This window comes from Blattabacterium cuenoti (assembly GCF_014251695.1).
GTDB lineage: Bacteria > Bacteroidota > Bacteroidia > Flavobacteriales > Blattabacteriaceae > Blattabacterium > Blattabacterium cuenoti_T.
Map to the genome: position 1 here is coordinate 413,702 of NZ_CP059195.1, position 115,343 is coordinate 529,044.

107 protein-coding genes, 9 tRNA genes and 1 other RNA gene (2 of these 117 running past the window's edge) are annotated in these 115,343 nt (G+C 25.5%); 53 read left to right on the forward strand and 64 right to left on the reverse strand.

Annotated elements, in window-relative coordinates:
* The 4 genes in view from tsf to rplM are tightly spaced (at most 14 nt apart) and all read right to left on the reverse strand, a layout consistent with a single transcriptional unit that may run on beyond the window.
* Positions 1-132, reverse strand: partial view of a translation elongation factor Ts gene (gene tsf / locus H0H62_RS02000; protein ID WP_238784118.1) — the beginning only. 693 nt of this gene lie to the left of the window's left edge; only the first 132 of its 825 coding nucleotides appear in the window; it begins with the start codon at positions 130-132; its stop codon lies off the left edge, out of view.
* A complete protein-coding gene (rpsB, locus tag H0H62_RS02005) occupies positions 129-851 on the reverse strand; it encodes a 30S ribosomal protein S2 (protein WP_185860538.1) in 723 nt (240 codons plus the stop codon). Before rpsB ends, tsf begins: the two co-directional genes overlap by 4 nt.
* A gap of 14 nt (positions 852-865) precedes the next feature.
* The gene (gene rpsI, locus H0H62_RS02010; RefSeq protein WP_185860539.1) at positions 866-1,243 is read right to left on the reverse strand and encodes a 30S ribosomal protein S9; all 378 of its coding nucleotides are present in this window, start codon (positions 1,241-1,243) and stop codon (positions 866-868) included.
* Between the two features lie 5 nt (positions 1,244-1,248).
* Positions 1,249-1,692: a 50S ribosomal protein L13 gene (gene rplM / locus H0H62_RS02015; protein ID WP_185860540.1), complete on the reverse strand. Its 444-nt coding sequence runs from the start codon at positions 1,690-1,692 to the stop codon at positions 1,249-1,251.
* A 202-nt stretch (positions 1,693-1,894) separates the two neighbouring features.
* Here rplM and dnaK point away from each other — a divergent pair, with 202 nt between their 5' ends.
* Positions 1,895-3,805, forward strand: coding sequence for a molecular chaperone DnaK (gene dnaK / locus H0H62_RS02020; RefSeq protein WP_185860541.1), 1,911 nt, complete (start codon positions 1,895-1,897; stop codon positions 3,803-3,805).
* 25 nt (positions 3,806-3,830) lie between these two features.
* Here dnaK and H0H62_RS02025 read toward each other — a convergent pair whose 3' ends face one another.
* The 4 genes from H0H62_RS02025 to rsfS are packed head-to-tail and all read right to left on the reverse strand — an operon-like array spanning position 3,831 to position 7,694.
* On the reverse strand, positions 3,831-4,493 hold the full coding sequence (locus H0H62_RS02025) for a phosphatidylserine decarboxylase family protein (protein ID WP_185860542.1): 663 nt from the start codon (positions 4,491-4,493) through the stop codon (positions 3,831-3,833).
* A 28-nt stretch (positions 4,494-4,521) separates the two neighbouring features.
* The gene (locus H0H62_RS02030; protein ID WP_185860543.1) at positions 4,522-5,346 is read right to left on the reverse strand and encodes a phosphatidate cytidylyltransferase; all 825 of its coding nucleotides are present in this window, start codon (positions 5,344-5,346) and stop codon (positions 4,522-4,524) included.
* Positions 5,347-5,370: 24 nt separating this feature from the next.
* Positions 5,371-7,326, reverse strand: coding sequence for an ATP-dependent zinc metalloprotease FtsH (gene ftsH, locus H0H62_RS02035; protein ID WP_185860544.1), 1,956 nt, complete (start codon positions 7,324-7,326; stop codon positions 5,371-5,373).
* Positions 7,327-7,373: 47 nt separating this feature from the next.
* A complete protein-coding gene (gene rsfS / locus H0H62_RS02040) occupies positions 7,374-7,694 on the reverse strand; it encodes a ribosome silencing factor (RefSeq protein ID WP_185860545.1) in 321 nt (106 codons plus the stop codon).
* A 118-nt stretch (positions 7,695-7,812) separates the two neighbouring features.
* Here rsfS and H0H62_RS03075 point away from each other — a divergent pair, with 118 nt between their 5' ends.
* Together H0H62_RS03075 and H0H62_RS02045 are read left to right on the forward strand one after the other, a co-directional pair.
* Positions 7,813-7,992, forward strand: coding sequence for a hypothetical protein (locus H0H62_RS03075; protein ID WP_238784119.1), 180 nt, complete (start codon positions 7,813-7,815; stop codon positions 7,990-7,992).
* A complete protein-coding gene (locus H0H62_RS02045; protein ID WP_238784120.1) occupies positions 7,965-8,576 on the forward strand; it encodes a biotin--[acetyl-CoA-carboxylase] ligase in 612 nt (203 codons plus the stop codon). The genes H0H62_RS03075 and H0H62_RS02045 overlap by 28 nt, the downstream gene beginning before the upstream one ends.
* Positions 8,577-8,597: 21 nt before the next feature.
* Here the strand turns inward: H0H62_RS02045 and yidC are convergent, their stop codons facing one another.
* Complete coding sequence (gene yidC / locus H0H62_RS02050; protein WP_185860546.1) at positions 8,598-10,388, reverse strand: membrane protein insertase YidC; 1,791 nt, start codon at positions 10,386-10,388, stop codon at positions 8,598-8,600.
* Positions 10,385-12,010 (reverse strand): CTP synthase, encoded by a 1,626-nt coding sequence (locus tag H0H62_RS02055; protein ID WP_185860547.1) that lies wholly within the window; start codon positions 12,008-12,010, stop codon positions 10,385-10,387. The genes yidC and H0H62_RS02055 overlap by 4 nt, the downstream gene beginning before the upstream one ends.
* Positions 12,011-12,160: 150 nt before the next feature.
* Between H0H62_RS02055 and ffs the strand changes: the two genes are divergently transcribed.
* An RNA gene (gene ffs, locus H0H62_RS03105) (signal recognition particle sRNA small type) lies at positions 12,161-12,261 on the forward strand.
* A gap of 40 nt (positions 12,262-12,301) precedes the next feature.
* Positions 12,302-13,504 (forward strand): ATP-dependent Clp protease ATP-binding subunit ClpX, encoded by a 1,203-nt coding sequence (clpX, locus tag H0H62_RS02060; RefSeq protein WP_185860548.1) that lies wholly within the window; start codon positions 12,302-12,304, stop codon positions 13,502-13,504.
* Here clpX and obgE read toward each other — a convergent pair whose 3' ends face one another.
* The 3 genes from obgE to lpdA (H0H62_RS02075) all read right to left on the reverse strand — a co-directional run bounded on the left by obgE (position 13,505) and on the right by lpdA (H0H62_RS02075) (position 16,573).
* A complete protein-coding gene (gene obgE / locus H0H62_RS02065; RefSeq protein WP_185860549.1) occupies positions 13,505-14,491 on the reverse strand; it encodes a GTPase ObgE in 987 nt (328 codons plus the stop codon).
* Between the two features lie 2 nt (positions 14,492-14,493).
* Positions 14,494-15,072 (reverse strand): adenylate kinase family protein, encoded by a 579-nt coding sequence (locus H0H62_RS02070; protein WP_185860550.1) that lies wholly within the window; start codon positions 15,070-15,072, stop codon positions 14,494-14,496.
* Positions 15,073-15,172: 100 nt separating this feature from the next.
* On the reverse strand, positions 15,173-16,573 hold the full coding sequence (lpdA, locus tag H0H62_RS02075; protein ID WP_185860551.1) for a dihydrolipoyl dehydrogenase: 1,401 nt from the start codon (positions 16,571-16,573) through the stop codon (positions 15,173-15,175).
* A 115-nt stretch (positions 16,574-16,688) separates the two neighbouring features.
* Here lpdA (H0H62_RS02075) and fsa point away from each other — a divergent pair, with 115 nt between their 5' ends.
* The gene (gene fsa, locus H0H62_RS02080) at positions 16,689-17,351 is read left to right on the forward strand and encodes a fructose-6-phosphate aldolase (protein ID WP_185860552.1); all 663 of its coding nucleotides are present in this window, start codon (positions 16,689-16,691) and stop codon (positions 17,349-17,351) included.
* Here the strand turns inward: fsa and H0H62_RS02085 are convergent, their stop codons facing one another.
* From H0H62_RS02085 to H0H62_RS02105, 5 genes are all read right to left on the reverse strand, one after another.
* Positions 17,352-17,663, reverse strand: coding sequence for a hypothetical protein (locus H0H62_RS02085; protein WP_185861009.1), 312 nt, complete (start codon positions 17,661-17,663; stop codon positions 17,352-17,354).
* 11 nt (positions 17,664-17,674) lie between these two features.
* Positions 17,675-17,959, reverse strand: coding sequence for an outer membrane protein assembly factor BamD (locus tag H0H62_RS02090; protein WP_185860553.1), 285 nt, complete (start codon positions 17,957-17,959; stop codon positions 17,675-17,677).
* Positions 17,960-18,192: 233 nt separating this feature from the next.
* Entirely contained in the window at positions 18,193-18,699 is a 507-nt protein-coding gene (locus H0H62_RS02095; protein ID WP_185860554.1) for a ferritin, read from the reverse strand.
* A gap of 5 nt (positions 18,700-18,704) precedes the next feature.
* On the reverse strand, positions 18,705-19,598 hold the full coding sequence (gene dapA / locus H0H62_RS02100; RefSeq protein ID WP_185860555.1) for a 4-hydroxy-tetrahydrodipicolinate synthase: 894 nt from the start codon (positions 19,596-19,598) through the stop codon (positions 18,705-18,707).
* Between the two features lie 125 nt (positions 19,599-19,723).
* Entirely contained in the window at positions 19,724-19,996 is a 273-nt protein-coding gene (locus H0H62_RS02105; protein ID WP_185860556.1) for an RNA recognition motif domain-containing protein, read from the reverse strand.
* A gap of 196 nt (positions 19,997-20,192) precedes the next feature.
* Between H0H62_RS02105 and pncB the strand changes: the two genes are divergently transcribed.
* The 7 genes from pncB to groL all read left to right on the forward strand — a co-directional run bounded on the left by pncB (position 20,193) and on the right by groL (position 26,881).
* Positions 20,193-21,365: a nicotinate phosphoribosyltransferase gene (gene pncB, locus H0H62_RS02110; protein WP_185860557.1), complete on the forward strand. Its 1,173-nt coding sequence runs from the start codon at positions 20,193-20,195 to the stop codon at positions 21,363-21,365.
* 60 nt (positions 21,366-21,425) lie between these two features.
* Positions 21,426-22,775: a tRNA (N6-isopentenyl adenosine(37)-C2)-methylthiotransferase MiaB gene (gene miaB / locus H0H62_RS02115; protein ID WP_185860558.1), complete on the forward strand. Its 1,350-nt coding sequence runs from the start codon at positions 21,426-21,428 to the stop codon at positions 22,773-22,775.
* Positions 22,776-22,807: 32 nt separating this feature from the next.
* Complete coding sequence (locus H0H62_RS02120; RefSeq protein WP_185860559.1) at positions 22,808-24,052, forward strand: sigma-54 interaction domain-containing protein; 1,245 nt, start codon at positions 22,808-22,810, stop codon at positions 24,050-24,052.
* 34 nt (positions 24,053-24,086) lie between these two features.
* Positions 24,087-24,536, forward strand: a complete 450-nt coding sequence (locus H0H62_RS02125; protein ID WP_238784122.1) for a hypothetical protein — start codon at positions 24,087-24,089, stop codon at positions 24,534-24,536.
* Positions 24,537-24,552: 16 nt separating this feature from the next.
* The gene (secG, locus tag H0H62_RS02130) at positions 24,553-24,795 is read left to right on the forward strand and encodes a preprotein translocase subunit SecG (protein WP_185860561.1); all 243 of its coding nucleotides are present in this window, start codon (positions 24,553-24,555) and stop codon (positions 24,793-24,795) included.
* Positions 24,796-24,907: 112 nt separating this feature from the next.
* Entirely contained in the window at positions 24,908-25,186 is a 279-nt protein-coding gene (locus H0H62_RS02135) for a co-chaperone GroES (protein ID WP_185860562.1), read from the forward strand.
* Positions 25,187-25,237: 51 nt separating this feature from the next.
* Positions 25,238-26,881, forward strand: a complete 1,644-nt coding sequence (gene groL, locus H0H62_RS02140; RefSeq protein ID WP_185860563.1) for a chaperonin GroEL — start codon at positions 25,238-25,240, stop codon at positions 26,879-26,881.
* Between the two features lie 58 nt (positions 26,882-26,939).
* Here the strand turns inward: groL and H0H62_RS02145 are convergent, their stop codons facing one another.
* The 3 genes from H0H62_RS02145 to H0H62_RS02155 all read right to left on the reverse strand — a co-directional run bounded on the left by H0H62_RS02145 (position 26,940) and on the right by H0H62_RS02155 (position 29,766).
* Positions 26,940-27,419 carry a KdsC family phosphatase gene (locus tag H0H62_RS02145; protein ID WP_394366696.1) on the reverse strand — a complete coding sequence of 160 codons (480 nt, stop codon included), beginning with the start codon at positions 27,417-27,419 and terminating at the stop codon, positions 26,940-26,942.
* A gap of 120 nt (positions 27,420-27,539) precedes the next feature.
* A complete protein-coding gene (locus H0H62_RS02150; protein WP_185860565.1) occupies positions 27,540-27,935 on the reverse strand; it encodes a DUF3276 family protein in 396 nt (131 codons plus the stop codon).
* Between the two features lie 88 nt (positions 27,936-28,023).
* Positions 28,024-29,766 (reverse strand): ABC transporter ATP-binding protein, encoded by a 1,743-nt coding sequence (locus H0H62_RS02155; protein ID WP_185860566.1) that lies wholly within the window; start codon positions 29,764-29,766, stop codon positions 28,024-28,026.
* 168 nt (positions 29,767-29,934) lie between these two features.
* Here H0H62_RS02155 and nusB point away from each other — a divergent pair, with 168 nt between their 5' ends.
* From nusB to H0H62_RS03090, 4 genes are read left to right on the forward strand one after another with little or no spacing between them, the layout of a single operon-like run.
* A complete protein-coding gene (gene nusB / locus H0H62_RS02160) occupies positions 29,935-30,792 on the forward strand; it encodes a transcription antitermination factor NusB (protein ID WP_238784123.1) in 858 nt (285 codons plus the stop codon).
* A 22-nt stretch (positions 30,793-30,814) separates the two neighbouring features.
* Complete coding sequence (gene yajC, locus H0H62_RS02165) at positions 30,815-31,153, forward strand: preprotein translocase subunit YajC (protein WP_185860568.1); 339 nt, start codon at positions 30,815-30,817, stop codon at positions 31,151-31,153.
* The gene (locus tag H0H62_RS03085; RefSeq protein ID WP_262887134.1) at positions 31,131-31,484 is read left to right on the forward strand and encodes a dephospho-CoA kinase; all 354 of its coding nucleotides are present in this window, start codon (positions 31,131-31,133) and stop codon (positions 31,482-31,484) included. The genes yajC and H0H62_RS03085 overlap by 23 nt, the downstream gene beginning before the upstream one ends.
* Positions 31,445-31,759, forward strand: coding sequence for a dephospho-CoA kinase (locus tag H0H62_RS03090; RefSeq protein ID WP_262887135.1), 315 nt, complete (start codon positions 31,445-31,447; stop codon positions 31,757-31,759). The genes H0H62_RS03085 and H0H62_RS03090 overlap by 40 nt, the downstream gene beginning before the upstream one ends.
* A gap of 110 nt (positions 31,760-31,869) precedes the next feature.
* On the opposite strand, the gene H0H62_RS02175 is transcribed toward H0H62_RS03090, so the two are convergent.
* Positions 31,870-32,562: a zinc metallopeptidase gene (locus H0H62_RS02175; RefSeq protein WP_185860569.1), complete on the reverse strand. Its 693-nt coding sequence runs from the start codon at positions 32,560-32,562 to the stop codon at positions 31,870-31,872.
* A gap of 87 nt (positions 32,563-32,649) precedes the next feature.
* Here H0H62_RS02175 and H0H62_RS02180 point away from each other — a divergent pair, with 87 nt between their 5' ends.
* Entirely contained in the window at positions 32,650-33,936 is a 1,287-nt protein-coding gene (locus H0H62_RS02180; RefSeq protein ID WP_185860570.1) for an NAD(P)/FAD-dependent oxidoreductase, read from the forward strand.
* On the opposite strand, the gene H0H62_RS02185 is transcribed toward H0H62_RS02180, so the two are convergent.
* Together H0H62_RS02185 and H0H62_RS02190 are read right to left on the reverse strand one after the other, a co-directional pair.
* A complete protein-coding gene (locus H0H62_RS02185) occupies positions 33,929-34,984 on the reverse strand; it encodes a chorismate-binding protein (protein ID WP_185860571.1) in 1,056 nt (351 codons plus the stop codon). The genes H0H62_RS02180 and H0H62_RS02185 overlap by 8 nt on opposite strands.
* A 2-nt stretch (positions 34,985-34,986) precedes the next feature.
* Positions 34,987-35,415: a hotdog fold thioesterase gene (locus H0H62_RS02190; protein WP_185860572.1), complete on the reverse strand. Its 429-nt coding sequence runs from the start codon at positions 35,413-35,415 to the stop codon at positions 34,987-34,989.
* Positions 35,416-35,512: 97 nt separating this feature from the next.
* Between H0H62_RS02190 and idi the strand changes: the two genes are divergently transcribed.
* The 7 genes from idi to miaA all read left to right on the forward strand — a co-directional run bounded on the left by idi (position 35,513) and on the right by miaA (position 42,850).
* Positions 35,513-36,058, forward strand: coding sequence for an isopentenyl-diphosphate Delta-isomerase (gene idi, locus H0H62_RS02195; RefSeq protein WP_185860573.1), 546 nt, complete (start codon positions 35,513-35,515; stop codon positions 36,056-36,058).
* A complete protein-coding gene (locus H0H62_RS02200; protein ID WP_185860574.1) occupies positions 36,055-36,465 on the forward strand; it encodes a 6-pyruvoyl trahydropterin synthase family protein in 411 nt (136 codons plus the stop codon). Before idi ends, H0H62_RS02200 begins: the two co-directional genes overlap by 4 nt.
* A complete protein-coding gene (gene gcvT, locus H0H62_RS02205; RefSeq protein WP_185860575.1) occupies positions 36,452-37,573 on the forward strand; it encodes a glycine cleavage system aminomethyltransferase GcvT in 1,122 nt (373 codons plus the stop codon). The genes H0H62_RS02200 and gcvT overlap by 14 nt, the downstream gene beginning before the upstream one ends.
* A gap of 162 nt (positions 37,574-37,735) precedes the next feature.
* Complete coding sequence (locus H0H62_RS02210) at positions 37,736-38,968, forward strand: MATE family efflux transporter (protein WP_394366704.1); 1,233 nt, start codon at positions 37,736-37,738, stop codon at positions 38,966-38,968.
* A 127-nt stretch (positions 38,969-39,095) separates the two neighbouring features.
* Complete coding sequence (locus H0H62_RS02215; protein ID WP_185860577.1) at positions 39,096-40,820, forward strand: DEAD/DEAH box helicase; 1,725 nt, start codon at positions 39,096-39,098, stop codon at positions 40,818-40,820.
* Between the two features lie 12 nt (positions 40,821-40,832).
* Positions 40,833-41,918, forward strand: a complete 1,086-nt coding sequence (gene aroC, locus H0H62_RS02220) for a chorismate synthase (protein WP_185860578.1) — start codon at positions 40,833-40,835, stop codon at positions 41,916-41,918.
* A gap of 59 nt (positions 41,919-41,977) precedes the next feature.
* Positions 41,978-42,850 (forward strand): tRNA (adenosine(37)-N6)-dimethylallyltransferase MiaA, encoded by an 873-nt coding sequence (gene miaA / locus H0H62_RS02225; RefSeq protein ID WP_317168401.1) that lies wholly within the window; start codon positions 41,978-41,980, stop codon positions 42,848-42,850.
* Here miaA and H0H62_RS02230 read toward each other — a convergent pair.
* Positions 42,810-42,885: transfer RNA gene (locus H0H62_RS02230), tRNA-Val, on the reverse strand. The two genes, miaA and H0H62_RS02230, sit on opposite strands and share 41 nt — an antisense overlap.
* Positions 42,886-42,899: 14 nt before the next feature.
* Positions 42,900-44,174 carry a bifunctional folylpolyglutamate synthase/dihydrofolate synthase gene (locus H0H62_RS02235; RefSeq protein ID WP_185860579.1) on the reverse strand — a complete coding sequence of 425 codons (1,275 nt, stop codon included), beginning with the start codon at positions 44,172-44,174 and terminating at the stop codon, positions 42,900-42,902.
* A 79-nt stretch (positions 44,175-44,253) separates the two neighbouring features.
* Between H0H62_RS02235 and glnS the strand changes: the two genes are divergently transcribed.
* Positions 44,254-45,930: a glutamine--tRNA ligase gene (gene glnS, locus H0H62_RS02240; protein WP_185861011.1), complete on the forward strand. Its 1,677-nt coding sequence runs from the start codon at positions 44,254-44,256 to the stop codon at positions 45,928-45,930.
* Here the strand turns inward: glnS and rpoC are convergent.
* The 17 genes from rpoC to ileS all read right to left on the reverse strand — a co-directional run bounded on the left by rpoC (position 45,925) and on the right by ileS (position 63,202).
* Positions 45,925-50,154 (reverse strand): DNA-directed RNA polymerase subunit beta', encoded by a 4,230-nt coding sequence (rpoC, locus tag H0H62_RS02245; RefSeq protein WP_185860580.1) that lies wholly within the window; start codon positions 50,152-50,154, stop codon positions 45,925-45,927. The two genes, glnS and rpoC, sit on opposite strands and share 6 nt — an antisense overlap.
* 39 nt (positions 50,155-50,193) lie before the next feature.
* The gene (rpoB, locus tag H0H62_RS02250) at positions 50,194-54,009 is read right to left on the reverse strand and encodes a DNA-directed RNA polymerase subunit beta (RefSeq protein WP_185860581.1); all 3,816 of its coding nucleotides are present in this window, start codon (positions 54,007-54,009) and stop codon (positions 50,194-50,196) included.
* 45 nt (positions 54,010-54,054) lie between these two features.
* On the reverse strand, positions 54,055-54,429 hold the full coding sequence (gene rplL, locus H0H62_RS02255) for a 50S ribosomal protein L7/L12 (protein ID WP_185860582.1): 375 nt from the start codon (positions 54,427-54,429) through the stop codon (positions 54,055-54,057).
* A 42-nt stretch (positions 54,430-54,471) separates the two neighbouring features.
* Positions 54,472-55,017, reverse strand: a complete 546-nt coding sequence (gene rplJ / locus H0H62_RS02260) for a 50S ribosomal protein L10 (RefSeq protein WP_185860583.1) — start codon at positions 55,015-55,017, stop codon at positions 54,472-54,474.
* Positions 55,014-55,709 (reverse strand): 50S ribosomal protein L1, encoded by a 696-nt coding sequence (gene rplA / locus H0H62_RS02265; protein WP_185860584.1) that lies wholly within the window; start codon positions 55,707-55,709, stop codon positions 55,014-55,016. The genes rplJ and rplA overlap by 4 nt, the downstream gene beginning before the upstream one ends.
* A gap of 19 nt (positions 55,710-55,728) precedes the next feature.
* Positions 55,729-56,166, reverse strand: coding sequence for a 50S ribosomal protein L11 (gene rplK, locus H0H62_RS02270; protein WP_185860585.1), 438 nt, complete (start codon positions 56,164-56,166; stop codon positions 55,729-55,731).
* A 7-nt stretch (positions 56,167-56,173) separates the two neighbouring features.
* Complete coding sequence (gene nusG / locus H0H62_RS02275) at positions 56,174-56,728, reverse strand: transcription termination/antitermination protein NusG (protein WP_185860586.1); 555 nt, start codon at positions 56,726-56,728, stop codon at positions 56,174-56,176.
* A gap of 12 nt (positions 56,729-56,740) precedes the next feature.
* Positions 56,741-56,926, reverse strand: coding sequence for a preprotein translocase subunit SecE (gene secE, locus H0H62_RS03100; protein ID WP_185860587.1), 186 nt, complete (start codon positions 56,924-56,926; stop codon positions 56,741-56,743).
* Positions 56,927-56,942: 16 nt separating this feature from the next.
* A tRNA-Trp gene (locus H0H62_RS02285) sits at positions 56,943-57,015 on the reverse strand.
* 26 nt (positions 57,016-57,041) lie between these two features.
* The gene (gene tuf, locus H0H62_RS02290) at positions 57,042-58,229 is read right to left on the reverse strand and encodes an elongation factor Tu (protein WP_185860588.1); all 1,188 of its coding nucleotides are present in this window, start codon (positions 58,227-58,229) and stop codon (positions 57,042-57,044) included.
* Positions 58,230-58,255: 26 nt separating this feature from the next.
* A tRNA-Thr gene (locus tag H0H62_RS02295) sits at positions 58,256-58,327 on the reverse strand.
* Positions 58,328-58,350: 23 nt separating this feature from the next.
* Positions 58,351-58,426 (reverse strand) — tRNA-Gly (locus H0H62_RS02300).
* 11 nt (positions 58,427-58,437) lie between these two features.
* A tRNA-Tyr gene (locus H0H62_RS02305) sits at positions 58,438-58,521 on the reverse strand.
* A 3-nt stretch (positions 58,522-58,524) separates the two neighbouring features.
* A tRNA-Thr gene (locus H0H62_RS02310) sits at positions 58,525-58,598 on the reverse strand.
* Between the two features lie 84 nt (positions 58,599-58,682).
* Positions 58,683-59,339 carry a lipoprotein signal peptidase gene (locus tag H0H62_RS02315; protein ID WP_185860589.1) on the reverse strand — a complete coding sequence of 219 codons (657 nt, stop codon included), beginning with the start codon at positions 59,337-59,339 and terminating at the stop codon, positions 58,683-58,685.
* A 6-nt stretch (positions 59,340-59,345) separates the two neighbouring features.
* Positions 59,346-59,738 (reverse strand): TraR/DksA family transcriptional regulator, encoded by a 393-nt coding sequence (locus H0H62_RS02320; protein WP_185860590.1) that lies wholly within the window; start codon positions 59,736-59,738, stop codon positions 59,346-59,348.
* Entirely contained in the window at positions 59,735-63,202 is a 3,468-nt protein-coding gene (ileS, locus tag H0H62_RS02325; protein ID WP_185860591.1) for an isoleucine--tRNA ligase, read from the reverse strand. Before ileS ends, H0H62_RS02320 begins: the two co-directional genes overlap by 4 nt.
* A 52-nt stretch (positions 63,203-63,254) precedes the next feature.
* Between ileS and mutS the strand changes: the two genes are divergently transcribed.
* The 3 genes from mutS (at position 63,255) to H0H62_RS02340 (ending at position 66,043) form a co-directional block, all read left to right on the forward strand.
* Positions 63,255-65,828 (forward strand): DNA mismatch repair protein MutS, encoded by a 2,574-nt coding sequence (gene mutS, locus H0H62_RS02330; protein ID WP_185860592.1) that lies wholly within the window; start codon positions 63,255-63,257, stop codon positions 65,826-65,828.
* 49 nt (positions 65,829-65,877) lie between these two features.
* Positions 65,878-65,950, forward strand: a tRNA-Gly gene (locus H0H62_RS02335).
* Between the two features lie 8 nt (positions 65,951-65,958).
* Positions 65,959-66,043 (forward strand) — tRNA-Leu (locus H0H62_RS02340).
* Positions 66,044-66,047: 4 nt separating this feature from the next.
* Here H0H62_RS02340 and guaB read toward each other — a convergent pair.
* Positions 66,048-67,514: an IMP dehydrogenase gene (gene guaB / locus H0H62_RS02345; protein ID WP_185860593.1), complete on the reverse strand. Its 1,467-nt coding sequence runs from the start codon at positions 67,512-67,514 to the stop codon at positions 66,048-66,050.
* Positions 67,515-67,736: 222 nt separating this feature from the next.
* Here guaB and H0H62_RS02350 point away from each other — a divergent pair, with 222 nt between their 5' ends.
* Entirely contained in the window at positions 67,737-67,970 is a 234-nt protein-coding gene (locus tag H0H62_RS02350) for a hypothetical protein (protein ID WP_238784124.1), read from the forward strand.
* A 73-nt stretch (positions 67,971-68,043) separates the two neighbouring features.
* Here H0H62_RS02350 and rplS read toward each other — a convergent pair whose 3' ends face one another.
* From rplS to H0H62_RS02395, 9 genes are all read right to left on the reverse strand, one after another.
* On the reverse strand, positions 68,044-68,388 hold the full coding sequence (gene rplS, locus H0H62_RS02355; protein ID WP_185860595.1) for a 50S ribosomal protein L19: 345 nt from the start codon (positions 68,386-68,388) through the stop codon (positions 68,044-68,046).
* Positions 68,389-68,410: 22 nt separating this feature from the next.
* Positions 68,411-69,799 (reverse strand): phosphoglucosamine mutase, encoded by a 1,389-nt coding sequence (gene glmM / locus H0H62_RS02360; RefSeq protein WP_185860596.1) that lies wholly within the window; start codon positions 69,797-69,799, stop codon positions 68,411-68,413.
* Between the two features lie 54 nt (positions 69,800-69,853).
* Positions 69,854-71,080 carry an ABC transporter permease gene (locus tag H0H62_RS02365; protein ID WP_185860597.1) on the reverse strand — a complete coding sequence of 409 codons (1,227 nt, stop codon included), beginning with the start codon at positions 71,078-71,080 and terminating at the stop codon, positions 69,854-69,856.
* Between the two features lie 15 nt (positions 71,081-71,095).
* Positions 71,096-72,658: a replicative DNA helicase gene (gene dnaB, locus H0H62_RS02370; protein ID WP_185860598.1), complete on the reverse strand. Its 1,563-nt coding sequence runs from the start codon at positions 72,656-72,658 to the stop codon at positions 71,096-71,098.
* Positions 72,659-72,733: 75 nt separating this feature from the next.
* Positions 72,734-73,690, reverse strand: coding sequence for an acetyl-CoA carboxylase carboxyltransferase subunit alpha (locus tag H0H62_RS02375; protein ID WP_185860599.1), 957 nt, complete (start codon positions 73,688-73,690; stop codon positions 72,734-72,736).
* 19 nt (positions 73,691-73,709) lie between these two features.
* The gene (locus H0H62_RS02380; protein WP_185860600.1) at positions 73,710-74,474 is read right to left on the reverse strand and encodes a succinate dehydrogenase/fumarate reductase iron-sulfur subunit; all 765 of its coding nucleotides are present in this window, start codon (positions 74,472-74,474) and stop codon (positions 73,710-73,712) included.
* 22 nt (positions 74,475-74,496) lie between these two features.
* Positions 74,497-76,521 (reverse strand): fumarate reductase/succinate dehydrogenase flavoprotein subunit, encoded by a 2,025-nt coding sequence (locus tag H0H62_RS02385; protein ID WP_185860601.1) that lies wholly within the window; start codon positions 76,519-76,521, stop codon positions 74,497-74,499.
* A gap of 9 nt (positions 76,522-76,530) precedes the next feature.
* Positions 76,531-77,184, reverse strand: coding sequence for a succinate dehydrogenase cytochrome b subunit (locus tag H0H62_RS02390; protein ID WP_185860602.1), 654 nt, complete (start codon positions 77,182-77,184; stop codon positions 76,531-76,533).
* 61 nt (positions 77,185-77,245) lie between these two features.
* Positions 77,246-78,400: a cysteine desulfurase family protein gene (locus H0H62_RS02395; protein ID WP_185860603.1), complete on the reverse strand. Its 1,155-nt coding sequence runs from the start codon at positions 78,398-78,400 to the stop codon at positions 77,246-77,248.
* 249 nt (positions 78,401-78,649) lie between these two features.
* Between H0H62_RS02395 and rny the strand changes: the two genes are divergently transcribed.
* The 3 genes from rny to lpdA (H0H62_RS02410) are packed head-to-tail and all read left to right on the forward strand — an operon-like array spanning position 78,650 to position 82,647.
* Positions 78,650-80,221: a ribonuclease Y gene (rny, locus tag H0H62_RS02400; RefSeq protein ID WP_185860604.1), complete on the forward strand. Its 1,572-nt coding sequence runs from the start codon at positions 78,650-78,652 to the stop codon at positions 80,219-80,221.
* A gap of 8 nt (positions 80,222-80,229) precedes the next feature.
* The gene (locus H0H62_RS02405) at positions 80,230-81,204 is read left to right on the forward strand and encodes a deoxyhypusine synthase family protein (RefSeq protein WP_185860605.1); all 975 of its coding nucleotides are present in this window, start codon (positions 80,230-80,232) and stop codon (positions 81,202-81,204) included.
* A 21-nt stretch (positions 81,205-81,225) separates the two neighbouring features.
* Entirely contained in the window at positions 81,226-82,647 is a 1,422-nt protein-coding gene (gene lpdA, locus H0H62_RS02410) for a dihydrolipoyl dehydrogenase (RefSeq protein ID WP_185860606.1), read from the forward strand.
* Between the two features lie 180 nt (positions 82,648-82,827).
* On the opposite strand, the gene H0H62_RS02415 is transcribed toward lpdA (H0H62_RS02410), so the two are convergent.
* Positions 82,828-83,163, reverse strand: coding sequence for a 4Fe-4S binding protein (locus tag H0H62_RS02415; protein ID WP_185860607.1), 336 nt, complete (start codon positions 83,161-83,163; stop codon positions 82,828-82,830).
* 23 nt (positions 83,164-83,186) lie between these two features.
* Here H0H62_RS02415 and H0H62_RS02420 point away from each other — a divergent pair, with 23 nt between their 5' ends.
* Positions 83,187-84,230, forward strand: a complete 1,044-nt coding sequence (locus H0H62_RS02420; RefSeq protein ID WP_185860608.1) for an acyl-CoA reductase — start codon at positions 83,187-83,189, stop codon at positions 84,228-84,230.
* On the opposite strand, the gene ribD is transcribed toward H0H62_RS02420, so the two are convergent.
* From ribD to H0H62_RS02440, 4 genes are all read right to left on the reverse strand, one after another.
* On the reverse strand, positions 84,219-85,247 hold the full coding sequence (gene ribD / locus H0H62_RS02425) for a bifunctional diaminohydroxyphosphoribosylaminopyrimidine deaminase/5-amino-6-(5-phosphoribosylamino)uracil reductase RibD (RefSeq protein ID WP_185860609.1): 1,029 nt from the start codon (positions 85,245-85,247) through the stop codon (positions 84,219-84,221). The two genes, H0H62_RS02420 and ribD, sit on opposite strands and share 12 nt — an antisense overlap.
* Positions 85,244-86,002 carry a shikimate dehydrogenase family protein gene (locus H0H62_RS02430; RefSeq protein WP_185860610.1) on the reverse strand — a complete coding sequence of 253 codons (759 nt, stop codon included), beginning with the start codon at positions 86,000-86,002 and terminating at the stop codon, positions 85,244-85,246. Before H0H62_RS02430 ends, ribD begins: the two co-directional genes overlap by 4 nt.
* A gap of 22 nt (positions 86,003-86,024) precedes the next feature.
* Positions 86,025-86,222, reverse strand: coding sequence for a 30S ribosomal protein S21 (rpsU, locus tag H0H62_RS02435; RefSeq protein ID WP_185852046.1), 198 nt, complete (start codon positions 86,220-86,222; stop codon positions 86,025-86,027).
* A 29-nt stretch (positions 86,223-86,251) separates the two neighbouring features.
* Positions 86,252-86,326: transfer RNA gene (locus H0H62_RS02440), tRNA-Val, on the reverse strand.
* Positions 86,327-86,387: 61 nt separating this feature from the next.
* On the opposite strand from H0H62_RS02440, the gene recG reads away from it, so the two are divergent.
* From recG to H0H62_RS02475, 7 genes are all read left to right on the forward strand, one after another.
* Positions 86,388-88,457: an ATP-dependent DNA helicase RecG gene (recG, locus tag H0H62_RS02445; RefSeq protein WP_185860611.1), complete on the forward strand. Its 2,070-nt coding sequence runs from the start codon at positions 86,388-86,390 to the stop codon at positions 88,455-88,457.
* 11 nt (positions 88,458-88,468) lie between these two features.
* A complete protein-coding gene (locus tag H0H62_RS02450) occupies positions 88,469-90,601 on the forward strand; it encodes an ATP-dependent helicase (RefSeq protein WP_185860612.1) in 2,133 nt (710 codons plus the stop codon).
* 6 nt (positions 90,602-90,607) lie between these two features.
* Complete coding sequence (locus H0H62_RS02455; RefSeq protein ID WP_185860613.1) at positions 90,608-91,612, forward strand: cation diffusion facilitator family transporter; 1,005 nt, start codon at positions 90,608-90,610, stop codon at positions 91,610-91,612.
* A gap of 9 nt (positions 91,613-91,621) precedes the next feature.
* A complete protein-coding gene (locus H0H62_RS02460) occupies positions 91,622-92,224 on the forward strand; it encodes a DUF4290 domain-containing protein (RefSeq protein ID WP_185860614.1) in 603 nt (200 codons plus the stop codon).
* 15 nt (positions 92,225-92,239) lie between these two features.
* The gene (murA, locus tag H0H62_RS02465; protein WP_185860615.1) at positions 92,240-93,553 is read left to right on the forward strand and encodes a UDP-N-acetylglucosamine 1-carboxyvinyltransferase; all 1,314 of its coding nucleotides are present in this window, start codon (positions 92,240-92,242) and stop codon (positions 93,551-93,553) included.
* A gap of 355 nt (positions 93,554-93,908) precedes the next feature.
* On the forward strand, positions 93,909-94,391 hold the full coding sequence (greA, locus tag H0H62_RS02470; RefSeq protein WP_185860616.1) for a transcription elongation factor GreA: 483 nt from the start codon (positions 93,909-93,911) through the stop codon (positions 94,389-94,391).
* Positions 94,384-94,791, forward strand: a complete 408-nt coding sequence (locus H0H62_RS02475; protein WP_185860617.1) for an HIT family protein — start codon at positions 94,384-94,386, stop codon at positions 94,789-94,791. The genes greA and H0H62_RS02475 overlap by 8 nt, the downstream gene beginning before the upstream one ends.
* 21 nt (positions 94,792-94,812) lie before the next feature.
* Here the strand turns inward: H0H62_RS02475 and H0H62_RS02480 are convergent, their stop codons facing one another.
* Positions 94,813-95,586 (reverse strand): type III pantothenate kinase, encoded by a 774-nt coding sequence (locus H0H62_RS02480; protein WP_185861012.1) that lies wholly within the window; start codon positions 95,584-95,586, stop codon positions 94,813-94,815.
* Between the two features lie 74 nt (positions 95,587-95,660).
* Here H0H62_RS02480 and H0H62_RS02485 point away from each other — a divergent pair, with 74 nt between their 5' ends.
* Both H0H62_RS02485 and H0H62_RS02490 read left to right on the forward strand, forming a co-directional pair.
* A complete protein-coding gene (locus H0H62_RS02485; RefSeq protein ID WP_185860618.1) occupies positions 95,661-96,452 on the forward strand; it encodes an alpha/beta fold hydrolase in 792 nt (263 codons plus the stop codon).
* A complete protein-coding gene (locus H0H62_RS02490; RefSeq protein ID WP_185860619.1) occupies positions 96,449-97,063 on the forward strand; it encodes a 5-formyltetrahydrofolate cyclo-ligase in 615 nt (204 codons plus the stop codon). The genes H0H62_RS02485 and H0H62_RS02490 overlap by 4 nt, the downstream gene beginning before the upstream one ends.
* On the opposite strand, the gene rseP is transcribed toward H0H62_RS02490, so the two are convergent.
* The gene (rseP, locus tag H0H62_RS02495; protein ID WP_185860620.1) at positions 97,026-98,366 is read right to left on the reverse strand and encodes an RIP metalloprotease RseP; all 1,341 of its coding nucleotides are present in this window, start codon (positions 98,364-98,366) and stop codon (positions 97,026-97,028) included. The genes H0H62_RS02490 and rseP overlap by 38 nt on opposite strands.
* A gap of 62 nt (positions 98,367-98,428) precedes the next feature.
* Here rseP and H0H62_RS02500 point away from each other — a divergent pair, with 62 nt between their 5' ends.
* Together H0H62_RS02500 and feoB are read left to right on the forward strand one after the other, a co-directional pair.
* Complete coding sequence (locus H0H62_RS02500; protein WP_185860621.1) at positions 98,429-98,674, forward strand: FeoA family protein; 246 nt, start codon at positions 98,429-98,431, stop codon at positions 98,672-98,674.
* Complete coding sequence (feoB, locus tag H0H62_RS02505; RefSeq protein ID WP_238784125.1) at positions 98,661-100,712, forward strand: ferrous iron transport protein B; 2,052 nt, start codon at positions 98,661-98,663, stop codon at positions 100,710-100,712. Before H0H62_RS02500 ends, feoB begins: the two co-directional genes overlap by 14 nt.
* 143 nt (positions 100,713-100,855) lie before the next feature.
* On the opposite strand, the gene H0H62_RS02510 is transcribed toward feoB, so the two are convergent.
* Positions 100,856-101,842: a D-alanine--D-alanine ligase gene (locus H0H62_RS02510; protein ID WP_185860623.1), complete on the reverse strand. Its 987-nt coding sequence runs from the start codon at positions 101,840-101,842 to the stop codon at positions 100,856-100,858.
* A 64-nt stretch (positions 101,843-101,906) separates the two neighbouring features.
* Here H0H62_RS02510 and H0H62_RS02515 point away from each other — a divergent pair, with 64 nt between their 5' ends.
* Both H0H62_RS02515 and H0H62_RS02520 read left to right on the forward strand, forming a co-directional pair.
* The gene (locus H0H62_RS02515) at positions 101,907-102,815 is read left to right on the forward strand and encodes a PASTA domain-containing protein (RefSeq protein WP_185860624.1); all 909 of its coding nucleotides are present in this window, start codon (positions 101,907-101,909) and stop codon (positions 102,813-102,815) included.
* Positions 102,816-103,817, forward strand: coding sequence for an RluA family pseudouridine synthase (locus H0H62_RS02520; protein WP_185860625.1), 1,002 nt, complete (start codon positions 102,816-102,818; stop codon positions 103,815-103,817).
* Here H0H62_RS02520 and mgtE read toward each other — a convergent pair.
* A complete protein-coding gene (gene mgtE / locus H0H62_RS02525; RefSeq protein ID WP_185860626.1) occupies positions 103,809-105,158 on the reverse strand; it encodes a magnesium transporter in 1,350 nt (449 codons plus the stop codon). The genes H0H62_RS02520 and mgtE overlap by 9 nt on opposite strands.
* A gap of 161 nt (positions 105,159-105,319) precedes the next feature.
* Between mgtE and leuS the strand changes: the two genes are divergently transcribed.
* The 6 genes from leuS to rpoN all read left to right on the forward strand — a co-directional run bounded on the left by leuS (position 105,320) and on the right by rpoN (position 113,858).
* Complete coding sequence (leuS, locus tag H0H62_RS02530) at positions 105,320-108,103, forward strand: leucine--tRNA ligase (RefSeq protein ID WP_185860627.1); 2,784 nt, start codon at positions 105,320-105,322, stop codon at positions 108,101-108,103.
* 141 nt (positions 108,104-108,244) lie between these two features.
* Positions 108,245-109,672, forward strand: coding sequence for a Glu/Leu/Phe/Val family dehydrogenase (locus H0H62_RS02535; RefSeq protein WP_185860628.1), 1,428 nt, complete (start codon positions 108,245-108,247; stop codon positions 109,670-109,672).
* 38 nt (positions 109,673-109,710) lie between these two features.
* Positions 109,711-110,433: a UMP kinase gene (gene pyrH / locus H0H62_RS02540; protein ID WP_185860629.1), complete on the forward strand. Its 723-nt coding sequence runs from the start codon at positions 109,711-109,713 to the stop codon at positions 110,431-110,433.
* Positions 110,434-110,437: 4 nt separating this feature from the next.
* Positions 110,438-110,992, forward strand: a complete 555-nt coding sequence (locus H0H62_RS02545; RefSeq protein WP_185860630.1) for a ribosome-recycling factor — start codon at positions 110,438-110,440, stop codon at positions 110,990-110,992.
* Position 110,993: 1 nt separating this feature from the next.
* A complete protein-coding gene (asnS, locus tag H0H62_RS02550; RefSeq protein ID WP_185860631.1) occupies positions 110,994-112,403 on the forward strand; it encodes an asparagine--tRNA ligase in 1,410 nt (469 codons plus the stop codon).
* Positions 112,404-112,406: 3 nt separating this feature from the next.
* The gene (gene rpoN, locus H0H62_RS02555; protein ID WP_185860632.1) at positions 112,407-113,858 is read left to right on the forward strand and encodes an RNA polymerase factor sigma-54; all 1,452 of its coding nucleotides are present in this window, start codon (positions 112,407-112,409) and stop codon (positions 113,856-113,858) included.
* Here rpoN and H0H62_RS02560 read toward each other — a convergent pair.
* Positions 113,853-115,211 (reverse strand): aldehyde dehydrogenase family protein, encoded by a 1,359-nt coding sequence (locus tag H0H62_RS02560; RefSeq protein WP_185860633.1) that lies wholly within the window; start codon positions 115,209-115,211, stop codon positions 113,853-113,855. The genes rpoN and H0H62_RS02560 overlap by 6 nt on opposite strands.
* A 10-nt stretch (positions 115,212-115,221) precedes the next feature.
* On the reverse strand, positions 115,222-115,343 hold the end of the coding sequence (locus H0H62_RS02565) for a SufE family protein (RefSeq protein ID WP_185860634.1). Its footprint extends 322 nt past the window's final position; 122 of the gene's 444 nt are visible here — the last part of the coding sequence; the start codon falls outside the window, past its right edge; it ends in the stop codon at positions 115,222-115,224.

Here is a 115,343-nt window from a genome sequence, read left to right on the forward strand (position 1 = left end):
TTTTTTTCTTAAAAAACGAATAGCCTTATCTATGTCTCCATTTGATTGAATCAATGCCTGTTTACAATCCATAATTCCAATCCCTGTTATTTTTCTAAGTTTATCAATTTTTTGTACAGAAATTTTCATCATTTTTTATAAACAAAATTTTTATCTATACGTTCATTTTTATTCATATAAATTCCATCTTGAATTGCTTCTGATACAAATTTTAAAATAATATCTATAGATTTAGAAGAATCATCATTAGAAGGGATAGGATATTCAATCTTATTGGGATCTGTATTCGTATCTACCATAGCAAAAACGGGTATTTTTAGTTTTTTAGCTTCAGTTAAAGCTATTTTTTCCTTATTTGGATCTACTAAAAAAATACCGCCTGGTATATGATTCATATTCGAAATACTTCCTAAATTTTTATATAATTTAGCATATAATCGATCAATTAATAATCTCTCCTTTTTAGATAAAGTGTCAAAAATTCCGTTTTTTTTCATTTTTTCTATATTATTCATTTTTTTTACAGACTTACGAATCGTTGTAAAGTTTGTAAGTAAACCACCCAACCATCTTTCTGTTATGCAAGGCATATTTATACTTTTTGCATAAAAGAAAATTTTTTCTTTCGCTTGAGCTTTTGTTCCCACTAATAATATTTTTTTTCCATTTTTTGCTATTTGTTTTAATCCATAACAAGCTCCCTCTAATTTTAAAATTGTTTTTGATAAATCTATAATATGAATTCCTCCTTTTTTCATAAAAATAAAAGGACGCATATTAGGATTCCATTTTCGTGCAATATGTCCAAAATGAACACCAGCTTGCAACAAATCTTGAGTATTTATTCTCATTATATTTTTAATTTCTAACGTTTTGAAAATTGATACTTTTTTCTAGCTTTTTTTTGTCCAAATTTTTTCCTTTCTACTTCTCTAGAGTCACGTGTTAATAGCCCTTCAGATTTTAATTTTTTTCTATTTTTTATATCAACTTGACAAAGTGCACGAGATATGGCAAGACGAATTGCTTCCGCTTGACCATTAAATCCACCACCAAAAACTTTTATAGTTATATCAAATTGACTCAATTTTTTTATTATTTCAATAGGATATAGTATTTTTTTATGAAGATATATCGGAAAATATTGATCCAATCTCTTAGAATTAACAGTTATTAATCCATCTCCTATTTTTAAATATATGCGAGCAAGAGATCTTTTTCTTCTTCCTATAGTATGTATCATAATTTTTATTTTTTAAATAAAAAAGGTTTTTGTGCTTGATGTTTGTGCTCAGATTTTGGATAGACATGTAAATTTTTAAAAATCAATCGTCCTAAACGATTTTTAGGTAACATTCCTTTAACCGATTTATATATTATACTCCTTGAATCTTTATTAAATAAATTTTTAAAAAAAACGATTTTTTTCCCACCTGGATACCCAGTATAATGAATATATTTTTTATCATTCCATTTCTTTCCAGTAAGTTTAATTTTATTTGAATTAATAACAATTACATGATCTCCACAATTAATGTTTGGAGAAAAAAAAGGTTTATGTTTCCCCATTATAATACAAGCAATTTTAGTGGATAATCTTCCCAATATTTGATTCGTTGCATCTATTACTATCCAAGATTGAACCACCGAACTTTTTTTAGCTGAAATCGTTTTTAAACTTAAAAAATCCATAATTATTTATTATTTTATTTTATCAATATAAGAAATTTTAAAAATTTTAATGAATGACTTTTTGTCATAAAAAATTTTTATAAAAAAAGTTTTTTCTTGTCATACAACCTCTCCCCTTTATTTATAAAGGTTTTATTTTCATTATGGCATAATGATTGGAGTGCTATTGAATGAAATTAACATATGAAAAAACGTAATAAAAATGAGTAAAATTATAGGTATAGATTTAGGAACAACCAATTCTTGTGTTTCTGTTATGGAAATCAATGATCCTGTTGTCATCCCTAATTCAGAAGGGAAAAGGACAACTCCATCTATAGTAGCTTTTGTAGAAGGAGGAGAAAGAAAAATAGGAGATCCTGCTAAAAGACAAGCGGTAACAAATCCAAAAAAAACTATTTTTTCAATCAAAAGATTTATGGGAAGAATGTATTCAGAAGTATCTGAAGAATTAAAACATATTCCTTATAAAGTTATAAAAGGTGGAAATAATACTCCTCGTGTTGATATAGAAAATAGATTATATGCTCCACAAGAAATATCTGCAATGATTTTACAAAAAATGAAAAAAACAGCTGAAGATTATCTTGGAGAAGAAATTAATAGAGCCGTAATTACGGTCCCTGCTTATTTTAACGATGCACAAAGACAAGCGACTAAAGAAGCTGGAGAAATAGCTGGATTAAAAGTAGAAAGAATTATAAATGAACCCACTGCAGCTGCTTTAGCTTATGGTTTAGATAAAAATAATCAAAATAAAAAAATTGTTGTATACGATTTAGGAGGAGGTACTTTTGATGTTTCTATTTTAGAATTAGGAGATGGAGTTTTTGAAGTTCTATCTACTAATGGGGATACACATTTAGGAGGAGATGATTTTGATCAAGTTATTATTAATTATTTAGCAAGTGAATTTAAATCTAAAGAAGGATTAGATCTTAGAAAGGATCCTATGGCTTTACAACGTTTGAAAGAAGCATCTGAAAAAGCTAAAATCGAACTATCTTCTTCAAATCAAACAGAAGTAAATCTACCTTACATTACAGCAACGGAATCAGGGCCAAAACATTTAGTATTGACCCTTATACGTTCCAAATTTGAACAATTGTCAGAAAAATTAATACAACGCTCCATTAATCCTTGTTCTAAAGCATTAAAAGATGCAAATTTAATAACTAAAGATATAGACGAAGTAATTTTAGTTGGGGGGTCTACACGTATGCCAAAAGTACAAGAAGAAGTAGAAAAATTTTTTGGAAAAAAACCATCTAAGGGAGTTAACCCAGATGAAGTCGTCGCTATTGGGGCAGCTATACAAGGAGGTGTACTAACGGGAGATGTACAAAATGTATTGCTATTAGATGTTACTCCTTTATCTTTAGGAATTGAAACTTTAGGAGGAGTTTTTACAAAACTTATTGAATCTAATACTACAATCCCTACTAAAAAATCAGAAGTTTTTTCTACAGCATCTGATAATCAATCAGCAGTAACTATACGTGTAGGACAAGGAGAAAGACCTATGTTCAATGATAATAAAGAAATAGGGAGGTTTGACTTAGTTGATATTCCTCCAGCTCCTAGAGGAATTCCTCAAATTGAGGTAACTTTTGATATAGATGCGAATGGAATACTTAATGTTTCTGCGAAAGATAAAGGAACAGGAAAAGAACAATCAATACGTATAGAAACCTCTTCAGGATTAAATCAAGAAGAAATCGAAAAAATGAAAAAAGAGGCAAAAGAAAATGCCCAAAAAGATGAAAAAATAAAAAAAGAAATCGAAAAATTAAACACTGCAGACAATCAAATTTTTCAATCTGAAAAACAATTGAAAGATTATGGAAATAAATTATCTGAAAATAATAAAAAAAATATAGAAAATTCTTTAAAAAAATTAAAAGAAGCTCATTCTAAAAAAGATTTTGTTTCTATTGAAAATTATATGAAAAAACTAAATGAAGCTTGGACTAATGCTTCTCAAGAAATTTATAATACAAAAAATATAAATAAAAATAATCAATCAAATAAAAAAGAAGAAAAAGAAAATGAAGAAAAAAGCAGCAAAGGAAATGAAAATGTACAAGATGTAGATTATGAAGAGGTAAAATAAAAATTTATAAGATAAAGGGAGTCTATTATAATGGAATAATAGAAATTTTAGTTTCTCCTCCAATAACTTTTTCTCCCTTTTTCACTAAAATTATAGAGTTTAATGGTAAAAAAACATCAACTCTAGATCCAAATTTAATAAATCCAAATTCATGGCCTTTTTTTGCTATAGCATTCTTTTTCGCATAAGTAATAATACGTCTAGCCAAAAACCCAGCTATTTGTCTAAATAATATTTTTTCTTTTTTATTGGTTTCTACTACTATTGTTGTACGTTCGTTATGTAATGAAGATTTAGGGAGCCAAGCTATTATATATTTACCAGGATGATATTTTACATAAATAATTTTTCCAGACACAGGAAATCTATTAACATGGACATTAAAAGGAGACATAAAAATAGAAATACATATACAGTTTTTTTTTAAAAATTCATTTTCAAAAATTTGTTGTATATCTAAAATTTTACCATCAGCAGGAGAAATTATTGTTTCTTTATTATAATTTTTTTCATATAAATTTCTCTTTGGATTTCTAAAAAAAAAAATTAAAAAAAGATAAAAAGCGATCAAAAAAATTGATACGAAAATAAAAATTAATCTACACAATAAAAAGAAAAAAAATATCACTAATAATAGTATTATTACTAATGTGTATCCTAAAAATACAATTCCTTCTTTATGAATCATGATCACAAAATTATATTTTTTAATATATTTAAAAAATATAAACCAAACTAGTTACGACAGTGGCTATAATAGGAATCACAAAAATAAAACTATCTAATCTATCTAAAAATCCACCATGACCAGGAAACAAAACTCCGGAATTTTTAACACTGCAAGATCTTTTAATAGTAGATTCTACAAGATCTCCAATAGTAGAAAAAATAGGAATAGTGAAAGATAAAATAAACCAATATTTTTCTCCCCATACTTTGTATAAAAAAAATCCTAATATTATACAAAAAAATAAACCAGCAATAACACCTTCTATTGATTTTTTAGGAGAAACAGATATAGCTATTTTTCTTTTCCCCCATTTTTTTCCTATTAAATAGGATAAAGAATCATTTGTCCATATTAAAATAAATATACCTAAAATTAATTGTTTTCCATTATGAATCATAGTATATATATAAGATGCTAAATAAAAAGGCATAATAATATACATTAATCCAAAAATTAGATGACTCGCTTGTATTATTTTTTCTTTATGAGAATATTTTTTAGAAAATAATTGAATCATAAGAAAAATTATAGAATAAGGGATGAAACAAATGATATATGAAATTAATCCTTTTTCTTTTCCTATAAAAATATCCATAATAATAGAAAGTAAAAAAAATAAAGAAGTAATTTTTATTAAAATAGTGTTTATTCTTAGTATTAATAAAAATTCAAACAAACAAAATAAAGATAATATCATCATTACTATTCGAAAAGTTTTTTCTCCTTTTTCAATAGAAAAAATAATTGAAATTACATAAATCAAACCGGTAATAAATCTTATTATAAAGTCTAAATCTTTTTTTTTTTTCATTTTATATTCAAATTCATTATCAAATCAAGAAGAAGATATATTACTAACAGAACTTAACATATCACCGATTTCATCAGTATAAGGTCTCTCTCCAAATAGATTTTTTAAATCTTCTCTAAAAATAACTTCTTTTTCTAATAATTCGTTAGCCAATAACGACAATTTTTTTTCATTATTTTTCAATATTTTTTTAGCTCTTTGATATTGTTCTGTTATAATTTTAGATATTTCTTCATCTATAATTTGAGCCGTTTTTTCACTGTAAGGTTTTGAAAAAGATAATTCATTTTGTCCTGTAGAATCATAATAAGAAATGTTTCCAATTCTTTCATTCAATCCAAAAATTGCTACCATAGATTGAGCTTGTTTAGTAACTCTTTCTAAATCATTTAAGGCTCCAGTAGAAATAGATCTAAAAATAATTTCTTCGGCAGATCTTCCAGCTAATAATGCACATATTTCATCTTTCATTTGTTCTGGAGTGGTTAATTGTCTTTCCTCTGGAAGATACCATGCTGACCCCAATGATCTTCCTCTTGGAACTATAGTAACCTTTACTAAAGGGGCTGCATGTTCTAATAACCAACTAATTATAGCATGCCCAGCTTCATGATAAGCAATTCGTTTTTTTTCATTTGGTTTTATAATTTTATTCTTTTTTTCTAAACCCCCAATAATACGATCTATTGCGTCAAGAAAATCTTGATTTTCTATTTTAGATCTATCTTTTCTTGCTGCAATGAGAGCTGATTCATTACAAACATTAGCAATATCCGCTCCACTAAATCCTGGAGTTTGTCTTGCTAAAAAATCTATATCTACGTTATCAGATAATACTAATCTTTCAAGATGGACACAAAATATTTCTTTCCTTTCATTTAATTCAGGTGGATCTACTAATATAGTACGGTCAAAACGACCTGGACGAAGTAAAGCTTTATCCAAAATATCGGATCTGTTAGTTGCAGCTAATACAATTACATTAGTATGAGTTCCGAATCCATCCATTTCTGTTAAAAGTTGATTTAAAGTATTTTCTCTTTCATCATTTGATCCAGCTATACTGCTTTTTCCACGAGCTCTTCCTATAGCATCTATCTCATCAATGAATATAATGCATGGAGATTTTTCTTTTGCTTTTTCAAATAAATCTCTAACTCTAGATGCTCCTACTCCTACAAACATTTCTACAAAATCTGATCCTGATAAAGAAAAAAATGGGACCTTTGCTTCTCCAGCCACAGCTTTAGCTAATAAAGTCTTTCCTGTTCCTGGTGGACCTATCAATAAAGCTCCTTTAGGAATTTTTCCTCCAAGTTTAGTATATTTTTGTGGACTTTTTAAAAATTCCACTATTTCTTGAACTTCTTCTTTAGCCCCTTCTAAACCTGCAACATCTTTAAACGTTATTTTTACATTATCATTTTCATCAAATAACTTAGCTCTGGATTTACCAATATTAAATATTTGACCTCCTGGGCCTCCACTAGGAGATCCTATTCTTCTAAATAAAAAAATCCAAAAAATAATTAATAATATAAAAAATATACCATAATCAAAGAAAAATTTAGTTATGGTATATTCTTGTTGATTTTTAAAATCAATAACAGTACTTAAATCATATTTTTTCTTATATTCTTCATATTTTTTTTGAAAAAACTGTAAATCTCCTATTTCAAATTCATATTGTAATGGTTGTGTCATGAAACTTTTTTCAGATTCATTATTTTTAATAATATTTCGATTAGAATTATTAAATGGTAAAAATTCTTTTTTCAAATAAACATATACTATTTCTCTATGTTTTACTATAATTTTTTGAACTTTTCCTTTCGATAAGATATGAAAAAAAGTATCTTGATCTATTTTTCTAGGATTAGAAAAAGAAGATTTAAAAAAAAATATACCTAAAAATATAGCAAATATAACTGCATATACCCAAAAAAAGTTATTTTTACTTTTTATTTTTTTATTTATCATATAGGTTTCTTCATTGCTTAATTTTAAATAAAAACCTTAGTTATATTTTATGTATTATGATTCCAAAGATTTTCTATGTCATAATAGAATCTTAACTGTTCTTGAAAAATATGAACAACAATAGAAACATAATCAACTAAAATCCACTCTCTATTTTTCAATCCTTCTACATGCCAAGGTTTTTTTTGTAATTTTTCAATTATCATTTTTTCTATAGATTGAGAAATAGCATATACTTGATTATGAGAATCTCCATTACAAATAACAAAATAATCACAAACAAAATTATCTCTATTTTTTAAATTTATAACAGATATATTTTTTCCTTTAACCATTTGGATCCCTTCTATGATTTTATCTAATAACAAAACACAAATTATTTTTTAATATTGTTAAATAAATAAACAAATTTTTATTTTATTAAATTTATTTCAAAAAACAAAAATAAGGTTTTCGTTTTAAAGAAGTTAAATTTTACAAAACATTTTGAAAAAACTTATTTGGCCTATAAATCTAATTATATTAAAAAAAATTAATTCTACAAATCAATATGCTAGAAAATATATTCATGAAAAATATAATTGGATAATCATTTGGACAATGAATCAAATCAAAGGAATAGGAATGGATCAAAATTTATGGCATGCAGAAAAAAAAAAAATTTAACTTTTAGTATTGTTTTTAAACCTATTAAAACTTTACATACAAAAAAAATTTATATTATAAATGTTATTGTAAGTAATGCTATACATAAAATTTTATCTGAATATTATAATAAAAAAAATAAAGAAAAAATTTGGATTAAGTGGCCCAACGATATTATCGTAGATGATAAAAAAATAGGAGGAATTTTAATAGAGAATAGTCTTTTTTCAGGAAAAATTTATAATATTATTATTGGAATAGGTTTAAATATTTATCAAAAAAAATTTCAAAAAAAATGGAATGCTTCTTCTTTAAAAGAAATATTTAATCTAAATTTTGATTTAGATTACCTTTTTTACAATATTATATATTTTATTCAAAAAGAATACCTTCTTTTTATAATTTATGGAGAGAAATTTATACGAGAATATTACATCAATCATCTATACTTGAAAGATAAAATCTCTATTTTTTATATTTATAAAACAAATAATTATATTCTAGGCATAATACGATCTATAACAGATAAAGGGTTTTTAGTCATTGAATCTAATAAAAAATTCTATTTTTTTTTTCATAAAGAAATAGAATTTTTTATTCTGTAGTATTTTTATACCTTTTTCTTGCTATTTTTTTAATCCTATTTTTTTTATCATATTTTTCCAATCATTACGTTTTATAATTTTTTTTTCTTGAATTTTTAAAAAAATTTCTTTTTCATCCAACATTAATTCTTTAATAAAAAAGAAAAATACAATATTAATTATATTAGACGTAAAATAATATAAAGATAAAGCGGAGGCATAACTATTTATGAAAAACAACATTATGACAGGCATTAAATATAATATAAAATTCATATCAGGAATAGAAGAATCATTTTCATTTTGTGTAAAATCTTTTCTTCCATCATTACTCAATTTTGTATAAACTAACAACGCTAAAGAATATAATAAAGTTAGTAAACTTACATGATTTCCATAAAAAGGAATAAAAAAAGGTAATTTTAAAATTGAATCATATGAAGTAAGATCTTCCACCCATAAAAAAGATTTTCCTCTCAAATTAATTATAGTAGGAAAAAATTTAAATAAAGAATAGAAAATAGGAATCTGAAATAATGTAGAAATACATCCAGACATTGGATTAATCCCCACATGATGATATAAGTCCATTATCGCTCTCTGTTTTTTAAAAACATCTCCTCTATATTTATGATTTAATTTTTCAATTTCTGGACGAATCAATTTCATCATAGCGCTCAATTTATATTGTTTATAAGTAATTGGAAATAATATAAATTTTACAACTACAGTCATCAAAATAATGATAATACCATAATTTAAATTTGTTTTTTCCAAAAATTGAAAAACTACTAAAAAAAAATATTTATTAATCCATTTTAGAACCCCCCATCCAAATGGAATAATATTTTCGAATCCATTTTGATATTTTTTTAATAATTTTAAATCCAAAGGACCAAAATAAAATCGAAAAGAAAGATGATGCTCCTCATATTTTCCCGTATTAATAAATGTTTTTAATTGAATTCTTTTTAAAAAAGATCCAGAAGATAAATTTTCAGATCTAATAAAAACATTTTTTAATATTTTTTTTGGAATAAATACAAAAGAAAAAAATTGTTGCTTATGAGCAATCCAATTCGTTTCAGATATATTTTTATCTTCCGTTTTTTTTTCAGATAAATAGTTTACAGTATGGGAATTATTTGAATTTTTGTTAGAAACAGAATAATATACTTGAGTATAAGAATTCTCCCAATTTCTATCCTTTTCTAGAGACAAAATTTTATGCTCTAAATTGAGATAAAATCCATGTTTTTTATTCTCATCAAAAGAATCAAAATTTTTAATTCGAATAGAAAAACCAATATCATACTGATTTTTTTCTTCTATTGTATATATGTAATCTAAAAATCCTTTTCCATAAGGATTTTTAGCTCTCATGATAAGAGTTTTAATTCCAGAAGCTTTATTTTTTTCTAATAAAAAAGGTTTAAAATATAAAGTATTTGTGTCAATATTCAATCCTTTTTTATAAAAAAAAGATAATTTATATAATAAACTATAATTTTTTATTAAATAAAGATTTTTAGTATGATATGATAATGAAGAATTATATGCTTTATATTTTTTTAAAATAACATCATCAATTCCTCCTCCTAAACTAGATATTTTAAGTTTTAAAACATCATTTTCTAATAAAAAAAAGTCATTTTTTTTTCTTTTTGTCGTAAGAAAAATATCTTCTTTTGTAAAAGATTCTTTATGGTTTAAACTTGGTTTTCTATTATAACCACTATGGTAGTTATTGTTAAAATAAGTAAAAATTATTAAAACAAACAATATAAGAATAAATCCTATTATATAGCTATAATCTAAATTTTTCTCCTTCATATATAAGAAGAATTCTGAGAAACTATAATAGATACTTGTATAAAATTAATAAATAAAGGATGTGGATTCGTTATTGTACTTTGATATTCTGGATGATATTGAACGCCTAAGAAAAAAATATGATTTTCTAATTCTAACGCTTCCACTAAACCTGTTTCTGGATTAATTCCAACTGCCTTCATTCCAGCATTAGAAAAACATTTCAAATAATCATTATTAAATTCATATCTATGACGATGTCTTTCAAAGACATCTTTTTTTTCTCCATAAATAGAAAATATTTTAGATCCTTTTACAAGAGAACATTTCCATGTTCCTAAACGCATTGTTCCTCCTGTATGAGTTAATGTTTTTTGTTTCTCCATTAAACTTATTACTGGATAAGATGTATTTGGATTTGTTTCATAACTTTCTGCTTTTGTTAATCCTAATACATTTCTAGCAAATTCTATTACGGCAATTTGCATCCCCAAACATATTCCAAAAAATGGGATTTGATTTTCTCTTGCATATTTTGCTGCAAGTATTTTTCCTTCTATTCCTCTATTTCCAAATCCTGGAGCAACTAAAATTCCTGAAATTCCTTTAAAATATTCATTTATATTTTTCTCTTTTATCATTTCTGAATAAATCCATTTTATATCAACATAAGTTTCATTTTTTGTTCCTGCATGAATTAAAGCTTCCGTAATTGATTTATAAGAATCATGTAAAGAAACATATTTTCCAACTAATGCTATTTTAATTTCATATTTTGGATTTTTATATTTTTTAATAAAAATTTTCCATTTATCCAAATCTGGAGTTGTAATGGTAGATAAATTTAAATGATTCAATACGACTTCATCAAAATTTTGTAAATTTAATAAACAAGGAATTTCATATATAATTTTAGTATCTATTGATTCAATAACATGTTTTGGTTTAACATTACAAAATAAAGCCAATTTGTTTCTAATATTATCCGATATATGTTTTTCTGTTCTACAGACTATAATATCTGCTTGTATTCCATTTTCCATTAAATTTCGAACAGAATGTTGTGTTGGTTTTGTTTTAATTTCTCCAGTAACCGTAATATATGGAAGTAACGTCAAATGAATTACTAATCCATTAAATTTTCCTAATTCCCACTTTAATTGACGCACTGATTCAACGTAAGGTAAACTTTCTATATCGCCTACAGTTCCTCCTATTTCAGTAATAATAATATCATAATTTTGGGATTCTCCAAGTATTTTTATCCGTCTTTTAATTTCATCAGTAATATGTGGAATAACTTGTACTGTTTTTCCCAAATAGTTTCCTTTTCTTTCATTATCTATTACTGTTTTATATATAAAACCTGATGTTACATTATTTTCTTTAGTTGTAGCTTGATTTAAAAATCGTTCATAATGTCCTAAATCTAAATCTGTTTCTGCTCCATCTTTAGTCACAAAACATTCTCCATGTTCATAAGGATTTAAAGTTCCTGGATCTACGTTAAAATAAGGATCTAATTTTAATATCGAAATTTTATATCCCCTCGCTTTTAATAACATACCTAACGAAGCTGAAACAATTCCTTTTCCTAAAGAAGAGCTGACTCCTCCTGTAACAAAAATATATTTTGTTTCCATCAAAATAAAAAATAAAACAAACTAAACAAATTTTTATTGAACTCTTCTGAAAAAGAAGAGTTCAATAAAAATTGATCTATAAATTGGATAATAAATTCTAATTTAAAAAATGAGAATTTATGATTTTTTTTTTATATTTACCAATATTTGGGGCAAGTTCTACACAATCAGCTCCCTATCAATCCTCCAGGGTGGGAACACAGCAAAGGGAATCAGGTTGTAGCGATGTGATGTAGTTAAGCTTGCCCCTTTTTTATCTCCCATTTCATAATAAAAAAAGAAAAGGAATTTATGGAATATTTGTTAAAATGTAATTTTTGTGGAAGGAATAAAAATGATATCACTTTTCTTATATCAGGAATAAATGGACATATTTGTAACGACTGTGTCGAAAAAACTTACTCTATAGTTCATAAAAAATTTTTATTAAAGAATACTCGTAATAAAAATAATAATGAATTTATAGAGATAAAAAAACCAAAAGAAATAAAATCTTTTTTAGATAAATATGTTGTGGGACAAAATGAAGCCAAAAAAATTATATCCGTAGCTGTTTATAATCATTATAAACGCATAGAAAAACAAAATGAGACAAATATAGAAATAGAGAAATCTAATGTATTATTGATTGGGGAAACAGGAACAGGAAAAACTTTACTAGCAAAAACTATATCAAAACTTTTGAAAATCCCCTTTGCTATAGCTGATGCTACTACTCTAACTGAAGCAGGGTATGTAGGGGAAGACGTCGAATCTATTTTAAGTAAATTATTACAATCTGTTAATTATAATATAGATTATGCTGAAAAAGGAATCATTTTTTTGGATGAAATAGATAAAATTTCTAGAAAAAGTAATAATCCTTCTATTACTAGAGATGTATCTGGAGAAGGTGTACAACAAGCGTTACTAAAAATATTGGAAGGATCCGTAATCAATGTTCCTCCACAAGGAGGAAGAAAGCATCCAGATCAAAAAATGATACAAATTAATACTGAAAATATACTATTTATAGCTGGAGGAACTTTTGATGGTATAGAAAAAATTATTTCGGATAGAACAGAAAAAATGTCTATAGGTTTTATGACTAAAGACAAAAGAAAAAAAAATATAGAAAATAATTATCTAAAAAATATTCTTTCTGAAGATTTAAAAAATTTTGGATTAATTCCTGAAATTATAGGAAGATTCCCTGTTGTTACTTATTTAAATCCACTAAACAAAAATACATTAAAACAAATTTTAATTGAACCAAAAAATGCTTTAATCAAACAATATAAAAAATTATTTGATATGGATCATATTTCTTTAAATATAACAGATGACGCCTTAAATATTATAGTGGATCAAACTTTTCAATTAGGTTTAGGAGCCAGAGGCTTACGGACATTTTGTGAAAAAATATTTTTAGATTATATGTTTGATATAGAAAATGTTCAATCTACATTAAATATAGATCAAAATATAGTAAAACAAAAACTTTTTTATTCTTAATCATTCTCTAATAAGTTTCCACAATTTTTTGATCAATTCTGATAATCCTTCTTTTGTAAAAGAAGAAATCAAAATAATATTTTCTTTTAATTTAAAAAAAAATTCCTTTATTTCCTTTTTTTTTTCATCATTGATTAAATCCGATTTAGATATTGCCAATAAACGTTTTTTATTTAAAAGATTTGAATTAAATTTTTTCAATTCATTTAATAAAATAAAGTATTCTTTTTTTTTATCTATTGTTTCTGAAGAAATTAAAAATAACAAAACGGAATTTCTCTCTACATGTCTTAAAAAATGATGTCCTAAACCTTTACCTTCAGACGCTCTTTCTATAATTCCAGGAATATCAGCCGCTAAAAAAGAATTGAAATCTACTTCTACCACTCCTATATTTGGAATTTTCGTTGTGAAAGCAAAATTTCCTATTTTAGGTTTAGCTTTTGTTATTATAGAAAGTAAAGTAGATTTTCCAGTATTAGGAAACCCTATAAATCCTACATCTGCTAATATTTTTAATTCTAAAAAAATCCAATTTCCTTTTGTTTTCATTCCCGATTGAGCATAGTCAGGAGACTGATAAATAGAATTTTTAAAAAAAGCATTTCCTTTTCCTCCTTTTCCTCCCTCAAATAAAATTTTTTTTTGAAGATTTTTGGTTATTTCCATTAAAATATTTTTTTTTTCATCTTTTACTACAGTTCCTACAGGTACTTCTATTAATAACTCTTTTCCATTTGCCCCAGTTATGTTATTTCCTTTTCCTGGAAATCCGGACTTAGCTATCCAATGCTTATGATATCTTAAATGTAAAAAAGTATGAATGTTAGAATTTCCTTTAATAATAATATTTCCTCCTTTTCCTCCTGTTCCCCCATCTGGGCCCCCTCTACTTATATGTCTATCCCTATAAAAATGAACGCATCCACACCCTCCATCTCCACTTTTACAATAAATTTTTATAAAATCGACAAAAGAGTTTTTCATAATTATAATAGATTCATTATTTTTTTTTCTATAAAAATAGAAATTTTTTCTACAGATAAAGAAGCGTTTAATTTTATTAAATTATGTTTACATTTATGATGATTCCATATCATAGATGTTTCTTTATCGTATTCTTTTATTCTTCTTTGAACTGTGATAATATCCGTATCATCATCACGATAATCCGTTATTCTTCTTTTGAATAATCTATTGATTATCAAATCTTTTTGAATAAAAAAATAAAAAATAATATTAATTTTACCTAAACAAAATTCTGTTAATATTTTCTCTAAAGAAAATATTTGATTTTTGGTTCTAGGATATCCATCATAAATAATACCTTTAGCCTTACAATGTTTTTTTATTTCTATATTTAACATATTTGTGGTAATTACATCAGGGACTAATATTCCTTGATTTATATAATAACTCACTAGTTTTCCTAAATTCGTCTTCCTTTTCATATGATCTCTAAATATCATTCCAGTAGATAGGTGTATGAACCCAAATTTATTTGACATGATTTCAGCTTGAGTCCCTTTTCCAGAACCCGGTGGGCCAAACAATATAATATGTATCATAAAATAATAAAAATTATGAATTTTATGCAAAAAAATACAATAGATATATAAATTAAATATGTTATGTGTGGAAATATAGAAGAAGTAAGTATATTATTAATTATAAATGAATGGCTTTTCCATAAGCATTAGCTATAGATTCTATAATAGATTCACTTAATGAAGGATGAGGATGTATACTTCCCAAAATTTCATAGCTTGTTGCTTCTAATTTTCTAGAAACTACCACTTCTGAAATTAAATCTGTAACATGATTCCCGATCATATGGCATCCTAACCATTCATCATATTTATCATCAAAAATTACTTTTACAAAACCATCAGTATTATTATCAGAAATAGATCTTCCTAAAGCACTAAAAGGAAATTTTCCTACTTTTATTTGAAACCCCTTTTTTTTAGATTCTTTTTCTGTATAACCTACTGAAGCTATTTCAGGAAGAGAATAAACACATTTTGGAATATTATTGTAATCTATTTTTGGAAAATTTAAACCTTTTATATTTTCAATACAATTTATTGCCTCATGTGAGGCTACATGAGCTAAAGAAGGAGTTTGAATTACATCTCCAATAGCATAATATCCATCTACATTCGTACGATAATTTTCATCAACAACGATAAATCCTTTTTCTATTTGAATCCCTATCTCTTCCAATCCAATATATTTAATATTTGGAACGACTCCTATAGCGTATAAAATAGTATCTACTTTTAATACAACATTTTTTTTCAATGATGTTTGAATATCAACTATGACTTCACTCTTATCATTATTATAAGTGATTTTATTTATATTGGAAGATATATAATTTTTAATTCCTACTTTATCAAAAGATAATTTCAAATAATCAGATATATCATCATCTCCATTAGGAAATAACTTAGAACATATTTCTATAATTGTTACCTTCGTCCCCATAGAATGATAAAAATAAGCAAATTCCAATCCTATAGAACCAGAACCTATAATTACCATTTTTTTTGGTAATGAAGATAAGGATAATGCTTCTTTATATGTTATAATTTTTTTTCTATCATATTGAAATTTTGTATCAACTTTAGGAATTGCACCAGTAGCAATAATAATATGTGAAGCAGAATATTCTCCGATGCTTTTTTCATCTTTAAAAATTTCTATTTTTTTTCTTTTTTTTAACTGTGCATTTCCATAAATAACATGAATTCCATTTTTTTTCATTAAAAACGAAACTCCTTTTTTTATTTGATCAACGGTTCTTCTACTCTTATCAAGAATTTTAGAATAATCTATTTCAAAATCTTTATTTTTTATCCCAAATAATTCTCCATTGTTTTTTATGGATTGTAAAATTTTTGCACTATTCAAAAGTGATTTGGTAGGAATACATCCCCAGTTTAAACAAACTCCCCCAAGTGAATCTTTTTCCACTACAGCTGTTTTCATTCCAAGTTGTGCAGCACGTATAGAAGCTACATAACCTCCTGGTCCACTTCCTAAAATAATAATATCAAAATGCATAACCGTAATATAAATAAAACATTTAAATTTACAGATTTTTCTTATTTATAAATAAAAAAGTTATTCTTTTTATTAATGAAAATATTATAAATTTGTATACTATATAGTAGTAATTATGAAGTTTTTTATAGATACAGCTAATTTAAAAGAAATTGATGAAGCAAGATCATTAGGTATGTTAGACGGAGTTACAACAAATCCATCTTTAATATCAAAAGAATCTGTTTTCAATCAAAAAGACATTCAGAAACATTATATATCTATATGTCAACGTTTAAAAAATGAAGAAAATCTGAGCGCAGAAATTATTAGTACTGATTATAATAAAATGATTCAAGAAGGAGAAGAACTTTCTTTTCTACACCCAAAAATTGTGGTAAAAATTCCCATAACGAAAAATGGGATCAAGGCAATTAAATATTTTTCTAATAAAAAAATTAAAACAAATTGTACTCTAATTTTTTCTACAGGACAAGCTATCCTAGCAGCTAAAGCTGGAGCAAGCTATGTCTCCCCATTTTTAGGGAGATTAGATGATATATCTCATAACGGATTAAATTTAATCCGAGAAATAAAAAATATATATGAAAATTATCATTTTAAAACAAAAATATTAGCGGCTTCTATACGCCATCCTTTGCATATTATAGAATGTTCTAAAATTGGAATATATGCTACAACTTCTCCTATAAATGTCATTTATTCTTTATTAAATCATCCATTGACTGATATAGGATTAGATAAATTTATAAAAGATTTTCATAGTAAAATAAAATAATCAAATTTTTATTTTTCCATCTAATAAATATTGAATAGAAATAGATGTAGATTTTGGAAGTTTTTCATATAATTTTGATAATTCGATTTGTTCTTTATTTTCAAAAATTTCTTCTAGATTATTTTTATTCATAAAATTGAATTCTTCTAATTTAGTATACAAATCTTCTTTAATTTTATTGTTAATTTTTTGACTTATATTTTCTAATATACATATAGTTTCATATATATTTTTTCCCGATTTTTTTTCCATCTGAATACGATCTATAGTTTCCGTATTTATTGGAGCATTAATATCTCTTAAAAAATTCATAGAATTTACAATCATTTTAATTTCTTATATAAAACCTTTAGTTTTTTTACATTAAAAGAATACGGAAAATTTTTCATATATTCTTCATATGATTTTATAAAATCTTTTTTTTTAGAAAGTTGATATTGATATACGCAAATTTTATACATAACTTTTTCTTTGAAATGACTTTTTGGAAAATCATTAATAAGATCTTTAAAATAAATTAAAGAAGCTTGATATCTTTGCATTAAAAAATAAGAATTGGCTATACAATAATTTTTTTTCTCTATTTTTGTTAATAAATTATTAAGCAACCTATAAGCTTCTTTAGCTTTTATACTATCAGAATATTCTTTAATGAATTGATTAAATTCGTTAATTGCAATATTTTTTTTTGTTTAAAATTTAAATAAAGACGAAAGATAACAACGTTTTTCAAATTCCTTTAATGCATCCTACTCTGATAAAACCGATTTTTTTTTCTATAAAAAAAGAACATCCTTCAAAAAGAAAATTAATAAATAATGCTAATTTCAAAAAAAGAATTCTAATCATAATTTTTTTTTTTATGAAAGTTTTTCATGTCTTTATCCAATAAATATAAACCTCCTTTATCTTCTCCTATTAATTCTATTTTATCTAAAATCATTTTACTTAAAGCCTCTTCTTCAATTTGTTCTTCAATATACCATTGCAAAAAATGATATGTAAAAAAATCTTTTTCTTGTAAAGAAATTTCGACTAAAAAATTAATTTCTTTGGAAATTTTTTTTTCATGTTCAAATAATTTTGTAAACAATTCTTTTAAAGATAGGGATGTTACATTTATCATTGATATATTATTCAAAATAACATTTCCTCCTCTTTTATTAATATATCTAATAATTTTTAACATATGGATTCTTTCCTCATTAGAATGATCATATAAAAATTCAGAGATACCTTCGTAACCTTTTCTCTCTACCCAAGATGCCATAGATAAATATAATTGAGAAGATTCTGATTCTCTGTTTAACTGTCTAGTTAACCCTTTTTGTATTTTTTCACTTATCATATTTTTCAATCACTTATTTTATTAATTTGTTCTAAAAAATACAACATTTTTTCTCTTAAAATTTTAGTTCCAACTAATAATGGTAATCTAACATATGGATCACATATTCCTATTACATCTAAAAAAGTTTTAATCCCTGTAGGATTCCCTTCTTCATAAATAAGATCTATTATTTTAATAATTTTATAAAAAATAGAAAAAGCTTTTTTCACATTATTATCCCTTGCAAAAGATATCATCTTAGAAATTTTATCAGGAAATCCTTGAGCAATGACGGAAATCACACCTTCTCCTCCACCTAATATAACAGGCAAAGTTATAAAATCGTCTCCTGATATGACACTAAAATTTTCTGGTTTATGCTTAATAATTTTATAAGATTGTAAAATATTTCCAGAAGCTTCTTTTATCCCAATTATATTATTAAAATCATAAGCTAAACGTAAAACAGTCTCCGGTATAATATTAGATCCTGTTCTTTTAGGAACATTATATAGAATAATATCTCCCTCTGTACAATTTACAATAGATTTGAAATGTTGATATATTCCCTCCTGAGAGGGAGTATTATAATAAGGAGATACTGAAAGAATAGCATAAAAATCTGATAAGTTTTTTATGCTATTTATTTCTTTTATAACATCTTTCGTATTATTTCCTCCGATTCCCAATATTAAAGGAAGTTGTTTATAATTAGCATTTTGAATGCATTTTACAATATCACATCTTTCTTCATTGTTTAATGTAGCTGTTTCTGCTGTAGTCCCCAATGCAACCAGATAATCAACATTATTATCCAAAACATATTTTACAAGCCTTTGAAGTCCATTGAAGTCAACTTTTCCATCCTCTTTAAAAGGAGTAACTAACGCTACACCTGTTCCATATAATTTTTTCATAGATTAGTTTACTACATTTTATATTTATTATATGATAAATATAATTGTTATTTCATGTTTATTTAATCACAATATTGTAAAAAAAAATAAAAACAGATGTAAGCGCAATAAACACAAAACAAAGACTAATAATCTCTTTTTGCTCTCGGCCTAGCTGCAGATACAATAATATTTCTACCCATAAATTCTGTTCCATTCAATTTTTCTATAGCTTGTTTAGCGTTTTCTTCATTAGACATCTCTATAAATCCAAATCCTTTACTTCTTCTGCTTGATGTAGATTCATCAAAAATTATCTTTGCATGAGTAACTTCTCCCACAGATTCAAAATATTTTTTCAATTCTTGTTCTGTCATATCATAAGATAAATTCCCTACGTATAGTTTCGTATTGTCCATATTAAAAATAAATTGTTTTAAAAGCAAATTTATAGAAATATTTTTTCTAAAAAAGAAAAATATATTATTCAAACCTAAAAGAAATTTAAATAATGATTTTTTTTATTTAAAAAAAAAGACTTAAAAATAAAATTTTTTGAATTTTTGTGTTAGATTTGAAAATTCTTTTTTTTAATAATTATAAAAAACACCTTTAATGAATAATTTTTCTATTATATCATCATTATTGGATAATGATTTTTATAAATTTACAATGCAAAATGCTGTAATTAAGTTATTTCCATTAGCAAAAGCTAAATATGAATTTATAAATAGAGGACAACATTCTTTTCCTAAAAATTTTGATAAAATTCTGAAAGAAAATTTAAATAAAATGGCTTATTTAAAACTTTCAAATGAAGAAAGGATTTTTTTAGAAAAAAATTGTCCTTATTTAGATTCTTCTTATTTAGATTTTTTAAATAAATACCAATATAATCCAAAAGAAGTAAATATTTTTCAAAGAGGAGAAAATATACAAATGCATATAGAAGGACTATGGAGTCGGACTATATTATGGGAAGTTCCTTTGATGGCCATTATATCTGAATTATATTATAAATTAACAAAAAGACAGAAAATATCAGAAAAAAAAATTACAAGTATAACAAAAGAAAAATTAAATAAATATAAAAAATTACAAGTAAAAATTGGAGAATTTGGAACTAGAAGAAGATTTTCTTATAAAGTACATAAATTAGTTCTAAAAACGTTAACAGAAGAAGGGACCCCATTTTTTATGGGAAGCAGTAATGTTCATCTTTCTCATATTTTTTCAAAAAAACCAATAGGGACACAAGGACACGAATGGGTCATGTTTCATGCAGCAAAATATGGATTTCGTATAGCAGATCGCATAGCAATGGAAAATTGGTTTAATATTTATAAAGGGAATTTAGGAATAGCTTTATCTGACACATATACTTCTCCAATTTTTTTCAAAAATTTTAATAAACAATTTTCAAATATTTTTAAGGGAATTAGACATGATAGTGGAGATCCCATTTTTTTCACTAAAGAAACAATAAAACATTACAAAAAATTTAAAATAAATCCTATAAGAAAAAAAATCATATTTTCAGATAATCTTGATCCATGTAAAGTCGCTTATATTTCTTCTTTCTGTAAAAATAAAATAAACACTTGTTTTGGTATAGGAACCAATTTTACTAATGATGTAGGTTTACCTTCTATGAAAATTGTTATAAAAATGGTAAAAGCTCTTCCAGAAAAAAAATGGATATCAGTGGTAAAACTTTCAAATATAAAAGAAAAATCTACAGGAGAAAAAAATATGATTTGTTTTGCTAAAAAAATTCTTCATATATAATGTATAAAATAGTTTTTTATTCATGACATAATGACATTATGTATTTTTATTGTATATATTATGCATATGAAAAATAAAAGTTTTTATATTGAAAATTATGGTTGTCAAATGAATATAGCAGATAGTGATATTATCACTTATATTTTATTGAATAATGGTTTTATTTTATCTGAAAATTTAAATCAAGCAAACATAATTTTGATAAACGCATGTTCTATTCGACAAAACGCTGAATTTACCTTAAAAAAAAGATTAGAACAATTAAAATTTATTAAAAAAAGAAGACCAATTTGGATTGGAATTGTAGGATGTTTTTCAAAAGAAATAAAAAAATTTTTTTTACAAAAAAAAATAGTAGATTTTTTTGTCAATCCAGATTCTTATAGAGAAATACCTAATTTTATTTATTATTCTATAATGGGGAAACAATATCCTTATGTTGCTAGAAAAAACAATGAAACTTATGCGGATATAAGTTTTGTAAAAAAAATAAACCCAAATCATAAAAAAATAACAACTTTTTTAAGTATAACAAGAGGTTGTAATAACATGTGCACATTTTGTATAGTCCCTTTTACCAGAGGAAGAGAAAGAAGTAGCGATCCATATTATATTATTGAGGAATGTAAACGTTTATATCATAATGGATTTAAAGAAATCACTCTTTTAGGACAAAATGTAGATTCTTATCTATGGATAGGAACAGATATGATGAAAAAAAATATTGTAGATTTTTCTAAACTTTTAGATCTTATAGCTAAAGAAATCCCTTTTATGAGAATTAGATTTTCTACATCAAACCCTCATGATATGTCTAATGAAGTCCTAAAAGTAATTTCTAAACATAGAAATATTTGCAAACATATTCATTTACCTGTACAATCTGGAAGTAATAAAATGCTAAAATTAATGAATAGAAAATATACACGGGAAAAATATCTTTTGTTGGTAAAAAAAATTAAAAGTATTATTCCAGAATGTTCTATTTCTCATGATATTATGACTGGATTTTGTAATGAAAATGAAGAAGATCATCAGAAAACTATAAGTTTAATGAATGAAATCAAATATAATTATGGATATATGTTTTCTTATTCTCCTAGACCTGGAACTTATGCATATAGAAAATTAAAGGATAATGTTCCTGTCAATATCAAAAAAAGACGATTAAAAGAAATTATTGATTTACAAAGAAATCATTCATTGTATAGAATGCAAGAGCATTTAGATAAAATAGAAGAAGTTTTAATAGAAGGAGAATCAAAAAAAAATAATCAATATTGGTATGGAAGAAATACACAAAATATAATAGTAGTTTTTCCTAAAAAATACTTAAATATTGGGGATTTAGTTTATGTAAAAATAATAGATACCACATCTGCAACTTTAATAGGAAAACATTGCAAATGATGTAAAAAAAAGATGTAAAAAAAAATAAAAACATGGAATCCGTCTTTATCCAAAATATAAAACAAAAATTTGGAATCATTGGATATGATTATGCTTTACATAGAGCTTTAGAAAAAGCCATACAAGTTGCCCCTACTGATATTTCTGTATTAGTTCTTGGAGAAAGTGGAGTAGGGAAAGAATTTATACCAAAAATAATTCATCAATATTCTTCTCGAAAACATCATGCTTATATTGCAGTAAATTGTGGGGCTATTCCAGAAGGAACTATTGATAGTGAACTATTCGGACATGAAAAAGGGTCTTTTACAGGAGCTACAAGCATGCGAAAAGGTTATTTTGAAGGAACAAATGGAGGAACTCTATTTTTAGATGAAGTAGGAGAGCTTCCTTTAACTACGCAAGTACGTCTTCTTAGAATATTGGAATCTGGAGAATTTATTAAAGTAGGATCTTCTAAAATTCAAAAAACTAATATACGTATTGTTGCTGCTACTAATTTGAACATGATAGAATCTGTCCAAAAAGGAAAATTCAGAGAAGATTTGTATTATCGTCTAAATACAGTACAAATTAATGTTCCACCTTTGCGTTTTCGTAAAAATGATATTAAATTTTTATTTAAAAAATTTTCTAATGATTTTGCGGAAAAATATCATATGCCTCCAGTAACACTTACGGAAGAATCTTTAAAATATTTAAAAGATTATTCTTGGCCTGGAAACATAAGACAATTAAAAAATTTAATAGAACAAATTTCTGTAGTGGAAACTAAACGTGAAATTTCTGTAGAAAAATTTAAAGAATATATTCCAGAAAATATTCCATCAATATCTTTTTCTAATCATAATGGAATAGAAACATCTTTTCATGATAGGGAAAGAGATTTTCTTTATAAAATTTTGTTTGATATGAAAAAAAATTTGAATGATTTAAAAAATATTACTTTTCAATTAATTAAAAATAATTCTAATACTAGATTTATTGAAGAAAATCAACAACTTATGGAAAAAGTTTTTGGGAAAATGATTCATAATAGAGATGATTCAATATTTCAATTGGAAGATTCATCTAAATCTGATGAAGATTTAGATTATGAAGAAGTAGAAGAAGATTTATCCAAAAATGAGTTATCTTCTTTTTCTTTACAAAAAAAAGAAATAGAATTTATTCAAAAAGCTTTGAAAAAAAGTAATGGGAAAAGAAGAAAGGCTGCAAAAGAATTAGGAATTTCAGAAAGAACATTATATAGAAAAATTAAACAATATGGCTTATAAAAAAATTTTTTTTATTTTCACTTTCATATTTTTTATGATAGTTAGTTGTAATCATTCATCTATTTCATCATTTTTTGATTTAAAAAAAACAATAGAAATAGGAGAAATTACAGAAGTAGTTAATATACCTGGAAGATCTATTTCCTTTGATTTTAAAAGAAGTATTGAAAATTATATAATGAAACATAATCCTTCTAATTTAGTATTAAAAAATGGAGATGTTGTTTTAGAAGGTGTATTTTTAAGTTACGCAATTATTCCATTGGATAATTATCCGTTGAAAAAAATTAAAGTTACCGCAAAAATATCTTATCTAGATAAGATTGAACCAGAAAAAAATTGGGAAAAATGTTTTGTGGTATCGGAAGAATTTTATAATAATAAGAAAAATCTTTTTTCAAAAGAAATTATTGATAAAATTATAGAAAAGTTGACAATTGAGGTATTTCGTAAAATATTTAATAATTCCAATAATGATTGGTAAATAAAATAATAAATAAATGGAAAATACATCCATAATTATATTTGGTTTTTTTATTATTGTAATATGTCTTTTACTTATGTTGGTAATATTAATACAAAATCCTAAAAAAGAAAGCATTCATCAATCTTTTATGGAAAAAAATTTTAGATTTTTTGGAATTAAAAGAACAAATACATTTTTGGAGAATATTACTTGGTTTTTATCCATTATTATATTTTTTTTAACTCTATTTTTCAATTTTTTACTAAAATCAAAATAATATGTCATTATGACATTTAATATTGCTTAAATGAAAAAAAATTTGAATTTTTTTATTTGGCATGTTTTTGGCTTTGAACGATTAGAACTGTTAACCTTAAAATTATTTTAATATGGTGGAAGTAAAGATTAAACCTTTGGCAGATCGTGTTCTTGTGCAACCTGATCCTGCTGAAACAAAAACCGCTTCAGGTATTATTATTCCTGATACAGCAAAAGAAAAACCACAAAAAGGGACTATAATAGCAGTAGGTCAAGGAAAAAAAGATGAACCTATGAATCTAAAAGAAGGGGATCGAGTTTTGTACGGTAAATATTCTGGAACAGAATTAAAATGGGAAGGAGAAGAATATCTTATTATGCGAGAATCTGATGTTATAGCTATCATATGATTCATATTTTACTTTATTAAATCAGGAAAATTTATTAAAATTTAAAAAATTATGGCAAAAGATATTAAATTTGATATTGAAGCGAGAGATAAATTAAAAAAAGGAGTAGATGCATTGGCGAATGCAGTTAAGGTCACTTTAGGTCCAAAAGGTCGTAACGTTGTGTTACAAAAATCCTTTGGAGGCCCTCAAGTAACTAAAGATGGAGTTACTGTAGCTAAAGAAATAGAATTGGAAGATTCTATAGAAAATCTTGGAGCGCAAATGGTGAAAGAAGTAGCTTCTAAAACTAATGATGTAGCTGGAGATGGAACTACTACTGCTACTGTGTTGGCTCAGGCTATTGTTAGGGAAGGATTAAAAAATGTGGCAGCTGGAGCAAATCCTATGGATTTGAAAAGAGGAATAGATAAAGCTTTAGAAGTAGTAATTTTAGACTTAAAAAGACAATCTAGAGAAGTTGGAGGAAATACAGAAAAAATAAAACAAGTAGCTTCTATTTCTGCAAATAATGATGAAAAAACTGGAGCTTTGATCGCCGATGCTTTTGAAAAAGTGGGAAAAGAAGGAGTTATTACGGTTGAAGAAGCAAAAGGAACAGATACATCTGTAGATGTAGTTGAAGGGATGCAATTTGATAGAGGATATCAGTCTCCATATTTTGTGACCAATACTGAGAAAATGATAACAGAATTTGATCAACCTCAAATTTTATTATCTGATAAAAAAATAGCAGCAATGAAAGATTTGTTGCCTATATTAGAACCTGTCGCTCAATCCGGTAAACCTTTATTAATTATTTCTGAAGAAGTAGAAGGAGAAGCTTTAGCTACATTAGTAGTTAATAAAATACGAGGTACTTTAAAAGTTGCAGCTATTAAAGCTCCTGGTTTTGGAGATAGAAGAAAAGCAATGTTAGAAGATATTGCTATCTTGACAGGAGGTTCCGTTATCTCTGAGGAAACAGGAAGTAAATTAGAGGATGTTAAATTAAATATGCTAGGAAAAGCAGAAAGAGTTATTATAGATAAAGATAATACTACTATAGTCAATGGAGGTGGAAATAAAAAAGATATAAGAGCACGTGTAGATCAAATTAAATCTCAAATAGAATCTACAACATCCGATTATGATAAGGAGAAGCTACAAGAACGTCTTGCTAAATTAGCCGGTGGGGTAGCAGTTCTTTATGTTGGTGCAGCATCTGAAGTTGAAATGAAAGAAAAAAAAGATCGTGTAGATGATGCTTTAAATGCAACTAGGGCTGCAGTAGAAGAAGGAATAGTAGCAGGAGGTGGAGTAGCTTTAGTTCGTGCTATAAAATCTTTAGATCATACAACAGGAGATAATTCAGATCAAGATACTGGAATACAAATAGTTAGAAGATCTCTTGAAGAACCTTTACGTCAAATTGTAGCTAATGCAGGTGGAGAAGGTTCTGTAGTTGTTGCTAAAGTAGCAGAAGGAAAAGGCGATTTTGGATATGATGCTAAAATTGGTGAATATAAAAATATGATAGAAGAAGGAATTATAGACCCTACAAAAGTAGCTAGGGTTGCATTAGAAAATGCAGCTTCTGTATCAGGAATGTTATTAACTACTGAATGTGTTGTTACAGAAATAAAGAAAGACGAATCTAGTGTTACACCTCCAATGCCAGGAGCTGGAGGAGGTGGTATGGGAGGAATGATGTAATTTTATATTAATGTTAAAAAAAAATAGTGTCTTATCAGACACTATTTTTTTGATTAATTTAAAACCAATTTTTCTGAATTTTCAAAGTTTGTTCAATAACATCTCTTACACATCCTTTTCCTCCTTTTTTTGGTGAAATATATTTAGAAATATCTTTGACCTCTTGAACTGCATCTATTGGAGAACAAGGTAAAGCTACAGATTTCATAATCTCAATATCAGGAATATCATCTCCCATATAGAGAATTTCTTTTTTAGTTATATTTAAAATTTTACAATATTCATCTAAATATTTTTTTTTATTATCTACTCCTTGATAAATATAAGGAATATTTAAACTTCTTAAACGTCTAAAAACCATTAAATCTGATCCCCTTGTTATGATGCATAAATTATATCCTTTTTTTCTTGCCAATTGCATTGCATATCCATCTTTAACAAACATTTGCCTAACCATATTCCCATCTGGAAATAAATTTAAAGTACAGTTTGTCAATACTCCATCAACGTCAAATATGAAAGTATTAATCTTATTCATTATACTTATATAACTCTCCATTATATTCCATTAAACATAATAAAAACAACCGATCATTGTTTATTATTACTTCGCAATAAACAACTTAAAATAAAATTATAAACTCAACAACATATAAATTTAAATATCTTCAAAATTAATATTTGTAAAATTTTTTATATCCGATGTTTTTTTTTGTTGTCCATCCTTAATTTCTTGATTATATGTAGTATGATTTTTAAAATCTTTTTGATGACGTTCTGAAATAACCTCTCTTCCTTTTTCATTAATAATAAATCGAATCATATCATCAAGTATACTTTGAAATTTTGAAAAATCTTCTTTGTATAAATAAATTTTATGTTTTTTATAAGTTATTTCTCCTGTTTCAGAAAAATTTTTTTTACTTTCAGTTATAGTCAAATAATAATCACCAGCTCTTGTTTCTCTTGCATCGAAAAAATAAGTTCGACTACCAGTTTTTAGAGTTCGTGAACAAATTTCATTTCTTTCTTTTATATTTTCTTTTTCGTCCATTTCAAAAATATTATAATCCTAATTCAGCAAATCTAAATAAAAAAAATGGTCCATACTATTTTTTTATTACAATTATTCAAAATTAATTTTATAAAGAAATATTATAATTTTTTATTTTTGATATTTTTCCATTTTTTAACACAATAAACAAATCAAAATCAGAAATATAAGAAGTATCATGAGTTATAATAATAATAGTACTATATTTCATTTCCTCTTTAATATAATGAATAATTAATTTCCTAGTTTTTTGATCTATAGCAGAAAAACTATCATCAAATATAAGAATTTTTGGATTTCTTATGATAGCTCTAGCTATACATATTCTTTGTTTTTGCCCTCCAGATAAAGTAACTCCTCTTTCCCCTATAATTGTTTCATATCCATTTTTAAAATTTAAAATATCATTTTCTATCATAGCAATCTTAGCAGCATCATATACTTTACATGGAGTAACTTTATTCAGACTTCCTAAAGCTATATTATTATAAATAGAATCTGAAAAAAGAAAAGACTCTTGAGGGACATAACCAATGCTTTTCCTTAAATCATATAAATTATGATCTCTTAAAGATAAATTATCTATTAAAATCTCTCCTTGATTCGGATCATATAAACGGGATATTAATCTACCTATAGTTGTTTTTCCTGATCCTGTTTCTCCTGTCAAAATTAAAGTTTTTCCTTTTATTAAAGTAAATGATATTTTACTAATTGTATGATTTAGATTTTCTTGTTTTATATTATTTTTATGATTATTCTGACAATAGAAAAAACTCACATTTTTAAATTTAACTGTTCCAAAAATTTTTGTATTTATCAAATTATTATTCAATATTTTAGGTTTCTCTTTCAAAAATTCACTAATACGAATTTGCGAAACTTTAGCTCTTTCTAAAATAGAAACCACCCATCCTAATATAATAAAAGGAAAAATTAAAACATTTATATATGTAAAAAATTCAGCAATAGTTCCAATTTCTTTTATTTCTCCTTTAAAATATTTTTGACTTCCGAAAAAAAGAATTAATAAATGACAAGTTCCTATGAAAAATATAATAATAGAAGATAATATAGTATCAATTCTAGCTAATTCTATATTTTTTTTATGATATTTTAATATAATTTTCCTATGTTTTTCTTGAAAAAAAGATTCTGATACAAATGATTTAATAATATGAATTCCTGAAAAAGTTTCTTGTACAAAAGAACATATAATAGACTGAAAATTTTGAACTTCTTCACTTTTATTAGTAATAAAAACGCTAATATAATAAATAGAAATAAAAAGAATAGGAATGGGTAAAATAACATAAAAAGTCAGTATTTTATTAATACGTAACATTTGCATAAAAACCATAAAAAAAAGAACTATAAGATTCAAAAAATACATTATTCCAGGACCTATATACTGTCTTATAAAAGAAACGTCTTCTGTAAGACGGTTCATCAAATCTCCTGTAGAATTATTTTTATAAAAAGACAAACTTAATTTTTGATAATGTGAAAAAATTTCATTTTTTATATCAAATTCTATCATTCTAGACGTAATAATTATACATTGTCGCATATGATATTTTACAAATCCACCTATAATTGGAACTATCAATATAATACCGGTATAAATACAAATATCTCTTTTTAAAGAAAAAGAATTTGATGTATTTGAAAAGTTCGTAAATAGATTTTTTATGGTATTAACAGATTTACCTATATAAGGAATAGGAAGTAGAGTTAAAATATTTGATACTAAAATTAATAAAAATCCTATACACAAACGTAATTTGTACTTTTGACAATATCTTTTGCTAAAAGCAAATAAATCACCCATATAACACACAAAAATACAAACTTTTTAAGTTTAATTTTTTATTTATATAATTGTACGAAAAATTTTGTCGTGCATAAAAAATCAACATTATTATAACACAAAATGTCAATAAGACGACACTTTAGAATAAGAAGTTTACAATTTTTATATGCTCAACATTTATCGAAGATGGATTCAAATAAAGTTGAAGAAAATATGCTTAAAAATATTGAAACATTGCATATTCTATATATCTTTTTTCTAAATTTAATTTTAAAAATTAGAGAAAATGCTATAAAAAATAATAATAATAAAACAGACATAATACAAAAGTTTGCATGTAATTCAGTAATAAAAATACTATCTAAAAATAAATATTTAATAGAGGAATATCGTTCTACAAAAAATTCTGGAAAAATTTTATGGAATCAACAGGACGAATATATTTTTATTTTATTACAAGAAATGCAAAAATCAAACTTTTTCAGTAAATTTTATAAAAAAGACTGTTCTTCTTTTGAAGAGGAAAAAAGATTTCTAATAAAATATTATAAAAATTTTATTATTCCAAATAAAAAATTAATAGAATATATAGAAGATTTATATTATTTTAATGGAGAAGAAGATTTATACTTAGCTCATAATATGGTATGCAAAACTTTACGATTTATTAATCATTCCACTCCTCATAATTTTAAATTATATAATATTTACAAAAATAATGAAAATAAAAAATTTGTCATCAATTTATATCGAAATACAATTTTTCATAAAGAAGAATTCAATAACTTAATTAATGATACATCAAATAATTGGGATATAAAAAGAATAGCAATTATAGATTTAATTATATTGCAAATGGCTATTTGCGAATTTTTATATTTTCCAAATATCCCTCCTAAAGCAACTATGAATGAATATATTGAAATTACAAAAATTTTTTGTATGGAAAAAAGTAAAATTTTTATTAATGGTATATTAGATCAAATATTTAAATTTTTATACAAAAAAAATAAAATATTCAAAATAGGAAAAGGACTTATGTAAGTATATTAAAATATTATATTTTATGTTTTTTTCATTACAACAAAATTCTATTGCAAGCACTATTTGGATGTTTGTATTGATTTTCATTATATTTTATTTTTTTATGATCCGTCCTCAAATAAAAAAACAAAAAATTGAAAAAAAGTTTCAAGAAAATTTACAAATAGGAAATTATATAGTAACAAATTCAGGAATGCATGGTAAAATTATAGATATTACAGATCATTTTTGTATACTAGAAACTATTACAGGAAAAGTAAAACTTGAAAAAAATACAATTTCAAAAGAATTAACTCAATTACGTTATAATAATAGTAACAATAATAATATTATAAATTATGATAAAAAAAATAAAGAATAGGAAAATAAAATTGATAGGAATAACGGGAAAAATGGGATCTGGAAAAAGTTTATTTTCTTCTTTCTTTAAAAAAAAAGGAATTCCGGTTTATTATTCAGATAAAAGAGGGAAAGTATTGATGAATAAAATAGAAATCATAAAACAAAACATTATAAAATATTTTGGAAAAAATTCTTATCAAAAAAATAAAATAAATAAAACTCATCTATCTAAAATTGTATTTCAAAATTCTATGGCATTAAAATTATTATGTCATATTGTACATCCATGGATGTTACTTGATTTTAAACAGTGGATGTCTTCTATAATAAAAAAAAAACTATTTATGTAATAAAGGAATCGGCTATATTATTTGAAAGTAAAAATTATAAAGAATGTGATTTCATTATAAGTATAATTTCAAAAAAAATAAATATGATCGAAAGAATAATAAAAAGAGATAATTTAAATGAAAATCAAATTATAGATCGTTTAAAAAATCAAATATCTAATAAAAAAAGAAAAAAAAAATCAAATTTTATAATTCAAAATGATTTATCCACATACCATTTACAACAAGAAGCAGATAGAATACATCAACTATTAAAAACATTAATTATAACATAACATGGAAAAAAGAGAGAAAAAAACTAGAAAAGGCAAAATATGAAATAAAACCTATTGAACCCTACGTAAAAATCCTATTATAAATGATAAAAAAAATAATTAACTCAAGGCTATTCATCTTTTTTTCCAGTTAAAAAAGATAAAAAATATATTAATTGAGCCAAACTTCCCAAAGCAGAAATAACGTAAGTCATTGCCGCCCAGTTTAGTGATTCTTTTGCTTTATGATATTCTTGATAATTTACCACATTTTTATTTCGTAACCAAGTTAACGCTCTATTACTTGCGTCAAATTCTATGGGTAATGTGAGAAAAGAAAAAATTACAACTAAAAAAAATAATCCTATCCCAAATTTTAGAATTAAAGAATCTTTTCCTCCTGAACTATAAAAAATAGTTAATCCAGACATAATTGCTATATTAATAAATTTCGAACTAAAATTTAGAATAGGAACTAAATGATTTCGTAATTTTAATAGATTATAACCTAATCTATGTTGCAATGCATGACCACACTCATGAGCGGCCACTGCAACTGAAGCTGCCGTTCTATCGTTATAAACTTTTTCACTTAAATTAATTGTTTTATTTATAGGATTATAATGATCAGTCAATTCTCCTTCAACAGAAAGAACATTAACATCATATATACCATGGTCTGTTAACATTTTTTCTGCTATTTCTTTTCCACTCATATGTGAATGTAAATAAAGTTTAGAATAAATTCTAAACTTATTTTTTAATATTGCATTAACAATAACACTAACTAAAAAAATAGTTCCTACAATGAAATAGTAATTCATAAAAATCTTTTTTTTTGAACAAAAATATTAATTTATCAATTAAAATGAAAATATATATAAATTAGCTTATATGTCAAACTTTTGACTATGAATATACCAAGAGTAAACAGTCTAAAAAGAGTCGTTATTATTGGTGCTGGATTTGCCGGATTACAAGTAGCAAAAAAATTAAGAAGAGACAAATTTCAAGTGGTTCTTATAGATAAAAATAATTATCATACTTTCCAACCTTTATTATATCAAGTGGCTACAGCAGGTTTAGAACCAGATTCAATAGCACATTCTATTAGAAATATTATTAAAAAAACAAAAAATTTTTTTTTCAGATTAGCTATCGTTCATTATATCAATACAAAAAAACAAAAAATATACACAAATGTAGGATATATATCCTATGACTATTTAGTTATAGCTACAGGATCTGTTACTAATTATTTTGGAAATAAAAATATCGAGTCTTTTGCTTTACCTATGAAATCTATTCCAGAAGCTTTAAATTTAAGAAGTCTAATTTTACAAGATTTTGAATCTGCTTTATTAACAAAAAATGAAAAGGAAAAAGAAAGACTTATGACTTTTGTCATTGTAGGAGGAGGGCCAACGGGAGTTGAATTAGCTGGAGCTTTAGCTGAAATGAAAAAATATGTATTACCACATGATTATCCAGATTTAGATATACAATATATGAATATTCATTTATTACAAGCTACTTCTAGATTATTGGATGGAATGTCTGAACAATCAGCTAAACAAGCTTATAAAAATTTGAAAGAATTAGGTGTTATAATTTGGTTGAATTGTTTAGTGAAAGATTATAATGGGGAAATAGTTTTTATGGAAAAAAATAAAAAGATAGAATCTTCTAACGTGATATGGGCGGCAGGAGTAAAAGGTTCTATTATAAAGGGATTTTTAAAAGAAGATATAGAGGGTAATAGAATTTTAGTAGATAATAATCTTAAAACTATTAGATATAAAAATATTTTTGCGATTGGTGATGTCGCTTCTATGAAGAAAAACAAACATTATCCTAATGGTCATCCTATGATAGCTCAACCTGCTATACAACAAGGTAATTATTTAGCTAAAAATTTGAATTGTTTTTTAGATTATTCAAATATAAAACCTTTTGTTTATAAAAATTTAGGTTCTATGGCTACCATTGGGAGAAATAAAGCAGTATGTGATTTTCCCTATTTAAAATTAAAAGGTTTTTTAGCATGGATTGTTTGGATGTTTGTTCATTTAGTCAATTTAGTAGGGTTCAGAAATCGAGCAATAGCTTTAACAAATTGGATAATTCAATATTTTCATTATAATAAAAGTGTACGTCTAATTATAAGGCCATTTCATAGAAAAAAAAAAATTATTTAAAAATAAGTTGAGAAAGAATATTTTTCATTTTATTTTCTGTTTCTATATACTCTTGATCTATGTTGCTATCTATGGTAATTCCACTCCCTGCATATAAAGTTATTTCTTTTTTATCTTCTTTAATTCTTAGACATCTTAAATTAAGATATAACTCCATCTTTTTTTTATTAACTATTCCAATATATCCTGTATAAAAATTTCTTTGATATCCTTCATTTTTATGAATAAAATCTAAAGATTCTTTTTTTGGAAAACCACATATAGAAGGAGTTGGGTGTAAGCGATTTAATATTTCATAATAATCAGGTCCCTCATAAAAAGAAAAAAAAATTGAAGTTTCTAAATGTTTTAAATGTCCTATTTTTATAATTTTAGTTTTTTTTATAAAAAAAGTACCTTTATCTTTATATGATTTTAATAAGTCAAGAATATATTTTATTACAATTTTATGTTCTTTTATTTCTTTTTTTTTCCAATTATTAGATCCCCAAATAGTTCCTGCTAAAGCTGAAATTTTCAATTTTTTATTATGACATTTCATTAAAAGTTCTGGAGTACACCCTATCCAAAATCCATGATGTAAATCGTACCAAAGATTAATAAAAGCATTTGGATAAGAATAAATTAATTTTATAAATGTGTTTTTGAAATCAAAATTTCGAAAAGGAATTTTTATAGATCTGGATAAAACCGCTTTTTTAAAAAATCCTTTTTTTATATTTTCAATAGCTTTTTTTATTAAATTTTTATATTCGAAAGAATACGTTAAAAAGGAAGAATTTTTTTCATAAAATATAGGATATTTATTTTTTTTTCTCTGAAATTCTTGTATATACACATAATAAATTTTTTTTGGATATATTTTTACGGTATAATCGTGATTAAAGTTTTTTATTAAAAATAATTCTTCCCCAACAGAATGATGGTGTGAATAAAAAAATACTTTTTTATCATAAGGTTTTTTAAAAATAACAAAATTATTGTGTTTAGAATAATTTTTTATAATTTTTTTATATAAAGAATAAGGACTAATTTTTTCTATTAACATATTTATTTTTTAGGAATTATAATATTAGTTAGTTTACAAAAACTAATAATATTTTTTTTTTCATCGTAAACATGAACTTGAATAAAATGTAAAGTATTTCCTTTATGAACAATTTGAGCTTTGGCCAATAAAATTCCTTTTTTTATGGATCTAACGTGATTTGCAGAAATTTCAATACTAAAAATATTTTTTCTTTCATTTTTAATATTTATAAAAGAAATAGAACTTCCAACACTTTCAGCTAAAATCATAGTAGCTCCTCCATGTAGATAACCAAAAGGTTGACAAACCTTATGATTTATGGGCATTTTCGCTATCAACGTGTCCAATTTTTTGGATAAAAAAATAAATTGAATTTGCATTATGTTTATCAATGTGTTTTTTTTTAAATCATTTAATTCATTTAATAATTTTTGAATTATTTTCATCATAACAAAAAAATAAACAATACAAAATATGGATTAATTTACATTACATTATATTATTTTATATGTATTTTTTAAAAAAACATATTTTAAATTAGTAAATATGGAAATAAAAAAACAAGATGATAAAGATCTTATTCCATTAATAGGAATGAAAAATAAAATTGTTGGATTTGATAAAAAAGAAAAAATTCATATAGAAGGATTATTACATAGCGCTGTTTCTGTTTTTATTTTTAATTTAGAAAACGATTTAATGTTGCAAAGAAGATCTTCAAAAAAATATCATTCTTCTTCACTTTGGACAAATACTTGTTGCAGTCATCCTAGAAAAAATGAATCCATTTTAAATGCAGCACATCGTTGTTTGATAGAAGAAATGGGTTTTGATTGTTTTTTAGAAAAAAAATTTAGCTTTACTTATCATGAATTTTTAAGTAATGGATTAATAGAAAATGAATTAGATCATGTTTTTGTCGGATCTTACGAAGAATCTCCAATTATAAATTTTAAAGAAGTGGATAATTGGAAATGGATTTCATTAAATGAATTAATTGAAAATATTCATGATTGTCCAAATTCCTATACCATTTGGTTACAAATTATTATTAAAAATTATTTAAATCAATTAAAATGTATTAAAGTATGATAGCTACTATAAGTAGAAAAGGATATTTTAGTGCGGCACATAGACTTTACAATAATAATTGGGATTATAAAAAAAATATTGAGACATTTGGGAAATGTGCTCATTTAAATTATCATGGACATAATTACAAATATATTGTAAGTATTACAGGAGAGATAGATCCGGAAACGGGATTTATTTTTAATTTACAAAAATTGAAATATATTCTTTATGATGAAATAGAAAAGCTTTTTGATCACAAAAATATTAATTTAGATATTAAAGAATTTTCATCTATAAACCCTACTATAGAAAATATAGTGATTTTTATGTGGAGTAAAATAAAAAAAAAAATATCTTCTAACTTAGATTTAAAAATAACTTTGTACGAAACGGAAAATAATTTTGTTGAATATGATGGAAAATAAAAAAAAAAATTTTATTAAAAAGACTATTTTATATGATAATCATATCCGTTTAGGAGCAAAAATGATTAACTATTCTGGATTTTACATGCCCCTTCAATATACTTCTTCTTTAATGGAGCATATGTATGTTAGAAATTATGCTGGAATTTTTGATATTAGTCATATGGGGAAATTTATTTTAAAAGGTAGAAAATCTGAAGATTTAATTCAATATCTAACTACAAATGATCTCTCTAAAATAACAATTGGACAAGCTCAATATACTTGTTTAATTAACAATAAAGGAGGAATTATAGATGATTTAGTTATTTATAAAATTTCGGAAAACAATTTTTTACTTATAGTCAATGCTGCTAATATTGAAAAAAATAAAAAATGGATAAATGGTCATATAAAAAAACATGAATATAGCAATATAGAATTCATAGATTATTCTTTAGAATATTCTTTTATTTCCATACAAGGTCCATTATCTTTATATTATACTCAAAAATTAACAAATATTCCATTAAATGAAATTCCTTTTTATCATTTCAAAATAGGAAAATTTTCAGGCATAAAAAATGTATTAATTTCTAGAACAGGATATACAGGATCTAAAGGAATAGAAATTTATGTTTCCAATGAAAATTCAGAAAGAATATGGAATGATATTCTAAGAGTAAATAAAGACAAAATAATTCCTTGCGGAATAGCAAGTAGAAATTCGTTGAGATTAGAAATGGGATACCGATTACATGGACAAGATATTTCTGAAGAAATAACACCTATAGAAGCTGGTTTATCTTGGATAATTAAATTTAAAAAAAAATTTATAGCAAAAGAAATATTACAAAAACAAAAAAAAGAGGAAAAATATAAAAAATTTATATCCTTTCTTATTGAAGAAAAAAATAAAATACCGAGAAAAGGGCATTTATTAATAGATAAAAATAAAATAACTATTGGTTATGTTACTTCTGGTGTTTATTCTCCAGTTCTAAAAAAAGGCATTGGATTAGGATATTTAACAAATCAAGAAGGAAATAATTCTATATTTGTTTTGATAAGGAAAAATAAAATCCCCATTAGAATAGTGAAATTACCTTTTATCAGAATACAAAGCTGAATGTTTGATTTTATCAAACTTATTGAAAAAGAAAGAAAATCATTATTCTATAAAAAAAAAAGCATAATATATTTAAAACATATTAAAGAAAATTTTTTGTTAGCTATTCCTATATTTTTTACTCAATTAGGTGTAATATGTATAGGATTATCTGATAATATAATGGTTGGTCTTTTAGGAAAAAAAGCTTTAGCTTCAGTTTCGTTAGCTAATGCTATTTTTTTTATTATGATCATTTTTGGATTGGGAATATCTGCAGCTATTTCTTCTTTAATAGCATCCATAGATGTAAAACAAGAATATGAAAAAGGTGCTATTATTTTCCATCATGGATTAATTTTAAATTTTTTTTTATCTGTCCTTATGTACGGACTAATACATGTATTTTGTTACATTTTTCCTTATTTAGGACAACCTGTAGAAATATTAAATGAAACCATATCGTTTTTAAAAATAGTATCCATTTCTTTTATTCCTTGGATGATATTTGAAATTTTCAGAAAATTCTCAGAAGGAATATCTTTAGTATTCCCTGGGTTAATTGCAACTTGGATTTCTGCTTTTATTAATATTATACTAAATTATATATTTCTACACGGAATATACGGTTTTCCTAAGTTAGGGATTGTAGGTGTAGCTTATGCAACTTTAATATCTCGCACTATTATGCTAATAGGTATTTTAATTTTGTTGTATAAATACAAAAAAGTACATAATTACTATAATCAATTAAAATATTTTCCTTTTCAAAAAAAATATATAAAAAAAATATTAAAAATAGGAATTCCTTCTGGATTACATATGTTATTTGAAATGAGTGCTTTTGCCATTTCTTCTTTTATATCAGGAAAATGTGGGATAAAAGTATTAGCTGCCCATCAAATAGTTATAAGTTTAGTTTCATCTACTTTTCTACTTAGTACAGGTTTTTCTGTAGCTGCTACAATAAGAATAGGAAACCAACTGGCTCTAAAAAATTATTTAGAATTAAGAAGAATAGGGAAGTCTATTTTTTTTATGGGTTTTATTTTTATGTTGATATGTAATTTTTTATTTTTTTTCTTTCGAAGTGACATTCCTTATTTTTATATAAAAAATGATCATGAAGTTATTCAACTTGCAGAAAAAATGATTGTTATTGCCAGTTTTTTTCAATTATCTGATGGATTACAAGGAATGATTCTAGGAGCATTAAGAGGATTACAAGATGTGCATATCCCCATGTGGATTAGTTTTTTTTCTTATTGTATTATTGCAATACCTACAGCATGGTTTTTATCCATTAAAATGGGAGGAATAGGAGTGTGGATTGGATTAGGATTAGGATTAACTATATCAGCTATCTTACTTTTTATAAGATATCAAACTATAATTAAAAGACTCATATACTCATAAAAAAAATTCAATAAATATTTAATATTCAACTAAATAATTATAAAATATTATAATTCGTATTTAAATATATATATTTGTCATTCGACATATAATACTAAAATTTTAATAGTATTTTTACCATTCTTTTATGAAAACATTTCAAGAATACAATTTTTTTAACGATAATATAATTCAAGCTATAGAAGCTATTGGGTTTAAGTATCCAACCCCAATACAAGAAAAAGTTATTCCTTTTTTGTTATCTTCAGAAAAAGATGTCATAGCATTAGCACAAACTGGAACAGGAAAAACAGCGGCTTTTGGACTTCCAATTATTCAAAAAATGAATTTTGAATCAACTTTTCCTCAAGCTTTAATTCTGTGTCCTACAAGAGAATTATGTATACAAATAACACGTGATCTTTGTCGTTTTTCAAAATTTTCATCATTTATAAAAATTGTTTCTTTATATGGAGGAGCTAATATCAATTCTCAAATAAAATCCTTAAAAAATAAAACTCACATTATAGTAGGAACGCCAGGAAGAATCATTGATTTAATTAAAAGAAAAAAATTATTTTTTGACAAAATTCAATATTTAGTTCTTGATGAAGCAGATGAAATGCTAAATATGGGATTTAAAGATGAATTAGATTCTATAATAGAAAAATTACCAAAAAAAAGACAAAGTCTATTGTTTTCGGCAACAATGTCTAGATATATAAATATGATAGCTCACAAATATTTAATAGATCCTATAGAAATTATTACAGGAAAAAGGAATATAGGACCTGATGATGTGAAACACGTTTATTATATGATAGAAAATACGAGAAAAAAATATTTAGCTTTAAAAAGAATTGTAGATATAAATCCTGATATTTATGGTATTATATTTTGTAGTACAAAAAAAGAAACTAAAGAAATAGCAGAATTTTTAATTAAAGATGGGTATAATGCTGATGCTTTACATGGAGATCTTTCACAAACACAACGTGAATTTGTTATGAATAGATTTAGAAACAGAAATTTACAATTTCTTGTAGCTACAGATGTAGCTGCTCGTGGATTAGATGTGAACAACATTACTCATGTAATTAATTATAATCTTCCAAAAGAAAGTGAAATTTATGTCCATAGAAGTGGACGTACTGGTAGAGCTGGAAATACAGGAATTTCTGTTTGTATTATTCAAACTAAAGAAATTAGAAATTTAAGAGAATTTGAAAAAAAAATTGGAAAAAATTTTGATCGTGTTATGGTTCCTACTGGAGAAGAAATATGCGAAAAACAACTATTCTATTTTATAGAAAAAGTAAAAAAAGTAGTAGTAGATGACAAATTAATGAATAAATTTCTTCCTGAAATACAAAAAAATTTAGAATTTATTGAGAAAAAAGAATTAATAAAACGTTTTTCCTGGATTGAATTCAATCATTTTATGAATTATTATAAGAATTCGCAAGATTTAAATCCTATTTTTTATAATAAAAATTATAATCCATCATACAATAAAAAAAGAATTTTTTCAAATTCAAAAACAAAAAAATTAAAAAAAGAATCTTTTTCAAATTCAAAAACAAAAAAATTAAAAAAAGAATCTTTTTCAAATTCAAAAACAAAAAAATTAAAAAAAGAATCTTTTTCAAAACTTTTTTTAAATCTAGGATATAAAGATAATTTAACAAAATTAGGATTAATAAACTTGATCAATCAAGCCGTTAATAATTCTCGTATTAATATTGGTCATATAGAAATTTTATCCAACTTTTCATTATTTGAAGTTGAGAAACGTTATAGAAATAAAATATTAATAGGAATGAGTAGAATAAATCATCTAGGAAGACCTATTTCAATAGAAATTAAAAACTAAAACTTTTTCGTTATGGCAGGGAATACTTTTGGAAAGTTATTTAGAGTCAGTACTTTTGGAGAAAGTCATGGAACAGCATTAGGTGGGGTAATTGATGGATGTCCAGCAGGAATAGAACTAAATTTTAAAGAAATTCAATATGAATTAAATAGAAGAAAACCTGGACAATCATCTATAGTTACTCAAAGAAATGAACCTGATGAAATCAATTTTTTATCTGGAATTATTGATAATAAAACTACAGGAACTCCTATTGGTTTTATTATTTATAACAAAAACCATAAATCAGATGATTATAATCATATTCGAGAAGTTTATCGTCCGTCACATTCAGATTTTACATATGAAAAAAAATATGGAATAAGAGATTATAGAGGAGGTGGACGTTCTTCTGCAAGAGAAACAATATGCCGAGTAGTAGCTGGTGCTATTGCTAAACAATTAATAAAAGATATTACAATTACATCTTATGTTTCTTCTGTTGGAGATATATATATAAATAAACCTTATCAAAAATTAGATTTATCTAGAGAATCAATAGAAAAAAATCCTATAAGATGTCCTGATTCAGATATTGCAGAAAAAATGATATCTAAAATTAGAAAAATAAAAAATCAAGGTGATACAATCGGAGGGATTATTACTTGTATCATTAAAAATATTCCAATAGGAATTGGAGAACCTGTTTTTGAAAAATTACATGCTGAACTAGGAAAAGCTATGCTTTCAATTAATGCGGTAAAAGGATTTGAATATGGAAGTGGGTTTCATGGAACTGAATTAACTGGATCTCAACATAATGATCTATTTCAAAAAGATGGAAGTACCAAAACAAATTTATCCGGAGGGATACAAGGGGGGATTTCAAATGGAATGGATATTTATTTTAGAATAGCATTTAAACCTGTAGCCACAATAATGAAAAAACAAAAAACTATAGATAAATATGGAAATTTTATTCTTATGAAAGGAAAAGGAAGACACGATCCTTGCGTTCTCCCTCGTGCTATTCCTATTGTAGAATCTATGACCGCTTTAGTTTTGGTAGATTATTTGATGTATAATAAATTATCTAAATATTCTTCAATTATAAATTGAATCAAAAATTTCTCATTTTTATTTTAGGTCCTACTTGTGTAGGAAAAACTTATCTTTCCTTGTTTTTAGCTGAAAAATTTCAATCTGAAATTTTATCTTGCGATTCTAGACAATTTTATAAGGAATTAAAAATAGGAACTTCTATGCCTACTGTAGAAGAATTATCTCGTGTTCCTCATCATTTTATCGGGCATTTAAGTATTCATCAGGATTATAACGCAAAATTATTTGAAATAGATTCCTTAAAAAAAATTTCAAAATTATTTTCTAAACATTCCATATTGATTATGGTAGGAGGATCTAGCTTATATGAAAAAGCAATAACAGAAGGATTATCTGAATTTCCTAAAATTAATTTTGAGATTAGAAATCATTTGATTTATTTTTTTAAAAAAAAAGGAATTTCCTTTTTACAGGAGCAATTTTTTAAAAAAAAAAAAACAGGTGAGTCAATAGACATTTCTAATCCTAGGCGCTTAATTCGATATTTAGAAATAGTTGAATCTACAGGAAAAAGTCCTTCTTTTTTTTATAAAAAGAAAAAAAGAAATTTTATAATTTTAAAAATAGGATTAATAATGCCCAGATATGAAATCTATTCTAAAATAAATAATAGAGTAGATAATATGATAAAAAAAGGTTTATTAGATGAAGCTCGCCTATATTATCATTATAGAAATTTAAACAGTTTACAAACTATAGGATATAAAGAGATATTTGAGTTTTTTTCCGAAAAAAAAAATAATTTAAATGAAAGTGTAGAAAAAATAAAAAAAAACACTAGAAAATACGCAAAAAGACAATTGACCTGGTATAAAAAAGATCCATCAATTATATGGTTTCATCCCAAAGAAAAAGATAAAATTTTAAATTTCATTTTATTAAAAATAATGGGCAATACTGGATTCGAACCAGTGACCCCCTGCTTGTAAAACAGATGCTCTAAACCGAACTGAGCTAATTGCCCTATTTTTTTATAACTTATTTATTCAAATGTAAATAAAAATTTTTATAATATAATAAGATCTCAGATACAACAAATGTGCTTCCACTTATTAAAATCAAATCATTTTGATTGGCTTTATTTTTAGCGGATAAAAAAGCCTTCTTAACAGAAGGGTAAAAATTTATTTTTTCACGATTTTTAAATATCTTATTGACTAATATTCTCAAATCATAAATAGAATATTTTCTATCTATATTAGGTTCACAAAAATAATAAAAAGATTCAATAGGGAAAAATTTTAATAAATTATCTACTTTTTTTTCTTTTACGAAACCTAAAACTAGGTGTAATTTTTCATATGATTCTTTCTTTAACTGTTTACTAATCACATATGCCCCCTCTTCATTATGAGCTATATCACAAATAATTTTTGGATTTTTTTGTTGTAAAATATGCCAACGTCCTTTAAAATTAGTATTTTTTATGACATTTTTTAATCCTTTTTTTATTGATTGATTAGATACTATGATATTTTTTCTACAATGTAAGATACTTATAGTTTTTAATACTAAACTTAGATTAAGATTTTGATAATCTGCTTTAAAAGGAATTTTATATTGAGAATCTTTTTTAGATTTTACAGAAAAATAAATTGGAGCATTTTTTTTTATAGCTTCTTTAAGAAAAAGAGATCGAATATTTTTCAATACTTTTCTTCCTATTATTACTGATACGTTTTTTTTTATAATTCCAGCTTTTTCTAAAGCAATTTTTAATTGATCCTTTCCAAGGATTTCTGTATGATCTACGCTAATATTTGTAATTACAGATATTTCTGGAGTGATCAAATTAGTAGAATCCAACCGTCCTCCCATTCCTACTTCAATAATTGCTATATTTACTTTTTTTTTCTTAAAATATTGAAAAGCTAAAGCCGTATTCATTTCGAAAAATGAAATTTTTTCTTTTTCTATAAATTTTTTATTTTCATTTATAAAATCTACAATAAAATCTTCTTCTATAAAAAGACCATTATAGGTAATTCTTTCTCTAAAATCTATTAAATGAGGAGAAGTAAAAAGTCCTATTTTATATTTTTCTTCTTGTAAAATAGAAGATAACATATGTACAGTGGATCCTTTCCCATTTGTTCCTCCTACATGGATACTTTTAAAAAAATTTTGGGGGTTTCCTAAATGAGAACAAAAATTTTGTATTCTCTTTAAACCTGGTTTATATGATATCAATCCTGTTTTTTGATAGATTGGAAGACGTTTAAAAATCCATTGAACTGTTTCTATATAATTCAAATTCCAACTGTTAAAATAACATAGCAAAAATATATTTTTTTAAAAAAATTGGTTATATTAGTACAAGAATTGATTTATAATTATTATAGAATCACATTTACATTTTATTGAAAAAATTATAGAAGAAGACATAAAAAATGGATTTTCTGTAAAAAAAATTAGATTTCGTTTTCCTCCTGAACCTAATGGACTTCTTCATATTGGACATATTAAGGCTATATGTTTAAATTTTGAATTAGGTAAAAAATATAAATCTCCAATTATTTTGAGATTTGATGATACTAATCCTATAGGAGAGAATAAAAATTTTATAGATTCTATAAAAAAAGATATTCTTTTTTTAGGTTTCCGTTGGAATAATGAAAGTTATGCTTCTGATTATTTTCCTAAACTTTACGAATGGGCTATAAAATTAATTAAAAAAAATAAAGCTTATGTAGATGATCAACCTCAAAATATCATACAACTTCAAAGAAAAAATCCTTTTGAAATTGGAATTGATAGTGATTATAGAAATAGATCTATAGAAGAAAATCTATTCCTATTCGATAAAATGAAAAATGGGTCTTTTGAAGAAGGGTCTTGTGTTTTAAGAGCTAAAATTAATATGAGTTCTTCAAATATGAATATGCGAGATCCAATCATGTATAGGATTTTACGAAAAAAACATCATAGAACTGGATATAAATGGTGTATTTATCCTACTTATGATTGGACACATGGTTTATGTGATTATATAGAACAAATATCTCATTCTTTATGTTCTTTAGAGTTTGAAAATAGACGTCCATTATATAACTGGTATATAGATCAAATATATATTGAAAATACAAATCAAATAAAACCCAAACAAATAGAATTTTCCAGATTAAATATAAGTCATACTATAACTAGTAAAAGAAAAATTCAATACTTAATTGAAAAAAAAGTTATTCAATCTTGGGATGATCCACGTATTTTAACAATATCTGGATTGCGTCGTAAAGGATACACTTCACTTTCGTTAAAAAATTTTATTCACAATATAGGGATCACAAAAAGAAATAATATCATAGATATATCTTTGATGGAATTTTGGATTAGAGAACATTTGAATAAAATAACTCCTAGAGTTATGGTAGTATTACATCCAATTAAATTAATTATTGACAATTACTTAAATGAAACTGAATGGGTAGAAGCAGAAAATAATCCAGAAAATTTTAAGGATGGAAATCGAAAAGTCCCCTTTTCAAAATTTATATATATTGAAGAAGATGATTTTTTAGAAAAAGAAAAAAAAAATTTTTTTCGTCTTTGTATTGGAAAAGAAGTAAGACTTAAAAACGCATATATCATAAAAGCAAATTATGTAATAAAAAATTATGAAGGAAAAATAAAGGAAATACATTGCACTTATGATTCAAAAAGTAAATCCGGAAAAAAAAACAAAATTGAAGAAAAAGGAAGAGTTAAAAGCACTTTACACTGGGTGTCTGTAAAACATTCTTTTCCCATAAAAATTAATTTATATAATCCTCTTTTTCTAAATAGAAATCCAGATATAGATTTTCATAAATATATTAATCCTAAATCAAAAAATGAAATAATTGGTTATGCAGAGCCTTCCTTAAAAAAAGCAAAAAAAGGAAATCATTTTCAATTTCAGAGAATTGGTTATTTTTATGTAGATAGTGAAATTAAAAACGGAAAAGATCAGATTATTTTTAATCAAACGGTATCTATAAAAAACCAATGGAAAAAAAATTCTTTATAATTGAATATCTGGTAAAATATTTTCATATTCTCTTAATCCAGTTCCTGCAGGAATTTTATGTCCGACGATTACATTTTCCTTTAATCCGTGTAAATAATCAATTTTACTACTTATAGCTGCTTCACTTAAAACCTTTGTTGTTTCTTGAAATGAAGCTGCAGATATAAAAGATTTAGTTTGTAACGCTGCTCTTGTTATTCCTTGTAATATAGGTCTTGCTGTAGCAGGAATAGCATTTCTGACTTTTATTAATTTTTTTTTCTTATATTTTAAAACTGCATTTTCATTTCTAAAATCCCTATTATTCATAATATCTCCATTTTTAAATATTTCAGAACCTCCAGAATCTTCAACCACTTTCATTTGAGATATTTTATCATTTTCTTCTATAAAATCATCTTTATATTCTATATTTCCTTCCAAAAACTTGGTATCTCCTATATCTATAACTTCAACTTTCCTCATCATTTGTAAAACAATAACTTCAAAATGTTTATCATTAATTTTAACTCCCTGCAAACGATATACCTCTTGTATTTCTCTTATTAAATATTCTTGTACTGCCCTAGGTCCTCTTATATTTAAAATATCATTAGGAGTAACAGCTCCATCTGATAAAGGCATTCCTGCTTTAACGTAATCATTTTCCTGAACAAGGATTTGATTAGATAACTTAACAAGATATTTTCTTATTTCTCCTGTTTTAGATTCTACAATAATTTCTCTATTTCCTCTTTTTATTTTTCCATGACTAACGATTCCATCCATTTCTGATACTACAGCTGGATTAGACGGATTACGTGCTTCAAATAATTCAGATAGACGAGGTAACCCTCCTGTAATATCTCCTGATTTAGCCGTTCTTCTTGGAACCTTCACTAATATCTTTCCTACATCTATTTTTTCTTCATCTTCTACCATTAAATGAGCACCTACTGGTAGATTATATACTTTTAATTCTTCATTTTTTTCATTAATAATTTTTAATGTTGGTATTAAATTTTTGTTTTTTACCTCTGTTATTACTTTTTCTTGAAATCCAGTTTGTTCATCTATTTCTACTTGAAAAGTAATACCTTGTTCTAAATGTTGATAAGATATTATACCAGAAAATTCCGCAACAATAACTGCATTATACAGATCCCATTTACAAATCATATCTCCTACTTTTAGTACATCTCCATGTTTTACATATAAAGAAGCGCCATAAGGAATATTATTTACCATTAAAACAGATGATTTTTCTAGGTTAAAAATTTTCATTTCTGTAGATCTAGAAACTACTATTCCTATCTGATCAGAATTTTGTTTTGTTTTTACAAATTTTAAATCTTCAAATTCCACAATTCCATTATATTTTGCTTTTATTTGTGAAGATTCTGTAATATTACCTGCTGTCCCTCCAACATGAAAAGTTCGTAAAGTCAATTGAGTTCCTGGTTCTCCAATTGACTGTGCTGCAATAACTCCAACGGCTTCGCCTTTTTTAACTATTTCTCCTGTAGATAAATTACGACCGTAACATTTAGAACAAATCCCCATTTGTGCTTCACAAGACAAAGGAGATCTAACTTCTACTATTTCTATTCCAGATTTTTCAATAATCTCTGCTATTTTTTCATCAATCATTTCCCCTGCGGAAATTATTAATTCATTATCTTTATAAATATCATTTAAAGATACACGTCCTAAAATTCTATCAAACAAAGTTTCTACGATCTCTTCATTTTTTTTCAATGCAGAAATTTCTAATCCACGTAAAGTTTTACAATCTTCCATTTTTATAATAACATCTTGAGCCGCATCTACTAAACGTCTTGTAAGATATCCAGCATCTGCTGTTTTTAATGCAGTATCTGCTAATCCTTTTCTAGCTCCATGAGTAGATATAAAATATTCTAAAATAGAAAGCCCTTCTCTAAAATTGGATAAAATAGGATTTTCAATAATCTCACCTCCAGAAGATCCTGCTTTTTGAGGTTTAGCCATCAATCCACGCATTCCTGATAGTTGACGGATTTGCTCTTTAGAACCTCTTGCTCCAGAATCTAACATCATATATACGGGATTAAATCCTTGTCTATCTTCACGCATATATTTCATTACTTTTTCCGTAAGCATAGCGTTGGTATTTGTCCATATATCAATTACTTGATTATAACGTTCATTATTCGTGATTAATCCCATATTATAATTCATTTTTACATTATCTACTTGTTTAATTGCATGATTGACCATTTTTTTCTTATTATCAGGAATAATAATATCTCCCAATCCAAAAGATAAACCACCTTTAAATGCGTTATAAAAACCTAATTCTTTAATATCATCTAGAAAATTAGCAGCAGTAGGAACATTTGTAAAATGTAATATTTTACCTATAATTTCTCTAAGAGATTTTTTTGTAAGAGATTCATTAATAAATCCCACTTTTTTAGGGACTACTTGATTAAATAAAACTCTTCCTACAGTAGTTTTTATTATTCTATTGATAAATTTTTCTTCATCACGAAGATGAACTTTAACTTTAATCAAAGCATGCAAATCTACTACACCTTGATTGTATGCTATTTCAACTTCTTCTGGAGAATAAAAAACAAGTCCTTCTCCTTTCACTTTTCTTTTTGAATCTGATAGCAAAGGTTTAGTCATATAATATAATCCTAATACCATATCTTGAGAAGGAACTGTAATAGGAGAACCATTAGCAGGATTTAATATGTTTTGAGAAGCTAACATTAAAAGTTGAGCTTCTAATATAGCTCCATGAGATAATGGTAAATGAACAGCCATTTGATCTCCATCAAAATCTGCATTAAAAGCAGCACAAACTAAAGGATGTAATTGAATTGCTTTTCCCTCTATTAATTTAGGTTGAAAAGCTTGAATTCCTAACCTATGTAACGTAGGAGCCCTATTTAACAATATAGGATGTCCTTTTAAAACATTTTCTAAAATATCCCATATCATGGGCTCTCTTTTATCAATAATCTTCTTGGAAGATTTTACTGTTTTTACTATTCCTCTTTCAATTAATTTTCGTATAATAAAAGGTTTATAAAGTTCCGCAGCCATATCTTTAGGTAATCCACATTCATGTAATTTCAAGTGCGGACCTACCACGATAACAGATCTTGCAGAATAATCGACTCTTTTTCCAAGAAGATTCTGTCTAAAACGACCTTGTTTTCCTTTTAATGCATCAGATAAAGATTTTAAAGGACGATTAGCTTCTGATTTTACGGCAGAAACTTTTCTTGAATTATCAAAAAGAGAATCTACTGCTTCTTGAAGCATTCTTTTTTCATTTCTTAAAATGACTTCAGGTGCTTTAATTTCTATAAGTCTTTTTAAACGATTATTTCTTATAAGTACTCTACGGTATAAATCAGTCATGTCAGAAGCTGCATAACGTCCTCCATCCAAAGGAACTAAAGGACGTAATTCAGGAGGAATAACAGATAATACATGAATAATCATCCAAGATGGATTTCCTCCATTTTTTTTCCCTTCTCTAAAAGACTCAACAACCTGTAAACGTTTCAATGCTTCAGTACGCCTTTGTTTAGAAGTTTCATTATGAGCTTGATTTCTTAGTTCCATAGATAATAAATCCAAATCTACTCGATTTAAAAAATCCTCTATACATTCTGCTCCCATTTTAGCAATAAACTTATTCGGATCAGAATCTTCTAATTGCTGATTTCCTTTCGGAAGTTTATTTAAAGCTTGTAAATATTCTTCTTCGGTAAGAAAATCTCCTTTATTAAAATGAGATCCATCTATACGTAAACTTAAACCTCCTTGAATCACAACATATCGTTCATAATAAATAATCATTTCCAGTTTTTTAGAAGGAAAACCTAATAAGTATCCAATTTTATTAGGAGAAGATCGGAAACACCAAATATGAACAACTGGAACGACAAGACTTATATGCCCCATACGTTCTCTTCTCACTTTTTTTTCAGTAACTTCAACTCCACATCTATCACAAACAATCCCTTTATAACGAATTCTTTTATATTTTCCACAAGCACATTCGTAATCTTTGACTGGACCAAAAATTCTTTCACAAAAAAGGCCATCTCTTTCTGGTTTATGAGTCCTATAATTGATTGTTTCTGGTTTTAATACTTCTCCATGAGATTCCTTTAGAATAATTTCTGGAGAAGCTAATCGAATAGTTACTTTATTAAAGTTATTATCTTTTTTTCTATTCATTTTTTTTATCATATAAAAAAAATATGAAATAACAAAAATTCATTCTTCTAAACGTATATCTAATCCCAATCCTTTTAATTCGTAACAAAGTACATTAAAAGATTCTGGATTGTTAGGTTCAGGCATTGATTCTCCTTTTACTATAGATTCATAAGTTTTAGCTCTTCCAGCAACATCATCTGATTTTACAGTTAAAATTTCACGTAAAATATTAGAAGCTCCAAAAGCTTCTAAAGCCCAAACTTCCATTTCTCCAAAACGTTGACCTCCAAATTGAGCTTTCCCTCCTAAAGGTTGTTGGGTTATTAAAGAATAAGGGCCTATTGAACGTGCATGCATTTTATCATCTACCATATGACCTAACTTTAACATATATATTACTCCTACAGTAGCAGGTTGATCAAACTTTTCTCCTGTTCCTCCATCAAATAAATAAGTGGTCCCAAAACGAGGAATTTTTGCTTTATCTGTATATTTGCAAATTTCTTCTATAGTTGCTCCATCAAATATAGGCGTTGAAAATTTCATATTTAATTTATGTCCGGCCCATCCCAATACAGTTTCATATATTTGTCCTATATTCATTCTGGAGGGGACTCCTAAAGGATTTAGAACAATGTCTACAGGACTTCCATCTTCTAAAAAAGGCATGTCTTCTTCTCTTAAGATTCTAGCAACTACTCCTTTATTTCCATGTCTTCCTGCCATTTTATCTCCTACTTTTAATTTTCTTTTCTTAGCAATATATACTTTCGCCATTTTTATAATTCCTGAAGGTAATTCATCTCCAACAGTAATAGAAAATTTTTTATGTTTAAAAATACTATTTAAATCATTTACCGCTATTTTATAATTATGTAAAATTTCTGATACTAAATTATTAATTTTAATATCATTAGTCCAATCCGAAGAATAAATTTCTATATAATCCTGTTTATTTATATTATTAAGTATTTTCATAGTGAATTTTATCCCTTTTTTTATAATTTCTTGTTTTTTTTCATTAAAAACAGAATTATGACATAATTTTCCATCTAAAATAGATTGCAATTTTTTAATCAATAAGTTTTTTAAAAAAAATAATTTTTTCTCATATTCTTTTTCTAAACGTACTATTTTCATTTTATCCTGAGTTCTAGATATTTTATCTTTTATACTTCTAGTAAAAAGTTTTGTATCTATAACAACTCCAAATAATGAGGGTTCAGCCCTTAAAGAAGCATCTTTTACATTTCCTGCTTTATCTCCAAAAATAGCTCTTAATAATTTTTCTTCTGGTGTTGGGTCAGATTCTCCTTTGGGAGTTATTTTGCCAATAAGAATATCACCAGGTTTTACTTCTGCTCCAACTCTTATAATTCCATTTTCATCTAAATCTTTGGTAGCTTCTTCACTAACATTAGGAATGTCATTAGTTAATTCTTCCATCCCTAATTTTGTATCACGAACATCTAAAGAATATTCATCTATATGTATAGAAGTAAACCAATCTTCACTTACAACTTTTTCAGAAATTAAAACAGCATCTTCAAAATTATAACCGTTACACGGAATAAAAGCCGCTTTTAAATTTTTTCCTAAAGCTAATTCTCCATTTTCTGTAGCATAACCTTCACATAAAATTTGTCCTTTAATCACTTTCATCCCTTTTCTTACAATAGGTTTTAAAGTAATACATGTATTTTGATTTGTTTTTCTAAATTTTATCAAATCATAAACCTGAACTTTAGAATCAAAATTCACTAAATCTTCTTTATCTGTTTTATCATAACGAATAATTATTTTTTTTGCATCAACATATTCTACAAATCCATCCTTTTTTGCATTCATCAATATACGAGAATCTCTAGCTACTTGTTCCTCTAATCCAGTTCCTATTATGGGGGCATCAGGCTTTAACAATGGAACTGCTTGACGCATCATGTTAGATCCCATTAAAGCTCTATTTGCATCATCATGTTCTAAAAAAGGGATGAGAGATGCAGATATAGAAGCAATTTGATTCGGAGCTACATCTATATAATTTACTTGATTAGGATTCACTATAGGAAAATCTCCATCTTCACGAGCTATAATTCTATCATATAAAAAATTTCCATATCTATCAATAGCATTAGCTTGTGCTATAATTTTTCCTTCTTCTTCTTCCGCACTTAAATATTTTACTTTCAATTTTAAATCTACTCTTTGATTAGATACAATTCGATAAGGAGTTTCAACAAATCCCATATTATTAATTTTGGCGAATACAGAAAGAGAAGATATTAATCCTATATTAGGTCCTTCCGGAGTTTCTATAGGACATAATCTTCCATAATGAGAATAATTTACATCTCTTACTTCAAAACCTGCTCTTTCTCTAGATAATCCTCCAGGACCTAATGCTGAAAGTCTTCTTTTATGAGTGATCTCAGATAAAGGATTCGTTTGATCCATAAATTGAGATAATTGATTTGTTCCAAAAAAAGTGTTTATTACGGATGATAAAGTTTTAGCATTAATAAGATCTACTGGCATGAAAACTTCATTATCACGAACATTCATTCTTTCTCTTATAGTTCTAGCCATTCTAGCTAATCCAATACTGAATTGAGCATAAAGTTGTTCTCCAACTGTTCTTACTCGTCTATTAGATAAATGATCAATATCATCTACTTCTCTTTTAGAATTAAATAAAGCATTCAAGTGTTCTACTATTGCAATAATATCTTTTTTAGTTAAAACTAAATAATCAGGATTTATATTTAGACCAAGACGTTTATTCAAACGATATCTTCCCACAGGCCCTAAACTGTATCGAGTATCAGAAAAAAAAAGTTTATCTATAACTCCTCTAGCAGTTTCTTCATCAGGAGGTTCAGTATTTCTTAATTGTCTGTAAATATATTCTACTGCTTCTTTTTCAGAATTAGTTGGGTCTTTATGTAAAGTATTATAAATTATAGAATAATCTTTTTTTCTTTCTCCTTCTTTATGTAATAAAATAGTTTTTATTTCATTATGAATCAAAAGATTAATATGTTCTTCTTTCAAAAGAATATTTCTTTCTAGAAGAATCTCATTTTGTTCTATAGATAAAACTTCCCCTGTATCTTCGTCAACAAAATCCTCATGCCAAATTTTCAATACTCTAGCCGCTAAAATTCTATTTATAATATTTTTTTCGTTCCCTTTTATTTCTATCTCCTCAGCTAAATCAAATATTTCCAATATATCTTTATCTCTTTCATATCCTATCGCACGTAATAAAGTTGTCATAGGTAACTTTTTCTTTCTATCAATATATGCATACATTACATTATTAATATCTGTTGCGAACTCTATCCATGACCCTTTAAATGGAATAATTCTAGCGGAATAAAGTTTGGTTCCATTAGCATGATGGGATTGACCAAAAAAAACACCGGGAGAACGATGTAATTGAGAAACAATTACTCTTTCAGATCCATTAAAAATAAAAGATCCGGATGGAGTCATATAAGGACATGTTCCTAAATAAACATCTTGATACACAGTTTCAAAGTCTTCATGTTCAGGATCAGTACAATATAATTTTAATTTTGCTTTTAAAGGAACACTATAAGTTAACCCTCTTTCTATGCACTCTTCTATTGAATATCTAGGAGAATCTATGGAATAACCTTTAAATTCTAAAACAAAAGAATTTCGAGCATCAGAAATCGGAAAATTTTCTGCAAAAGCTTTGAATAATCCTTCATTTTTTCTATCTTCTGGCTTTGCATCTAATTGAAAAAATTCTTTAAATGATTTAATTTGAATATCCAAAAAATCAGGATATTCTACTTGTTTTGCTACTGAGGCAAAAGTGATTCTTTTTTTTTCTGTATTCACCAATTTTAATTTAATGGATAATTTTTCAAAAAAATGTAAGTAAATTATCTATTTTAATTCCACTTCAGCACCTATTTCTTCAAATTTATTTTTTAAATCTTCTGCTTCTTTTTTATTTACAGATTCTTTAATAATACTGGGTATGTTGTCTACTAAATCTTTAGCTTCCTTCAGCCCCTTTCCAGTAATTTCTTTAACTAATTTTACTACAGATAATTTAGAATTTCCTGATGATTTTAAAATTATGTTAAAAATACTTTTTTCCTCTTTCTCATAGGTTTTTTCTTTTTGAGATGAATGAGTATTTTCCACTTTATCTGAAATATGCGGTTCTATTCCATATTCTTTTTTTAAAAGAGTAGCTAATTCATTAACTTGTTTTACGGTTAGATTCACTAATTGTTCTGCTAGCTTTTCTATCATTTTATTATTTATTTTAAAAATATTAGAAGGAGACTTTGATTTTCATTTTTTCATCTTTTTTTGATAAGATAAGGATTTTAAAATTTCACATACTTTATATTTGGTTGAATATAAAAAAGATGAAAAAATATTCTTTATTGAAAATTGAAGTATATTTAAAATTTCCGCAATGATATCTTCCTTAGATTTTATACGGAGCAATACATTTAAATCTTTGTTCCCACCAAAATAAAAAGATTTTTGAGCATAAGCTCCTTTTAAGCAAGGTTTATCAGTTTTCTCTTGAGTATGAAAATTTTTTATAATTTTTGAAGTAACATTTGCAACATTCAAATTTGAAAATAATAGTGTTGTATTTCCATTTAAAATCGGAAAAAAAGAATTGAATTTTTTATTTTTTATTATAGCTTTTTTCAACAACGTATTTTTAACCACTCTCATTCTAATACTATGTTCATAAAAATTCTTTCTAAGAATAGATATTTGACTAGAATTTAAATCGGATATATCAATCAAATATAATGTTTCATTATTAGATAATATAGAAATTAATTCCAATAGTTCTTTTTTTTTATTTTTTTTATTCATTTGTTCACGAAACTTTTAAAATCTAATGGAAGACCATAACTCATGGTACTAGATAAATAAATACTTTTTATATAGGAACCTTTAGATGCAGACGGTTTGTTACGAATAATTATTTTCATAAATTCTACGATATTATCTAATAAATATTGATGTGAAAATGAAACTCTTCCTACTGAAGCATGAATAATTCCATAACGATCTGCTTTAAAAGCAATTTTTCCAGATTTAATTTCTTTAATAGATTTTTCTGGATTTACAGAAACGGTTTCCATTTTAGGATTGGGCATTAATCCCTTAGGACCTAATATCTTTCCTATACTTCCTAATTGATTCATAACAGAAGGAGTGGCAACAATAACATCAATCTTTGTCCATCCAGATTTAATTTTTTCAATATAATTTAATCCAACATAATCAGCCCCTGCTTTTTTGGATTCTGATTCTTTATCTTTAGGAACTAAAGCTAATATGCAAATATTTTTACCTGTCCCATGAGGTAATGAAACCGTTCCTCTTACCATTTGATTAGGAAAACGGATATCTATACCAAGATGAACAGAAATATCAACAGATGCATCAAATTTTACAAAATTAATTTCTTTTATAAGAAGTATTGCTTTTTCTAAAGAATACTTTTTTTTCGAAATTTTTTCTATAACTTTTTTTTTATTTTTAGTTAATTTTTTTGACATAATGAATGAAATGTTTTAACTAACTATCAATTTCTATTCCCATAGATCTAGCCGTACCGGAAATCATGGATATAGCAGACTCAATCGAAAAACAATTAAAATCTTCCATTTTATTTTTCGCTATTATTTTGATTTCATTTAAACTTATTCTTCCTATTTTCGAACGATTAGATTCTTTAGATCCTTTTTCTTTTTTTATTGCACTCAACAACTGAATAGAAACTGGAGGTCTTTTGATCAAAAAAGAAAATGATTTATCTTCATACACAGTTATTACGACGGGACATTTTTCTCCTATTTTATTTTGAGTAAGAGAATTATATTGTTTACAAAATTCCATAATATTAACTCCAGAACTCCCCAAAATAGGACCTATAGGAGGGGCTGGACTCGCTTTTCCTCCATTAATATTCTGTATTTTAATTTTTTTTATCGCTTTTTTTCTTATTTTGATCATGATTTACTTAGATTTTTTCTATCTGTGTAAAATTTAATTCTAATGGAGTTTTTCTTCCAAAAATTAAAACGGCTAATTCTAATTTTCTTTTTTCTTCATTTATTTTTTCAATCGTTCCATTAAATCCTGTAAAAGGACCGTCTATAACTTTAATTGTTTCTCCTACTAAAAAAGGAATACTAATATTTTCATAACTTTCAGAAAGTTGATCTATTTTTCCTAACATTTTATTTACTTCTTCTGTTCTCATAGGGATAGGAATGGCGGAAGCTCCTTTTCCTTCACTTAAAAAAGTTATAACTCCTGGAACGTTTTTTATCGCATGTGCAGCTTCTCCTTCTAAATTTGCTTCTACCATAACATATCCAGGATAATGAACTTTTTCTCTATGAATTTTTTTCCCTTTTCTCATTTGTATAACTTTTTCAATAGGGACTAATACTTTTCCTATATATTCTTGAAATCCATTATCTCTAACTTCATTCTCAATATATGATTTCACTTTATTTTCTTGTCCACTCATGGTTTTTATTACATACCATTTTCTTTCTAAATCACTCATTAATATATAATTTTATAAAGAAAATAATTTTTTAATCACAAAAATGAAAAAACCATCCACCCCATATAAAAATATGGATAGAAATATGGAAAAAAAAAACACAATCATTGTTGTTGATTGTAAATCCTCCCATTTAGGCCATGTAATACAATAAAAAAATTCGTTATAAATTTCTAATAAAAAATTATTTGTTTTCATACACGAATAATCAATGCACGGACGGTAAGGATCGAACTTACGACCTTCGGTTTTGGAGACCGATGCTCTACCAACTGAGCTACATCCGTTTTAAAATTATATTATAGTGTTAAAATTAATCCATTATATGAATAACTTGTCCCGCTCCTACCGTTTTTCCCCCTTCACGAATAGCAAAACGTAAATTCTCACTTAATGCTATAGGTTGATGCAGATCAACCTCCATAGAAACATTATCTCCAGGCATTACCATTTCTATTCCATCTAATAAGTGAATTTCTCCTGTAACATCTGTTGTTCTTAAATAAAACTGAGGACGATATTTATTATGAAAAGGAGTATGTCTTCCTCCCTCTTCTTTTGTAAGAATATATACTTCTGCCTTAAATTTTTTATGAGGTTTCACCGATCCTGGTTCCCCAACTACCATTCCTCTTTTAATATCTTTTTTTTCTATTCCACGTAACAATAAACCTACATTATCTCCTGCTTGACCTTTATCTAAAATTTTTCTAAACATTTCAACTCCTGTTACTGTAGATGATAATTTGTTTTCTCCCATTCCAATTATATCAACTAAATCTCCTGTATTAATCATTCCACTCTCAATACGACCTGTGGCTACTGTTCCTCTTCCTGTTATAGTAAAAACATCCTCTACAGGCATCAAAAAGGGTTTATCCATTTCACGAATAGGTTCAGGAATATAAGTATCTAATACTTCCATTAAATTTTTTATTTTTTCTACCCATTTCTTTTCTCCATTTAAAGCTCCTAATGCGGATCCCTGTATGATAGGGATATTTTCTCCATCATACTCATATTTCGAAAGTAATTCTCTAATTTCTATTTCTACTAACTCTAATAATTCTGGATCATCCACTTGATCTACTTTATTCATAAATACAACAATTTTTGGAACTCCTACTTGACGTGATAATAAGATATGTTCTCTAGTTTGAGGCATTGGTCCATCTGTAGCAGCTACAACTAGAATAGCTCCATCCATTTGAGCTGCCCCTGTAATCATGTTTTTAACATAATCTGCATGTCCAGGGCAATCAACATGTGCATAATGTCTTTTTTCTGTTTCATATTCTACATGAGATGTATTAATAGTAATTCCTCTTTCCTTTTCTTCAGGAGCATTATCTATTGCATCAAAACTTTTTTCTTCTGCTAACCCAATTTCTGATAATACTTTTGTAATTGCAGCAGTTAAAGTTGTTTTCCCATGGTCTACATGACCTGTGGTTCCTATATTTACATGTGGTTTGTCTCGTTTAAATTTTTCTTTTGCCATGATAAAATTATTAAAAGTTAAAAAAAAGCCAACGGCGGGAATTGAACCCGTGACCTCTTCCTTACCAAGGAAGTGCTCTACCTCTGAGCTACATTGGCCATATATGGTAATATTATTCTCATGGAGCGGAAGACGGGATTCGAACCCGCGACATTCAACTTGGAAGGCTGATGCTCTACCAACTGAGCTACTTCCGCCATATAATATATGGGGAGAGCAGGATTCGAACCTGCGAAGGCAATGCCAACAGATTTACAGTCTGTCCTCGTTAACCGGACTTGAGTATCTCCCCAAAAGCCGATGGAGGGATTCGAACCCACGACCCCGAGATTACAAATCACGTGCTCTGACCAACTGAGCTACACCGGCTACTCAAATTTTATTTGTAATAATGAAAATCAAGAAAATACAAATCTATAGAGATTTTTATAATTCTCAAAAAAATAATAAACCTTATAAAACTTTTACATTTTTAATTTTACGGTGAAATATAAATAATGAAAACACTCCAATGAATATCACAACATCGGATAAATTAAAAATGGGTTTAAAAAATTGAAAATTATAACCTCCAATAAATGGGAGCCAATCAGGAAAATTAGTATCTATTATAGGAAAATAAAACATATCTACAACACATCCTTCCAGAAAGGAAGCATATCCTCCTGCATTTTTTTTTTCAAAAAAAGAAGAATTTATTTTAGATATTCCAAAATAAGGAATCCATTTTTTTGCTTCTTGGCTATAAATTGTTCCTGTATCGAATAATAATCCATATAAAGCGCTATCCAAAAAATTTCCCATAGCTCCAGATAAAATTAAACTAATAGGAATAGTCAAATATTTAGAATTCCCTTTTTTTATATTCTTGTAAAGAAAAATAGAAATAAAAAAAACAAAAAAAAACCGAAAAATGCTTAACAGTATTTTTCCATGATATCCTGTCCAAAAATTTACCCCATAAGCCATACCTGGATTTTCTACAAAAAAAATACGAAAAAAAGAAAGGATGTAAACTCCGCCTCCTAATTCAAAATGAGTTTTAATATAAATTTTTAAAATTTGATCTATTGATAAAATAGATAAAATCATTAAAATAAATTTTTTCAAAAAAATTTATTTATTTTTTTCTACCAATCTTTTCCCTTCAATACTAAAAGTAGTATGAGGAACTGCCATAAGACGTTCTTTAGGAATTAATTTTTTAGTAATACGACAAATTCCATAATCTTTATTTCCCACTCTAATCAAAGCCGCATTTAAACTTCTTATAAACATTTGTAAATGTTCCACAATTTTAGCGTTTTGTTCCTTACTTAAGGTTTCTGATCCTTCCTCAAAAGCTTTAAAAGTAGGATAAGTATCATCTGTTCCATTGTTTTTATCATTATAAAATGATTCCTTAAAAATTAATAAATCCTTTTTTGCTTTTTTCAATTTATCAAGTATAAGTTTACGAAACTCTTTTCTTTCTTCCATAGAATATCTTTGTTTCACTAGTCCTTTCATTCTTTTACATTTTCAGATTTTCGAATCTGCATATATAATATGAATTTTTCTTCAAAATATATTTTTTCTTCCTCTTCTTCATATTTTGTTACATTTTCTTGTAAAAAAACATCTATAGCAAGAGTTTCTTTACAAATAAAATCTTTTTTTTTTTGCAAAAAAATTTGTACTTTATTTCGATATATATCATTTCCTTTTATACTTATATATACAAATATTTTTTCAATTACATCATATTTACGATCTTTTCTAATTTTTTGTATATGTCTAATTAATTCTCTAAGAAAACCTTCTTTCCAAAGAGAATCTGTAATACGTAAGTCTAATGCTATCGTTAATTTTGAATCAAATAAAACCGACCAACCTTTAATATATTCAGTAATAATTTTTACATCTTCTAAAAAAATATGAATTTTTTCTTCTTTAAGAAAAAAAACGCATTTTTTATTTTCTTCTATTTCTCTAATTTCTTTTTGACTAAATTTTTTTATAATATTAGAAATACTTTGAGTTTTATTTCCAAATTTAGGCCCCAAAGATTGATAATTAGGCTTAATATGTTTGATTAATTCAAGATTTTTGTAAGAGGAAAGAAATTCTATTTTTTTTACATTAGCTTCTTGAAATATAATTTCAGACGATTGTTCCAATTGTAAACGCATTTTTTCATCAGAAATAAGAATTAGCAACCTTTGCAAAGGTTGACGAATTTTTATTTTATTTTTTTTTCTTATAGAAAAAACCATTGCTATTATTTTCTGAATCCAAAGCATCCTATTTTCCAATTTTTTATTAATTAAATTAGAATCATAAATAGGATAACTTGTCATATGAACACTTTTGAAATTTTCTTTTTCAGTAACAGAATTTAAATCCACATATAATCTTTCAGAAAAAAATGGAGCAATGGGAGAAATTAACTTAGCTACAACAATTAAACATTTATAAAGAATTTGATATGCAGATATTTTATTTTTTGTATATTTTTCTTTCCAAAATCTTCTTCTACATAATCTAACATACCAATTACTTAATTTATCTAAAACGAAAGATGAAATCAAACGAGCAACTTTACTTGGATTGTAATTGGCATAATAATTATCTGTTTCTTTAATAAGAGTATTTAATTCAGAAAGAATCCAAAAATCTAATCCTGTATAATAATTTAAAGACTCTTCTTCTTTTTCTTTATAAGAAAAACCATCAATATTAGCATATAAAACAAAAAAAGAATAGATATTATACAAGGTTCCAAAAAATTTATTTATAACAGTATGAACCTCATTTATATTAAATTTTAAATTCTCCCAAGGCTCAGAATTAAATATAATATACCAACGTATAGCATCAGGGCCATAATTGTCTATTAAATCAAAAGGATTTATAGAATTTCCTTTACTTTTTGACATTTTACGACCATTTTTATCTAAAACCAATCCTGTTGATACAACATTTTTATATGCTATAGAATCAAATAATAAACTGCTAATAGTATGCAAAGTAAAAAACCATCCTCTTGTCTGATCTATCCCTTCCGAAATAAAATCAGCGGGAAATAATAAATTTTTATCTATATATTCTTTATTTTCAAATGGATAATGAAATTGAGCATATGGCATAGCACCAGAATCAAACCACACATCAATTAAATCCGGTTCTCTTTTCATAGGGGTCCCTTTGGAAGAAGTCAATATGATCCCATCCAAAATATGTTTATGCAAATCTATTTTATCATAATTATTGTCACTCATATCATCTAATATAAAATCTTCAAATACATTATGTGACATAAAACCATATTTAATAGATTTTTGAATTTCAAAAAATAACTCTTTAATTGATCCTACTACAATTTCCTCATCTCCTTTTTCGGTTCTCCAAATAGGAAGTGGGGTCCCCCAATATCTAGAACGTGAAAGATTCCAATCTTTTGTATTTTTTAGCCAAGAATCAAAACGTTTTTTCCCTGTAAAATCAGGATACCATTGAATTTTTTGATTCAAAGTAATCATTTTCTCTTTTATATCTGTAGTTTTTATAAACCATGAATTTAATAGATAATAAAGTATTGGTTTTTCTGTTCTCCAACAGTGTGGATAAAAATGAATATATTTTTCCGTTCTAAATATTTTATGTTCTTTTTCTAGAAAAAAAATTATTTCTTTATCTACTGAAAAAAATTTTTTTTGATTTGTATTGAATTCATCTTTAACATATTTCTCTGAAAATCCGTAAGGAAAATTTTTTATAAATTTTCCTTGAAAATCAACTAAAGGAACAGGTATATTTTCTTCATTTAAAACTAACATTGGAGGAATATTATATTTTTTAGACACCATAAAATCATCCATTCCAAATGTTGGAGAAATATGAACAATTCCTGTTCCTTCATTGACATTAACAAAATCTCCTATTACGATCTGAAAGGCATTCTTTTCGTTATAATAAGGTTTGAACCAAGGTAACAATTGTTCATATTTACTGAATATTAATTCTTTTCCTTTAAATTTTTCTACTATAAAATAAGGGATTTTATGGTTTTTTTTTATATTATTAATATCTAACTCAATGTTACTTGACACAGAATAAAATTGATTTGATAACAATATTTTATGAATTAATTTTTCAGAAAAAACAATACTTTCTTTTAAAAACGTATATGTATTATAGGTTGTCACTAATACATAGTCTATGTCAAAACCAATAGCTAATGCTGTATTTGAAGGAATAGTCCAAGGAGCCGTTGTCCATGATATAAAATATATATCACCTAAAATATTTTGAAATCTTTCAGGTAAAGTATTTTTAATTGCCTTAAATTTTAAAAAAGGAGATAATTGCTTCACTTCCTTATAAGTTTCCGGCATATTCAATTCATGATAACTTAATCCTGTTCCTGCAGCCGGAGAATAAGGTTGAATTGTAAAACCTTTATAAATAAGATTTTTATTATATAACTTTTTGATTAACCACCATATACTTTCTATATATTTTGTATTATAAGTAATAAAGGAATTATCTAAATCTATAAAATATCCTATTTTATCTGTAAATGATTGCCATTTTTTTAATGATTTATTGACAAAATTTTTACAAAAATTATTATATTGTTTTACACTAATTTTTTTTCCTATATCATTTTTAGTAATTCCCATATTCTTTTCCACATTTAATTCTACTGGAAGGCCATGGGCATCCCAACCTGCTTTTCTAAATACTTTTTTACCTTTAAGTGTGTGATATCTACAAAAAATATCCTTTATAGTTCTAGTTAGAATATGATGAATTCCAGGATTACCATTTAAAGATGGAGGCCCTTCATATAAAACATATAAAAGGGGATTTTTTTTATTACAAAAATTAGAATTACTTTGAAAAAAATTATGTTTTTTCCAAAATTGAGAGATTTCTATGGTTATCTGACTAAGATTCAATTTTTTATATTCTATAAATATTCTTGACATAAAGCTATAATGATAAATTAATAATCTTCTATTTTAATAATTATACTTTTATATGAATAAAAATGAAACCTTTTCTTGCAAAAAAAAAGAAGAAACTCCATTAATAAAGCAATATAATAATATAAAAACTAAATATCCAGATACAATTTTATTATTTCAAGTTGGAGATTTTTATGAAACTTTTGGAGAAGATGCCATTAAATGTTCTAAAACATTAAATATCGTTTTAACCAAACGATCTCATATACATTTAGCAGGTTTTCCTTGCCATTCTTTAAGTACTTATTTACCAAAATTGATACGTTCAGGATTTCGTGTAGCTATTTGTAATCAATTAGAAGAACCAAAAAAAGGTAAAAATATTGTAAAAAGAGGAGTAACAGAACTTATTACTCCAGGAGTAACCATAAATGAAAATATTATACCTCCTAAATCAAACAATTTTTTAGCTTCTATTCACGTAGAAAAAAATAAATATTTTGGTTTAAGTTTTTTAGATATTTCTACTGGTGAATTTTTTGTAACAGAAGATACAAAAAATAATATTTTACAATATTTAAAACATTTTCATCCTAGTGAAATTCTTTTTCAAAAAAAGGAAAAAAAATTCTTCGATCAATTGTTAAAAGGAAAATACTATACTTTTATTATGGAAGATTGGATGTTTGATTATTCATTGGCATATGAAAAATTAACATCACACTTTAAAATAAATTCATTAAAAGGCTTTGGAATAAATGATTTAAAATTAGGTATTATTTCTTGTGGAGCCGTTTTATCTTACTTACATAATACTCTACATTTAAACATAAAACATATTTCTAATATACGAAGAATCAAAAGGAAAGAATACATGTGGATAGACGATTTTACTTTTCGAAATTTAGAAATATTTTATCCATTACATAAAGAAGGAGTTTCTTTAATAAAGATACTAGATTATACTATCACTCCTATGGGGGGAAGGTTATTGAAGAATTGGATTCTTTTTCCTTTAAAAAATTTATTTTATATACAAAAACGTCATCAAATAGTACAAGAATTATGCACTAATAATATGATACGTACTTTTATCAAAACAAAACTAAAAAATGTTTATGATATAGAAAGAATAATTTCAAAAATCGCTGTTGGAAAAATTTCTCCACGTGAAATGTATACATTATATAAATCTTTAATTTCCATAACCAAAATACAAAAAAAATTTCTATCTCAAGAATCTAAAATTCTTACAAATATTGGAAGTTCTTTTCAAGATTGTAATTTTATATGTGAAAAAATTGCTAATACGATACAAGAAAACCCTCCACATCAAATTGAAAAAGGAAAAGGAAATGTTATCATTAAAGGTTTTTCTAAGGAATTAGATGAAATTCGTATGATGTACTTTTCTCAAAAAGAATATTTAGAAAAACTTTGTTCAATCGAACAATTAAAAACAGGAATTAATAATCTAAAAATTGGATTTAATAATATTTTTGGATATTTTTTTGAAGTTAAAATTTCTAAAATAGAAAAAGTCCCATCTCACTGGATGCAAAAACAAACATTGACGAATTCAGTTCGGTATATTACTGAAGAGTTAAAAAATTATGAACTAAAAATATTTAATGCCGAACAAAAAATATTTTCTTTGGAAAAAGAGATATTTAATAATCTAACAAATCAAATATTAGAAATAATAAAACCCTTACAAAAAAATGCAAAAATAATTGCAAAATTAGATGTATTATGTTCTTTTTCTAATTTAGCATTAGAAAATAATTATGTTAAACCAAACATAAACGATTCCTTAAAAATATCAATAATAAAAGGACGACATCCAGTCATTGAAAGACAATTCATTGCTAAAACTTCTTACATCCCTAATGATATTATTTTAAATAAATCAAATCAACAAATATTAATCATAACAGGACCTAATATGGCAGGAAAATCGGCTATTTTACGTCAAACTGCTATTATTATACTGATGGCTCACATTGGTAGTTTTGTTCCTGCTAAATATGCAAAAATAGGATTAATAGACAAAATATTCAGTAGAGTTGGAGCATCCGATAACATTTCTTTAGGAGAATCGACTTTTATGGTAGAAATGAATGAAACAGCAAATATATTAAATAATATTTCCAGAAGAAGTTTTATCATTTTAGATGAAATAGGAAGAGGAACTAGTACTTATGATGGAATTTCAATAGCAAAATCGATCATTGAATTTTTACATGAAAAAAATGTACGTCCTCTAACCTTATTTGCCACACATTATCATGAATTAAATGAAATGAGTCTTTTTTTTAAAAGAATAAAAAACTATCATGTATCTGTAAAAAAAACAGATGATAACATTATTTTTATGCGAAAACTAATAATTGGAGAAAGTAAAGATAGTTTTGGAATTTATGTAGCGAAAATATCGGGTATGCCTGTAGAAATTATTGAAAAAGCGAAAAAAATATTAAATACATTAAAATCAAAAAAAAATAAAACGGAAATGAATAAAAAAAAAATTTTTTATTTATTAAAAAAAATAATTTTTTCTATAAAAACAATAAAAAATATTGATTCTTTATCAGTGCAAGATGCAGCTATTAAAATTCATGAGATTAAAAATTTATTGGATTATTAAAATTTGCTATATATATAAAGTGTATTTAAATTAGTCATTTCAAATCTGTGCGAGAGTAGCTCAGTTGGTAGAGCACGACCTTGCCAAGGTCGGGGCCGCGGGTTCAAATCCCGTTTCTCGCTTTTTAAGCACCCGGATGGTGGAATTGGTAGACACACAGGACTTAAAATCCTGTGATCATTGTGATCGTACGGGTTCAAATCCCGTTCCGGGTATTTTTTACTGACTATAATTAAAATAATTCGGTGATTCTTTAGTTATATTTACACTATGTGGATGGTTTTCTTTTAATCCTGAATTAGTGATTCTCACAAATTTACCTGTTTTCATCAGTTCTATAATTGAGGAAACTCCACAATATCCCATTCCGGAACGCAATCCTCCACAAATTTGATAAATTACATCTTTCATTTTCCCTTTATAGGGAACTATTGCTTCTATTCCTTCCGGAACAGATTTCTCGTTAAATTGAAAATAACGATCTTTACTTCCTCTTTTCATTGCTATTAATGACCCCATCCCTACATAAGTTTTAAATTTTCTTCCTTGAAAAATAACTTCTTCTCCTGGAGCTTCATCTGTTCCTGCAAATAAACTTCCAATCATAACAGAACTAGCTCCAGCAGCAATCGCTTTGACCACATCTCCTGAATATCTGATCCCTCCATCAGAAATAACGCTCACATTTCTTTTTTTAGCATATTCATATACATCATTAATAGCCGTTATTTGTGGCATCCCTACTCCAGCTATGACTCTCGTTGTACAGATAGACCCAGATCCAATGCCTACTTTTAAAACAGTTGACCCGGCATCTATCAAATCTTTAGCCCCCTCCATGGTCACTACATTTCCTGTTAATAATGTTATTTTTGGAAAAGAATGTCTAATCAATTTTATTGTTTTTAATATTTTAGAAGAATGACCATGCGCTGAATCTATAGTTATAATATCCGCACCTATCTTCACTAAAGATTCTACTCTTTCTAATGTTCTTTCATCTATTCCAATAGCCGCACCTACACGTAAACGACCCCTAGAATCTTTGCAAGCGTTAGGATATTCAATTAGATTATCAATATCTCTAATCGTGATTAATCCTACTAATTTATTACAATCATCTACAATAGGCAATTTTTCTATTCTTTCTTTCAATAAAATATTTTTGGCTTCTTCTAGAGTTATATTTTTATTAGATGTAATTAACTTTTCTTTTGTCATCACTTCTTCAACTAAAGAATCTAAATCAATACGATATTTTATATCTCTTCTGGTAATAATTCCTACTAATGAATAATCTTTTTCTATAACAGGTAATCCAGAAATTTTAAACTTTTTCATAAGATATTGAGCATATCTTAATGTTGAATTTCTAGAAAGAGTAATAGGATCATCTATCATTCCACTTTCACTTCTTTTAACTCTATAAACCTCTTCAGATTGGTTTTCTATATTCATATTTTTATGAATAATTCCTATTCCTCCTTCTCTAGCTATGGATATAGCTAAAGAGGATCCTGTCACTGTATCCATAGCTGCACTTAATATAGGAATATTCATAGTAATATCAAGTGTTAGAGAAATTTTAAGAGAAACTTCTGATGGGAGAATTGAAGAATAAGAAGGAACAAGTAAAACATCATCAAAAGTAAGAGCTTCTTTTAAAATCTTTTTATTTAAAGACATAATTTTTATTTTTAAAATATATAAACGATTTATAAAGACATAATATTCTTATTTTCAAACTAAAGAGAAAAATTAAAATTTAGTTGTCCTTTCTTTTAAAAGGATTACAAATAATGATATATTTTTTCATTCCAAATTTTTATATAAATTTGCCCAGAATATGTAATAACTGAAATACTATCGATTATGATGAAAAAATTAAGAATTACAGTCACTACGATTTTGTTAGCAATATTTTTATTTACTATTAGTTGTAACAACAAAAATAAAAATGAAAGTAACTCTACTACAACAGAAGAGGAAAAAACAACTAATAATAATGAAAATCAAACAGATTCTACTAACACAAATACACCTCCTGCAACTGGGGAGGATTCCTCCAAAAATCATAATGAGGAAAACAACAATGAAAAAGACAAAGTAACAACTGAAGAAAACGATAAAAGTAATAAATAGTACTTCAGAATTAAGAATAAGAAAGTGAATAAGTATAAACGAAAAAAAGAGTATATACTCTTTTTTTCGTTTATTAACTTTTTACTCTTGCCTTTTTCCCTCTTAGAGATCTAAAATAATAAATTTTAGATCTTCTAACTTTTCCTTTTTTGTTTACTTCTATTTTTCGTATGTTAGGCTGATTAAAGATGAATATGCGTTCTATTCCTATCCCTGCACTTATTTTACGAATAGTAAATGTTTTAGTTAATCCTTTTCCTTGTTTTTTTATAACCACACCTTTGAAAGATTGAACTCTTTTTTTTTCTCCTTCTTTAATTTCGAAAAAAATAGTGATTGTATCTCCTGAATAAAACAATGGAAAATGATTTTTAGATAAAAATTTATCTTCTGTGTATTTTATAATATTTTGAGACATGATTTTATTATATTATTATAATTCATAATTTTTTTATTTCATATATGATTTTTTTTGATAAAAAATCAGCTCTTTTCCTTGAAGTACTTTCTGTGTGTATTCTAATAATATTTTCAGTATTTGATTTTCTGATATGTATCCATTCATTATATTTAAAATAAATTTTAATTCCATCACTAAAATCCATCTTATTTCCTTTATATTTTTTTCTTATTATTGTTAATAACATTTTAATTCGTTCATGAGAAGAAAATCTAATTTTTTTTTTCGTCATAAAATAATTAGAATATCGTTTTTTTAATTTAGATAATGGAATATTATCAAGTTTAGCTATTTGAGTTAAAAATAATGCAATTCCAATCAATGCATCTCTTCCATAACGTAAATTAGGATAAATAATACCTCCATTTCCTTCTCCTCCAACAACAGCATGAACTTCTTTCATTTTTTTTATAACATGTATTTCTCCAACAGGAGTAGAATAATAAGGAACTCCTTTTTTAACAGAAAGGTCTTTTAATGCATGAGAAGATGATAAAGTAGAAACAACAGGACCCAATTTATTTTCCAATATATAATCTGCTATGGATACTAAAGTATATTCTTCTCCAAAAAAATCTCCGTTTTCACAAATAAACACGACTCGGTCCACATCAGGATCTACGGAAATTCCTAAATCCGCTTTTATTTCCGGTACTTTTTTACATATTTTTTTTAAGTTTTTTTCAATAGGCTCAGGATTATGAACAAAATCACCATGAGGATCACAATACATTTTAATAACATGAACCCCTAAATATTTTAATAAAATAGGAACAGCTATCCCTCCTGTAGAATTAATTCCGTCAACCACAATTTTTAATTTAGCTCTTTGAATTATATTTTTTTCTATGATAGGCAAGGAAAGAATTTTTTCTATATGTTTCTGAATATAATTTTCTTTATAAAAAAGATTCCCTAATTTTTTATATGAGGAAAAATTAAAATATTTTTTTTCTGCTATATAGTACAATTTTTTAAAATCTTCTTCAGATAAAAATTCTCCATAAGAATTAAACATTTTTAATCCGTTCCAATTTTTAGGATTATGGCTTGCCGTTAACATTACACCTCCATCCGCTTTTTCATTCATAACAGCAATTCCAACTGTAGGAGTAGTAGATAAACCAATATTTATAACATCAACTCCAAGACTTTGAAAAGTAATTATTAAAAATTGTTGAAATAAAAGAGAAGAAACTCTTCCGTCTCTACCTAATATGAAAAAAAATTTTTTTTTATTTTTATATTTTCTTTTCATACAGGAAACATATCCTGCTAAAAATTGAATTATATCTATGGGAGAGAAACCATATCCAACCTTTCCTCCTAATGTTCCTCTTATTCCAGATGAAGATTTTACAAGTGTCAAAAACTGATTGAATTTTTTTATTATAAACAAAAATACAAAATAAAATTTTTTGATTTATTCAAATTCTATAACTTTTATAGGAGATATTTTATTAATAAAAAATAAAGAAGGAAAAAAAATTGTCATAAAACAAATCAAAATAACAAATAAGTTTATAATAATAATATGAGGTATTTTTATAAGAATAGGAACAAAATCAACGAAATATTCCATTTTATTTAATGATATTAAATGAAATTTTTTTTGTAATACTAATAAAGTAATCCCAATACTATTTCCTACAATTAATGCCGGGATCAATATTTGTATGATATAAAACAAAAATATTTTATGTATTATTTGATTTTTCGCTCCTAAAGTTTTTAAAATACCTATAGTTCTGATTCTTTCTAAAAGAAGTATTAGAATAAATACAACCATATTAATGGTTACGGACGCGAAAATAATAAGACTAATAACGATAATATTTACGTCAAATACATTTATCCATTTTATAATATCATGATGATTCTGAATGGTTTTTACTAAAAAATTATTAGGAATTTTTTTAAAAATTTTTTTCTTTATGTTATCATAGGAAATAAAAATTTCAAATTTTTCTACAAAATCTTTTTTCCATCCGTAAATCTGTTGAATAGATTTAATATTTCCAATAATGTATACATCATCAAATTCTGGGATTCCCGTTTCATATAAACCAGAAATTTGAAATTTTTTATAGATAATAATAGGACCTCTTTTTTTATTAAAAGATAAAAAACCAATTTTAACATTGGATCCAATATTTAATCCTAGTAACAAGGATACTTTTTTAGATAAAAAAATATTTTTCTTACACAAGAATTTTTTTTTGAAAAAATTATTCGTAATAAAAAAATATTGAAAAAAAACAGGATTATAATCTTCATACAAACCTTTGAATATGTATCTATCTATTTTATTATTTGTAGAAATAATCACATTATTTTCTGCAATTCCATGAATTTGTTTAACTAAATTAGATTTAAAAAACTTTTTCAATAAAAATTTCTTTTTTTTTACAGAAAATTTAGGAAAGCTTATTCTTGAATTATCCTTCTGTATAAGAATTTGTCCCTTAACATTTAAGAGTTTATCTTTTATAATCTCTTTAAAACCAAATCCTATAGAAAAAGTTAAAAAAGATATAATTAAACCGAAAACTATTGTTGTTTGTGTTATAATGACTATTGTTCGTAGAGTTTTATTTTTCCTACAATCCTCCCAAACCGTTTTTTTGGCAAAAAACCATTCAAAATTCAATTTGATTTTTTAATTCTAAATATCTTCATCTAAACAATTATCATTATTAAAATCCATATTAGATTCCGATAATGTATTATCTTCAATATTTTCATAAGGAGGAGATATAAAAAAATTTTCTTTATCAATAACATTTTTTTTGTAATCTTCTTCCCAAGCTAATAAAGTATGTTTTTTTTCTTCTAAGTTAATAAACTGAGCTTTATCACTTATAAATTTTAAACGAAATTTATCTAATCCTCCATTTCTATGTTTAGCGATTATAATTTCTGCTTGACCTATACAAGAGTCATTATCTTCTTCAGAATCCCAAATTTTAAATCCATAATATTCAGGTCTGTAAATAAATAAAACTATATCTGCGTCTTGTTCAATAGCTCCTGATTCTCGTAAATCAGATAATACAGGGCGTTTGCTCCCCCCTCTTGTTTCTACTGCTCTAGAAAGTTGAGATAAAGCTATTATTGGAATGTCTAATTCTTTGGCTATAGATTTAAGACTTCTAGAAATAACTGATATTTCTTGTTCTCTATTTTGTAATTTAGTCCCATGATCATTAATTCCCATCAATTGCATATAATCTATAAATATCAATTGAATTCCATGTTGGGATATTAAACGACGACATTTTGCACGTAAACTAAATATAGATAAAGATGGGGTATCATCTATAAATAAAGGAACATTCTTCAAATTTTTTGTTTTATGTAACAAACATTCCCAATCTAATTTAGATAAGTTAGCTCTTTTTATTTTTTCTGAAGAAATACCGGTTTCTGATGAAATTAACTTGGTAATTAATTGAATTGAAGACATTTCTAATGAAAAAATTATCATTGGAATCTTTTGATCTACAACTATATTTTTTACCATAGATAACATAAAAGTTGTCTTTCCCATTCCAGGTCTAGAAGCTAATATAATTAAGTCAGAATTTTGCCATCCAGAAGTAATATGATCCAATTTATGAAATCCAGAAGAAATACCACTTAATCCTTCTTTTTCTGTTTTTTGAATTTTTTCAATAGCTTTTTGTATAAGACATTGAGTTGTTTCGTATTTTTTGGCTATTAAATATTTTTGATTAATCTCAAAAAGTTTTGATTCAGCATGATCTAAAAGATCAAAAACATCTGTACTTTCCTCATAACATTTTTGAATAATACTAGAAGATATACTAATTAATTTTCTTAAAATAAATTTTTGTACTACTATACGACTATGATATTCTATATGTGCAGAAGAAATAACTTTTTGTGTTAATCCAATCAAATATAACTCTCCTCCTATTGATTCCAATTTTCCAGTTCTACGAAGTTCATTTAAAACAGTGTATAGATCTATCGGTTTAGAATTATGATATAATTTTTGTATAGAAATAAATATTTCTTGATGTTTTTTTTTATAAAAAATTTCAGGAAAAAGGATATCAATAACTTCATCTAACCCTTTTTTATCAATCATAATAGCCCCTATTATAGCTTCTTCTAAATCTAATGCTTGAGGAGGAATTTTACCTTTTTTATTTATTGAATCAAAACAAAATTTATTCGTTTCTTCCTGTCTAATCTTACTCATAAAATTTTTTTAAATAAACACAATAAAGTGAAGTATATATAAAATATATTAAATAGTATATAGAATTATGAAAATTTATTCGTTAAAAAAACCAATAGAAATATACTTATTTTTTCTATTTTGAATAAGGGATTCTATATGAATTTCAGATAATTGCTTATTATATTTAATAATTTGTTTTTTAACAAGTTTATAAGCTTTTTCAGGGCAAAAATGAGCTCCTCCTAAAGGTTCTTTGATCACATCATCTATAAGATTCAATTTATGCATGTTTTCTGCAGTTAATTTCAATGCTTCTGCTGATTTTTCTTTATTATCTCGATTTCCCCAAAGTATTGTAGAACAACTTTCAGGAGAAATAACGGAAAACCATGAATTTTCCATCATGGAAACCTTATCTCCTATTCCGATTCCTAAGGCTCCTCCACTAGCTCCCTCTCCTATAATTAGAACAATAATGGGGACTTTTAAACACATCATTTCATAAATATTTTTACCAATGGCTTCTCCTTGTCCCCTAGTTTCTGCTTCAATTCCAGGAAAAGCTCCTGGAGTATCAATGAAAGTAATAACAGGTTTTTCAAATTTTTCTGCTAATTTCATAAGACGTAAAGCTTTTCTATATCCTTCTGGATTAGGCATACCAAACCTTCTATACTGTCTATCCTTGGTATTTTTTCCTTTTTGAGTGCCAATTAGCATAAAAGTATGATCCTCAATTTTTCCAAACCCTCCTACGATAGCTTTATCGTCACCAAAATGACGATCTCCATGTAATTCTATAAAAGAATCTTTGTTTGTTATGGAATTTATGTAATCTAAAGTATAAGGTCTATTTGGATGTCTAGATAATTGAACTCTTTGCCAAGGGGTAAGATTACTATGTAATTTTTTAATGGTTTCTTCCAATTTAAATTTCAATTGATTGCAAACTTCTTTCATATTTATCCCACTTTTTTTTTCTATTAGGATACAGTTTACATATTGATCCTTAATTTCTTGTATTGGTTTTTCAAAATCTAAATATTCCATTTTCAAAAAAATAACAGAATTAAGTAGCAGTAAATGATTGAATATACTCACGATTCATAAAAGAAATATGCTCTGTGGATATTCCCTTTGGACATTCAACTTCACATGCTCTGGTATTAGTACAACTTCCAAATCCTTCTTCATCCATTTTTTTTATCATATTCATAACTCTTTTTTTTCTCTCTATTTTTCCTTGAGGTAACAAAGCAAATTGTGAAACTTTTGCTGAAACAAATAACATTGCCGATCTATTTTTGCATGCAGCTACGCATGCACCGCAACCAATACACGTAGCCGCATCAAAAGCTTTATCTGCTTGTTCTTTGTGAATTGGAATCATATTTCCATCTATTGTTTTTCCAAATGTATTTACAGATATGTACCCTCCTGATATAATAATTCTATCAAAAGAAGATCTATCTACGATAAGATCTTTAATTATAGGAAAAGGGGTAGCTCTCCAAGGTTCTACATATATAGTTTCTCCATCATGAAAATGACGCATATGAAGTTGACAAGTGGTAATTAAATTATCGGGGCCATGAGCTCTTCCATTAATATATAGAGAACACATTCCACAAATCCCTTCACGACAATCATGATCAAATGATATAGTAGAAGAATCTTTCTTTTGGCATATAATATGATTATTTAAAAGATCTAACATTTCTAAAAATGAACTATCAGGAGAGACATTATAAACTTGATAAGTTTTAAAATTCCCCCTTTCCTCACGGTTTTTTTGTCTCCATATTTTTAACTTAAACTTCATAAGTTTTTTCATACAATCTTGGATTATATTTTATTTATTTATAAGAACGGGGCTGTACTTTGATAAAAGTATAATTTAAATCTTCTTTATGCATAATTTCATCACTTATAAGATGATTTTTCCTGTGTTCCCATATAGAAACATGTTTATAACGAACATCATCACGAAGAGCTTCTCCTTCTTTTGTTTTATATTCTTCACGAAAATGACTTCCACAAGATTCGTTTCTCTTTAAAGCATCCATAGCCATTAATTCTCCTAATTCTAAAAAATCAGCAACACGTCCAGCTTTTTCTAATTCAGAGTTTAATCCATCATCAATATTTCCCGGAATAAAAACATTTTTCCAAAATTCATATCGAAGTTCTTGTATAGCTTTTATAGCTTTATATAAACCTACATGATTTCTACTCATTCCTACATATTTCCACATAATATTTCCAAGTTTTTTATGGAAAAAATCAACTGACATATTTCCATTATTTTGAATAAGTTTTTGAATTCTATTTTTAACATTTTCTTCTGATAATTGGAAAGCGATATGTTTTGTAGACATTTTTTCTGTGATACATTCAGATAAATAATCCGCTATGGTATATGGTAAAATAAAATAACCATCAGCCAATCCCTGCATTAATGCAGAGGCTCCAAGTCTATTTGCTCCATGATCAGAAAAATTTGCTTCTCCTATAATATAACATCCAGGAATAGAAGACATTAAATTATAATCAACCCACAATCCTCCCATAGTATAATGTACTGCTGGATAAATTTTCATAGGAGTTTTATATGGATTATCATTGGTAATTTTTTCATACATATGAAATAAATTACCATACTTAGATTCCATTATTTCTTCTCCTAATTTTTGTTTATCTAATGAACTAGGTTCTTGAATTCCAAGTTCATTCGCTTTTTCTTTTCCATATTTTTCTATAGAAAAACTAAAATCTAAAAATACACCTTCTTTGGTTTCATTGTTTTCTATTCCAAATCCTTTATCACAACGTTCTTTAGCTGCCCTAGAAGCCACATCTCTTGGTACAAGATTTCCAAATGAAGGATAGCGTCTTTCAAGATAATAGTCTCGATTTTCTTCATTTATCTCCTTAGGTTTTTTAGACCCATTCCGGATGAAAATAACATCTTCTAATTTATTTGGGACCCATATTCTTCCATCATTTCTCAATGATTCAGACATTAATGTTAATTTAGATTGATAATTTCCATGTACTGGAATACAAGTAGGATGTATTTGAGTGTAACAAGGATTGGCAAATAATCCTCCTTTTTTATGAACTTTCCATATAGCGCTTGCATTAGCACCCATTGCATTAGTAGATAAAAAAAATATATTTCCGTACCCTCCTGAAGCAATGACTATAGCATGTGCTGCGTGCCTTTCTATTTCACCGGAAATAAGATTCCTTGCAATAATACCTTTGGCTACCCCATCTACAACAACTAAATCTAACATTTCATGACGATTATACATTTTTACCCTTCCTATTTTTATTTGTCTAGACATAGAAGAATAGCATGCTAATAAAAGTTGTTGTCCTGTTTGTCCTTTTGCATAAAAAGTTCTAGATACTTTTGTTCCACCAAACGATCTAGTTTCTAAATATCCAGCATAATCACGAGCAAATGGAACCCCTTGGGCAACACATTGATCTATAATATTAGAAGATATCTCTGCTAAACGATAAACATTTGCTTCTCTAGATCTATAATCTCCACCTTTAATTGTATCATAAAAAAGTTTATAAACCGAATCATTATCTCCTTTATAATTTTTAGAAGCGTTAATACCCCCTTGTGCCGCTACAGAATGTGCTCTTCTTGGAGAATCTTGATAACAGAAGGCTTTCACTCTATATCCTAATTCTGACAACGAAGTGGAAGCTGAAGCACCTGCAAGTCCAGTTCCAACAACAATAATTTCAATCTTGGATCTATTGTTAGGAGATACCAATTTTAAAGTTGATTTATGATCTTTCCATTTGTTAGGTAACGAACTGACTGGAATTTTCGAATTGAAATTTAAAATATCTTTCATCAAAAAATATTAGTTATCATTAAAAAAAAACCAAATAGCAATAATAGAAAATCCAGAACAAATAAACCAAAAATACACAAAACCGAATCTTTGTATCCAAACCAATCTTTTTTTATTGGATAGACCCAAAGATTGAAAAGAAGATTGAAATCCATGATTTAAATGAATCCCCAAAATAAAAAATGAAAATACATATATAAATGTATAATAAGGATTCTTGAATAAGGTAACAACTATATCATAATCTGAAATTAAATGACGAGGATCTGAATATTTCATAGGAATCATGAAATTGATAAGATGTAAACCCAAAAAACATAAAATTAAAATACCTGTATATACCATTGTTCTACTACTAAATGAAGTAGTTAAATAAGAATTCATAGCATAATCAATTTCTCCTTTTATTTTTTTATTTGTTAAATGTAACTGAACTCCTAATAAAATATGAATAAAAAAACCTACAGCAAGAACATATTCCATCATTCGAATAAATATATTTTTTCTCATAAAAAAAACAGCTTCGTTAAAAGCTTTTTCTCCTGAAAATAGAAATAAATTAACACTCAAATGCAATAATAAAAAAATCATTAAAAAAATACCTGTAGTAGCCATAACCACTTTTTTTCCAATAGAGGATTGAAAAAAATTACAATGATTCACTGATTTTAATTTGATTTTAGTAAATATAAATAAGATATTTTATATTTATTATTAAAATTTCTCATTTTCTAATTTTTTGTAAAGCTTCTACAAGGGTATCTATATCTCCTTTTTCATTAAAAATTCCAAAAGAGATTCTAATAGGCATTGTTTTATTTAATAAATATCTATCTGTTATCAATTGAATCACATGAGATGTTTTTTTAGGATTACTATTGCAAGAACTTCCTTTAGAAACAGCAACTCCCATTAAATCTAAATGAAAATATAATAAATAATCTTTTTTCGTAGGATATAAAAAATTTAATATAGAGGGAATACTTTTATCAGGATGAGATGATAATCCATTAAAAATGATGTTAGGAATTATTTTTTTCAGTTCTGAAATACAATAAGATTTTAAATCTTGCATTTTTTTTATATGTCTTGTAAAAGTGCAACAAGATAATCGAAAAGCTTCTGATAATCCTGCTATACCATGTATATTTTCCGTTCCTGAACGAATTCCATATTCTTGAACTCCTCCAGTAATCAAAGGCTTCATTTTTTTTAAAATATTATTTCTTATAAAAGCAAAACCGACTCCTTTTGGGCCATAAAATTTGTGTGCGCTTGCAGTAGCAAAATCAAAGGATAATTTTTCCATATTAATAGGAAGATTTCCTATAACTTGTATGGTATCTGAATGAAAATAAGCATTATATTTTTTGCATAAAAAAACTACTTTATCTACCTCTAATAAATTCCCAATTTCATTATTAGCATACATTAAACTTACAAGTATTTTTTTATGTATATTGTTTCTCAAAATTTCTTCCATATTATTAAAATCTAATATTCCTTTTTTATCAATTGAAATAAAATCTACAGATATTTTGTATCTAATAGATAAATCTAAAATTGTTTGTAATACAGATGGATGTTCTAATTGTGAGGTAATAATATGTCTTATACCTAAATCTAAAACTGAAGATCTTAATACAAGATTATTAGCTTCAGTTCCTCCTGAAGTAAAAATAATCTCAGAAGGAGAAGCTTTAATATTTTTTGCAATACAAATTCTAGATTCCTCTAAAATTGAACGAGTTTCTCTTCCATAACTATGCTGTATCGAAGAAGGATTTCCTAATGAATATTTTAATGTATGAATTATTACTTTCACAACTTCATTTCTTATAGGAGTGGAAGCTGCGTTATCCAAATATGCTCGTTTCATTTTCTATTGAAAATTTTGTACATATATATACATAAAAATATATAATGTATTCAAATTCTGTTTGTTAAAAATATTTTTTAATAAAAAATCTCATCTTTAATTTTGTATATTTATCCTAATTACATTGGGGTTTAGTAAAGATATTTTAAAGTAATTTTTAAAAAGAATCCTTATAGATTTTTTTAAATATTTGTTGTTTTAATAATGTCATTAAAATGTCTATTTTATTTTTATTTAAATTGAGTGAATATGAAAATAAATGTTGGATTTTCGGTCATAATGGGGTTTTTGATTGGAATTATTATATGTTATTTTTTTGGAAAAAAAATTATATTAAAAAAATATATTCAATTATTAGAAAAAGCTAATTTTCAGGCAAAAAAAATCATAAAAAATGCAGAGAAAGAAGTAGAATCCATAAAAAGAAAAAAAATGCTTCAAGCAAAAGAAAAATTTGTAGAACTTAAATCTAAACATGAAAAAGATGTTTATTTAAGAGAAAAAAAAATAATTGACACAGAAAATAAAACAAGAGAGAAAGAAAATCGATTATCTAGAGAAATAGAAATTTATTTTAAAAAAAATAATCGTTTAGAAGTACAAATACATGATTACGAAAAAAAATATAAAATTCTTAAAAATAAACAAGAAGAATTTGAAAATATGCATATTCAACAAGTAGAATTACTTGAAAAAATATCTAATTATTCTTCTGAAGAAGCTAAAAATGAATTAATTGAAATTCTTAAAGAAGAAGCAAAAGCAAAAGCACAAACTCATATACAAAACATTATAGAAGAATCACAATTAACTGCAAAAATGGAGGCAAAAAAAATTGTCATTCAAGCTATTCAAAGGATTGGAACAGAACAAGCAGTTGAAAATGCGGTATCCGTTTTTAACATAGAATCAGATGATGTAAAAGGTCGTATAATTGGACGAGAAGGAAGAAATATAAGAGCTTTAGAAAAAGCAACCGGAGTAGAAATTATTGTAGATGATACTCCAGAAGCTATTCTTTTATCTTGTTTTAATCCTATACGAAGAGAAATAGCACGATTAGCTCTTCATAAATTAGTTATAGATGGACGTATACATCCAGCTAGAATTGAAGAAATAGTATCTAAAACAGAAAAACAAATTGAAGAAGAAATAATAGAAGTAGGAAAAAAAACCATTATAGATTTAGGAATTCATGGAATACATATAGAATTAATCCGAATGGTAGGAAGAATGAAATATCGTTCTTCTTATGGACAGAATCTTTTACAGCATTCTCGTGAAGTCGCTCATTTATCAGGAATATTAGCTTCTGAATTAGGATTAAATTCAAAACTGGCAAAACGAGCTGGATTGTTACATGATATAGGAAAAGTACCTGAAAACGAATCAGAACTTCCTCATGCCATTCTAGGAATGCAATGGGCAGAAAAATATGGAGAAAATATGGAAGTTAGTAACGCTATAGGTTCACATCATGATGAAATAGAAATGAAAGTATTAATATCTCCCATAGTTCAAGTTTCAGATTCTATTAGTGGAGCTCGTCCTGGAGTGAGAAGAAATTCTTTTGAATCTTATTCAAAAAGACTAAAAAATTTGGAAGATATAGCGTTTAGTTTTGATGGAGTTAATAAAGCATTTGCTATACAAGCAGGAAGAGAATTGCGTGTATTAGTTGAAAGTGATAAAATTGATGATAAAAAAGCTTTTCAATTATCTTGTGATATAACAGAAAAAATAAAAAATGAAATGACTTATCCTGGTCAAATTAAAGTGACAGTGATTAGAGAAACTCGAGCTGTACAAATAGCTAAATAATAAAAATTATGAAAGACTCTCCTATTACTTTTTTTATTAAAAAATACTTTCTTCATTTCAATGCTTTAACTTTATCAGAAGCAGCTAAAGCATATAAATATCATATTCAAAATAACGGAAAAATGATGATTACACTAGCAGGAGCAATGAGTACGGCAGAATTAGGAAAAATATTATCTGAAATGATACGAAAAAATAAAGTTCACATCATTTCTTGTACAGGAGCTAATTTAGAAGAAGATATATTAAATTTAATAGCTCATTCTCATTACAAAAAAATCCCTCATTATAGAGATTTAACTCCTTATGAGGAAAAAAATTTTTTAAAAAAAGGATATTATAGAGTTACAGATACTTGTATTCCAGAAGAACAAGCTTTTAAAGAATTACAAAAACATATGTTAAAAGTATGGATAAGAGCTAAAAAAAAATCAAAACGTTATTTTCCTCATGAGTATATTTATCAACTATTATTAGAAAATATTTTAGAACCCTATTACAATATAGATTCAGAAGATAGTTGGGTATTAGCTGCAGCAAAAAAAAATATACCCTTAATAGTCCCAGGATGGGAAGATAGTACAATAGGAAATATTTTTGCTTCATTTTGTATGAAAAAACTATTTCAACCGATTCTTGTAAAAACCGGAATCGAATATATGCTATTTTTAGCAAAATGGTATCAAAAAGAATCAATCAAACATAAAATAGGGTTTTTCCAAATTGGAGGTGGAATATCAGGAGATTTTCCTATCTGTGTAGTCCCTATGTTGTCTCAAGATATAGGATTTCATCCTACTCCGTTTTGGTCTTATTTTTGTCAAATTTCTGATTCCACAACCAGTTATGGATCTTATTCTGGAGCTATTCCTAACGAAAAAATTACTTGGGGGAAACTTGATAAAGATACTCCAAAATTTATCATTGAATCAGATGCAACTATAGTGGCTCCGCTTATTTTTGCATATATATTAAATATGTAACTTAATATTAAATATAATGTCATGAATAATTTATATGATCTTGTTGTTATTGGTTCTGGTCCAGGTGGATATATATCCGCTATTAGGGCTAGCCAATTGGGTCTTCGTACTGCTATTATAGAAAAGTATCAAGAATTAGGCGGAACATGTTTAAATGTAGGGTGCATTCCTTCTAAATCTTTTTTAGATTCTTCTAAATATTTTTCATTAGCTAAAAATAATTATTCTTCGCATGGAATTTTTTTTAAAGAATTATTTTTTGATTTTAGGAAAATGATAGATAGAAAAAATGAAATAATAAAAAATATTAATAATGGGATAAAATATTTAATAAAAAAAAACAATATTGATTTGTATCAAGGAATAGGTTCATTTAAAACAAAAAATATTTTATCTATAACAAATAGAAAATTATTGAAAGAAAAAAAAGAAATACAATTTCAATATTGCATAATTTCCACAGGTTCTAAACCTTTATGTTTACCCCATTTAAATTTTGATATAGAAAATAAAATTATTTCTTCTACAGAAGCTCTAAACTTAAAAAAAATTCCAAAGAAATTAATTATAATTGGAGGAGGGATAATTGGATTAGAATTAGGCTCTATTTTTAATAGATTGGGAAGCAAAATTACTATCATAGAAACTATGGATAAAATAATATCAAATATGGATGATTCTTTAAGTCAAGAAATGAAAAAAATTTTAGAAAAATCTGGAATTCAAATAGAAACCTCTCTATCTATTATCAGTACATTTAAAAAAAATAATGAAGAAATATCTATTCTTGCAAAAGATCATAATGGAAATAACGTTAATTTCATAGGAAATTATTGTCTCCTATCAATAGGAAGAACTCCGTATACAAAAAATCTAGGCTTGGAAAATATAAAAATTGAAATAAATCAAAAAGGATTCATATTGGTAAATGATCATTTACAAACTTCTATCAACAACATATATGCTATAGGAGATGTTATAGGAGGAAAAATGTTGGCTCATAAGGCTGAAGAAGAAGGGTTATATGTAATAGAACATATAGTGGGACAAAAACCAAACAAATTAAATTACAATTTAATTCCATCAATAATTTATACTTATCCTGAAGTAGCCAGTATTGGACAATCAGAAAATGAAATTAAAAAAGATAAAATAGAATATAATATAGGAATTTTTCCTATGAAAATCTTAGGAAAAGCTCGTACAAGTGGTTCTACAGATGGTTTTTTAAAAATGATTTCTAACAAAAAAACAGATGAAATATTAGGGGTTCATATAATTGGAGATCATGCATCAGATATGATTATGGAAGCATCTGTTGCTATGGAATTTAGATCCTCTTCAGAGGATATATATAGAATATGTCATCCTCATCCAACTCTCAGTGAAGCATTTAAAGAAGCAGCTCAACTTAATTTTGAGAATCGCACTATACATATCTAAATATTTATAAATTCAAATTCATAATTTTTTTTCCTATTTTTTTTTAAAAAATAAAAAATTTAAATACAAAAAACACCATATAAACAGAAAAAATAAGATAGGGGGAGAAATTTTAATATTCATTCTGGAATAAGGAATTCCAATTTATATTGTATTTTTTTTAGTCTCATAATTCATTGATTAATGACCTCCATGTAAAAAATTCTTTTTTTTCATAAGTTTATCTTTATTTTCAAAATTTTTTTTATCTTGAATACAACATTGAACTGGACAAACTATAACACATTGTGGTACGTCATAAAATCCTACACATTCTGTACATTTTTCCGTAACAACAAAATATATATCTTTTTTTTTGGGTTTTTGAAATATAGTTGAATCCAATATTTTATTCTTTTTCAAAGAAGTCCCATCTGACATCCTCCATTTTTTTCCTCCTTCATAAATTGCTGTATTCGGACATTCCGGTTCACAAGCCCCACAATTTATACATTTGTTTGTAATTTTTATGGCCATTTATTTAAAAATTAAAAAAAATAATGATTAAAACTTTTGATAAGTTAGGCTCCTTCTTAAGAGAAGTTAGTAAATTTTATGCACATGATAAGTATTTATCAAAATATTATAAAAAGTTTTTTCCTTCTTTTCAAAAGGTTCTTAAAAAAGTAACTATTAAAAATAGTTGGTTTAGAATAGAAGATTTATTAATAACATTTGATCAATGGGGAGAAACTCTTAAAAAAGAAAAGTTAAAATGTTGGATGAGTAAATATTATTTGACAAAAAAAAAATATAAAAAAATTCTTGTTATTATGCCTGGAAATGTCCCAATGGTAGGATTTCATGATTTTTTGTGTATTATTTTATCAGGACATAAAATTATAATCAAATTATCTGAAGAAGATAATTTATTACTTCCATTTTTATGTAAAATCATAATACATGAAAACCCAATATTAAAAAATAAAATTAAATTTACAAATAACATTTTTAATGAAAAATTTGATTATGTAATAGCCACTGGAAACAATAATACTGCCCGTTATTTTGAATATTTTTTTCGAAAAAATCCTATTTTACTAAGAAAAAGTAGAACCTCTATAGCAGTGTTACAAGGGACTGAAACAGAAAAGGAATTAATTTCTTTAAATAGAGATATGTTAACTTATTCAGGAAGAGGGTGTAGAAATGTAGGAAAAATATTTATACCTCATCATTATGATGTTCATTTAATTTTAAAAAAATCATTTATATCCGAATATATTACAAAAAATTATAAATATATAGATAATTATAAATATTATCTATCCATTTATACTATGAATAAAGTTTCTTTTCAAAAAAATCATTTTATTCTTTTTAAAGAAGAAAAAAATTATCATAGTCCAATATCTGTAGTATATTATGAATTTTATGATAATTTCCATAAATTAAAAAAAATAATTTTAAAAAACAAGAATCATATACAATGTATAGTATCTAAAAATTTTTTAGAGAAAGAAATACTTTTTGGTAAAACACAATATCCAAAGTTAGAAGATTATGCAGATGAAATCGATACAATTCAATTTTTAAATCGATAATTTAATAATAAGTTTATCTTTATCCAAATTTATTTTTTTTGATATGATTCCTTCTATTTCAGGTGCTTTTAATCCATTTTTTAATACAACTTCGCATACAAAAATGCGAGATTCATCCCAAATATTTTCTTTTATAAAATGTTCTAAAGTTTCTTTTCCTCCTTCCACTATTAAAGATAGTATTTGTTTTTTATGCAAAAAATTCAATATTTGATTTATTATTTTTTCTTTAAAAGAAATTTTAATATATTCTATATTTTTTTGATTTTCTTCACTTTTTTCTGTAAATATAATAGTATGTTGAGATCCATCCATAATGAAATAAGAATTAGAAATGCTTAGTTTCTGATCAATGAAAATTCTGATAGGATTTTTCCCAAACCATTTTCTAACATTTAATTTTGGATTATCATTTAATACTGTTTTTCTTCCTACCAAGATTCCATCTTCTTCAGATCTCCATTTATGATTTAGTTGTCTAGCATGTATTCCACTAATCCAATTATTTTTTTGATTTTCTGAATATATAAAACCATCATCACTTTGTGCCCATTTTAATATGATATAAGGACGTTTTTTTTCATAGAAAGTAAAAAAACGTTTATTTAAAATTCTACATTGATTTATTAAAACATTTTCTATAACTTCTATTCCATATTTTCTTAATTTTTTTATTCCTAATCCTTTGACTTTATCACAAGGATCTTCTATCCCCACTATTACTCTTGGTATATTTTTTCTAATTATCAAATCAACACAAGGAGAAGTTTCTCCAAAATGAACACATGGCTCCAATGTAACATATAGAGTACAATCAAGAAATAAGTATTCGTTTTTTACATTATGAATAGCTAAAAATTCAGCATGATACATTCCTTTTTTGTAATGCCATCCTTCTGACAAAACTAATCCATTTCTTTCTATAACACATCCAACCATAGGATTAGGAGATGTAAATCCTAATCCGTTTTTAGCTAATTGTATGGCTCTTCTCATGAAAATTTCTTTATATTTCATAAATTTTTCCATATTTTCCAAGATCCCTCAGCTTGAAGATATAACATTTCTAATCCATTTTTTATTAAAGCTCCCTTTTTTTCTCCATTTTTTAAAAACAAGGTTTTATTGGGATTATAAATTAGGTCATAAAAATAATGTTCAGAAGAAACATATTGATATGGTAAAGATGGACATAAATTTATATTAGGATATGTTCCTACAGGAGTACAATTAATGATAATTTTGTATTCTTTCAATAAATTTTTATTTATATCTTCATAAATGAAATACCCTCTATTTTTTTTTCTAGAAACATATTGATATGGAATTTGTAATTTATTTAAAACAAATGAAACCGTTTTAGAAACTCCTCCCGTCCCTAAAATTAATGCTTTTAAATTTTTTTTATTTACAAACCGGTTTAAATCTTTTTTAAAAGAATATTCAAAGCCTAAAACATCAGTATTAAATCCAATTCTACATTTATTAGTAATTTTTACTACATTTACGGATCCTATAGATTTTGCTTCAGGCATAATTTTAGTTAAAAAAGGAATAATACTTGTTTTGTAAGGAATAGTTATATTACATCCTTTTAAATAAGGATTTTGGAATATAAATGATACATTTTCTATTTTTGGAATATCAAAAATTTTATAATCTATATTGATAATAGATTCTTTTTTAAATTTTTTTAAAAAAAATTTTCTAGAAAAAGAATACTTAATATCTTTTCCTATCAGACCATAAATCCTAATTTTTTCATGTGTCATATGTTATAAAAAAATATGAAGTCTATTCTTCTTTTTTTAATTTCATACGTTCTCTATATTTTGCTCTCAAAATCTCATTTCTTCTTCCTTCAGAAGGTTTTATATATTGTTGTTTTTCTCTAAACTCTTTTAGAATTCTAGTCTTATCAAATTTTTTTTTACATTTTTTTAAAGCTTTATCAATGGATTCTCCTTCTCTAACAGTAGTAATTAAAATCATAAAAAAATAAATAAAATGAACAATTTTTGTGGACATTATCGGATTTGAACCGATGACCTCTACTCTGTCAAAGTAGTGCTCTAAACCTACTGAGCTAAATGTCCTTTAAAATCAAACAAAATTAAGTATTTTTTGATATATAACGGATTATAATTTATTTTTATTATGTCCTGCAATATTATAAAAAAATCTATAAAATATTTAAAAGGATTAAGTTTAAAGAAAGCTTATTTATTTAATACGGAATTAAACCTTTATACATACGAAGATTTACTTTTTTTTTATCCTAAAGGATATATGCATATATCTACATTAAAAAATATATCAGAATTATCAAATAATAATAATAATAATTTTATACAAATACTAGGGAAAATAACTAAGATTGAAGAAATAAACTATAAAAATAAAAAAGGAAAAATGTTAATAGCATATTTGGAGGATAAAACAGGTTTTATTGAATTAGTTTGGTTTCAAAAAAATAATTTTGTAAAAAATATAACAAAAAACATCACAGTTATAGTTTCTGGAAGAGTTAAATATTTTAAAAATAAAATTCAAATCATTCATCCAAATATTAAAGAATTTCATTCTTCAATAAAGAATCATTCTGTATTTCCTGTATATTCCATTCCTAAAAATTTAAAAGAAAAAGGAATCAATAATTCTTTTATGATTAATGTATTACAAAATCTCATAAAAGAGTTAAAAAATAACATAAATGAATTTTTTTTTCAAGATTTTCTTAATAAAAAATTAATGTCAAGAAAAAAAGCTTTAGTTCAAATTCATTTTCCAGAATCTTTAGACTCCTTATTACAAGCACAACATTCTTTAAAATTTGAAGAGTTATTCTTATTGAAACTATTTTTTTTATCTAAAAAAAAAGTAGCCTATAGTTCTCCTTTTACAAAATTAGGAAAAAATTTTCATGATTTTTACAAATATTTTATCCCTTTTCCTTTAACAGAAGAACAAAAAAAAGTATTTAAAGAAATATGGAATGATTTGAAAAAACCTATCCAAATGAATCGATTATTACAAGGAGAAGTGGGGTGTGGAAAAACTATCATAGCTGTGTTATCGATGCTTGTAGCTTTAGATAATGGATTTCAAACTTGTTTGATGGCTCCTACTGAAGTTTTAGCCATACAACATTATTATTCTATAAAAAAAATGTTTTCAAAAATTGGAATTAAAATAGCTTTATTAACAAGTTCTATTTCGGATTCTATACGAAAATCTCTTTATAATGAAATATTAACAGGAAAAATTTCTGTTATAATAGGAACACATTCTTTAATTCAAGAAAAAGTTAGATTCCAAAATCTTGGATTAGCAATAATAGATGAAGAACAACGTTTTGGAGTAGAACAAAGAGAGAAAATTTGGAAAAAAGATGATAAACCACCTCATATTTTAATTATGACAGCGACCCCTATCCCTAGAACTTTAGCAAAAATTATTTACCATGATTTAAATATTTCTATTATAAAAAAACTGCCTTTAGGAAGAAAACCTATTAAAACTATTCATTTTTGGAATAAAAATAGGGATAAAGCTTTTAAAATAGTGAAAGATCAAATTTCAATAGGGAGGCAAATTTATATTATATATCCCACCATAAATACTTCTATGAAATATCAAAATTTAATGAAAGGATATCAGGAGATGAAATATAGGTTTCAAAATTTTGAAAATGAAATTGGAATTTTGCATGGAAAAATGAATTTTCAAGAAAAAAATATACAAATTAACCGATTTTTACGTGGAAAAACTAAAATTTTAATAGCAACTACAGTAATAGAAGTAGGAGTTAATGTTCCTAACGCATCAGTTATTTTAATAGAAAATGCAGATTTTTTCGGATTATCTCAATTGCATCAATTAAGAGGAAGAGTAGGAAGAGGGATTCACGAAAGTTACTGTATTCTTATTACTGATCATAAGATCAGTGTAGAAGGTCTTTTCAGAATAAAAAAAATGTGTGAAACAAATAAAGGATTAGAAATTGCTAAAGAAGATCTAAAATTACGTGGAGGAGGAGATTTGATAGGAACTAAACAAAGTGGAAAAAATTATTTTCGTATTATAAATTTGGTAAAAGATTATAAATTAATAAAAGAAGTTTTTCCAATTGCTAAAATTTTTTTTCAGAAAAATCCTAATTTTTTAAAAAATACAAAAAATATTTTTTATGAAAACTATAAAAAGAAATGGGAAATTTATAAATAATGAGTAACCCCATGAATTCTCTAAATAGTTCTCAACGTAAAATTATAGAAACTATTAATGGCCCCATACTAGTTCTTGCTGGAGCAGGATCAGGAAAAACTCGTGTTATTACACACCGGATTATTCATATGATTCAAAATATAGGAATATCTCCTTCTAATATATTGGCTTTAACTTTTACCAAAAAAGCTGCTCAAGAAATGAAAAATCGTATTTCTAACATGATAATGGAACAAATAGATTTTCATAAAATAACACTAGGAACTTTTCATTCTATATTTTCCAGTATTCTAAGAAAAGAATCTCATTGGTTAGGATTCAAATCAAATTATACTATCTATGACCATAAGGATTCAGAAAATGTCATAAAACAAATATTAAAAGATATAAACATAGATATATCCTTGAATTATAAAGAAATAAGAATCAGAATTTCTAAGTATAAAAATAATTTGTATTATTTATATAATAATAAATTAAAGGATAAAAAATTAGAATTTTTTACTAAAATTTATAAATGTTATATGAAACGTTGTTTTCAAGCAAATGCATTAGATTTTGACGATATATTACTTCATACCAATCATTTGTTTCTTTATTTTCCAAATGTACTTAAAAAGTATCAAAAAAAATTTAAATACATATTAATTGATGAATATCAAGATACTAATTTATCTCAATATACTATTATAAAAAATTTAGTTTCTATGCATAAAAATCTTTTTGTAGTAGGAGATGACGCTCAAAGTATTTATGCTTTTCGTGGAGCTAATATTTCCAATATTTTAAATTTTCATATCGATTATCATAATGCTAAAATTTTTCGTTTAGAACAAAATTATCGTTCTACTAACCATATAGTACAAGCTTCTAACAGCATTATTTCTTTTAATAAAAATCAAATCATAAAAAAAATATGGACAAATAATGAAAAAGGAGAAAAAATTCAAATATATTGCGCTTCTTCTGAATCAGAAGAAGCGCAATATATTGCTTCTTCTATTCTATCAATAAAAAGAAAAAAAAATTTACAATTTGAAAACTTTGCGATTCTTTATAGAGCAAATATACAATCACATATTATAGAATCTTATCTAAAAAAGAAAAACATTCCATATCATATATATGGTTCCATTTCGTTTTTTAAACGAAAGGAAATTCGGGATCTTTTAGCTTATTTAAGAGTTATTGTCAATCCAAATGATGAAGCATCTTTATTACGCATTATAAAAAAAGTAAATCAAAAAATATTAAAAAATATATTAAGTTTATCTAAAAAAAAAGAAAATACAATTTACAGTGTAATAAAAAATATTGAAAATTATAAACATTTATTGAAAATAAATAATAAAACAATAAATAAATTTACAAGTTTATTTTTTACAATAGAAAAATTACGTGTTAACGCAACACAAGATAATGCATACATAGTAGTGAAAAAATTGCTTAATTTTTTATTAAAAAAAAATTATAACAATTATAATCATGAAGATTTTAAATATATACTTGATCATATATTTCAATACGTTAAAGAACAAAAAAAATTAAAAAATAATGGAGATACAAGTTTATTTGGTTTTTTACAATGTTTTTATTTAGAAATAAATGAAGATATCAATCATAAAAAAAATGAAAGGAATAAAGTGTCATTAATGACAGTTCATTTATCCAAAGGATTAGAATTTTCCATTGTTTTTATTGCAGGATTAGAAGAAAATTTGTTTCCATCAAAATCTAGTTTTGAAAATCAGTTAAAAATAGAGGAAGAACGTCGTTTATTTTATGTTGCTTTAACTAGAGCACAAAAAAAAGCAGTGCTTACTTATGCTAAGTATAGATTTATATGGGGTGAAAAAAAAGAAAATATCCCTAGTCGTTTTATTAACGAACTTAATAAAAATTTTATTGATATAGAAAATCATAAATATATATCCAAAAAAAAAGAAATTCATTCTTTGAATCATTTTAATCATGAAAATTCTAAATATTTAGAAATTAAAAAAGGAATAAAAGTTTTTCATAAAAATTTCGGAGTAGGAACCATTGTAGAATTACAAAATCAAAATAAAATAGCTTTAATCAAATTTCAGAAATCGGGAGAAAAAAGAATTTTTCTAAAATTGGATAAACTTGTTATTTACTAACAATTCATGAATGATTCAAAAAAAATTAAATTAAATCTTAATTTTCAGAAAATAATTTGTTTTGTAGCAATTATTTTCTTTTTTATCAAATTCATTACTTGGCATATTACTTCTTCACTTTCTATATTTAGTGATGCTATGGAAAGTTTGATTAATATTATTAGCGGTTTTGTTGGATTATGTAGCCTTTACATATCATCTTTACCTAAAGATAAAAATCATCCATATGGACATGGTAAAATAGAATTTATATCAACAGCTATAGAAGGGGTTTTAATTTCTATAGTAGGAATTACTATTTTTATTAATACTTTTATACGTATTAAAGATAACATGGATGGAATTCTTTTATCTAGATTAGATTATGGTGTTCTTTTGATGTCTTTTACTGGAATTATTAATTATTTTTTAGGATTTTTAGCCTGTAAAATAGGACATAAAAATGGGGCTTTAACATTAATAGCTAGCGGAAAACATCTTAAAATAGATACGTATTCTACTTTTGGTATAGTTGTAGGATTGATTTTATTAAACATTACCAAATGTACATGGATAGACCCTATGATTTCTATGGTTTTTTCATCCGTTATTTTGTATACAGGATTCCAATTATTGAGGAATGCTACAGCTGGAATTATGGATGAATCTGATAAAAAACTTTTAAAAAAATTATCGTTTTACCTAAACGAAAAAAGAGATATTCATTGGATCGATCTTCATAATTTAAAAATCATTAAATATGGGAGTGCATTGCATATAGATTGTCATCTAACCGTTCCATGGTTTTTTAATATAAAAAAAGCTAATCAAGAAGTTAAAAAGTTAACTCAATTAACTAAAAATGAATTTGGATCTAAAGTAGAACTATCGGTTCATGTTGAAGCTTGTTCTAATAATCATTGTACACTTTGTTTTAACCGTTTTTGTAAAGTAAGAAAAAATATTTTTCAACAAAAAATTCTTTGGACTTTAGATAAAACGTCTTATGAAAACAATAATATTAAATTTTAAATAAATATTATGGAATACAATACTAATCGTTTAAAATTGGTCATACCAGAATATGGAAGAAATATTCATAAAATGATAGACTATGCTATACAAATAAAAAACAGAAAACAAAGAAACCGTTGTGCATGGGGTATTATTAAATTAATGACGGGGTCTCTTAATCCTAAATTTCATAATAAGTCAATTCATTTTTTTCAACATAAACTATGGAATCAATTATTGATTATGTCTAAATATCAATTAGATATTGATACTCCTTTCCAAAACAAAAAAGAACCCTTAAAAATGAATTTTTGTAACAAAAAAGTAGTATACCCTGAGTATTTAACTAATTTTAGATATTATGGAAAAATAATAAGAAACATGATACACGCAGCAATACGTTGTAAAGATACGCAAAAAAAAGAAGGATTATTTTATGCTATTGCTAATACAATGAAAAAAAACTACTTAAGGTGGAATAAAAATATAGTGGAAGATGATGTAATATTCAAAGATTTAAAAGAACTTTCAAAAGGAAAAATATGTTTAATGAAAAATACTGATCCATTATTACAATGTTCTCATATTTTAAAATATAAAAAAAAATTTTTTAAAAATAATAAAGTATAAAAAAGTTTCATTATAATGGGGTCTTTTAAAATAAAAGGTGGATTTCCTTTAAAAGGAGAAATAAAACCACAAGGGGCTAAAAATGAATCTTTGCAGGTATTATGCGCCGTATTACTAACTTCAGAAAAATTAAGAATTAAAAATATTCCAGAAATAGGAGATGTTAAATGTTTGATACAAATTCTTAAAGAGTTAGAAGTAATGGTAAAACAAAATGGAATTGGAGATTATACTTTTCAAGCCAAAAATATAAATACAGAATATTTAAATACAAAAAAATTTCGTGAACATGGAAAGTCCATTAGAGGATCAATTATGATTGCAGGTCCTTTACTTGCTAGATTTGGAAAAGTTTGTATTCCAATTCCTGGAGGAGATCGGATAGGAAGACGACGTTTAGATGCTCATTTAACAGGATTGAGATTATTAGGAAGTAATATCCATTATCATAATGAATCCAAATATTTTGATTTAAGAATGACTAAAAATAGTCTAACGGGAGAGTATATTTTAATGGAAGAAGCTTCTATTACGGGAACAGCTAATGTCATTATGGCTGCTACTCTAGCTAAAGGAAAAACGACTATTTACAATGCTGCTTGCGAACCTTATATTCAACAGTTATGTAGGTTATTAAACAAAATGGGAGCAAAAATTAGAGGAATAGGATCTAATTTAATTAATATAACTGGAGTCAAAGAATTAGGAGGATGTGAACATACCATATTACCTGATATGGTAGAAATAGGGAGTTGGATAGGGTTAGCTGCTATTACTTCTTCTGAAATTTTAATTAAAAATGTTAGTTGGAAAAATTTAGGAATTGTTCCTAATACATTTCATAAAATGGGGATTAAATTAGAAAAAGAAAAAGATAACATTTATATTCCATCACAAAAATCTTATAAAATTAAAAAATCATTAAATAACGCAATATTAACAATATCTGATGCTCCATGGCCTGGATTAACACCAGATTTATTAAGCATTTTAACTGTAGTAGCCACTCAAGCTAAAGGAAGTGTTCTCATTCATCAAAAAATGTTTGAAAGTAGGCTATTTTTTGTAGATAAACTTATTGAAATGGGAGCTCAAATTATATTATGTGATCCTCATAGAGCTACTGTTATAGGACTGAATCATAAATCTCCTCTTAGAGGAGCTATATTAAATTCTCCAGATATTAGAGCAGGAATCTCTCTTCTCATAGCCGCTCTTTCTGCTAAAGGAACTAGTATTATTAGAAATATAGAACAAATAGATAGAGGATATGAAAATATAGATCAAAGATTACGTATTTTAGGAGCAGATATTATAAGAATAAAATGATAAAATATTTCTTTAATATAAAGATAGAAAAAATTCACTTTTATACACGAACAAGCCAATTTTCTTTCATAAAAAAAAATATGAATTTATGTATAGTCATAGACTATCATTATTTTTTCACAATTTGTGAGAGAATAGAAATAAATAAATAAAACAAAAACACAAAAATTCGTAATTTTAATTTAATCAAAATGTGATATTATATTTTTTTTATTAAATGTTTTTAAATAAAAGATGATATATTTCTTATTATGTATGAAACATATTTATTATTTCAAAATCATATAACTTTATATATCATATAAATAGATAAATTGAATGAAAAAGATCAGAAGAAAAATAATAATGAAAAATTATGACAAAATTTGAATATATAACTAAAGAAGGATTAGAAAAATTACAAAAAGAAATAGAAAGATTAGAAAACATAGAACGTCCGAAAATATCTATGCAAATAGCGGAAGCGAGAGATAAAGGAGATTTATCAGAAAATGCAGAATATGATGCCATAAAAGAGGCTCAAGGTTTTTTAGAAATGAATATAGCTAAGTTAAAAAAAAAATTATCCAATGCGCGTATCATAGATGGATCACAAATTAATAGAACTAGAGTTTCTATTCTTTCTACAGTAAGAGTAAAAAATTTGACCTATGGGGGAGAACAAATATATACCTTAGTTCCAGAGGGAGAAACAGACTTAAAATCAGGAAAAATATCCATAAACACTCCTATATCAACAGGATTACTTGGGAAACAAGTAGGACAAATTGCCCATGTGAAGTTACCTAATAAAATGATACTTGATTATGAAATTTTAGAAATAGCATTTAGTGAATAATAATATATTTAAAAAAATCATTAATAATGAAATTTTAGCTTATAAAGTAGCGGAAAATTCTGATCATTTAGCTTTTTTAGACATTTATCCCATAAAAATAGGACACACCTTGGTAATACCGAAAAAAAGTAATAGAGATAAAATTTTTTCTTTATCGGAAAAAGAATTTATCTCTATTATGTCTTTTACAAGAAAAATAGCTATAGGTATAGAAAAAATTATACCTTGCAATCGTGTTGGTATATTTGTTATTGGATTCGAAATTCCTCATGTCCATATTCATTTAATTCCTATGGATAAAGAAAGTGATGGAAATTTTTTCAAAAAAAGAATGGTTTTATCTTCAAAAAATTTTCAAATATTGTCAAAAAAAATAAAAAAATCTATTCAAAAAATATAAATGAAAATTTTCATTTATATTTTAATGATTCCAATGAAATAGGATCTTTAACCCTTTTATTGTGTGTAGTTTATCTTTTATATGAATTTGTTTCGTTAAAGGTGTATATATATGAGAAAGACCTCCGGTTGCAATAACAAAACAATTTGTTTTAAGTTCTTGATTAATTCTGTTTATGAATCCTTCTACCATACTTAAATACCCATATATAATTCCACTTTGAATACATGTTTCTGTATACTGTCCTAATATACTAGGAGGTTTTTTTAATTCAATTTGTGATAATTGAGCTGTATTTCCAATTAATGCGGTTAAAGAACTATTGACTCCTGGAGCAATAATAACACCTTGAATTACCCCATATTGATCTATACAGGTAAAACTTAATGCAGTTCCGAAATCCACTACTAGAGTAGTATTTTTATTATTATTATATAATGTATATGCAGCTATAGCATTCGCATATAAATCTGTCCCTAATTGATGAGAATCATGTTTTATAGGAGAGGCTGAGTTTCTATCAACTACAATAGGTTTTATTCTATGTATTTCATATAAAGATTGTTCCACAATATTTGTCAGAGGAGGGACTACTGATCCAATGATAATATTTTGTATCAATTTGGGAATAATACCATATTGTTGATATATATTTCTAAATAACAAAATATATTCATCTAATGATTTATGTGGATTACTATTAATAATCCACGAGCAATTACATTCTAAATTAGAATTATTATCAAATAGGCCAAAACGGATACTGGAATTTCCAATGTTTATTGTTAACAACATGATTCCCATAATTTTTGAATATTACAAATGTAATTTGTATTAAAATATTATTTTTTTAATATATATTCATTTATATGACTAATATTTGTAAAATAAATTTAAAAATAAGAGGAGAAGGAATTCCTATAGTGTTATTACATGGATTCATGGAAAATTTAGAAATATGGAAGTATGTATATAACAGTATTTCTAATAAATATAAAGTTCTTTCAATTGATCTTCCTGGTCATGGGAAAAGTATTTATACATTAGAAAAAAATGCAGTTTTTACGATGGAAAAAGCTGCAGAAATTGTTAAAAAAATTTTAGAAAAAAAAAATATACAAAAAGCTGTTTTTATAGGCCATTCTATGGGGGGATATATTGCTTTAGCTATGGCAGAAAAATATCCAGAAATGTTTTTAGGCTTGTGTTTACTTCATTCAACAACAGAATCAGATCCACTTGAAAAAAAAAAAAGGCGAATTAAGTCTATTCAATTAGCAATTAACAATTATCCATTATTCATCTCCACAAGTATAAAAAAGTTATTTAATAATGAAAAATTATCTTCTTTACAAGAAGAAATTGATTTTGTGAATAAAATAGCTTTTCATACTCATATTAATAGCGTCATTTCTTTTTTAAGAGGAATGGCAATTCGAAAAAATAGAAAATTTTTATTAAAAAAAACTCAATTTCCAAAATTATATATAGCTGGTTTATACGATTTAATTCTTGATATAAGAAAAATTTATGAAGAAATTAAAAATGGAAATCAAATTTATTTTTTTGCAATACCTACAGGTCATATGGGGCACATAGAACAACCTAAAGAAATAATAAAAATATTAGAAAATTTTATAGATTTTTCTATTCTGAAATGAATAAAAAAAAATTACGTAAAAAATATTTATATATGAGAAAATCTATTTCTCAAAAGGAAATTAGAAAAATGAGTTATGAAATTTTTTTTCATTTAAAGGAAATATTTTTTATATGGGGAAAGACATATTATCATATTTTTTTACCCATACGTGAATATAAAGAAGTAGATACGTTTATAATAATTAATTTTTTACTAAAAAAAGAAAAATGTGTTACGATCCCCTGTTCTAATTTTTGTAAATTATCTATGTATAATTGTTTATTTCATAAAAATATTATATTAACAAAAACAAAATATGGAATTTTAGAACCTATTCCTATGCATCAATCTATTGTTTCAATCTCTCTTATTGAAGTTATCTTTATCCCTTTATTAATATTTGACTCAAAAGGTTATAGAATAGGTTATGGAAAAGGTTTTTATGATAGGTTTATTCCTTTATGTAAAAAAAATATTATTAAAATAGGTTTAAGTTTTTTTTATCCCATAAAAAAAATTAAAGATATACATAAAAATGACTTATTGATAGATATAGGAATTACTCCCCATCATATTTTTTTCTTTAAAAAATTCAATAAAGAAAAACTTTTAAAATATCCCAAATTATGATAGACATCATAATTAAACTAATTATTACAAATCCGTAAATAGTACAACGTTCAATAATTTCTTCATTTATTTTCTTTCTTGTTATCATTTCTATCATAATAAATAATATATAACCGCCATCTAATGATGGAATAGGAAATAAATTTAAAAAAGCTAACCAAATGGATAAAGTAGCAGTTAAAGTCCAAAAAATATCCCAATTCCATTTAGATGGAAATTCTTTAGCTATGGAAAAAAAACTACCTATTTGTTTATAAGCTTTAGTTTCAATATGAAAAACATTTTTCAAAAAAAAAATTTGATTTTTCAAAACATCCCAAGCTTTTTTTATCCCATGAGGTATACTATCAAAAAAAGAATAACTCTTTTTTTCAAATAAAAAAATTTGATCTAAATCCATAAAATTTTTTAAATAAACACCTAAAAAACCTTTTGAGTTTAAAAAAATTTCTTTTTGAATAAGTTTTCCATTTCTGTTAATGGATATTAATATGTTTTCATTTTTATATTTTGATAAAAAATATTTTAATTGATCAGAAAAAAGAATAAAATCAGAATTTATAGCTAATATTTCATCATTATTTCTTAATCCATACTTTTCCGCTTCAGAATTTTTGATCACATCATTGATTATAGGAGGAACACGAGGCTTAATAAAAAAATTAAGTTCTTTTCTATCAAAAAGAAATTTTTTCTTATTATTATTTAATGATAATTGTATAACATTTCCCATACGATCTACCGTAATAGAATTTCCAAAAAGAATAGCTCTAGGAATATCATTGAAATAGGGAACATATTTTCCGTTTACAAATAAAATTTTATCTCCATTTTTCAATCCTATTTTTTCTCCTAAAGAATCAACTTCTATTCCGTATTTAACATTTTTTGTAGGAAGATAAGTTTCCCCGTATTTAAATAATAAAAAAGTAAAAATTAAAACGGATAACAATATGTTAAAAAGAATTCCTCCAAAAATAATCAAAAATCTTTTAATTGCTGATTTAGAACGAAATTCCCAATTTTTAATTATTTTTTTTGATAAAATATTTTTATCATCTTTATCATCCATCATCATTCCAGATATTTTAACATATCCTCCTAAAGGTAACCACCCAATTCCATAAACAGTATGTCCTATCTTTTTTTTTAAAATAGAAAACCAAGGATCAAAAAATAAAAAAAATCTTTCAACTCTTACTTTAAATAGTTGAGCTAAAATAAAATGACCTAATTCATGAACAACAACTAATATAGAAATGCTAAGTAGCAATTGTATAGATCTAATTAAAATTGATGACATTTTTCAAATTTAAAAAATAAAAAAGATAAATTTAAACCTTTATTCCAAAATAAAAATATATTTTGAATTTATCTGATCTTAAAAAAGGAGAAAAAGGAATTATTAAGGGGTATAAAAATGACAATTTTCCCATAAAATTATTAGAATTAGGAATTTTACCTGGAGTAAAATTCGAAATCCTTTTTGTTTCTATTTTTTACGATCCATTATGTATAAGCTATGATCAATCTTGTTTAGCTTTACGAAAAGAAGAAGCTGAAAATATCATAATAGAACCTATTATTCAGATCAATGATGTCAAAAATTAAATTAGCGCTTGTTGGAAATCCAAATGTAGGAAAAACTTCTTTGTTCAATCAATTAACTGGACTCAATCAAAAAGTTGGAAATTATATAGGAGTAACAGTAGATAAAAAAATAGGACATTTTTGTTTTGAAAATACATTTTATAAAATTATAGATCTTCCTGGAACTTATAGTATATATCCTTCATCTGAATATGAAGAAGTCGTTTGCAGATTGCTATGCAATCTAAATGATTTAGATTATCCAGATAAAATTATAGTAGTAGCAGATTCCTCAAATATAAAAAAAAGCCTTCTTTTACTTAGACAAGTGCAAGATTTAGGGTTTCCTGTTCTTTTTGTATTAAACATGCTTGATGAAGCAAAAAAAAAGGGTATATCTATTAATATAGAAGAATTAAAAAAAATTCTAAAAATAGAAATTGTATTGATCAACGCAAGAAAAGGGATTGGGTTGAATAAAGTTAAAATAAAAATAAAAAACTTAAATAATAAAAAAACAAAAAAAACCTATTTTTTTAATCCAGGATTACATTATTCTCTGGCTATTAACGATGTTAAAAATAATTATAAAGTAAATACTTATCAAGCTTGGTTTTATTTATCTCATAACAAAAAACTTTTAAAAGAAGACTCTTTATTACATGAAATAAAAAAAAAATACAATATTATCCCAAAAAGATTACAGATTAAGGAAACATTAGATAGATATGAAGAAATAAAAAAAATTTTATCAAAAACAGTTTCAGAATTAATTCCGGATAAAAAAAAAACCTATTTAGAATTTTCTAAAAAAATAGATAATTATTTAATTGTACATCCTTTTTGGGGTTATTTTCTTTTTTTATTTTTTTTATTTTTCATTTTTCAATGTATTTTTTTTTGGGCCGAAATTCCTAAACAATTTATAGAGTTTTTTTTTTCTTTTGTACAAAAAAAATTAGATCCTGTTTCTCCTGGTCCTTTAAATAATTTTCTTTTGCAAGGAATATTACCTGCAATTAGTACGATTATATCTTTTATTCCACAAATTTCTATTTTACTATTTTTTATTCTTATAATGGAAGAAAGTGGGTACATAAGCAGAGTTGTTTTTTTAATGGATAGAATCATGCGCCCTTTTGGTTTAAATGGAAAAAGTGTTGTTCCACTTATTTCTAGCATGGCTTGCGCTATTCCTGCCATCATATCTGCTAGACATATAGAGAACCCCAGAGATCGTTTAATTACTATTTTAGCTACCCCTTTTATAACTTGTTCTGCAAGATTACCTGTTTACACTCTAATTATATCTATAATTATACCAGATAAAAAATGGTATTTTATTCAACTAAGAGGAATAATCCTCATGGCTATGTATATGTTAGGAATTATATCTGCTTTGAGTGTATCAATAATTTTACATCAATTTTTAAAGAAAAATTATAAAAGTCATCTTATAATGGAAATTCCCACTTATAAAATTCCTATGTTAAAAAATATATTGATCACTCTATGGATGAATCTTAAATCGTTTATTATAAATGCAGGAAAAATGATTTTATTGATTAACATATTAATTTGGGGATTGGGATCCTTTGGCCCTTCAGAAAATTCATCAAATCAAAATTCGATCATGAATATAATACAAAAAAAAGAATTACCTCATTCTTATTTAGGTATATTAGGAAAAAAAATAGAACCTGTAATTCATCCATTAGGATACGATTGGAAAATTGGAATAGGATTACTTTCATCTTTTGTAGCAAGAGAAGTTTTTGTCAGTACTATGATTTCTGTATATAATATAGAAGAAAAAGAAAATTTTTTAAAGGAAAAAATGAAAAAAGAAAGATCCCCTATAACTAAAAAACCTATTTATAATTTAGCTACAGGAATTTCTTTACTATTTTTTTATGCATTTTCTATGCAATGTATGAGTACTTTGTCCATAATAAGAAAAGAAACAAAATCTTGGAAATGGCCAATCCTACAATTTATTTTTATGACTTTTTTAGCTTATATGGCTTCGTTATTAACATATCAAATATTTAAACCATAATATAAAAAATGAAATGTGGCAATACATTATAATAGGTTTATTTTTTTTATATTCAGTTTTTTGTTTATTTAGAAAATTATTGGATTTTTTATGTAAAAAAAATTTTTCATGCAAAAAAAAATGCAATTGTAAATTATAAATTTTTATTTATTCATTTTTTCAATGGAAGTATATATGGAGTTTTTAAATACATCGGATAAAGATATTCCAACTATTTTCAATTGTTTTGGAAAAATGCTTTCTTCTGAAAGCCCAGGAACTGTGTTTATTTCCAAGAAAAAAGGTTCTTCATTTACAATAATATATTCCGCTCTAGATATTCCTGATAAATTGAGATATTTATATACTTTTTTTGCTGTTTTTCGTATTTTATTCTCAATATTAGGTAACAATTTTGCTGGAGTTATTTCTTTAGATTTACCAGAATATTTTGATTCAAAATCAAAAAAATCATTTTGACTAATTATTTCTGTAATTGGTAATACAATCACTTCATTTTTAAATGAAAAAACACCTACTGATACTTCCTTTCCTTCAAGGAAGGATTCGATAATAATTTCTTCATCTTCTATAAAAGCCTTTTGGACTGCATCAAATAAATCTTTTTTTTCATAAACTTTACTTATACCTAAACTAGATCCAGATCTATTAGGTTTTACAAAACAAGGAAGCCCTACTTTGTTTAAAATTTTTTTACTACAAAAAATTTGATTTTTATTTAAAAAAAAAGATTCAGCTATTTTAATTCCAAAATGTTTCAATAAAGTTAAACAATACTTTTTATTAAAAGTTAGATTAGCATGATGAAAATTACATCCTGTATAAGGAATTCTTAATAACTCAAAATAAGCTTGTAAGACTCCGTCTTCTCCTGGAGTTCCATGTATAGCATTAAATACACAATCAAATTTTAGATGTTTCATTCCTAAAATAGTAAAATCTTGTTTATTTATAGAATATTCTTTATTTCCCTCATCTTTATCTTTCATAAACCATTTATCTTTTAAAAGATATATTTTATAAGGATCAAATTCTTTTCTACACAAATTTTCATAAACAACTTTTCCACTTTTTAGTGAAATAATAGATTCTTTTGAATATCCACCCATTAGAACCGCTATTTTTTTCATTATTTATTTTTAATTTTATTGGTTTTTTATGTCAAAACATTTTTATTAAATATTTATTTTTTTCATGAATTATTCAAAATATTTTGTAATATTTATCATAAACTTTTTAAGTTCCATATTTATTTTATATAAAATTACTCAATTGGCATTAAAATGGGTAGATGTTTATACAAAACATGGATCTTATGTAGTCGTACCTAATTTAAGAGGGTTTCCTTTATCTAAATCTATATCTATTTTAAAAAAAATAGGTCTAAAATATGATATAGATACATCACATTATGATCCTAATTTTAAAATTAATCAAATTATATCCTTTTCTCCAGAAGCTGGGGATCATGTCAAAGAAGGAAGACATATATATATACAAGTTAATTCTAAATCATCCCAATCTGTTCTCCCTAATATTATAAATAAAGACAAACAAATGGTTATAAAATTGCTTCATGCTAATCATATATCCGTTAAAGAAATTAGATATATTAACAATATGAAGAAAAATATTGTTTTAAAGGTTTTATACGGAAAAAAATCTATTCCATTTGGATATAGGTTTCCTCCTAATCCAGATGGAATCACTTTAATTATTGGAAAAGGATATGAAAAAAATAATTTTGAAGTACCTAATGTTATTGGAATGTCTTTATATTCAGCTATTTATACTTTAAAAAGTCAATTATTTCATGTAATTAATTTTTACTATGATCATGCAATACAAAATCATGAAAAAAATGTAATTGTCTATCGTCAAAAACCTGATCCTGGAACTATTTATGATAAAAATAAATCTATTGAACTTTGGTTAAGTTCAAAAAACTTATTAGATCATTTAATCAAAATAGAAGAACAAGATTCTAAAAATAAAACAGAAAAAATTAAAATAGAAGAACAAGATTCTAAAAATAAAACAGAAAAAATTAAAATAGAAGAACAAGATTCTAAAAATAAAACAGACAATATAGAATCAAATTAAATGAAAAAAATTAAAATCATTGCAAAAAAAAATCAAAAAGAAATTCGCCTTGATAAGTTTTTGAAATGTTATATAAAAAATATTAGCCGAAATCAAATTCAAAAATTAACTGTTTCAGGACAAGTTATAGTAAATCAACATATTGTAAAAAAAAATTATAAAATTAAACCTTTTGATTTTGTAGAAATAGAAATTTCTAATATAAAAATATTAGATCATTTAGAATATAAAAATATTATTGCAGAAAAAATAAATATTGATATTCTTTATGAAGATGAAGATGTTATTGTAGTAAATAAACCTGCAGGAATGGTAGTACATCCTGGATTTGGAAATGAGAGAGGAACATTAATTCATGGAATAAAATATCATTTTCAAAACTCAAACTTATACAATTTTGATTTATATAGAAGTGGGTTAGTTCATAGATTAGATAAGGATACATCAGGTTTATTAGTTTTAGCCAAAAATGAATATTCTAAAAAATATTTATTTAAACAATTTTATTCAAAAACAATTCAAAGAGAATATAGAGCTTTAATATGGGGAAATATACTTGAAGAAAAAGGAATTATCACTGGTTTTATTGGAAGAGATCCTAAAAATAGAAAAAGAATGACTATTTTTAGAAATAGTGAATCTCATAAAGGAAAATATTCTATAACATATTATAAAGTGTTAGAAAGGTTTAAATATTTAACATATGTTTCTTGCAATCTAAAAACAGGAAAAACACATCAAATAAGGGCTCATTTCAAATATTTAGGACATCCATTATTTCATGACTCTATGTATGGGGGGGATAAAATTTTTATGAAAAAAAAGTGTTCAAATAAAAATATAAAATTTTTGAAAACTTGTTTAAAGATATTAACCAGACAAGCTTTACATGCTATATCTCTTTCTTTTATCCATCCAAAAAATGAAAAATGTTATTTTTATTGTCCAATCCCTGAAGATTTTAAAATCGTTCTACAAAAATGTAGAAAAACTTTATTGTAATAAAGTTCCATGCAAAAGAAGATAAGATATAGAAAAATATATTATTAATCCAACAACATCTACTAATGTAGCTACAAAAGGAGCTGAAGAACTAGCGGGGTCTCCTCTTAATTTTTTAATTATAAAAGGTAACATTGCTCCGCTTAAAGTCCCCCATAATACTACTCCAATCAATGAAAAAAAAACCGTTAATCCTAATAATATCCAATGAGTTCCATAATTAAATAAATGAATTTTGTGCCAAGCTACTACACGTATAAAACCTGTTAATCCTAAAATACTACCTAAAAAAAAACCGCAAATAATTTCTCTTCGCATTACAATCCACCAATCTTTTATTTTAACTTCTCCCAAAGCCATTGCTTGTATAATTAAACTTGCAGCTTGAGAACCACTATTCCCCCCACTTGAAACAACTAAAGGAATGAATAAAGCAAGAACTACAGCTTTTTCTATAACACTTGAAAATTTTTGCATGACTGTTGTAGTCAACATTTCTCCTATAAACAATAAAATTAACCATCCAGCTCTTTTTTTAATAAGTTTATATAAAGGAACATTTAAATAAGATTGATTCGAAGCTTCCATCCCCCCTTTTTTTTGAAAATATTCTCTGCTATTTTTATTTACAAAAATATCATCTAAAGTTACTATTCCTAATAAATAATTATGATCGTCTATAACTGGAAATGAAATTCTGTTACTCATAGAAAACATTTTAGTAGCTTCTTTCTCTGTATCTGTTGTAATATTTAAAGTTTCAATATGCTGTCCATTTATTAAATCAGACACTTTTGTATCTGGATCTACTAATAAAAATTCTCGTATTTTTATATTATTTATTAATTTTCCTTTTTTGTCTACTATATAGACTATTTCTATAAAATCACTATTTTTTACTTCTTTTCGAATATAATCCAAAACTTCTTGTACACTCCAAGTTTTTTGAACAGCAAGATAATATGGAATTATAAAACGACCTATACTATTTTTAGGATATCCTAGAGATACTAAAGTTTTATATTTATCTTCTGGACTTAAATATTTTATTAAATATTTTAAAAAATTTTTGGGTATTTTTTCTAAAAAATATACACGATCATCTATCGATAGATTATTTAATAATTCCATTTTTTTAATAGAAGGCAAGCCTTTTATAATTTTTTTTTTTACAGAAAAATCTAATTTTCTAAAAATATAAATTGCTTTATATAATTTTAAAAAACTAAATATTTTAACAACATTATTAGGATTGTGATGAATAATTTTCATCAATCTACTTACAGTTTGACTATTTAGAAATTTATCGTTATTTAAATAATCTTGATCCTCATTAAACATTTTTTTTTATTTAAAAAAATTTTTTGAGTATTTATTTATAATGATTGGATTCATTTTCGAAGAAAATAAAAACAATTTTTATATTGTTTTTCAGAAAAAAATTAAAATTACGTAATAAAATCATTGTAATATTTATATGCATAGTCTTAAAAAAAATAAAAATGGAATATAATTTTCGTGAAATAGAAAAACGTTGGCAAAGATACTGGAAAAAACATAACGTATTTCATGCAAAAGAGAATAAAAAAAGAAAATACTATATTTTGAATATGTTCCCTTATCCTTCTGGAACTGGCCTTCATGTAGGACATTGTTTAGGATATATAGCCTCAGATGTTTATGCTAGATATAAACTTGCAAAAGGATATAATGTTTTAAATCCTATAGGATTTGATTCTTTTGGACTTCCTGCAGAACAATATGCTATACAAACTGGAAAACATCCTTGCGATACTATTATTGAAAATTCACGAAGATACAAAGAACAAATGAATAAAATAGGACTTTCTTTTAATTGGAATAGAGAAGTATATACTAGCAATCCTAATTATTATCATTGGACTCAGTGGATGTTTATTCAAATTTTTAATTCTTGGTACGATAAAAATAGTGAACAAGCTAAACCTATAAATCTTTTGATTGAAGAATTTAATAAAAAAGGAAATAATTTTATTAACGCAAGTACTACGTCAAATTATAAATTCAATTCAACAACATGGAAACAATTAAATTCATATGAAAAAGAATCTATTCTTCTAGATTATAGATTAGCTTTTTTATGTAAAAATACAGTTAATTGGTGTCCAAATTTAGGAACAGTATTAGCTAATGATGAAATAAAAAACGGAAAAAGTGAAAGAGGTGGGTATCCTGTTTATAAAAAAAAAATGTTACAATGGCATATAAGAATTAGTGCATATGCAGAAAGACTTATAAAAGGATTCAATCTTATTGATTGTTCTCAATCTTTGAAAAGATTACAATGTAATTGGATAGGAAAATCAATAGGGACTTCTATTTTATTAAAAATTATTTATCCTATTAGTGGATTTCATAAAATTGAATTATTTACTTTTTATCCAGAAATGATGTTTGGAATGACTTTCATTATATTATCTACAGATCATCCACTTGCAGATAAAATAAGTATTTTTTCTTTACACCACAAAAATGTTTTAACATATCTTAATAAAGAATTTTCTGTAGATGTAAATTCAAAAAATATTTCGGGAATTTTTACAGGAAATTATGTTCTCCATCCTTTTATTAAGGATAAAAAGATTCCTATTTACATTAGTAATTTTTTTACTATAAATAATACAACAAAATCTATAATAGGAATACCTGGACATGAAGAAAAAAGTAAAAAATTTGCCCAAAAATTTAATATAGAAATTGTAAAAGTTTTAGATTTTAATGAAAAGTGTATTAATTCTAATTTTTTAAATGGATTAAATCGTCAACAAGCAAAAGAAAAAATAATAAAAATTTTAATAAATAATAAAATAGGAGAAATTAAAATTAGTTATAAAATTCGTGATTCTATTTTTTCCAGACAAAGATATTGGGGAGAACCAATTCCAATTTATTTTAAAAATAAAATTCCAAAAACGATTCCCATAGATAAATTACCTATAATCCTTCCAAAAATAGATAATTTTCATCCTAAAAATGGAAAATCTCCATTAGTTAGAGCTAAAAATTGGGCTTGGGATGAACAAAATATGAAGATAGTTCCTAATTTTCTTATTGATCATAAATATGTGTTTCCAATAGAGACGAATACAATGCCTTGTTGGGCGGGATCAAGTTGGTATTTTCTTAGATATATGGATGTACATAACAATCGATTTTTTCTTGAAAAAGAAAAAGAAAATTATTGGAAAAATGTTGATTTATATATTGGGGGTTCTGAACATAGTACTGGTCATTTGATTTATGCGAGATTTTGGCATAAATTTTTATTTGATAGAGGATGGGTAACTACTGATGAGCCTTTCAAAAAAATATTAAATCAAGGAATGATTTTGAGTTATTCTGCTATAATACTCAAAGTGATAGGAGAAAATATCTTTATGTCTTATGGATTAAAAAATAAAAAACACACATATTCTTCTTTTCAAGAAATATATGTAGATCTTTCTTTAATTAAAAAGAACAATGAATTAGATATTTATAGGTTTAAAAAATGTAGACCTGAATTTTATTCATCTGTTTTTATTTTAGAAAGAGGAGTTTTTATTTGTAAAAGAAAATTAGAAAAAATGTCAAAATCTAAATATAATGTAATAAATCCTGATGATATTTATGAAAAATATGGATCAGATATATTTCGTATGTATGAAATGTTTTTAGGTCCTATTAATAAATCTAAACCTTGGGATGAAAAAAAAATAAATGGTATAAAAAATTTTATAAATAAATTTTGGTCTTTATTTTATAAAAATAAAATTTTTCAAGTAAGTGAAATCAATCCAACATTACAAGAATTTCAAATTTTACATGATACTATAAAAAAAATAGAAAATAAGATGGAATCTTTTTCTTGGAATAGTTCTATTAGTTTATTAATGATTATGACTAATAAATTAACTGCGTTAAAATGCAATAAAAGAAAAATATTAGAACCTTTAGTTCAACTTATCGCTCCATTTGCACCTCATATATCCGAAGAATTATGGTATAAACTGGGTAAAAAAAAATCTATTATATTTTATAATCTTCCAGTTTTTAATAAAAAATATATAGTGAAAAAAGAAATAACATATCCGATTATGTTTAATGGAAAATTAAAATTTTTGGAAAAATTTGATTCTAGCACTTCAATAGAAAATATAAAAAATAAAATATTGAATCATCCTAAAACAAAATTGTTTTTGAAAGAAAAAACCTTAAACAAATTTATTTTAATACCTAAAAAAATAATCAATATTTTATTAAAATAAATTTGTTTAAAATGAACTTTTATTTTAATCCATTTCGATATAGATTAAAATTTCTACATAAAATGTAGATTTGTACTCAATAATTTAGCATTCATTTTTGTATTTTTTTTCATTCTATAGAAATGTATAAAAACTTTTTTTATGTCAAAAAACCAAAATAAAACTGGTGCATATAGTTTTTTTAATTGTATAGAAAAAAATTTTGATAAAGCTGCACGATTTATTTCTATTGAAAAAGGTCTTCTAGAACAAATTAAAGCTTGCAATGCAGTATATCGTATACATTTTCCTGTGAAAATAGGAAAAGAAATAAAAGTTATTGAAGCATATAGAGTTCAACACTCTCATCATAAACTTCCTTGTAAAGGAGGAATTCGATATAGTGTTAAAGTTAATCAAGATGAAGTTATGACTTTAGCGGCTTTAATGACCTATAAATGTGCTATAGTTGATGTTCCTTTTGGAGGAGCTAAAGGTGGAATAAAAATAGATCCACAAACTATGTCCGCAGAAAATATAGAAAAAATAACACGCCGTTATACCTCTGAATTAATTAAAAAAAATTTCATAGGACCGGGAATAGATGTTCCCGCTCCTGATTATGGAACTGGAGAAAGAGAGATGAGTTGGATTTTTGATACTTTTTTATCTCTTCGTTCTGGAGACGTAGATGCATTAGCTTGTGTTACAGGAAAACCAGTTTCTCAAGGAGGTGTAAGAGGGAGGAAAGAAGCAACAGGATTAGGTGTATTTTATGGAATAAGAGAATTATGTCATGTAAAAGAAGACATGTTTTCTGTTGGTCTTGATGTAGGATTAGTTGGTAAAAAAATTATCATACAAGGATTAGGAAATGTTGGATATCATGCATCCACTTTTTTTCACGAAGCGGGAGCTATTATAATAGCTTTAGCAGAAAGGGAAGGTGCTATTTATAATGAAAAAGGATTAAATGTATCTAAAGTTTTTTTACATTTAAAAAACACTGGATCCATATTGAATTTTCCAGAAGCAAAAAATATAGAGAATACGGAAAAGGCTTTAGAATTAGAATGTGATATTTTAATACCAGCTGCATTAGAAAATGTAATACATAAACATAATGCCAATCATATTAAGGCTAAAATTATTGGAGAAGCAGCAAATGGACCTATTACTCCTGAAGCTGATGAAATTTTAGAAAAAAAAGGTATTATTATTGTTCCTGATATTTATTTAAATGCAGGAGGAGTTACTGTTTCCTATTTTGAATGGTTAAAAAACTTAAGTCATGTACGTTATGGACGTATGGAAAAAAAATTTAGCGAAAATATGAATGCAGAACTATTGCAAGTTATAGAAACAGTTTGTAAGAAAAAAATTTCAACAGAAGAAAAAAAAATTATTTTAAGAGGAGCAAGAGAAATAGATTTGGTACGTAGTGGATTAGAAGATACAATGATCAATGGATTTCATAAAATTCGTGATCTAAAAAAATCATCAAAAATAGAAAATATGCGTACGGCAGCATTTGTATTAGCAATAAATAAAATTATTGATTCTTATGAGAAACTAGGAATTTTTCCATAATATCCTTGATTTTAAAAAAACGCTAAAATATATTTTTCATGAAGTACAAAAGATCATTATTGAAATTAAGTGGAGAAGCTCTTATGGGAGATAACGAATTTGGACTTCATTCTACTCGTCTTCAACAATATGCTGAAGAAGTCAAAAAAGTGGTAGATATGGGAGCTCAAGTAGCTATAGTTATTGGAGGTGGGAATATATTTAGAGGATTTTCTAGAATAAAGGAAAAAACTATAACTATAAATCGTATCAAAGGAGATTATATGGGAATGTTAGCCACTGTTATTAACGGCATAGCCTTTCAATCATATTTAGAAAATATAGGAATATGTACCTATATTCAAACAGCAATTAGAATGGATGAAATTGCAGAACCTTTTGGAAAAGATAGAGCGATCCATCACCTTGAAAAAGGAAGAGTTGTAATATTTGTAGCTGGATTAGGAAATCCTTATTTTACTACAGATACAGCCGCTGTTTTACGTGCTATTGAAATCAGAGCTGATGTATTATTAAAAGGGACTAGAGTGGATGGAATTTACACAACAGATCCAGAAAAAGATAAATATGCTAAAAAACTTAAAAATATATCTTTTGATATGGCATATCATATGGGAATCAGAGTTATGGATCAAACTGCTTTTATTTTAGGAAATGAAAATGATTTACCGATGATTATTTTTGATATTAACAGAAAAGGAAATTTTAAAAAAGTAATTTCTGGAGAAGAAATCGGAACTATGGTTTCTAAAAAAAAATAAAATTATGGATGAATTAAAAGACATTTTTTCCTCGTGTAAGGAGGATATGGATAAAATTTTGAAACAGCTAAAAAACGAAATTCATAGAGTTCGATTAGGCAGTCAATCTGTATCTTCTTTTTTAGGTAAAATAAAAATAAAATGCTATGACACCTTTTTTACACTTATAGAAGTAGCCAACATTTCTATTATAGATAATATGAATATTTCAATTCATCCTTGGGATCGCTCTATTATTTCAGATATAGAAAAAGCCATTATAAATGCTAATCTAGGTTTTATGCCAACTAATAAAGGAGATATGATTCATATACATTTACCTATAATCACAGAAGAAAGCAGAAAAAATTTAATGAAAAAAATAAAATTACAAACAGAACATGCCAAAATTCTTGTTAGAAACATTAGAAAAAAAAAAAATCAATATATAAAAAAATTGAAACTATCAGAAGATATTTATAAAACAGGTGAAAATCATATACAAAAAATGACTAGTGAATCTATACAAGAAATAGAAAATTTCTTTCTTCATAAGGAAAAAGAAATATTGAGAATATAAAATGGTAAAAAAATATTCAGTTAAAGAATTATTAAATAAAGGAAAGTATTTTATAGATAAAAAAGTATTAGTTGAAGGATGGATCCGTTCTTTTCGTTATTCTATTTTTATTACTTTGAATGATGGATCTACTATTAAAAATCTGCAGATTATTTTATCCAATAAATTGGATAAAATAATTATCAAAAAAATAACAATTGGAAGTTCAATTAGAGTTATAGGAATAATAAAAAAAAGTATTGGAACAAAACAATATATTGAACTCCAATCTTTGGATATAATTATATATGAATCAGTAGATCCAAAAATTCTTCAAAAATCTATTTTGCAACCTAAAAAACATAGTTTTGAAAAACTTCGTGAACAAGCTCATTTACGTTTTCGTACAAACATTTTTAGTTGTGTTATGCGAATCCGTCATCATATAGCTATTTGTATACATAGATATTTTCATGAAAATGGTTTTTTTTATCTTCATACTCCAATTATTACTACTTCAAATTGTGAAGGAACAGGAAAAATGTTCCAGATTACAACTATGGATTTAAAAAATAAATCAATAAATTATGCAGAAGATTTTTTTAAATGTAAAACTTATCTCAGTGTATCCGGACAATTAGAAGCAGAGACCGCTTCTTTAGGATTAGGGAAAGTGTATACTTTTGGCCCTGTATTTAGGGCAGAAAATTCCAATACTTCACGCCATTTATCTGAATTTTGGATGATTGAACCTGAAATTGCTTTTTATCATCTTGAAGAAAACATAAATTTAGCTGAAAATTTTCTTAAGTTTATAATCAAATATATTATTGATAATAGCATAGAAGATTTGATTTTTTTGAATCAATGTTTGGAAAAATGGAATAAAAAGAAAAAAAATTACCTTTTAGAAAAATTAGAACTTATCTTAAAATTTCCATTCAAAAAAATTAGTTATACAGAAGCTATAAAAATTCTTGATCAAGAAGAAAAGAAAAAAAATATAAAATTTTTACATTCAATTATTTGGGGAATGGATTTACAATCTGAACATGAGCAATATTTGGTAGATAAGTATTTTAAAATTCCTGTAATTATATTTGATTATCCTTGTAGCATTAAAGCTTTTTATATGCGGATGAATAATGATGGAAAAACTGTTAGAGCTATGGATATTTTATTCCCTGAAATAGGAGAAATTATTGGTGGATCTCAAAGAGAAGAACGTTATGATATATTATTACAACGAATGAAAGATACAAAGACTGACCAAAATATACTTTGGTGGTATTTAGATACACGTCGTTTTGGTTCTGTCCCTCATAGTGGATTTGGATTAGGTTTCGATCGTTTAGTTCAATTTATCACAGGAATGAATAATATTCGTGATGTTATCCCATTTCCAAGAACTCCAAAAAATGCAGAATTTTAAAACATGTTAAAACAACAATTATTGCAAAAAGGGCAACATAAGCTTTCTCCACAACAAATCAGATTAATGAAATTGGTTCAATTATCTACTTTAGATTTTGAACAAAGAGTTCAACAAGAATTGGAAGAAAACCCCGCTTTAGAAGAAGAAAATTGTTCGGAATTAGAAGAATATTCAGATATCTTAGAAAATGATATTGATATCACAGAAGATCAAAATCAGTCTGTAGATTTATCTGAAATAGATGAATATTTAAGTGATGATGAAATTGAAGATTTTCAAATCAATAATCAAAATTATAATGTAAAAAAACATATTCCTATTATTTCTGGAATTTCTTTTCAAGAATATTTAAAAAATCAATTACATACATTTCGTTTAAATGAAAACGATTTATTAATTGCTGATTTTATATTAGGAAATATAGATAATGATGGTTATATTAGAAGAAAAACTACATCTATATCGGACGATATTTTTTTAATACTTGGAATATCTGTCTCTATAGAAAAAGTAGAAAAATTGATTGTAAATTATATACAAAAATTAGATCCTATAGGTGTAGGATCCAGAAATTTACAAGAATGTTTGCTAATTCAATTAGAGAAAAAAAAAATGACTAAAGAAGTTTTTTTATCAAAAAAAATTATAGGATATCATTTTGAATTTTTTGTAAAAAAACATTATCAAAAATTGCAAAAAAAATTGGGAATAACCAAAAAAAATTTACGAAAAGTTATTGATCAAATAAGAAAATTAAATCCTAAACCAGGAAAAATTTATTCTGATAACTCTAAAAATTTGGATCATATTACTCCTGATTTTAATATTTATATTTCTTCAGATGAAAAATTAGAACTTTCTTTAAATCAAATAAATATTCCAGAATTAAAAGTATCATCTTTATATTTAGATATGTTAAAATCTTATAAATCAGAAAAAAATATCAAAAAAAATGAAGGAACCATTGTATTTTTAAAACAAAAAATAGATTCAGCAAAATGGTTTGTTGATGCAATTAAACAACGTCAGAATACATTGATGCTAACAATGAATGCTATTATGAATTATCAAAAAGAATATTTTTTAACTGGAGATCCATTGAAAATAAAACCTATGATTTTAAAAAATATTTCACAAAAAATTGGAGTAGGTATTTCCACTGTTTCGCGTGTAGCTAATAGTAAATATGTTAATACGCCATATGGTACTTTTTTAATTAAAAGTTTTTTTTCTGAAAAAATGATTAACCGAGAAGGAAAAGAAATTTCCTCTATTGAAATAAAAAAACTTTTGGGAGAATCAATAACTAAAGAAGATAAAAAAAAACCTTTAACTGATGAAAAATTATCAAAAATACTTAAAAAAAAAGGCTATTTAGTAGCTAGAAGAACTATTGCAAAATATAGAGATCAAATGCATATTCCTGTTGCAAGAATGCGAAAAAAATTATGATTTTTTTATAATTACAGTTTTCCAATTAGAAAATTCTTTAATAGATAAAGCTGATAATTCTCTTCCATATCCGGATTTTTTTACCCCTCCAAAAGGAAAACGTAAATCTGATTTTACTACTTCATTAATAAAAACCATCCCCGTATCTATTTTTTTTGATATTTCTTCCGCTTTTTCTAAATCATTTGTCCAAATGGAGGTTCCAAGTCCGTATGGTGTATTGTTTACAATATCAGGAATTCTTTTTTCTTGGGAAAAAGAAGAAATCATTCCTATTGGACCAAATATTTCTTCTTTCTGAACAATTTTGTTATCATTTTCTATTTTTAATAAAGAAGGATAAAAAAAATTACCATCTTTGGTAATTTCTAAACATATTTTTCCTCCATTTAGGATAATATTTTTGTATTGCTGATGCAATTTATCAGATAAATCATGACGGGAAATATAACCTATTTTAGTTGATTCATTATATAAATTTCCTCTCTTATATGTTCTCATTTCTTGTATTACTGCGTCTGTAAAATCATCCATTATAGTTTGATCTACAATAAATCTTTTTGCAGAAATACATGTTTGTCCTGTATTATTTAATCTAGATTCTGTCGCTAATTTTGCTATTTTTTCTATATTTTTTACGTCTTTCATGACTACAAAAGCATCATTTCCTCCTAATTCTAAAATAGATTTTTTAATATATTTTCCGGATAATGATCCTATAATGCTTCCCACAAAAGCACTTCCTGTAAAAGTGACTCCTTGTATTGTAGAGTGAGCTATAACAGATTCTATCTGATTCTGATCTATTAATAAAATCTGAAAAATTCCTTTAGGAAAACCAGATTCTAAAAATATTTTTTCTAAAATAAGAGAACATTCTGTTGTATTCAGAGCTGGTTTAATGAGAATTACATTTCCTAATAATAAATTAGGAATAGTAGACCTGATTGTTTGCCAAATAGGATAATTCCAAGGCATAATTCCTAATATAGGGCCTATAGATTCAAACTTAACATAAGAAATTTTATATTCAGTAAAAATTTTTTGAATAAAAATAGATTCTTTTAATTCACAATAATATTTACATAAATTAATGCTTTTGTTTATTTCTGCATGAGACTGAGTAATCGGTTTCCCCATTTCTTGGGTAATAGAGTAAGCTATAATATCTATAGCTTTTTGCATACAGAAACAGAATTTTATTAAACATTGAATCTTTGAATCGAAGGAATAATCTTTCCATTTTTTATATGCATTTTTAGCTTCAGATAATTTAATATTAATGTTTTTATTAGATAAATAATGATAAGTTTTTAATACATTATTGTCTACAGGATTAATGGTTTGAAACATCTCATTTTTTTTAAGTTTGGCTATTTAAGCTAACAGAAATTTTAGTATTAAAAGCTATTGCATAAAATTTTATTTTTTTTAAAAATAAAAACATTCCGTTAGCTCTAATTGGAGATAAAAAAGTTTGAAATC

Excerpts from the sequence above, each read along its gene's own strand:
- yajC (WP_185860568.1), top strand. The coding sequence starts at position 30,815 with ATGTTTTTTTCATTACAACAAAATTCTATTGCAAGCACTATTTGGATG.
- H0H62_RS02430 (WP_185860610.1), bottom strand. The coding sequence starts at position 86,002 with ATGACACATGAAAAAATTAGGATTTATGGTCTGATAGGAAAAGATATT.
- H0H62_RS03085 (WP_262887134.1), top strand. The coding sequence starts at position 31,131 with ATGATAAAAAAAATAAAGAATAGGAAAATAAAATTGATAGGAATAACG.
- H0H62_RS02415 (WP_185860607.1), bottom strand. The coding sequence starts at position 83,163 with ATGGCCATAAAAATTACAAACAAATGTATAAATTGTGGGGCTTGTGAA.
- H0H62_RS02535 (WP_185860628.1), top strand. The coding sequence starts at position 108,245 with ATGTCAAAAAACCAAAATAAAACTGGTGCATATAGTTTTTTTAATTGT.
- H0H62_RS02185 (WP_185860571.1), bottom strand. The coding sequence starts at position 34,984 with ATGTTAATAGAAAAAATTAGTCCTTATTCTTTATATAAAAAAATTATA.
- H0H62_RS02545 (WP_185860630.1), top strand. The coding sequence starts at position 110,438 with ATGGATGAATTAAAAGACATTTTTTCCTCGTGTAAGGAGGATATGGAT.
- asnS (WP_185860631.1), top strand. The coding sequence starts at position 110,994 with ATGGTAAAAAAATATTCAGTTAAAGAATTATTAAATAAAGGAAAGTAT.
- lpdA (WP_185860551.1), bottom strand. The coding sequence starts at position 16,573 with ATGCATTTTGATATTATTATTTTAGGAAGTGGACCAGGAGGTTATGTA.
- H0H62_RS02085 (WP_185861009.1), bottom strand. The coding sequence starts at position 17,663 with ATGAATTTTTTAAGAGATATTAATGCTCCAATAAATACGGAAACTATA.
- ftsH (WP_185860544.1), bottom strand. The coding sequence starts at position 7,326 with ATGATAAATAAAAAAATAAAAAGTAAAAATAACTTTTTTTGGGTATAT.
- yidC (WP_185860546.1), bottom strand. The coding sequence starts at position 10,388 with ATGAAGGAGAAAAATTTAGATTATAGCTATATAATAGGATTTATTCTT.
- murA (WP_185860615.1), top strand. The coding sequence starts at position 92,240 with ATGGGGTCTTTTAAAATAAAAGGTGGATTTCCTTTAAAAGGAGAAATA.
- rpsB (WP_185860538.1), bottom strand. The coding sequence starts at position 851 with ATGAGAATAAATACTCAAGATTTGTTGCAAGCTGGTGTTCATTTTGGA.
- dapA (WP_185860555.1), bottom strand. The coding sequence starts at position 19,598 with ATGAAAAAATTATATGGAACAGGTGTAGCGTTAGTTACTCCTTTTAAA.
- ileS (WP_185860591.1), bottom strand. The coding sequence starts at position 63,202 with ATGTCAAGAATATTTATAGAATATAAAAAATTGAATCTTAGTCAGATA.
- H0H62_RS02510 (WP_185860623.1), bottom strand. The coding sequence starts at position 101,842 with ATGAAAAAAATAGCGGTTCTAATGGGTGGATATTCAAAAGAATCTATT.
- secE (WP_185860587.1), bottom strand. The coding sequence starts at position 56,926 with ATGAAAACAAATAATTTTTTATTAGAAATTTATAACGAATTTTTTTAT.
- H0H62_RS02190 (WP_185860572.1), bottom strand. The coding sequence starts at position 35,415 with ATGATGAAAATAATTCAAAAATTATTAAATGAATTAAATGATTTAAAA.
- obgE (WP_185860549.1), bottom strand. The coding sequence starts at position 14,491 with ATGAAAAACTCTTTTGTCGATTTTATAAAAATTTATTGTAAAAGTGGA.
- H0H62_RS02095 (WP_185860554.1), bottom strand. The coding sequence starts at position 18,699 with ATGATAAGTGAAAAAATACAAAAAGGGTTAACTAGACAGTTAAACAGA.
- mutS (WP_185860592.1), top strand. The coding sequence starts at position 63,255 with ATGAATAAAAATGAAACCTTTTCTTGCAAAAAAAAAGAAGAAACTCCA.
- H0H62_RS02120 (WP_185860559.1), top strand. The coding sequence starts at position 22,808 with ATGGAATCCGTCTTTATCCAAAATATAAAACAAAAATTTGGAATCATT.
- feoB (WP_238784125.1), top strand. The coding sequence starts at position 98,661 with ATGTCAAAAATTAAATTAGCGCTTGTTGGAAATCCAAATGTAGGAAAA.
- tuf (WP_185860588.1), bottom strand. The coding sequence starts at position 58,229 with ATGGCAAAAGAAAAATTTAAACGAGACAAACCACATGTAAATATAGGA.
- rpsU (WP_185852046.1), bottom strand. The coding sequence starts at position 86,222 with ATGATTTTAATTACTACTGTTAGAGAAGGAGAATCCATTGATAAAGCT.
- pyrH (WP_185860629.1), top strand. The coding sequence starts at position 109,711 with ATGAAGTACAAAAGATCATTATTGAAATTAAGTGGAGAAGCTCTTATG.
- rplA (WP_185860584.1), bottom strand. The coding sequence starts at position 55,709 with ATGTCAAAAAAATTAACTAAAAATAAAAAAAAAGTTATAGAAAAAATT.
- H0H62_RS02155 (WP_185860566.1), bottom strand. The coding sequence starts at position 29,766 with ATGGGTGATTTATTTGCTTTTAGCAAAAGATATTGTCAAAAGTACAAA.
- H0H62_RS02125 (WP_238784122.1), top strand. The coding sequence starts at position 24,087 with ATGATAGTTAGTTGTAATCATTCATCTATTTCATCATTTTTTGATTTA.
- H0H62_RS02450 (WP_185860612.1), top strand. The coding sequence starts at position 88,469 with ATGAATTCTCTAAATAGTTCTCAACGTAAAATTATAGAAACTATTAAT.
- gcvT (WP_185860575.1), top strand. The coding sequence starts at position 36,452 with ATGATGGAAAATAAAAAAAAAAATTTTATTAAAAAGACTATTTTATAT.
- H0H62_RS02385 (WP_185860601.1), bottom strand. The coding sequence starts at position 76,521 with ATGAAAGATATTTTAAATTTCAATTCGAAAATTCCAGTCAGTTCGTTA.
- H0H62_RS02200 (WP_185860574.1), top strand. The coding sequence starts at position 36,055 with ATGATAGCTACTATAAGTAGAAAAGGATATTTTAGTGCGGCACATAGA.
- nusB (WP_238784123.1), top strand. The coding sequence starts at position 29,935 with ATGGATTCAAATAAAGTTGAAGAAAATATGCTTAAAAATATTGAAACA.
- H0H62_RS02105 (WP_185860556.1), bottom strand. The coding sequence starts at position 19,996 with ATGGACAATACGAAACTATACGTAGGGAATTTATCTTATGATATGACA.
- pncB (WP_185860557.1), top strand. The coding sequence starts at position 20,193 with ATGAATAATTTTTCTATTATATCATCATTATTGGATAATGATTTTTAT.
- leuS (WP_185860627.1), top strand. The coding sequence starts at position 105,320 with ATGGAATATAATTTTCGTGAAATAGAAAAACGTTGGCAAAGATACTGG.
- H0H62_RS02380 (WP_185860600.1), bottom strand. The coding sequence starts at position 74,474 with ATGAAAAAACTTATGAAGTTTAAGTTAAAAATATGGAGACAAAAAAAC.
- fsa (WP_185860552.1), top strand. The coding sequence starts at position 16,689 with ATGAAGTTTTTTATAGATACAGCTAATTTAAAAGAAATTGATGAAGCA.
- rpoC (WP_185860580.1), bottom strand. The coding sequence starts at position 50,154 with ATGAATAGAAAAAAAGATAATAACTTTAATAAAGTAACTATTCGATTA.
- H0H62_RS02145 (WP_394366696.1), bottom strand. The coding sequence starts at position 27,419 with ATGAATAAGATTAATACTTTCATATTTGACGTTGATGGAGTATTGACA.
- H0H62_RS02480 (WP_185861012.1), bottom strand. The coding sequence starts at position 95,586 with ATGTTGTTAACAATAAACATTGGAAATTCCAGTATCCGTTTTGGCCTA.
- idi (WP_185860573.1), top strand. The coding sequence starts at position 35,513 with ATGGAAATAAAAAAACAAGATGATAAAGATCTTATTCCATTAATAGGA.
- groL (WP_185860563.1), top strand. The coding sequence starts at position 25,238 with ATGGCAAAAGATATTAAATTTGATATTGAAGCGAGAGATAAATTAAAA.
- H0H62_RS02560 (WP_185860633.1), bottom strand. The coding sequence starts at position 115,211 with ATGTTTCAAACCATTAATCCTGTAGACAATAATGTATTAAAAACTTAT.
- H0H62_RS02520 (WP_185860625.1), top strand. The coding sequence starts at position 102,816 with ATGAAAAAAATTAAAATCATTGCAAAAAAAAATCAAAAAGAAATTCGC.
- aroC (WP_185860578.1), top strand. The coding sequence starts at position 40,833 with ATGGCAGGGAATACTTTTGGAAAGTTATTTAGAGTCAGTACTTTTGGA.
- H0H62_RS02215 (WP_185860577.1), top strand. The coding sequence starts at position 39,096 with ATGAAAACATTTCAAGAATACAATTTTTTTAACGATAATATAATTCAA.
- H0H62_RS02490 (WP_185860619.1), top strand. The coding sequence starts at position 96,449 with ATGAATAAAAAAAAATTACGTAAAAAATATTTATATATGAGAAAATCT.
- H0H62_RS02175 (WP_185860569.1), bottom strand. The coding sequence starts at position 32,562 with ATGAATTACTATTTCATTGTAGGAACTATTTTTTTAGTTAGTGTTATT.
- H0H62_RS02460 (WP_185860614.1), top strand. The coding sequence starts at position 91,622 with ATGGAATACAATACTAATCGTTTAAAATTGGTCATACCAGAATATGGA.
- rplM (WP_185860540.1), bottom strand. The coding sequence starts at position 1,692 with ATGGATTTTTTAAGTTTAAAAACGATTTCAGCTAAAAAAAGTTCGGTG.
- H0H62_RS02375 (WP_185860599.1), bottom strand. The coding sequence starts at position 73,690 with ATGGAATATTTAGATTTTGAAAAACCAATACAAGAAATTAAGGATCAA.
- greA (WP_185860616.1), top strand. The coding sequence starts at position 93,909 with ATGACAAAATTTGAATATATAACTAAAGAAGGATTAGAAAAATTACAA.
- H0H62_RS02395 (WP_185860603.1), bottom strand. The coding sequence starts at position 78,400 with ATGAAACGAGCATATTTGGATAACGCAGCTTCCACTCCTATAAGAAAT.
- mgtE (WP_185860626.1), bottom strand. The coding sequence starts at position 105,158 with ATGTTTAATGAGGATCAAGATTATTTAAATAACGATAAATTTCTAAAT.
- miaB (WP_185860558.1), top strand. The coding sequence starts at position 21,426 with ATGCATATGAAAAATAAAAGTTTTTATATTGAAAATTATGGTTGTCAA.
- lpdA (WP_185860606.1), top strand. The coding sequence starts at position 81,226 with ATGAATAATTTATATGATCTTGTTGTTATTGGTTCTGGTCCAGGTGGA.
- H0H62_RS02405 (WP_185860605.1), top strand. The coding sequence starts at position 80,230 with ATGAAAGACTCTCCTATTACTTTTTTTATTAAAAAATACTTTCTTCAT.
- recG (WP_185860611.1), top strand. The coding sequence starts at position 86,388 with ATGTCCTGCAATATTATAAAAAAATCTATAAAATATTTAAAAGGATTA.
- clpX (WP_185860548.1), top strand. The coding sequence starts at position 12,302 with ATGGAATATTTGTTAAAATGTAATTTTTGTGGAAGGAATAAAAATGAT.
- H0H62_RS02515 (WP_185860624.1), top strand. The coding sequence starts at position 101,907 with ATGAATTATTCAAAATATTTTGTAATATTTATCATAAACTTTTTAAGT.
- rpsI (WP_185860539.1), bottom strand. The coding sequence starts at position 1,243 with ATGATACATACTATAGGAAGAAGAAAAAGATCTCTTGCTCGCATATAT.
- H0H62_RS02485 (WP_185860618.1), top strand. The coding sequence starts at position 95,661 with ATGACTAATATTTGTAAAATAAATTTAAAAATAAGAGGAGAAGGAATT.
- H0H62_RS02210 (WP_394366704.1), top strand. The coding sequence starts at position 37,736 with ATGGTTGGTCTTTTAGGAAAAAAAGCTTTAGCTTCAGTTTCGTTAGCT.
- rplL (WP_185860582.1), bottom strand. The coding sequence starts at position 54,429 with ATGATAGAAAAGCTAGCAGAACAATTAGTGAATCTAACCGTAAAACAA.
- rseP (WP_185860620.1), bottom strand. The coding sequence starts at position 98,366 with ATGTCATCAATTTTAATTAGATCTATACAATTGCTACTTAGCATTTCT.
- H0H62_RS02070 (WP_185860550.1), bottom strand. The coding sequence starts at position 15,072 with ATGATACATATTATATTGTTTGGCCCACCGGGTTCTGGAAAAGGGACT.
- H0H62_RS02180 (WP_185860570.1), top strand. The coding sequence starts at position 32,650 with ATGAATATACCAAGAGTAAACAGTCTAAAAAGAGTCGTTATTATTGGT.
- rpoN (WP_185860632.1), top strand. The coding sequence starts at position 112,407 with ATGTTAAAACAACAATTATTGCAAAAAGGGCAACATAAGCTTTCTCCA.
- dnaB (WP_185860598.1), bottom strand. The coding sequence starts at position 72,658 with ATGAGTAAGATTAGACAGGAAGAAACGAATAAATTTTGTTTTGATTCA.
- guaB (WP_185860593.1), bottom strand. The coding sequence starts at position 67,514 with ATGTCTTTAAATAAAAAGATTTTAAAAGAAGCTCTTACTTTTGATGAT.
- H0H62_RS02045 (WP_238784120.1), top strand. The coding sequence starts at position 7,965 with ATGGCATGCAGAAAAAAAAAAAATTTAACTTTTAGTATTGTTTTTAAA.
- H0H62_RS02150 (WP_185860565.1), bottom strand. The coding sequence starts at position 27,935 with ATGGACGAAAAAGAAAATATAAAAGAAAGAAATGAAATTTGTTCACGA.
- H0H62_RS02030 (WP_185860543.1), bottom strand. The coding sequence starts at position 5,346 with ATGAAAAAAAAAAAAGATTTAGACTTTATAATAAGATTTATTACCGGT.
- H0H62_RS02420 (WP_185860608.1), top strand. The coding sequence starts at position 83,187 with ATGATTAAAACTTTTGATAAGTTAGGCTCCTTCTTAAGAGAAGTTAGT.
- rny (WP_185860604.1), top strand. The coding sequence starts at position 78,650 with ATGAAAATAAATGTTGGATTTTCGGTCATAATGGGGTTTTTGATTGGA.
- H0H62_RS02320 (WP_185860590.1), bottom strand. The coding sequence starts at position 59,738 with ATGAAAGGACTAGTGAAACAAAGATATTCTATGGAAGAAAGAAAAGAG.
- dnaK (WP_185860541.1), top strand. The coding sequence starts at position 1,895 with ATGAGTAAAATTATAGGTATAGATTTAGGAACAACCAATTCTTGTGTT.
- secG (WP_185860561.1), top strand. The coding sequence starts at position 24,553 with ATGGAAAATACATCCATAATTATATTTGGTTTTTTTATTATTGTAATA.
- H0H62_RS02455 (WP_185860613.1), top strand. The coding sequence starts at position 90,608 with ATGAATGATTCAAAAAAAATTAAATTAAATCTTAATTTTCAGAAAATA.
- H0H62_RS02055 (WP_185860547.1), bottom strand. The coding sequence starts at position 12,010 with ATGGAAACAAAATATATTTTTGTTACAGGAGGAGTCAGCTCTTCTTTA.
- rplK (WP_185860585.1), bottom strand. The coding sequence starts at position 56,166 with ATGATCAAAATAAGAAAAAAAGCGATAAAAAAAATTAAAATACAGAAT.
- ribD (WP_185860609.1), bottom strand. The coding sequence starts at position 85,247 with ATGAAATATAAAGAAATTTTCATGAGAAGAGCCATACAATTAGCTAAA.
- rplJ (WP_185860583.1), bottom strand. The coding sequence starts at position 55,017 with ATGAATAAAAAAAATAAAAAAAAAGAACTATTGGAATTAATTTCTATA.
- rplS (WP_185860595.1), bottom strand. The coding sequence starts at position 68,388 with ATGTCTCAAAATATTATAAAATACACAGAAGATAAATTTTTATCTAAA.
- H0H62_RS02135 (WP_185860562.1), top strand. The coding sequence starts at position 24,908 with ATGGTGGAAGTAAAGATTAAACCTTTGGCAGATCGTGTTCTTGTGCAA.
- H0H62_RS02025 (WP_185860542.1), bottom strand. The coding sequence starts at position 4,493 with ATGATTCATAAAGAAGGAATTGTATTTTTAGGATACACATTAGTAATA.
- nusG (WP_185860586.1), bottom strand. The coding sequence starts at position 56,728 with ATGAGTGATTTAGAAAGAAAATGGTATGTAATAAAAACCATGAGTGGA.